This window comes from Klebsiella sp. GG_Kp173 (genome assembly GCF_040062415.1).
GTDB classification, from domain to species: Bacteria; Pseudomonadota; Gammaproteobacteria; order Enterobacterales; family Enterobacteriaceae; genus Klebsiella; species Klebsiella quasipneumoniae.
The window spans coordinates 1-115343 of the sequence record NZ_JBEAFZ010000088.1; the positions used below are offsets into that span (position 1 = coordinate 1).

86 protein-coding genes, 1 tRNA gene, 1 other RNA gene and 3 pseudogenes (1 of these 91 running past the window's edge) are annotated in these 115343 nt (G+C 59.2%); 37 read left to right on the forward strand and 54 right to left on the reverse strand.

Annotated elements, in window-relative coordinates:
• Positions 1-56 precede the first annotated feature (56 nt).
• Positions 57-575 (forward strand): annotated as a pseudogene (locus tag ABLU50_RS23055) (magnesium transporter); the annotation flags it as partial.
• 39 nt (positions 576-614) lie between these two features.
• On the opposite strand, the gene ABLU50_RS23060 reads toward ABLU50_RS23055, so the two are convergent.
• Positions 615-1808, reverse strand: a complete 1194-nt coding sequence (locus ABLU50_RS23060; RefSeq protein ID WP_087832450.1) for an NAD(P)/FAD-dependent oxidoreductase — start codon at positions 1806-1808, stop codon at positions 615-617.
• Between the two features lie 229 nt (positions 1809-2037).
• On the opposite strand from ABLU50_RS23060, the gene pitA reads away from it, so the two are divergent.
• Positions 2038-3534 (forward strand): inorganic phosphate transporter PitA, encoded by a 1497-nt coding sequence (pitA, locus tag ABLU50_RS23065; RefSeq protein ID WP_004204940.1) that lies wholly within the window; start codon positions 2038-2040, stop codon positions 3532-3534.
• Between the two features lie 58 nt (positions 3535-3592).
• On the opposite strand, the gene uspB is transcribed toward pitA, so the two are convergent.
• The gene (gene uspB / locus ABLU50_RS23070) at positions 3593-3928 is read right to left on the reverse strand and encodes a universal stress protein UspB (RefSeq protein WP_002921203.1); all 336 of its coding nucleotides are present in this window, start codon (positions 3926-3928) and stop codon (positions 3593-3595) included.
• Positions 3929-4310: 382 nt separating this feature from the next.
• Here uspB and uspA point away from each other — a divergent pair, with 382 nt between their 5' ends.
• Complete coding sequence (gene uspA / locus ABLU50_RS23075) at positions 4311-4748, forward strand: universal stress protein UspA (protein WP_004145166.1); 438 nt, start codon at positions 4311-4313, stop codon at positions 4746-4748.
• A 255-nt stretch (positions 4749-5003) separates the two neighbouring features.
• On the forward strand, positions 5004-6476 hold the full coding sequence (gene dtpB, locus ABLU50_RS23080) for a dipeptide/tripeptide permease DtpB (protein WP_348864944.1): 1473 nt from the start codon (positions 5004-5006) through the stop codon (positions 6474-6476).
• A gap of 145 nt (positions 6477-6621) precedes the next feature.
• On the opposite strand, the gene rsmJ is transcribed toward dtpB, so the two are convergent.
• The 3 genes from rsmJ to ABLU50_RS23095 form a co-directional block, all read right to left on the reverse strand.
• On the reverse strand, positions 6622-7374 hold the full coding sequence (gene rsmJ / locus ABLU50_RS23085) for a 16S rRNA (guanine(1516)-N(2))-methyltransferase RsmJ (protein ID WP_087832449.1): 753 nt from the start codon (positions 7372-7374) through the stop codon (positions 6622-6624).
• 7 nt (positions 7375-7381) lie between these two features.
• A complete protein-coding gene (prlC, locus tag ABLU50_RS23090; protein ID WP_323084024.1) occupies positions 7382-9424 on the reverse strand; it encodes an oligopeptidase A in 2043 nt (680 codons plus the stop codon).
• A gap of 182 nt (positions 9425-9606) precedes the next feature.
• Positions 9607-10878 (reverse strand): phosphatase PAP2 family protein, encoded by a 1272-nt coding sequence (locus ABLU50_RS23095; protein ID WP_087832447.1) that lies wholly within the window; start codon positions 10876-10878, stop codon positions 9607-9609.
• Positions 10879-11071: 193 nt separating this feature from the next.
• Between ABLU50_RS23095 and ABLU50_RS23100 the strand changes: the two genes are divergently transcribed.
• Together ABLU50_RS23100 and gorA are read left to right on the forward strand one after the other, a co-directional pair.
• Positions 11072-11914, forward strand: coding sequence for a 23S rRNA (adenine(2030)-N(6))-methyltransferase RlmJ (locus ABLU50_RS23100; protein WP_004204945.1), 843 nt, complete (start codon positions 11072-11074; stop codon positions 11912-11914).
• A gap of 72 nt (positions 11915-11986) precedes the next feature.
• Positions 11987-13339 (forward strand): glutathione-disulfide reductase, encoded by a 1353-nt coding sequence (gene gorA / locus ABLU50_RS23105; protein WP_057212748.1) that lies wholly within the window; start codon positions 11987-11989, stop codon positions 13337-13339.
• A 53-nt stretch (positions 13340-13392) separates the two neighbouring features.
• Here gorA and ABLU50_RS23110 read toward each other — a convergent pair whose 3' ends face one another.
• On the reverse strand, positions 13393-14016 hold the full coding sequence (locus ABLU50_RS23110) for a glutathione S-transferase (RefSeq protein WP_023319290.1): 624 nt from the start codon (positions 14014-14016) through the stop codon (positions 13393-13395).
• 126 nt (positions 14017-14142) lie between these two features.
• Between ABLU50_RS23110 and ABLU50_RS23115 the strand changes: the two genes are divergently transcribed.
• The 3 genes from ABLU50_RS23115 (at position 14143) to ABLU50_RS23125 (ending at position 17783) form a co-directional block, all read left to right on the forward strand.
• On the forward strand, positions 14143-15291 hold the full coding sequence (locus ABLU50_RS23115) for an iron-containing alcohol dehydrogenase (RefSeq protein ID WP_087832446.1): 1149 nt from the start codon (positions 14143-14145) through the stop codon (positions 15289-15291).
• Positions 15292-15530: 239 nt separating this feature from the next.
• Positions 15531-17183 (forward strand): alpha,alpha-trehalase, encoded by a 1653-nt coding sequence (locus ABLU50_RS23120; protein ID WP_017899998.1) that lies wholly within the window; start codon positions 15531-15533, stop codon positions 17181-17183.
• A gap of 66 nt (positions 17184-17249) precedes the next feature.
• Positions 17250-17783: a GNAT family protein gene (locus tag ABLU50_RS23125; protein ID WP_017899999.1), complete on the forward strand. Its 534-nt coding sequence runs from the start codon at positions 17250-17252 to the stop codon at positions 17781-17783.
• Positions 17784-17817: 34 nt separating this feature from the next.
• On the opposite strand, the gene ABLU50_RS23130 is transcribed toward ABLU50_RS23125, so the two are convergent.
• Positions 17818-18576, reverse strand: a complete 759-nt coding sequence (locus ABLU50_RS23130) for an SDR family oxidoreductase (RefSeq protein WP_017900000.1) — start codon at positions 18574-18576, stop codon at positions 17818-17820.
• A gap of 119 nt (positions 18577-18695) precedes the next feature.
• Between ABLU50_RS23130 and ABLU50_RS23135 the strand changes: the two genes are divergently transcribed.
• From ABLU50_RS23135 to ABLU50_RS23145, 3 genes are all read left to right on the forward strand, one after another.
• A complete protein-coding gene (locus tag ABLU50_RS23135) occupies positions 18696-19595 on the forward strand; it encodes a LysR family transcriptional regulator (protein WP_023319292.1) in 900 nt (299 codons plus the stop codon).
• 107 nt (positions 19596-19702) lie between these two features.
• Positions 19703-20734 carry an inner membrane protein YhjD gene (gene yhjD, locus ABLU50_RS23140; RefSeq protein WP_004204960.1) on the forward strand — a complete coding sequence of 344 codons (1032 nt, stop codon included), beginning with the start codon at positions 19703-19705 and terminating at the stop codon, positions 20732-20734.
• A gap of 271 nt (positions 20735-21005) precedes the next feature.
• Positions 21006-22328, forward strand: a complete 1323-nt coding sequence (locus ABLU50_RS23145) for an MFS transporter (RefSeq protein ID WP_017900001.1) — start codon at positions 21006-21008, stop codon at positions 22326-22328.
• 37 nt (positions 22329-22365) lie between these two features.
• Here ABLU50_RS23145 and ABLU50_RS23150 read toward each other — a convergent pair whose 3' ends face one another.
• Positions 22366-24417, reverse strand: a complete 2052-nt coding sequence (locus ABLU50_RS23150; RefSeq protein WP_023319294.1) for an AsmA family protein — start codon at positions 24415-24417, stop codon at positions 22366-22368.
• A 194-nt stretch (positions 24418-24611) separates the two neighbouring features.
• Here ABLU50_RS23150 and ABLU50_RS23155 point away from each other — a divergent pair, with 194 nt between their 5' ends.
• Positions 24612-25541, forward strand: a complete 930-nt coding sequence (locus ABLU50_RS23155) for a sugar kinase (protein WP_032456707.1) — start codon at positions 24612-24614, stop codon at positions 25539-25541.
• Positions 25542-25595: 54 nt separating this feature from the next.
• Here the strand turns inward: ABLU50_RS23155 and ABLU50_RS23160 are convergent, their stop codons facing one another.
• The 9 genes from ABLU50_RS23160 to bcsR form a co-directional block, all read right to left on the reverse strand.
• On the reverse strand, positions 25596-27107 hold the full coding sequence (locus ABLU50_RS23160; RefSeq protein WP_087832445.1) for a pitrilysin family protein: 1512 nt from the start codon (positions 27105-27107) through the stop codon (positions 25596-25598).
• Between the two features lie 219 nt (positions 27108-27326).
• The gene (locus tag ABLU50_RS23165; RefSeq protein ID WP_004204966.1) at positions 27327-28613 is read right to left on the reverse strand and encodes a dicarboxylate/amino acid:cation symporter; all 1287 of its coding nucleotides are present in this window, start codon (positions 28611-28613) and stop codon (positions 27327-27329) included.
• A 156-nt stretch (positions 28614-28769) separates the two neighbouring features.
• Positions 28770-30776 carry a biofilm formation regulator HmsP gene (gene hmsP, locus ABLU50_RS23170; RefSeq protein ID WP_017900004.1) on the reverse strand — a complete coding sequence of 669 codons (2007 nt, stop codon included), beginning with the start codon at positions 30774-30776 and terminating at the stop codon, positions 28770-28772.
• A gap of 243 nt (positions 30777-31019) precedes the next feature.
• Positions 31020-34499, reverse strand: a complete 3480-nt coding sequence (gene bcsC / locus ABLU50_RS23175; protein WP_087832444.1) for a cellulose synthase complex outer membrane protein BcsC — start codon at positions 34497-34499, stop codon at positions 31020-31022.
• On the reverse strand, positions 34481-35590 hold the full coding sequence (bcsZ, locus tag ABLU50_RS23180) for a cellulose synthase complex periplasmic endoglucanase BcsZ (protein WP_064178573.1): 1110 nt from the start codon (positions 35588-35590) through the stop codon (positions 34481-34483). Before bcsZ ends, bcsC begins: the two co-directional genes overlap by 19 nt.
• A gap of 3 nt (positions 35591-35593) precedes the next feature.
• Positions 35594-37939: a cellulose biosynthesis cyclic di-GMP-binding regulatory protein BcsB gene (bcsB, locus tag ABLU50_RS23185; RefSeq protein WP_087832461.1), complete on the reverse strand. Its 2346-nt coding sequence runs from the start codon at positions 37937-37939 to the stop codon at positions 35594-35596.
• A 10-nt stretch (positions 37940-37949) separates the two neighbouring features.
• Positions 37950-40568 carry a UDP-forming cellulose synthase catalytic subunit gene (gene bcsA / locus ABLU50_RS23190; RefSeq protein ID WP_004204973.1) on the reverse strand — a complete coding sequence of 873 codons (2619 nt, stop codon included), beginning with the start codon at positions 40566-40568 and terminating at the stop codon, positions 37950-37952.
• Positions 40565-41296, reverse strand: a complete 732-nt coding sequence (bcsQ, locus tag ABLU50_RS23195; RefSeq protein WP_048325998.1) for a cellulose biosynthesis protein BcsQ — start codon at positions 41294-41296, stop codon at positions 40565-40567. Before bcsQ ends, bcsA (ABLU50_RS23190) begins: the two co-directional genes overlap by 4 nt.
• Before the next feature lie 11 nt (positions 41297-41307).
• Positions 41308-41496 (reverse strand): cellulose biosynthesis protein BcsR, encoded by a 189-nt coding sequence (bcsR, locus tag ABLU50_RS23200; RefSeq protein WP_002921513.1) that lies wholly within the window; start codon positions 41494-41496, stop codon positions 41308-41310.
• A gap of 169 nt (positions 41497-41665) precedes the next feature.
• On the opposite strand from bcsR, the gene bcsE reads away from it, so the two are divergent.
• Genes bcsE through bcsG form a run of 3 tightly spaced genes read left to right on the forward strand, consistent with a single transcriptional unit; the run spans position 41666 to position 45089 of the window.
• Positions 41666-43219 (forward strand): cellulose biosynthesis protein BcsE, encoded by a 1554-nt coding sequence (gene bcsE / locus ABLU50_RS23205; protein ID WP_087832443.1) that lies wholly within the window; start codon positions 41666-41668, stop codon positions 43217-43219.
• Complete coding sequence (gene bcsF / locus ABLU50_RS23210) at positions 43219-43416, forward strand: cellulose biosynthesis protein BcsF (RefSeq protein ID WP_004204976.1); 198 nt, start codon at positions 43219-43221, stop codon at positions 43414-43416. The genes bcsE and bcsF overlap by 1 nt, the downstream gene beginning before the upstream one ends.
• The gene (gene bcsG / locus ABLU50_RS23215) at positions 43413-45089 is read left to right on the forward strand and encodes a cellulose biosynthesis protein BcsG (RefSeq protein WP_004204977.1); all 1677 of its coding nucleotides are present in this window, start codon (positions 43413-43415) and stop codon (positions 45087-45089) included. Before bcsF ends, bcsG begins: the two co-directional genes overlap by 4 nt.
• 105 nt (positions 45090-45194) lie before the next feature.
• Here bcsG and ABLU50_RS23220 read toward each other — a convergent pair whose 3' ends face one another.
• The 19 genes and pseudogenes from ABLU50_RS23220 to ABLU50_RS23310 all read right to left on the reverse strand — a co-directional run bounded on the left by ABLU50_RS23220 (position 45195) and on the right by ABLU50_RS23310 (position 69542).
• Positions 45195-46196, reverse strand: coding sequence for a glycosyl hydrolase family 8 (locus tag ABLU50_RS23220; protein ID WP_004204978.1), 1002 nt, complete (start codon positions 46194-46196; stop codon positions 45195-45197).
• Between the two features lie 11 nt (positions 46197-46207).
• The gene (gene bcsD / locus ABLU50_RS23225; RefSeq protein WP_004204979.1) at positions 46208-46684 is read right to left on the reverse strand and encodes a cellulose biosynthesis protein BcsD; all 477 of its coding nucleotides are present in this window, start codon (positions 46682-46684) and stop codon (positions 46208-46210) included.
• Positions 46684-50736: a cellulose biosynthesis protein BcsC gene (locus ABLU50_RS23230; RefSeq protein WP_043522509.1), complete on the reverse strand. Its 4053-nt coding sequence runs from the start codon at positions 50734-50736 to the stop codon at positions 46684-46686. Before ABLU50_RS23230 ends, bcsD begins: the two co-directional genes overlap by 1 nt.
• Positions 50733-53168 (reverse strand): cellulose biosynthesis cyclic di-GMP-binding regulatory protein BcsB, encoded by a 2436-nt coding sequence (bcsB, locus tag ABLU50_RS23235; RefSeq protein WP_004204981.1) that lies wholly within the window; start codon positions 53166-53168, stop codon positions 50733-50735. The genes ABLU50_RS23230 and bcsB (ABLU50_RS23235) overlap by 4 nt, the downstream gene beginning before the upstream one ends.
• On the reverse strand, positions 53165-55276 hold the full coding sequence (bcsA, locus tag ABLU50_RS23240) for a UDP-forming cellulose synthase catalytic subunit (RefSeq protein ID WP_004204982.1): 2112 nt from the start codon (positions 55274-55276) through the stop codon (positions 53165-53167). Before bcsA (ABLU50_RS23240) ends, bcsB (ABLU50_RS23235) begins: the two co-directional genes overlap by 4 nt.
• A gap of 19 nt (positions 55277-55295) precedes the next feature.
• Positions 55296-56088 (reverse strand): annotated as a pseudogene (locus ABLU50_RS23245) (cellulose synthase operon protein YhjQ/BcsQ).
• Between the two features lies 1 nt (position 56089).
• Entirely contained in the window at positions 56090-56626 is a 537-nt protein-coding gene (locus tag ABLU50_RS23250; RefSeq protein WP_048326010.1) for a cellulose biosynthesis protein BcsO, read from the reverse strand.
• Positions 56627-56942: 316 nt separating this feature from the next.
• Positions 56943-57122 (reverse strand): annotated as a pseudogene (locus tag ABLU50_RS23255) (hypothetical protein).
• An 18-nt stretch (positions 57123-57140) separates the two neighbouring features.
• Positions 57141-58154: a dipeptide ABC transporter ATP-binding subunit DppF gene (gene dppF / locus ABLU50_RS23260; RefSeq protein WP_004204985.1), complete on the reverse strand. Its 1014-nt coding sequence runs from the start codon at positions 58152-58154 to the stop codon at positions 57141-57143.
• A complete protein-coding gene (gene dppD, locus ABLU50_RS23265) occupies positions 58151-59134 on the reverse strand; it encodes a dipeptide ABC transporter ATP-binding protein (protein ID WP_043522501.1) in 984 nt (327 codons plus the stop codon). Before dppD ends, dppF begins: the two co-directional genes overlap by 4 nt.
• Positions 59135-59144: 10 nt before the next feature.
• Positions 59145-60047: a dipeptide ABC transporter permease DppC gene (gene dppC / locus ABLU50_RS23270; RefSeq protein WP_004204988.1), complete on the reverse strand. Its 903-nt coding sequence runs from the start codon at positions 60045-60047 to the stop codon at positions 59145-59147.
• A gap of 9 nt (positions 60048-60056) precedes the next feature.
• Positions 60057-61076 (reverse strand): dipeptide ABC transporter permease DppB, encoded by a 1020-nt coding sequence (dppB, locus tag ABLU50_RS23275; RefSeq protein ID WP_002921786.1) that lies wholly within the window; start codon positions 61074-61076, stop codon positions 60057-60059.
• 134 nt (positions 61077-61210) lie between these two features.
• Positions 61211-62818: a dipeptide ABC transporter periplasmic-binding protein DppA gene (gene dppA, locus ABLU50_RS23280; protein WP_049004417.1), complete on the reverse strand. Its 1608-nt coding sequence runs from the start codon at positions 62816-62818 to the stop codon at positions 61211-61213.
• An 828-nt stretch (positions 62819-63646) separates the two neighbouring features.
• Positions 63647-63779: non-coding RNA, RtT sRNA (locus ABLU50_RS23285), on the reverse strand.
• A 34-nt stretch (positions 63780-63813) separates the two neighbouring features.
• A tRNA-Pro gene (locus ABLU50_RS23290) sits at positions 63814-63890 on the reverse strand.
• A gap of 119 nt (positions 63891-64009) precedes the next feature.
• The gene (locus ABLU50_RS23295) at positions 64010-65404 is read right to left on the reverse strand and encodes an ankyrin repeat domain-containing protein (protein ID WP_087832442.1); all 1395 of its coding nucleotides are present in this window, start codon (positions 65402-65404) and stop codon (positions 64010-64012) included.
• 193 nt (positions 65405-65597) lie between these two features.
• On the reverse strand, positions 65598-67271 hold the full coding sequence (eptB, locus tag ABLU50_RS23300; RefSeq protein ID WP_087832441.1) for a kdo(2)-lipid A phosphoethanolamine 7''-transferase: 1674 nt from the start codon (positions 67269-67271) through the stop codon (positions 65598-65600).
• A 242-nt stretch (positions 67272-67513) separates the two neighbouring features.
• Positions 67514-68719 carry an MFS transporter gene (locus tag ABLU50_RS23305; protein WP_004204995.1) on the reverse strand — a complete coding sequence of 402 codons (1206 nt, stop codon included), beginning with the start codon at positions 68717-68719 and terminating at the stop codon, positions 67514-67516.
• Positions 68720-68960: 241 nt separating this feature from the next.
• Positions 68961-69542, reverse strand: coding sequence for an autotransporter outer membrane beta-barrel domain-containing protein (locus ABLU50_RS23310; RefSeq protein WP_323084043.1), 582 nt, complete (start codon positions 69540-69542; stop codon positions 68961-68963).
• Positions 69543-69748: 206 nt separating this feature from the next.
• Here ABLU50_RS23310 and tag point away from each other — a divergent pair, with 206 nt between their 5' ends.
• Together tag and ABLU50_RS23320 are read left to right on the forward strand one after the other, a co-directional pair.
• Positions 69749-70330 carry a DNA-3-methyladenine glycosylase I gene (gene tag, locus ABLU50_RS23315; RefSeq protein ID WP_049004415.1) on the forward strand — a complete coding sequence of 194 codons (582 nt, stop codon included), beginning with the start codon at positions 69749-69751 and terminating at the stop codon, positions 70328-70330.
• A complete protein-coding gene (locus ABLU50_RS23320) occupies positions 70308-70748 on the forward strand; it encodes an N-acetyltransferase (RefSeq protein ID WP_087832440.1) in 441 nt (146 codons plus the stop codon). Before tag ends, ABLU50_RS23320 begins: the two co-directional genes overlap by 23 nt.
• Here the strand turns inward: ABLU50_RS23320 and ABLU50_RS23325 are convergent.
• Positions 70717-73047: a molybdopterin guanine dinucleotide-containing S/N-oxide reductase gene (locus ABLU50_RS23325; RefSeq protein ID WP_087832439.1), complete on the reverse strand. Its 2331-nt coding sequence runs from the start codon at positions 73045-73047 to the stop codon at positions 70717-70719. The genes ABLU50_RS23320 and ABLU50_RS23325 overlap by 32 nt on opposite strands.
• A gap of 166 nt (positions 73048-73213) precedes the next feature.
• Here ABLU50_RS23325 and ABLU50_RS23330 point away from each other — a divergent pair, with 166 nt between their 5' ends.
• The 6 genes from ABLU50_RS23330 (at position 73214) to ghrB (ending at position 79177) form a co-directional block, all read left to right on the forward strand.
• Complete coding sequence (locus ABLU50_RS23330; RefSeq protein WP_002921917.1) at positions 73214-73876, forward strand: OmpA family lipoprotein; 663 nt, start codon at positions 73214-73216, stop codon at positions 73874-73876.
• Between the two features lie 103 nt (positions 73877-73979).
• Positions 73980-74996 (forward strand): LacI family DNA-binding transcriptional regulator, encoded by a 1017-nt coding sequence (locus tag ABLU50_RS23335; RefSeq protein WP_004205002.1) that lies wholly within the window; start codon positions 73980-73982, stop codon positions 74994-74996.
• A gap of 111 nt (positions 74997-75107) precedes the next feature.
• Complete coding sequence (locus ABLU50_RS23340) at positions 75108-75857, forward strand: hypothetical protein (protein ID WP_017900019.1); 750 nt, start codon at positions 75108-75110, stop codon at positions 75855-75857.
• 3 nt (positions 75858-75860) lie between these two features.
• On the forward strand, positions 75861-76796 hold the full coding sequence (locus tag ABLU50_RS23345; protein ID WP_004205005.1) for a sugar kinase: 936 nt from the start codon (positions 75861-75863) through the stop codon (positions 76794-76796).
• A 104-nt stretch (positions 76797-76900) separates the two neighbouring features.
• Positions 76901-78181, forward strand: coding sequence for an MFS transporter (locus tag ABLU50_RS23350; protein WP_004205006.1), 1281 nt, complete (start codon positions 76901-76903; stop codon positions 78179-78181).
• Between the two features lie 24 nt (positions 78182-78205).
• Positions 78206-79177: a glyoxylate/hydroxypyruvate reductase GhrB gene (gene ghrB, locus ABLU50_RS23355; protein WP_017900020.1), complete on the forward strand. Its 972-nt coding sequence runs from the start codon at positions 78206-78208 to the stop codon at positions 79175-79177.
• A gap of 108 nt (positions 79178-79285) precedes the next feature.
• Here the strand turns inward: ghrB and ABLU50_RS23360 are convergent, their stop codons facing one another.
• Positions 79286-79996, reverse strand: coding sequence for a DUF3053 domain-containing protein (locus ABLU50_RS23360; protein WP_002921929.1), 711 nt, complete (start codon positions 79994-79996; stop codon positions 79286-79288).
• 440 nt (positions 79997-80436) lie between these two features.
• On the opposite strand from ABLU50_RS23360, the gene ABLU50_RS23365 reads away from it, so the two are divergent.
• From ABLU50_RS23365 to cspA, 3 genes are all read left to right on the forward strand, one after another.
• Positions 80437-81792 carry an MFS transporter gene (locus ABLU50_RS23365; protein ID WP_017900021.1) on the forward strand — a complete coding sequence of 452 codons (1356 nt, stop codon included), beginning with the start codon at positions 80437-80439 and terminating at the stop codon, positions 81790-81792.
• A gap of 244 nt (positions 81793-82036) precedes the next feature.
• Positions 82037-82327, forward strand: a complete 291-nt coding sequence (locus tag ABLU50_RS23370) for an HTH-type transcriptional regulator (RefSeq protein ID WP_004205010.1) — start codon at positions 82037-82039, stop codon at positions 82325-82327.
• A gap of 251 nt (positions 82328-82578) precedes the next feature.
• Positions 82579-82791, forward strand: a complete 213-nt coding sequence (gene cspA / locus ABLU50_RS23375) for an RNA chaperone/antiterminator CspA (RefSeq protein WP_000014594.1) — start codon at positions 82579-82581, stop codon at positions 82789-82791.
• A gap of 98 nt (positions 82792-82889) precedes the next feature.
• Here cspA and ABLU50_RS23380 read toward each other — a convergent pair whose 3' ends face one another.
• From ABLU50_RS23380 to ABLU50_RS23400, 5 genes are all read right to left on the reverse strand, one after another.
• A complete protein-coding gene (locus ABLU50_RS23380) occupies positions 82890-84509 on the reverse strand; it encodes an ATP-binding cassette domain-containing protein (protein WP_087832438.1) in 1620 nt (539 codons plus the stop codon).
• Between the two features lie 301 nt (positions 84510-84810).
• A complete protein-coding gene (gene hokA / locus ABLU50_RS23385) occupies positions 84811-84963 on the reverse strand; it encodes a type I toxin-antitoxin system toxin HokA (protein WP_004205012.1) in 153 nt (50 codons plus the stop codon).
• Between the two features lie 325 nt (positions 84964-85288).
• Positions 85289-87358 carry a glycine--tRNA ligase subunit beta gene (glyS, locus tag ABLU50_RS23390; protein ID WP_087832340.1) on the reverse strand — a complete coding sequence of 690 codons (2070 nt, stop codon included), beginning with the start codon at positions 87356-87358 and terminating at the stop codon, positions 85289-85291.
• Between the two features lie 9 nt (positions 87359-87367).
• Positions 87368-88279: a glycine--tRNA ligase subunit alpha gene (gene glyQ, locus ABLU50_RS23395; protein WP_004205014.1), complete on the reverse strand. Its 912-nt coding sequence runs from the start codon at positions 88277-88279 to the stop codon at positions 87368-87370.
• Positions 88280-88406: 127 nt separating this feature from the next.
• Complete coding sequence (locus ABLU50_RS23400; protein ID WP_025999219.1) at positions 88407-88706, reverse strand: YsaB family lipoprotein; 300 nt, start codon at positions 88704-88706, stop codon at positions 88407-88409.
• A 179-nt stretch (positions 88707-88885) separates the two neighbouring features.
• On the opposite strand from ABLU50_RS23400, the gene ABLU50_RS23405 reads away from it, so the two are divergent.
• Entirely contained in the window at positions 88886-89881 is a 996-nt protein-coding gene (locus ABLU50_RS23405) for an acyltransferase (RefSeq protein ID WP_004205016.1), read from the forward strand.
• 28 nt (positions 89882-89909) lie between these two features.
• Here the strand turns inward: ABLU50_RS23405 and yiaB are convergent, their stop codons facing one another.
• The 3 genes from yiaB to xylA form a co-directional block, all read right to left on the reverse strand.
• Complete coding sequence (yiaB, locus tag ABLU50_RS23410; protein WP_017900025.1) at positions 89910-90281, reverse strand: inner membrane protein YiaB; 372 nt, start codon at positions 90279-90281, stop codon at positions 89910-89912.
• A gap of 166 nt (positions 90282-90447) precedes the next feature.
• Positions 90448-91902 (reverse strand): xylulokinase, encoded by a 1455-nt coding sequence (gene xylB, locus ABLU50_RS23415; protein ID WP_004205018.1) that lies wholly within the window; start codon positions 91900-91902, stop codon positions 90448-90450.
• 92 nt (positions 91903-91994) lie between these two features.
• Positions 91995-93317, reverse strand: coding sequence for a xylose isomerase (gene xylA, locus ABLU50_RS23420; protein ID WP_004205019.1), 1323 nt, complete (start codon positions 93315-93317; stop codon positions 91995-91997).
• Positions 93318-93812: 495 nt separating this feature from the next.
• Between xylA and xylF the strand changes: the two genes are divergently transcribed.
• The 4 genes from xylF to xylR all read left to right on the forward strand — a co-directional run bounded on the left by xylF (position 93813) and on the right by xylR (position 98984).
• Entirely contained in the window at positions 93813-94808 is a 996-nt protein-coding gene (gene xylF / locus ABLU50_RS23425) for a D-xylose ABC transporter substrate-binding protein (RefSeq protein ID WP_087832339.1), read from the forward strand.
• 63 nt (positions 94809-94871) lie between these two features.
• The gene (locus tag ABLU50_RS23430; protein ID WP_106479126.1) at positions 94872-96413 is read left to right on the forward strand and encodes a xylose ABC transporter ATP-binding protein; all 1542 of its coding nucleotides are present in this window, start codon (positions 94872-94874) and stop codon (positions 96411-96413) included.
• Complete coding sequence (gene xylH / locus ABLU50_RS23435; protein WP_017900029.1) at positions 96391-97572, forward strand: xylose ABC transporter permease XylH; 1182 nt, start codon at positions 96391-96393, stop codon at positions 97570-97572. The genes ABLU50_RS23430 and xylH overlap by 23 nt, the downstream gene beginning before the upstream one ends.
• Before the next feature lie 233 nt (positions 97573-97805).
• Positions 97806-98984 carry a D-xylose utilization transcriptional activator XylR gene (gene xylR / locus ABLU50_RS23440; protein WP_004205023.1) on the forward strand — a complete coding sequence of 393 codons (1179 nt, stop codon included), beginning with the start codon at positions 97806-97808 and terminating at the stop codon, positions 98982-98984.
• Positions 98985-99045: 61 nt separating this feature from the next.
• Here xylR and ABLU50_RS23445 read toward each other — a convergent pair whose 3' ends face one another.
• Positions 99046-99864 carry a protein bax gene (locus ABLU50_RS23445; RefSeq protein WP_017900030.1) on the reverse strand — a complete coding sequence of 273 codons (819 nt, stop codon included), beginning with the start codon at positions 99862-99864 and terminating at the stop codon, positions 99046-99048.
• A 313-nt stretch (positions 99865-100177) separates the two neighbouring features.
• Here ABLU50_RS23445 and ABLU50_RS23450 point away from each other — a divergent pair, with 313 nt between their 5' ends.
• Positions 100178-102211: an alpha-amylase gene (locus ABLU50_RS23450; protein ID WP_087832337.1), complete on the forward strand. Its 2034-nt coding sequence runs from the start codon at positions 100178-100180 to the stop codon at positions 102209-102211.
• A 167-nt stretch (positions 102212-102378) separates the two neighbouring features.
• A complete protein-coding gene (gene avtA, locus ABLU50_RS23455) occupies positions 102379-103635 on the forward strand; it encodes a valine--pyruvate transaminase (RefSeq protein WP_004205026.1) in 1257 nt (418 codons plus the stop codon).
• Between the two features lie 42 nt (positions 103636-103677).
• On the opposite strand, the gene ABLU50_RS23460 is transcribed toward avtA, so the two are convergent.
• Both ABLU50_RS23460 and ABLU50_RS23465 read right to left on the reverse strand, forming a co-directional pair.
• Positions 103678-104163, reverse strand: a complete 486-nt coding sequence (locus ABLU50_RS23460; RefSeq protein WP_053809874.1) for a 4Fe-4S dicluster domain-containing protein — start codon at positions 104161-104163, stop codon at positions 103678-103680.
• 110 nt (positions 104164-104273) lie between these two features.
• Positions 104274-105089, reverse strand: coding sequence for a helix-turn-helix domain-containing protein (locus ABLU50_RS23465; RefSeq protein WP_004205028.1), 816 nt, complete (start codon positions 105087-105089; stop codon positions 104274-104276).
• 251 nt (positions 105090-105340) lie between these two features.
• Here ABLU50_RS23465 and ABLU50_RS23470 point away from each other — a divergent pair, with 251 nt between their 5' ends.
• On the forward strand, positions 105341-106741 hold the full coding sequence (locus ABLU50_RS23470; RefSeq protein WP_087832336.1) for an MFS transporter: 1401 nt from the start codon (positions 105341-105343) through the stop codon (positions 106739-106741).
• A gap of 9 nt (positions 106742-106750) precedes the next feature.
• Entirely contained in the window at positions 106751-108700 is a 1950-nt protein-coding gene (locus ABLU50_RS23475; RefSeq protein ID WP_049115155.1) for a glycoside hydrolase family 127 protein, read from the forward strand.
• A 74-nt stretch (positions 108701-108774) separates the two neighbouring features.
• Here ABLU50_RS23475 and selB read toward each other — a convergent pair whose 3' ends face one another.
• The 5 genes from selB to ABLU50_RS23500 all read right to left on the reverse strand — a co-directional run bounded on the left by selB (position 108775) and on the right by ABLU50_RS23500 (position 114316).
• Positions 108775-110616, reverse strand: a complete 1842-nt coding sequence (selB, locus tag ABLU50_RS23480; protein ID WP_087832335.1) for a selenocysteine-specific translation elongation factor — start codon at positions 110614-110616, stop codon at positions 108775-108777.
• Positions 110613-112001 carry an L-seryl-tRNA(Sec) selenium transferase gene (gene selA, locus ABLU50_RS23485; RefSeq protein ID WP_087832334.1) on the reverse strand — a complete coding sequence of 463 codons (1389 nt, stop codon included), beginning with the start codon at positions 111999-112001 and terminating at the stop codon, positions 110613-110615. The genes selB and selA overlap by 4 nt, the downstream gene beginning before the upstream one ends.
• 105 nt (positions 112002-112106) lie before the next feature.
• The gene (locus ABLU50_RS23490; RefSeq protein WP_087832333.1) at positions 112107-112715 is read right to left on the reverse strand and encodes a glutathione S-transferase; all 609 of its coding nucleotides are present in this window, start codon (positions 112713-112715) and stop codon (positions 112107-112109) included.
• Between the two features lie 92 nt (positions 112716-112807).
• On the reverse strand, positions 112808-113944 hold the full coding sequence (locus ABLU50_RS23495; RefSeq protein ID WP_004205034.1) for an HlyD family secretion protein: 1137 nt from the start codon (positions 113942-113944) through the stop codon (positions 112808-112810).
• 3 nt (positions 113945-113947) lie between these two features.
• Positions 113948-114316 (reverse strand): DUF3302 domain-containing protein, encoded by a 369-nt coding sequence (locus tag ABLU50_RS23500; protein WP_004205035.1) that lies wholly within the window; start codon positions 114314-114316, stop codon positions 113948-113950.
• A gap of 538 nt (positions 114317-114854) precedes the next feature.
• Here ABLU50_RS23500 and mtlA point away from each other — a divergent pair.
• Positions 114855-115343, forward strand: the beginning of a protein-coding gene (gene mtlA / locus ABLU50_RS23505) for a PTS mannitol transporter subunit IICBA (RefSeq protein ID WP_017900038.1). It continues 1419 nt past the right edge of the window; only the first 489 of its 1908 coding nucleotides appear in the window; the start codon lies at positions 114855-114857; its stop codon lies off the right edge, out of view.

A 115343-nucleotide genomic window follows, 5' to 3' on the forward strand; every position in this document is an offset into this window, starting at 1 on the left:
ATCTGGTTAAACGGCAAACTAAGTGGTGGTAAAGACTGACATCGGCATTATTACTGACGCTGTGGAAGAAACGCTCGGTGTGGCTGCTGCTGCTGTTCGTGGCCGAAGCCTACACCAGCAGCGTGCTGCAGCATTTCGAAGAAGCCCTGGAATCGGCCATTGCGCTGGCCTTCTTTATTCCGTTGCTCATCGGCACCGGCGGCAACAGCGGAACGCAGATCACCTCGACGCTGGTGCGCTCGATGGCGCTGGGGGAAGTGCGGCTGCGCGATATGGGGCGGGTGATCCGCAAAGAGGTGTCGACCTCGTTTCTGATTGCCTTAACGCTGGGGCTGGCGGGCTGCCTGCGCGCCTGGATGATGGGCATCGGTATGGAAATCACGCTGATCGTCAGCCTGACGCTGGTATGCATTACCCTGTGGAGCGCAGTTGTCTCGTCGGTCATTCCGATGGTGCTTAAACGGATCGGCATCGACCCGGCGGTGGTTTCCGCGCCGTTTATCGCCACGCTGATCGATGGCACCGGACTGATTATCTATTTCAAAATCGCCCAGTATTTTCTTGGGTTGAACTGATCATATACGTTCGGGCGCCAGGGCGCCCGAACGCTTAGATTACCCTTCCACCAGCGCCTGCGCGCAGGCCCAGGCGCTTGACCACGCCCACTGGAAGTTATACCCGCCGAGCCAGCCGGTGACGTCCATCACTTCGCCGATAAAGAAGAGGCCCGGCGCCTTACGCGCCTCCATGGTACGCGACGAGAGCTCATTGGTGTCCACGCCGCCGAGGGTCACTTCCGCCGTCCGGTAGCCTTCGGTGCCGTTCGGCTGCACGCGCCAGGCGGTCAGCGTCTCCACCAGCGCTTGCTGATCGCGAACGTTCAGCTGCTTCAGCGTGACATCAGGAATTTGCCCCAGCTGCTGCAGACACTCCACCAGCCGCTTCGGCAACTGCATCGCGAGGGTGTTTTTCAGGCTCTGGTTGGGATGCGCGCCGCGCTGCTCGTTAAGGAATTCCTCAAGATTGCAGTCCGGCAGCAGATTCACGGTGACGAACTCACCAGGCTGCCAGTAGCTGGAAATTTGCAGCACCGCCGGTCCGGAAAGGCCGCGATGGGTGAACAGCAGATTTTCGCGGAACAGGGTGCCGTTCTCGGCGGTGATGGTCGACGGCACCGAGACGCCGGAGAGAACCTGGAGCTGCTCAAGCAGCGGCTTGTGCAGGGTAAACGGCACCAGACCCGCACGGGTCGGCAGCACCTTCAGGCCGAACTGCTCGGCGATTTTATAGCCAAACGGCGAGGCGCCGAGGCCCGGCATCGACAAGCCGCCGGAGGCGATCACCAGCTTTTTGGTCGCCAGCGTTTCGCCGTTCACCTGAAGCCGATAGCCTTGCTCGTCGCGCTCCACGCTGAGAATTTCGCTGCGCAGGCGGATCTGCACGCCGCCCTTTTCGCATTCCGCCAGCAACAGAGTGACGATCTGTTCCGCCGAATCATCGCAAAACAGCTGACCGAGGGTTTTCTCATGCCAGGCGATGCCATATTTGCCGACCAGCTCGATAAAGTCCCACTGGGTGTAGCGCGCCAGGGCTGATTTGCAAAAATGCGGGTTTTGGCTCAAATAGGCCGCCGGCTCGACATACATATTGGTAAAGTTGCAGCGGCCGCCGCCGGACATCAGAATTTTTCGCCCCGGCTTTTTGCCGTTGTCGAGCAGCAGGACGCGACAGCCAAGCTGCCCCGCCTGCGCTGCGCAAAACATTCCCGCCGCTCCGGCGCCAATGACAATGGCATCAAACCTTTCCACACCGCATTCCTCGTTCCCCAATTGTCGGGTTTTGTAAATATTTCACTCTGGTCACACCAGCGGGAAAAATCCCGCATTAGATACATCATTGAAAGATATAGGATTACTCCCAACAGGGTAAAACCTAAACAGGAAGAAAATCAAAAAAAGTCTATATTTCACTTTGCCCGCGCCGCTAAAGTCACTGATAATGCGCCGCGTTCATGTCCTCAAAATGGCGTAACGTCCTATGCTACATTTATTTGCCGGTCTGGATTTACATACCGGACTATTATTATTGCTTGCTTTAGCTTTTGTACTGTTTTACGAAGCGATTAACGGTTTCCATGATACCGCAAACGCGGTGGCTACGGTTATCTACACTCGCGCTATGCGCTCACAGCTCGCTGTGGCGATGGCGGCGCTCTTCAACTTCTTCGGCGTTCTGCTGGGCGGTCTCAGCGTAGCCTATGCCATCGTGCATATGCTGCCGACCGATCTGCTGCTTAACATGGGTTCCGCGCATGGCCTCGCCATGGTGTTCTCTATGCTGCTGGCGGCGATCATCTGGAACCTCGGGACCTGGTACTTCGGTCTTCCGGCATCCAGTTCTCATACCCTGATCGGCGCCATCATCGGTATTGGTTTAACCAATGCGCTGATGACAGGCACCTCCGTGGTTGATGCGTTGAATATCCCGAAAGTCATCGGCATTTTTGGTTCGCTTATCATCTCGCCTATCGTTGGTCTGGTGATTGCGGGCGGCCTGATTTTCCTGCTGCGCCGCTACTGGAGCGGCACCAAAAAACGGGCGCGTATCCACCTGACCCCGGCGGAGCGTGAAAAGAAAGACGGCAAGAAAAAGCCGCCGTTCTGGACCCGTATCGCCCTGATCCTGTCCGCTATCGGCGTGTCATTCTCTCACGGCGCTAACGATGGACAGAAAGGCATTGGTCTGGTGATGCTGGTCCTGATCGGCGTCGCCCCGGCGGGCTTCGTGGTGAATATGAACGCCTCCGGTTACGAAATCACCCGTACCCGCGATGCGGTCAACAATGTGGAAACTTTCTTCCAGCAGCGCCCTGACCTGCTGAAGAAAGCCACCGGCGTTGACCAGCTGGTTCCCTCTCCGGACACCAATACCGCGGCCAACGGCGAGTTTCATTGCCATCCGGCGAACACCATCAACGCCCTTGACCGCGTGAAGACCATGCTGACCGGCGTTGAGAACTACGAGTCGCTAAAACCGGAACAGCGCGGCCAGCTGCGTCGCATCATGCTCTGCATCTCCGACACTACCGACAAAGTGGCGAAACTGCCGGACGTGAGCGCTGACGACCAGCGTCTGCTGAAGAAACTGAAAACCGATATGCTGAGCACCATCGAGTACGCGCCAATCTGGATTATCATGGCGGTCGCGCTGGCGCTGGGTATTGGTACCATGATCGGCTGGCGCCGCGTGGCGACCACCATCGGTGAGAAGATCGGTAAGAAGGGCATGACCTACGCCCAGGGGATGTCGGCGCAGATGACCGCAGCGGTCTCAATCGGTCTGGCGAGCTACACCGGGATGCCAGTTTCCACCACCCACGTGCTCTCCTCCTCGGTAGCGGGGACGATGCTGGTGGATGGCGGTGGTCTGCAGAAAAAGACGGTAACCAGCATTCTGATGGCCTGGGTACTGACCCTGCCGGCAGCGATTATCCTTTCAGGCGTCCTTTACTGGCTCTCCCTGAAGCTGATTTAAGCGTTATTCGTTCAAAACGGGCCAGCTTGCTGGCCCGTTTTTTATTCTGAAAATATCGTTAGTGCCAGATCATCAGCGCAATCAGGCTCACCACCACCAGGCCGCACAGGGCGCTGGTCAGAATAAACTGGCGACGAACACGTTCGCAGCGACGAATAAATTCATCGTCATGATGGTCACGGTAGCGCTGGGCATAGATATACCAGACCAGCCGCATCTGTTTGCTGGGCTGCCCGTGCGAGGTAAAAAAGCCGCCGCCATCGACGTACTGATAGAGCAAGGGATCGCAACCACGTAGCACAACCAATAATGCACGCAACGATGAGAAGTAGCGTGCCATATTCACCACACAAACGACACACAGGGCCCAAAACAGCGCAATAGTGCTGATCATACCTCCTCCCCGGCGACCCGCCCACGGAGAAATCCTCCGCGGCTACCGCTCCCCAAATAACCGACGACAATACCGTAAAGAGTGCGATTCCGATCACATTTATTTTTCCGACCGGCTCATTAAATAGTGTAGGAGATCCATTAATTTTTTTACCACAAGGTTATTCGTTATCAATACGTAAGACGGATAAATTTGTTTAGCTTTTAGGTGAACCCAGTGCATTGACGGAGCGCGGGGGGCGCTATAAGGTAAGAAATATCTTCTACAATGAAGTCCTTAAAGGCTACCCTCCCGCGAATGTAGCACGCAGGACGCGGGCGAAACGGCAGCGCCAGCTGTCAGGTCCAATGGTCATCGACAAACTTATGGAAGGAGTAACACTATGGCTTACAAACATATTCTGATTGCAGTAGACCTGTCCCCGGAGAGTAAAGTACTGGTTGAAAAAGCCGTTTCTATGGCCCGGCCTTATAACGCGAAAGTCTCCCTGATCCACGTGGATGTAAATTACTCCGACCTCTACACCGGGCTGATTGACGTGAACCTCGGCGATATGCAAAAACGCATCTCCGAAGAGACCCATCACGCGCTGACCGAGCTCTCTACCAACGCCGGCTACCCGATCACTGAGACCCTGAGCGGCAGCGGCGACCTCGGTCAGGTGCTGGTCGATGCGATTAAAAAATACGATATGGACCTGGTGGTCTGCGGCCATCATCAGGACTTCTGGAGCAAGCTGATGTCCTCTGCCCGTCAGCTGATCAACACCGTCCATGTCGACATGCTGATCGTCCCGCTGCGCGACGAAGAAGACGAATAACCCTCCCGTTGTGTCATGCCAGACGCCCGCCGCTGCGGGCGTTTTTATTTTCGCTTCCGCCCCGCCAGACAACAGAGCTTAACTCCATAAAAAAGCTATTCAATTAGTGTGATCAGCCAGTTATTCACTAAAACATCTATATAATAATCTACTCATTAAGCCAATAACCGCAGCATGGCGAGTTATCAGACATTTTCGGCGCGTTCTGGCATACGCGTTCATACTTTTTGGGAAAGTAATACAAGGTGAAGGAATATGAATACAACTGCACCTACGGGTTTGCTGCAGCAACCTCGTCCGTTCTTCATGATCTTCTTTGTGGAGCTCTGGGAACGTTTTGGCTATTACGGCGTTCAGGGGATCCTGGCGGTCTTCTTTGTTAAACAGTTGGGCTTCTCTCAGGAACAGGCCTTTATCACCTTCGGCGCCTTCGCGGCGCTGGTTTACGGGCTGATCTCGATCGGCGGCTACGTGGGCGACCATCTGCTGGGGACCAAACGTACCCTGGTGCTCGGCGCGGTTGTGCTGGCTATCGGCTACTTTATGACCGGGATGTCGCTGTTGAAACCGCAGCTGATCTTTATCGCCCTCGGCACCATCGCCGTCGGCAACGGTTTGTTTAAAGCCAACCCGGCGAGCCTGCTGTCAAAATGCTATCCGCCGAAGGATGCCCGTCTCGACGGGGCGTTCACCCTGTTTTATATGTCGATAAACATCGGTTCGCTGCTGTCGCTGTCGCTGGCGCCGGTGATCGCGGAAAAGTTTGGCTACGCGGTGACCTATAACCTGTGCGGCGCGGGGCTGATTATCGCGCTGCTGGTCTACTTCGCCTGCCGCGGGATGGTGAAAGATATTGGCTCCGAGCCCGATCATCGCCCCCTCAGCCTGCGCAATCTGGCGCTGGTGCTGGCCGGTACGGTGGTAATGATTTTTCTCTGCGCCTGGCTGATGCACAACGTGATGATCGCCAACCTGGTGCTGATTGTCCTGTCGGTCGTGGTCATTGCGTTCTTTTTCCGCGAGGCGTTTCGCCTTGATAAAACCGGGCGCAACAAAATGTTCGTCGCCTTTATCCTGATGATCGAGGCGGTGCTGTTTTACATTCTCTACGCCCAGATGCCGACCTCGCTGAACTTCTTCGCCATCAACAACGTCCATCATCAGATCCTGGGTTTTACCATCAACCCGGTCAGCTTCCAGGCGCTGAACCCCTTCTGGGTGGTGGTAGCCAGCCCGGTGCTGGCGGCGATTTACACCCATCTCGGTCATAAGGGTAAAGACCTGACCATGCCGGTGAAATTTACCCTCGGGATGTTCCTCTGCGCGCTGGGCTTCCTGACCGCCGCGGCCGCCGGGATGTGGTTCGCCGACGCCCAGGGATTAACCTCGCCGTGGTTTATTGTGCTGGTTTATCTGTTCCAGAGCCTGGGCGAGCTGCTGATCAGCGCCCTGGGGCTGGCGATGGTCGCCGCGCTGGTGCCGCAGCATCTGATGGGCTTTATTCTGGGGATGTGGTTCCTGACCCAGGCCGCTGCGTTCCTGCTCGGCGGCTATGTGGCGACCTTCACCGCGGTGCCGGAAAATATCACCGACCCGCTGCAGACGCTGCCGGTTTACACCAGCGTGTTCAGTAAAATTGGCCTGGTGACCCTGGGGGTCACGGTGGTGATGGCGCTGATGATGCCGTGGCTGAACCGGATGATTAATACCCCGGCCAGCGCCGAGTAACCGTTTAAGATGGCCGATCCGCACTGGCACCGTTTGTTCAAATATTACGGTTCCCGGCTTGCGCTACGCTGAGCCGGGCTACAATGCGGTAGCCCGGATAAGGCGCGTTGCGCCGCTATCCGGGAGATACCACCACGGTGTAATATTACTCCGGCGTGCCGGCGTAAATATCAAACCGATGCCCTTTGGTCACCACCGCGTTCGGCGTGGCGACTTCCGCCAGCGGCGGCGCGTAATCCGGGCGCTTTACCACCACCCGTTTGGTCGCCAGCTGGCGCGCCGGGGCCAGCAGGCCATCGGCGTCTAAATCAGGCCCCACCAGCGACTGAAAAACGCGCATCTCTTTCTTCACCAGCGCGCTTTTCTGCTTATGCGGGAACATCGGGTCGAGGTAGACCACCTGCGGACGCGGGGTGATATCGGTCAGCGCCGTCAGGCTGGAGGCGTGGATCAGCTGCAGCCGCTCCTGCAGCCAGCCGCCGATTTCCGCATCGGCATAGCCGCGGGCCAGACCATCGTCGAGCAGCGCGGCGACCACCGGATTGCGCTCCAGCATCCGCACGCGGCAGCCGACCGACGCCAGCACGAAGGCATCGCGCCCCAGGCCGGCGGTGGCGTCAACCACATCCGGCAGATAATCGCCTTTAATGCCCACCGCTTTGGCTACCGCTTCACCGCGGCCGCCGCCAAACTTGCGCCGGTGGGCCATCGCCCCGCCGACGAAATCGACGAAGATACCGCCAAGCTTAGGCTCATCGCGCTTACGCAGCTCCAGATGCTCAGCGTTCAACACCAGCGCCATCAGGTTATCGTCATCCTGCTCCAGCCCCCAGCGGGCGGCTAAAACAGATAAGGCGCCGTCTCCGGCGCCCGTTTCATCAATTAAGCAGATCTTCACGTAGCAATCAGCCTTTGATCCCGTAATGCTCAAGCATCGCGTCCAGCTGCGGCTCGCGCCCGCGGAAGCGTTTGAACAGCACCATCGGCTCTTCGGAACCGCCGCGGCTCAGGATGTTGTCGAGGAACGACTGACCGGTTTCGCGGTTGAAGATGCCCTCTTCTTCAAAGCGTGAGAAGGCATCTGCCGCCAGCACGTCGGCCCAAAGGTAGCTGTAGTAACCCGCCGCGTAACCGCCGGCGAAGATATGGCTGAAGGCGTGCGGGAAGCGGCCCCAGGTTGGGCCTGGCACCACGGCGACCTGCTTTTTAATCTCCGCCAGGGTCTCAAGGATTTTCGCCCCCTGCTCCGGCTTGTACTCCGCGTGCAGGCGGAAATCGAACAGGCCGAACTCCAGCTGGCGCAGAATAAACATCGCCGCCTGGTAATTTTTCGCCGCCAGCATTTTCTCCAGCAGCGCCTGCGGCAGCGGTTCACCGGTCTCATAATGACCGGAGATAAAGGCCAGCGCTTCCGGCTCCCAGCACCAGTTTTCCATAAACTGGCTCGGCAGCTCGACCGCGTCCCACGGCACCCCGCTGATGCCGGAAACCCCGGCGATATCGATGCGGGTCAGCATATGGTGCAGACCGTGGCCGAACTCGTGGAACAGGGTGATCACTTCGTCGTGGGTGAACAGCGCCGGTTTGCCGTTGACCGGACGGTTGAAGTTACAGGTCAGGTAGGCGACCGGCTTCTGCAGGGAGCCATCCAGCTTACGCATCTGGCAGACGCAGTCGTCCATCCACGCCCCGCCGCGCTTGTGCTCGCGGGCATACAGGTCGAGATAGAAGCTGCCGCGCAGCTCGTTGTGTTCGTCATACAGCTCGAAGAAGCGCACTTCCGGATGCCACACATCGACATCGGTACGCTCTTTGGCGGTAATACCGTAAATACGCTTCACCACTTCGAACAGACCGTTAACGGCTTTGTTTTCCGGGAAATAGGGGCGCAGCTGCTCATCGCTGATGCTGTAGAGATGCTGTTTCTGTTTTTCGCTGTAGTAAGCGATGTCCCACGGCTGCAGCTCTTCGACGCCGAACTCGGCTTTAGCAAAAGCGCGCAGCTGGGCCAGCTCTTTTTCGCCCTGCGGACGGGCTCGTTTTGCCAGGTCGGTGAGGAAGTCGAGCACCTGCTGCGGATCCTCCGCCATTTTGGTGGCGAGGGATTTAAAGGCGTAGCTGTCAAAGCCCAGCAGCTGCGCCAGCTCGTGGCGCAGAGCGAGGATCTCCGCCATCACCGGGCTGTTATCCCATTTCCCGGCGTTCGGCCCCTGATCGGAAGCGCGGGTGGAGTAGGCGCGGTACATCTCTTCGCGCAGCGCCTGATTGTCGCAGTAGGTCATCACCGGCAGGTAGCTCGGGATATCCAGCGTCAGCAAATACCCTTCCTGCTCTTTGGCCTGGGCCTGCGCCTGAGCGGCGGCCAGCGCGCTTTCCGGCATACCGGCCAGATCGGCGACGTCGGTCACCAGCTTGTTCCAGCCCATGGTGGCGTCAAGGACGTTGTTGCTGTACTGGTTGCCCAGCTCAGAGAGGCGCGCGGCGATTTCACCGTAGCGTTTCTGCGCCTCCGGCGGCAGGCCAATACCGGATAATTCGAAATCGCGCAGCGCGTTATCAACCGCTTTTTTCTGCGCGGTATTCAGCGTGGCGTAGTTATCGCCATCGCGCAGGTCGCGGTAGGCTTTATACAGGCCTTCATGCTGGCCGACCCAGGTGCTGTACTCGGAGAGCAGCGGCAGCGTCTGTTCGTAGGCCTCGCGCAGTTCCGGGCTGTTTTTTACCGAATTGAGATGGCTGACAGGCGAGAAGATGCGTCCCAGCACATCGTCCACTTCCGCCAGCGGCTGGCAAAGATTTTCCCAGCTATACGGCGCGCCGTGCGCCACCGCGCTTTCCACTGCGGCCCGGCAATCCTCCAGCGCTTTGGTGACCGCGGGGACCACGTGCTCTGGTTTGATCGCAGAAAAAGGCGGCAGGGAAAAAGGCGTCAGTAATGGATTGGTCATATGCGCTGTCCTGTTGAAAAGGGTGAGTGAAGCGCGCGTCCGGCGCTTATGCATGAGATCTAGAATGGGGGATAGTTGGGGGAATTTCAATGACGGGCGGTGCGTCAGCCTGGGTATTGCTGCGATAAGTCCGCCCGTTGCCGGAAAAACGCGGCACGCGGTGCAGCGTGCCGGAAACCGCATTAATGCCCTTTTTGCGCCATTTCCCAAGCCGCCGACAGATTCAGCCGCTGCCAGAACTGCTGCTCGGGGGTGGCGCCGGACAGCGGGTAGCCCGCCGGCAGCGCGGTATTGACCATCAGCGCCCGGCGCTGGGCCGCAGACAGCTGCGGCAGGGCAGCCTCCAGCAGCACTTCCGCCCCCTCCGGCACCTGCAGGCGCGGCTGCGGCCCCGTCTGCCGTGGCAGGTCGTAGGTCATGGTGAAACGAGTGAAATCACGCATCGCCGGATCGCGCCAGGGATCGTCTTTCACGCTGCTCTTCGCGCACTCGGCAAGCGATGTGCCGCAGGCTTTCGCCAGCGCGGCGCGCAGCTGATCGCGGGCTTCGTTAAATAATACCCGGTAGCGTGGATCGTTAAGATAATGGGCCACGTTGCGCTCGGCCACCATCCGCGAGCCGATCACATCCAGGGGATAGTGGACACCCAGCACGATGCGCGAATAGCCATAGCGTGCGCCGCGCGCCACCAGCGCGTCGTAGCGCTCCGGGATCATCGCCGCCAGCAGCAGCGCATCAGTATAGCCAGTGTTGGTGTGACCGCTGGGGAACGAGCCGCCGTCGGCGGTATAGGGCTGGTTATCCTTCACCACCACGTCGTCCGGCACCAGGTGAATGGTGTTGCCCTGCACCAGAAACGGCCGCGGATTGTTGTAGTGCTTTTTCGCCTCGCCGGTGCTGACCTCCGAGGCTTTGATCAGCGCCGCCGCTTTCCCTAGCGCGCCCTGGTCATAGGCGGTCAGAAACGCGTTGCCCAGCCGCGGCCCCAGCGCGTCGCTGAGGAAGTAGAGGTAGCTAATCCCTTCCGCATCGGCCAGCGCCTGACGGCGGGTGGTCTTTACGGCGTCGCGGTTAATGGCGGTGACCGTCGCCAGATTCTGCTGCACGACGGTCTCCGGCAGGCTGCTGAACGCCGACAGCAGCGCAATGCCCGCCTGCTGATTGGCCCGGGTCTGGAGGTCATAGCCGCTGGCCTTCAGCCAGGCGGTATCGGCCTGGGTTTTGTTTTGTTTCGCGTGCGCCAGCCGATCGCGTGTCAGCGCGGCGGCATCCCCCTGCAGAGCGTGGCGCAGCTGCGCCAGCGCCTGTTGCTCAAGATCGTCATACGCCTGGCTGGAGGCAGCCGGCGTCACGCTATTGGCGAGGGCCGCCGCCCTGTTCAGCGGGATGTCTTTAGCCAGAACCGGTTGCGCCAGCAGCAGCGCCACGGCCAGCAGCGAGAGTTGATTTTTCATTATTTTTCCTTTTATTCAAACAATTACCTTGCCTGTATCCGACGCTAGCGCGGCCGTTTGACGCTTTTATGACAGCGTTATGTTTTGCAACGCTTTTGGCAGAAATGAAACAGCGCGGCGGCGCAGCGGTAATCTCGGCCGATCTGCGGTAAACTATCGGTTAACTTGTTTATTTCCCGGAATCTCTGTATCCATGCTCAGTTATCGCCACAGCTTTCACGCAGGCAACCACGCCGACGTCCTCAAACACACCGTTCAGAGCCTGATCATCGAAGCGCTGAAAGAGAAAGAAAAACCGTTTCTCTACCTGGACACCCACGCCGGCGCGGGCCGCTATCAGCTGAGCGGCGAGCACGCCGAGCGTACCGGCGAGTATCTTGAAGGCATCGCCCGAATCTGGCAGCAGGACGACCTGCCGGCAGAGCTTGAGCCCTATATTTCGGTGGTCGAACACTTCAACCGTAACGGCCAGCTGCGCTACTACCCGGGCTCCCCGCTGATCGCCCGCCAGCTGCTCCGCGAGCAGGACAGCCTGCAGATGACCGAGCTGCACCCGAGCGACTTCCCGCTGCTGCGCGCCGAGTTCCAGAAAGACAGCCGCGCGCGCGTCGATAAAGCCGATGGCTACCAGCAGCTGAAAGCTAAGCTGCCGCCGGTCTCGCGCCGCGGTCTGATTCTGATCGACCCGCCGTACGAAATTAAAACCGACTATCAGGCGGTGGTGACCGGGATTAACGAAGGCTATAAACGCTTCGCCACCGGCACCTACGCGCTGTGGTATCCGGTGGTGCTGCGCGCGCAAATAAAACGTATGATCAAAGATTTAGAAGCCACAGGTATCCGCAAAATTCTGCAAATCGAGCTGGCGGTGCGTCCGGACAGCGACCAGCGCGGCATGACCGCCTCCGGGATGATCGTCATCAACCCGCCGTGGAAGCTGGAGCAGCAGATGAACAATGTGCTGCCGTGGCTACACAGCAAGCTGGTGCCGGCCGGTACCGGTCACACGACCGTCAGCTGGATCGTGCCGGAGTAATCGCAACCATCGGTGGAACCTTTTACGCCTCGCGCTACAATCGCGGCAATCAACGATTAAGGACATATGGGCATGAGCAAACATTATGATTACCTCGCCATCGGCGGCGGTAGCGGCGGTATCGCCTCGATTAACCGTGCGGCCATGTACGGCCAGAAGTGCGCGCTGATTGAAGCCAAAGCGCTGGGCGGCACCTGCGTCAACGTCGGCTGCGTGCCGAAAAAAGTGATGTGGCATGCGGCGCAGATCCGCGAAGCCATTCATCTTTACGGCCCGGACTACGGTTTCGATACCACCATCAACCATTTCGACTGGGAGAAGCTGGTCGCCAGCCGCAGCGCCTATATCGACCGCATTCATACCTCCTACGACAACGTGCTGGGTAAGAATAACGTCGATGTGATCAAAGGGTTTGCGCGCTTTGTCGATGCCCACACCGTGGAAGTGAACGGCGAGACCATTACCGCCGATCATATCCTGATCGCCACCGGCGGCCGTCCGAGCCACCCGAACATTCCGGGCGTGGAATACGGTATTGATTCCGACGGTTTCTTCGAACTGCCGGCGCTGCCGAAACGCGTGGCGGTGGTCGGCGCGGGCTACATCGCTGTTGAACTGGCGGGGGTGATTAACGGCCTCGGCGCTGAGACCCACCTGTTCGTGCGTAAGCACGCGCCGCTGCGCAGCTTCGATCCGCTGATCGTCGACACGCTGGTGGAAGTGATGAACGCCGAAGGTCCGCAGCTACATACCAACGCCATCCCGAAAGCGGTGGTGAAGCATGCCGACGGCAGCCTGACCCTTGAGCTGGAAGATGGCCGCAGCCAGACCGTTGACTGCCTGATCTGGGCGATTGGCCGCGAACCGGCGACTGATAACTTCAACCTGGAGGCTACCGGCGTGAAAACCGACGATAAAGGCTACATCGTCGTCGATAAGTTCCAGAACACCAGCGTGCCGGGCATCTACGCCGTGGGCGATAACACTGGCGCCGTCGAACTGACCCCGGTGGCCGTGGCCGCAGGCCGTCGCCTCTCCGAACGCTTGTTTAACAACAAGCCGGAAGAGCATCTGGACTACAACAATATTCCGACCGTGGTCTTCAGCCACCCGCCTATCGGCACCGTCGGCTTAACCGAGCCGCAGGCGCGTGAGCAGTATGGCGACGACGCGGTGAAGGTCTACAAATCCTCCTTCACCGCCATGTACACCGCCGTCACCTCGCACCGCCAGCCGTGCCGCATGAAGCTGGTGTGCGTTGGCCCGGAAGAGAAGATTGTCGGCATCCACGGCATCGGCTTCGGGATGGATGAGATGCTGCAGGGCTTTGCGGTGGCGTTGAAGATGGGCGCCACCAAAAAAGACTTCGACAATACCGTCGCTATTCACCCGACGGCGGCAGAAGAGTTCGTCACCATGCGCTAACACGCGAGCGCCGGATGATAAAAAGAAGCCCTGAGGGGCTTCTTTTTTTATGCTCAGGCCACGCCGTTATTGCCATGGCGCATAAATGCCGGGCGCTGATTGAGCGCCATATACCAGCGCTCCACGGCCGGCATTTCCGGATGCGCAAAGGGCGTCATCTTCCAGCGATGCACCGACAGCCCCAGCACGATATCGGCCAGGGTGAAGCGCTCGCCGGCTATCCACGCCCCGGTACGCTGCAACTGCGCCTCGACAATGCGCACACAGTGGGTCCAGGTGGCAATGCTCTCTTTAATCGCCGCCGGATCCTGAAAGCGAGGATCTTTACGCACCAACCCCATAAAGGCATGGCGCCAGGCATTATTGAACTCGGTCGCCTGCCAGTCCATCCAGTGCTCCACCTCGGCGGCGGGCTGCGGCTCAGCGGGCAGCAGATCCCAGCGCTCCGCTTTCCGCGCCAGATAGCGGCAAATGCTGTTCGACTCCCAGAGCACAAAGTCATCGTCCAGCAGCACCGGCACCAGGCTGTTAGGATTCAGGCGCTGAAATTCAGGGGTGTCCAGGGGCTTAAACCCGCTGCCGTAATCCTCCTGCTGGTACGCCAGCCCGATCTCCTCGCAGGTCCACAGCACTTTCCGTACATTGATTGAAGAGCGTTTGCCCAGAATTGTTAGCATCGTCAGCGATTCCTCAGCCATAAAAGACAGTTCATTCACTCTACTCTATTGCCAGCCAGCAACAAGGCAGAGCGCTGGATAATGTGTATAGTTGATTCCAGCCTGTTTGCCGAAAAGGAACCCGACATGTTGACCCCTTTTACCGTTTTGATGCCCGCCAATATTCGTTTTGGCCGCGGTCAGGCCCAGAGCGCCGCCCCCTGGCTGGCGCAGCAGGGTGGTCCCATTCTGCTGGTGCATGGCGCCAGCCCGAAGCGGGCGGCGTTTCTCCGCCAGCAGCTGGAGGCGCTACAGCTTGCAGTCACGACGCTGGCGATAAGTCGCGAACCCTGGCTTAGCGATATTGAGCAGGGCGTCCAGCTGGCGCGCGAGAAAGGGATCAGGGCGGTGGTCAGCCTCGGCGGCGGCGCGGTGATTGACGCCGGTAAGGCGATTGCGGCGCTGGTCCCCGCCACCGGCCCGGTGATCGACTATCTGGAGGTGGTGGGAACGGGCCGTCAGCTGGAAGCCAGTCCCCTGCCGTTCGTGGCGATCCCCACCACCGCCGGGACGGGCGCGGAGGTTACCAAAAATGCGGTGATCAACGTTCCGCAACAGCAGCGGAAGGTGAGCCTGCGCGACGACCGGATGCTGCCTGACCTGGCGATTGTCGACCCGGCGCTAACCGACAACGCGCCGCGGAGTATCACCCTGAGCTCCGGCCTTGACGCCCTGACCCAGGTGATAGAGCCCTGGCTCTGCAGCCGGGCCACCCCTTTCACCGACGCCCTCTGTCAACAGGCGATCCCGCGGGGTATCCGCGCGCTGAAGGTTCTGATGGAAAAAGAGTGCCCGGCCAGCCGCGACGAGATGGCCTGGGTCAGCCTGTGCGGCGGACTGACGCTGGCCAACGCCGGGCTGGGGGTGATCCACGGCCTCGCCGGCCCGTTGGGCGGCCTGAGCCGCGCCTCGCACGGTGCCCTGTGCGGCAGCCTGCTGCCGTTTGGGCTGGCGCTGAATGAGTCGCAGATAAACGACCCCGCCCTGCGCCAGCGCTTCAACGACGTTCGCCGCTGGCTGGCCGACGGGCTGGAGGTTCCGGCGGATCGGGTCTGGGACAGTCTGCGGGAATGGAGCCTTCGCGCCGGTCTCGGCACCCTACGCGACCTCGGCGTGGCGCGCGACGCGCTGGAGCCGGCGGCGCTGGCCGCCAGCACCTCCTCATCCATGAAGGCCAATCCGGTCAGCCTGAGCAGCGAACAGCTGCTGGAGATGCTGGAGGCGGCGTGGGAGTGAGCGCCCCGGGATAAAATTTTGTTGCATAATGAATGCTCCGAATTTTATCTTCGCCCAAGCGCGGACTTATTAATGATTTATCAAGGCTTTACTTAAAAATCACGGCGTCCCCTGCAGGCGGAAAAGCGTGATCTAACGCACAGTTTGCTTCACACTCACCGAAGCGACTGTCTACGCTTAAAAGACAAGGCCGGGTACGCCCGGCCGCGAACTCACGCTATCCGGAGGTCCGTATCGCTATGTTCAGCCAGAAATTACGCCACGTTGAAGACGACGAGTTAAGGATCGACATCGATCCCTGCTACGAAGCCGATCCGTACGAATTAAAGCTGGATGAGATGATTGACGCTGAACCGGAGCCTGAGGTGATCGAGGGGCTTCCGGCGTCTGACGCCCTCACCCCGGCGGATCGCTATCTTGAGCTGTTTACCAACGTGCAGAAATCACGCATTTTTGCCGACAGCAAAACGTTTCCCGACTGCGCGCCGAAGCACGACCCGCTGGACATCCTGCGGAACTACCGGAAGGTCAAACGTCAGCCCGATTTCGATCTACGGCAGTTCGTTGAGGACAACTTCTGGCTGCCGGAGAGCCAGACCGACGTTTACACCTCCGACCCCAACCTGACGCTGAAAGAGCACATCGATAAGCTGTGGCCGGTGCTGACCCGCGAGCCTCAGGATCATATCCCCTGGTCGTCGCTGCTGGCGCTGCCGCAGGCCTATATCGTCCCCGGCGGCCGCTTTAGCGAAACCTATTACTGGGACTCTTATTTCACCATGCTGGGGCTGGCGGAGAGCGGCCGGGAAGATCTGCTGAAATGCATGGCCGATAACTTCGCCTGGCTGATTGAAACCTACGGTCACATTCCGAACGGCAACCGCACCTACTACCTCAGCCGCTCGCAGCCACCGGTGTTCGCCCTGATGGTCGAACTTTTTGAAGAGGACGGCGTGCGCGGCGCGAAGCGCTATCTGGATCATCTGAAGATGGAGCACGCCTTCTGGATGGACGGCGCCGAGTCGCTGATCCCGCATCAGGCGTATCGGCACGTGGTGCGCATGCCGGATGGCTCCCTGCTCAATCGCTACTGGGACGATCGGGACACGCCGCGGGATGAATCGTGGCGCGAGGACGTGGAGACCGCCCGCCACTCGGGACGGCCGGCCAATGAAGTCTACCGCGATCTGCGGGCGGGCGCCGCGTCCGGCTGGGACTACTCCAGCCGCTGGCTGCGGGATATCACGCGGCTGGCCAGTATCCGTACCACGCAGTTTATCCCCATCGACCTGAACGCCTTCCTGTTCAAGCTGGAGACGACCATCGCCAACCTCTCCGGGCTGAAGGGCGATCGCGAGACGGAAGCAGCCTTCCGCCAGAAGGCTCAGGATCGGCGGGCGGCGGTTAACCGCTACCTGTGGGACGATGAGAACGGCTGTTTTCGCGATTATGACTGGCGCCGCGAACAGCTAGCGTTGTTTTCCGCCGCCAGCATTGTCACCCTTTACGTCGGCCTGGCGACCCACGAACAGGCGGAACGCCTTGCCGATGCGGTGCGGGCCCGCCTGCTCACCCCCGGAGGGATCATGGCCACCGAATACGAAAGCGGCGAGCAGTGGGATAAACCCAACGGCTGGGCGCCGCTGCAGTGGATGGCGGTGCAGGGATTTAAACGCTACGGTCAGGATCCGTTGGGAGATGAGATCGCCTGGAGCTGGCTGCAGACGGTCAACCACTTCTACAAGCAGCACCACAAGCTGATTGAGAAATACCACATCGCCACCGGCGTGCCGCATGAGGGCGGCGGCGGGGAGTATCCCCTCCAGGATGGCTTCGGCTGGACCAACGGCGTGGTGCGCCGGCTGATTGGCCTGTACGGTGAGCCAACCTAGTCGGGCTGTTCCCGGCGGCCTTCTCCTGCTATGTTCAGGGGATTCGCCCTGCCCGGAATGACGCTTATGCCTGAACTTCTGACGCCGCGCCTGCGCTGCTCACCGTTGCAGCTGGACGACTGGTCGTTTTTTCTTTCCCTGCAGCAGGATCCGCAGGTCATGCTCTACGTGGCCGACCCCCGGCCGCAGGCGGCCATCCGCGAGGCGTTCGATTCGCGGCTGCCGCCGTGGACGCCCGGGGATGCACACTGGCTGTGCCTGGTGGTGCGCGACAGGCTGACCCATACCCCGCTCGGCCTCACCGGTTACCTACATCATCAGCGCGACATAGCCGAGGTCGGCTTTCTCTTCGCCCCGGCGGCGCAGGGCCGGGGCTACGGCTACGAATCGCTGCGCGCGCTGTGCGACTACGCCTTCACCACCGGCGGCGTCCGCCGCCTGACCGCCACCGTCACCGCCGGCAACGAGGCGTCTAAGCAGTTACTGCTCAAAGCCGGGTTCCGGCTGGAGGGGGAGCTGCGGGAGAACTACTGGCTCAACGGACGCTGGCACAACGACTGGCTGTTCGGTCGGCTGCGCGCGGAGGGCGATGCGCCCTAGCGCGCCGCCGCTCACGGTCTGACGACAGCGGGGTTCAGAGGAACATCCCTCCCGAGACTTCCACACGCTGCGCGTTCATCCACGCCAGCTCATCGCTGAGCAGGGCGGCGATGGCGTCGCCGATATCATCCGGTAGCCCGACGCGCCCCAGCGCGGTCTGGGCGGCGATATGCCGATTCACCTCGGCGTTATCACGCACCTCCCCGCCGCCAAAATCGGTCTCAATGGCCCCCGGCGCGATGATGTTCACCGATATCCCCCGTCCGCCCAGCTCTTTCGCCTGATAGCGGGTCAGGACCTCCATCGCCCCCTTCATCGCGGCGTAGGCCGCATAGCCCGGCAGGGCAAAACGCGCCAGGCCGCTGGAGACATTCAGGATCCGCCCCCCGTCCTGCAGGAGGGGCAGCAGCCGCTGGGTCAGAAAAAACGGCCCTTTGAACTGGATGTTCATCAGCTCGTCAAACTGCGCTTCACTGGTCTCGGCGAAGGGGACGTTGAGGCCGATCCCAGCGTTGTTCAGTAAATAATCAAAGGTAGTGCGTCCCCACTTCTGCGCCAGCACCTGCGCCACCTCGCTGGCAAAGGCGTCGAATGTTGAGGAATCGCCGACGTTCAGCGCCAATGCTGCCGCCTTGACCCCTTTTTGCTCAATCTCCGCCACCACATCGAGAGCCGCCTGGCGGTTGCTGTGATAGGTCAGAAGAATGTCGGTTCCCTTCGCCGCCAGCTTCAACGCGGCGTTTTTACCCAGGCCACGGCTGCCGCCGGTCACTAAAGCGATACGTTGTGTCATCAGAAGACCCCTTTCAGGTTGCGTTGTGATTGTGTTCTAGCTTATTAACTGCCAGTAAAACAATAAATACGCTACATTTCGTTTTACTGTTTCATTCACAACAACAATAGGCCATCGGCATGGATAAAATTCATGCAATGCAGTTATTCATTCGCGTAGCGGATCTGGAGAGCTTCTCCCGCGCCGCCGAGACCCTGGCGCTGCCGAAAGGCAGCGTCTCGCGGCAGATTCAGGCCCTGGAAAGCCATCTTGGCGTGCGGCTCCTGCACCGTACCACCCGTCGGGTTCAACTCACCCAGGATGGGATGGTCTACTACGAGCGGGCGAAGGATCTGCTGAGCAACCTCGACGAACTGGACGGGATGTTCCAGCACGATCCGGCGAGCATCAGCGGCCGGCTGCGGGTGGATATGCCGGTCGGTTTTGCCAAAAAGCTGGTGATCCCGCATCTGCCGACTTTTTTGCAGCAGTATCCGGGCATCGAACTGGAGCTGAGCAGCAGCGACCGGCTGGTGGACGTGATCCGCGAGGGGTTTGACTGCGTGGTGCGCGTCGGCGCGCTCAAAGACTCCGGGCTTATCGCCCGCCCGCTGGGCAAGCTGACGCAAATTAACTGCGCCAGCCCGGACTACCTGGCCCGTTTTGGCTACCCGCAATCCCTGGAGGATCTGGCGGATCATGCCCTGATCCACTACGCCAGCACTCTCGGGGTCCGTCCTTCCGGCTTCGAGGTGGTGATCGACGGCGCCGTGCGCTGGGTAAAAAGCGGCGGCATATTGACGGTCAACAGCACGGAAACCTATCAGGCGGCCTGTATCGCCGGGCTGGGAATTATTCAGGTGCCGCGCACCGGCGTGCGCGAGGCGTTACGCGCCGGCGAACTGATCGAGATCCTGCCCCAGTACCGCGCTGAGCCGCTGCCGGTCTCGCTTATCTACCCGCACCGGCGCAACCTCTCCCGCCGCGTGCATCTGTTTATGGAGTGGCTGGGTAGCCTGATGAAAGATTACGTCGATTGATCCGCGCGAAGGATGAACGGGGGGGCGGGCAGATGCGTTCCTGCAGGATACGGCATTTAAGGTATACTTTTTGCTGAATCTCGCGGTAAAAAAGGAAGAAATTACGTATGACGCCGGAAAACGACGATCGACGCCCACCACAGGAACCGGACACGCAGCCGGAGAAAAGCAAAAGCCCCCTCGACGCCCTCAATGACACGGCCGTCGGCCAAAAAGCCAGCCAGGCGCTGAAGACCGTCACCGGAACGGCGGCAAAAGTGCAGCGCAACCCGGTGATCGCCCACCTGCTACGCGCCGCAGAGCGCTTCAACGACCGGCTGGGAAATCAGTTCGGCGCGGCCATCACCTATTTCTCGTTCCTGTCGATGATCCCGATCCTGATGGTCTCATTTGCCGCCGCCGGCTTCGTTCTGGCCTGGCATCCGACCCTGCTGCAGGACATTTTCGACAAAATTCTGCAAAACGTCAGCGACCCGACGCTGGCGGCAACGCTGAAAAATACCATCAACACTGCAGTGCAGCAGCGCACCGCCGTCGGTGTGGTCGGCCTGCTGGTGGCGCTCTATTCCGGTATTAACTGGATGGGCAACCTGCGCGAAGCGATCCGCGCTCAGTCACGCGACGTCTGGGAGCGCCGGCCGCAGGACGAAGAGAAAATCTGGATAAAATACTTCCGCGATCTTATCTCGCTGATCGGTCTGCTGGTGGCGCTGATTATTACGCTGTCGATCACCTCTGTCGCCGGTTCCGCCCAGCAGTTGATTATCTCCGCGCTGTATCTGGACAATATTGAATGGCTGAAACCCGCCTGGCGGCTGATCGGTCTCGCCATCTCTATTTTTGCCAACTATCTGCTCTTTTTCTGGATCTTCTGGCGGCTGCCGCGCCATCGTCCGCGGCGCAAGGCCCTGTTTCGCGGCACGCTTATCGCGGCGATTGGCTTTGAAATCATCAAAATCGTCATGACCTGGACGCTGCCGGCGCTGGTAAAATCCCCCTCCGGGGCGGCGTTCGGATCGGTGCTCGGGCTGATGGCCTTTTTCTATTTCTTTGCCCGCCTGACGCTGTTCTGCGCCGCGTGGATCGCCACCGCGGAGTATAAAGACGACCGACGGATGCCGGGCAAAACCCACCGCTGACGTATTGCGAGGATGAATAAAAGAGGCAAAATTCATCCTCGCGCTTGATTTCAGCAGATAAATCCAGCGCGTAACTTTTATTTAACGAAAAACTGGTTTTATTCTCTATCCTTTTAATTGTGTGAAGCATTTCATAGAACTATTTTTTCTGGCGTAAAAATTATCCGCTTTTTGCCGCTTTTTTGCGCATTCTCCTCGTTTGTTACAGATTGAAATGTCCCTGTGGCTGTGGCTATATGGCTTTTCGTTCGCGCAAAAATAAGAAAGATCTATGCAAGCCACAGCCACCACACTCGAAAACACGCAGGAAACCGCCCCGGTCAACTCACGCAATAAAGTCGTTGTCGCCTCGCTCATTGGCACCGCCATTGAGTTTTTCGACTTCTACATTTATGCCACTGCCGCGGTCATCGTCTTCCCGCATATCTTCTTCCCGCAGGGCGATGCCGCCGCAGCCACCCTGCAATCGCTGGCCACCTTCGCCATCGCCTTCGTCGCCCGGCCAATCGGCTCCGCGCTGTTTGGCCACTTCGGCGATCGCGTCGGCCGCAAGGTTACCCTGGTGGCTTCGCTGTTAACCATGGGGATCTCCACCGTGGTGATCGGCCTGCTGCCCGGCTATGAAAGCATTGGCATTGTCGCGCCGATGCTGCTGGCGCTGGCGCGCTTCGGTCAGGGACTTGGCCTCGGAGGGGAATGGGGCGGCGCGGCGCTGCTGGCTACGGAAAACGCCCCGGCGCGCAAGCGCGCCCTGTACGGCTCCTTCCCGCAGCTGGGCGCGCCGATCGGCTTCTTCTTCGCCAACGGCACCTTCCTGCTGCTCTCCTGGCTGTTAACCGATCAGCAGTTTATGGAGTGGGGCTGGCGTGTGCCGTTTATCTTCTCCGCGGTGCTGGTGATCATCGGTCTTTATGTTCGCGTTTCGCTGCATGAGACCCCGGTCTTCGCCAAAGTGGCGGCGGCGAAAAAACAGGTCAAAATCCCGCTGGGTACCCTGTTGACCAAACACGTTCGCGTGACGGTGCTGGGCACCTTCATCATGCTGGCAACCTATACCCTGTTCTACATCATGACCGTCTACTCGATGACCTTCAGCACCGGCGCGGCGCCGAATGGCCTGGGCCTGCCGCGTAACGAAGTGCTGTGGATGCTGATGATGGCGGTGATTGGCTTTGGCGTGATGGTGCCGATCGCCGGCCTGCTGGCGGATGCCTTTGGTCGTCGTAAAAGCATGATTATCATCACCACGATGATTATTTTGTTCGCCCTGTTCGCCTTTAAACCGCTGCTGGGCTCCGGCAATCCGCTGCTGGTCTTCGCCTTCCTGCTGCTGGGCTTAAGCCTGATGGGACTGACCTTTGGCCCGATGGGCGCGCTGCTGCCGGAGCTGTTCCCGACGGAAGTGCGTTACACCGGGGCATCGTTCTCCTATAACGTGTCGTCGATCCTCGGCGCCTCGGTGGCGCCGTACATTGCCGCCTGGCTGCAGGGCAACTATGGCCTCGCGGCGGTCGGCACCTATCTGGCGGCGATGGCGGCGCTGACGCTGATCGCCCTGCTGCTGACCCACGAGACCCGCCACCAGTCGTTATGATCCTTCGCCCTGACGCCGCTGGCGTCAGGGCGCTCTCCTACTTTTTCATCTGCGACAAAATGGTCCGGCACTGGTTGCTATCGCCCTCCGCCGGAGAAACCAGCGCCAGCAGCGCGGCAGCCGGGGTCACCAGGGTGGCCAGCGCCGCCGCTACCGCGCCGCGGACAATCAGCGGCCCGGCCTTCACCCCCGCCTGCGGCGATTTAAAGGTGCCGCGAACATACAGCGGGGAACGCAGGGTGATCACCCGGAAGCCTTTGCTTTCCGGATCGATGGTCAGGTCCAGCTGCTCGGAGGCGAAGCTGGCGGTCCCGGTCACATTGATCAGCGCGTTTTCCGTATCGAAGGCAAAAATCTGCGGCCGGGCGACGCCGTTGGTCACGTCAATATTGGCCGCCGCGCAGTTCACCCGAACCTCCTCATCGCCAAAAATCTGGCCGATCAGGTAGTTGCCGACGTTAAGGCCGAGAATTTCCATCAGGTTGCGACTGATCAGGCCGTCGTTCATCAGCAGCTTCAGGTTGCCGTTGCTGTTGCCGAGCAGGGCCGCCACCGAGTTGCCGCTGCCGCGCAGTTGAACGTCGCCATTCATCTCGCCGAGGGTTTTCTGCATCATCTCGACGTTCGGCATCAGCGCCTTCAGCTTCAGGCGCCGCGCCTGCAGATTAGCCTCACCCTGCAGCGGCTTTTTATCGCCCTGCAGGTGCACGCTGCCGGCAATCGACCCGTTGGCCAGGCCAAAACGCACCGGCTGCAGGCGCAGGTCGCCATCCTCCAGGATCACGTGGGTCGCCAGATCGCTGATCGGCAGCGTGCCGCCGTGCTCAATTCTCCGGCCCTTAAAGCGCACATCGGCATCCATCACCTGCCATTTATCGGTTTCAAAGCGGTCCGCCGGCAACACTTTACCCGCCGGCTGCGGTCGGTCGCCCGCCTGGCGCGCAGCGCTTTTCTTCGTCCCTTTGCCGGAGTCGACGCCGATTAACGGCCCGAGATCCGCCAGCCGCAGCTGCTTCGACTCCATGTCGCCGCTGAGCTTCGGTCGCGGTTTGCCAGTGGTATAGGTCAGGGAGCCATGAATGTCGCTATCGCCGATCCGGCCGTTAAAATCCTGATAGTCAAAGCGCATGCGGTTTTTCTGCTTAAAGTCGGCGCGCAGGTGGCCGTCGGTGGAGAACGACGGCGTCTCCGGCAGCAGCACGCCGGTCAGGTCGTAGAGGTCGCGCAGCGAATCGCCGGCGAATTTCAGCCGCAGGTCAATGCCACCGACGTTGAGCGGGTCGCTGACCGTGCCGCTAAACGCCACCCGCGTATTGCCGGAGCGGAAGTCGCCCTGCAGCGGGAAAGGCGTGCTTGCGCTGCGCAGGGCCAGCATGCCGCCGATTTTACCGTTGCCGGTGACCGGCTGGCCCTTGTAGCGGCCCTTCAGCGAAAGACCAAAGACATAGTCGCCTGGTTTCGCCGCGCTCTGCCGATCCTTCGTGCCGGTGACTTCGCTGAACGGCAGCGGTTTGCCTAGGGGATCGACGAGGATGGTGATATCGCTGCGGGTGATCTTGTCATCGATAGCGATAGTCCCGCGGTCGAAAAGAATATTATCGAGGCGGAAAGACCAGCTGGAGGGGGCGCTGTCCCCCGCGGCACGCCGATCGCCAGCCAGCTGAAAGGTCCAGTTATTGTTGTCTTCCGCCAGGCGGATCAGCCGCACGTCGGGCCGTTCCAGCTTGATCCACGGCAGATACACCGTTTTGCTCAACAGCGCCAGCGGGGCGAGGGTCGCCTCCACCCGCGGCAGGTGGATCATGGTCACCTGGGGAATGGCCGGCGGGTTGCCCAGCACGATATCCTCCGCGTGCACATGGGGCCACGGGATCCAGCTGCGCCAGCCGCGCTCCTCCGGCTGACGCTCCCAGACCACGCCGAGATCGCCGCGGATGGCGAACGGGCGGTTCAGCTCGGCAGACACTTTCTGATTGATCGTCGGCTTCAGCCGGTTCCAGTCAAAGGTGGCCAGCACGATAAAGAAGAGAACGATCAGCAACAGTATCGTTCCTGTGATGATTACCAACGTTTTACGGGTTCTGCTCATCCCTACTCCGCTCCTTTTGCATCACGTCAGTCCTGAATATAGTCAAAAAGCGGCGTTTCTCCTGGAAATGCGCTTTTCGTCACATTACGCGCGTCAGGTCAAAAAAATAATGGAACGATGTTTTAATATGATTGACCAGCAAAACAGCGCAGCGCACACTAGCGCTTATATCGATTCCATTGCAGGTTCTGGCTATGTCTAAAAAAATTGCCGTCATTGGCGAATGCATGATTGAGCTGTCAGAGAAGAACGGGGCCGTTAACCGCGGCTTTGGCGGCGATACCTTAAACACTTCGGTCTATATCGCGCGGCAGACAGATGCCAGCGCGCTGAGCGTCCACTACGTCACCGCGCTGGGAACCGATGCGTTCAGCCAGCAGATGCTCGACAGCTGGCAGCAGGAAAACGTCAACATCAATCTTATCCAGCGGATGGCCGACCGCCTGCCGGGGCTGTATTACATTGAAACCGATGACGCCGGCGAGCGCACCTTCTACTACTGGCGCAACGAGGCGGCGGCAAAATTCTGGCTGGAGAGCGATCGCGCAGCGGCGATTTGCGAAGAGCTGGCCACTTTCGACTATCTCTATCTGAGCGGTATCAGCCTCGCCATTCTCAGCCCGGTCAGTCGTGCAACGTTGTTCACGCTGCTGCGTGAGTGCCGCGCCAACGGCGGCAAGGTGATCTTCGACAACAACTATCGCCCGCGCCTGTGGGCCAGCCAGGCGGAGACGCAGCAGGTTTATCAGGAGATGCTCGCCTGCACCGATATCGCGTTTCTGACCCTCGACGATGAAGACGCGCTGTGGGGGGAAAAACCGGTCGCCGAGGTGATCGCCCGCACCCACGCCGCCGGCGTGGAAGAGGTGGTGGTGAAGCGCGGAGCGGATGCCTGCCTGGTCTCGGTTAGCGGGCAACCGCTGCGGGAAGTGCCGGCCGTCAAGCTGGCCAAAGAGAAGGTGGTGGATACCACCGCCGCCGGCGACTCCTTCAGCGCCGGCTATCTGGCCGTTCGCCTGACCGGCGGCGATGCTGAATCCGCCGCCAGACGCGGACATCTGACCGCCAGCACGGTGATCCAGTATCGCGGGGCGATCATCCCGCGGGAAGCGATGCCGCAATAATCCTCACCTGTAAGCGCTCTCCGGCCGCCGCTGGCGCGCCGGAGAGGCGTCAGGTTACTGCCCCGACGGGATGTCGCTGGCCTCGCTGTGGGCGTCAACCGTATCGGCGCTGCCGCTGGTCGCTGCGGCCGCCGGACTCGCCGGACTCGGCGCCATCAGTTTTTCCCACGTGGCCTGCAGCTCCTTCATGTTGTATTCCGGTTCGCCTTTCGGCTGCTGCAACACCAGCGCCATATCCTGAGAGAGTTGCTGACGCAGGTACTGGTTCAGCATGTCCACCGTCAGGGAGTTGAGAAACTCCTGACGCAGCTTCTGGTACTGCTCCGGCGCGATATCCACCACCTGATTTTGCAGGGAGCGCATGCGCTGGCTTATCAGAATGTCGGTATCGGTGCGCGCATAGGTGGCAAACAGCTTCTGCAGCTCGAGGCTTTTCTGGGCGATAAGCGCGTCAAACTCCTCCTGCGGCAGGCCGTTGTCGCGCACTTTCGCCAATTCGCGCGAAACCACGCTCAGGTTGTTATTCAGGCGCTCGCCCGGCGATTCGATGTTGATGGCGCACTGCGCGCGCTGATAGAGCACCCGGCAGTCGAAACCAAGCCCAATATCCTTGACGTTATTTTTGCTCAGGCTCTGCTGCACGTGCCAGAACAGCGCTTCGCGGGCGAGGTCGTCGCGCCAGTAGCGCTGCAGCGCTGCGGAGTCGCGGATCGGCTGCCAGGGGGCGTCCCACATGATGGACAGTTTGTCCTGGCGCACGGCGCTGGTCATGATGCTGACCGGCACGGTGGGCAGCGGCGATAAGGTCGGCACCGCCGCCGGCGTTTCCCGCTTACCCTTCAGATCGCCAAAGGTCTTGCTGATTTGCTCAGCGACGCTGCGGCTGTCGACGTTACCCACCACGATCAGCGTCATGGCGTCGGGGGTGTACCATTTTTGATAAAAGTCTTTCAGCTGCGCCACGTCGATCGGCTGCTTCAGCGGCGCGGCGGGATCGTGGCCCAGCATGGTGGAGCCCTTCAGGCGATAGCGCCACCAGCCCTCTTTGGTATCCAGCGGCCAGGTCGCCACCATGTCGCTGCCCTGCAGCGCGTGATTGATCGATTCAGGCGTAATGGTCAGTTTACCGCTGGCGTCCGCCAGCCAGCTCAGCGCCTCTTTCAGCAGATCGTTGCGGTTATTCGGCAGGCTGAGATTAAACATCGTGTAATCGTAGGAGACGATGGCCGGCGGCAGAGGACGCTTCGGGTCAATACTCTGCTGCCACAGCGAGCGCGCCTGCATCGTCGGCAGGCTGCCGCTTTGCGTCAACGCCAGACGGGGAATAAAACGGCTGAAACCGCTCTGCTGAGTGCTTTCGCTCAGCGAGCCAATATTCACGGACAGACGGACTTCGATACGGTCGCTGGGACGCTGCGGCGTGGCCAGCACCTGCCACGACAAACCATTCGCTAAGGTCCCTTGTTGCCAGGCCGGATCAGGCTGGAGCGCTTCTGCCTGCACATAACCGGCCGCCGCTACCATCAGCAAACCGCCCGTTAAGAGTTTAATTGTTGTGCCCTGCATGTGAACCCCTGATGAACATTCCTGGTTACAACAGCATCCCACTGACGGGCTGCCGAAAAAAGTGAGAGTGAAATACGTCGGTTAGACCACACGGAGACGAAAATGTCGCATGACAACGTAAAATAATCATTTCGTGTCATTCCCGCCGGGCGGAAATGACCTCTAATTATGCGCAGGAGCCCGTACTCCAGCAAGGGAGTACGGGCCTAAGAGGAGGATTTAAGAGGATAATTCGTGCGTTTTGTTCGCGGGAACACGGTTATTCAGCACATCATCCATCTGTTTGGCATCGAGTTCTTTCACCCATTTTGCCACCACCACCGTGGCGACGCCGTTACCGACCAGGTTAGTCAAAGCGCGGGCTTCGGACATAAAGCGGTCGATACCGAGGATCAGCGCCAGGCCAGCGACCGGTAAATGCCCAACCGCCGAGATGGTCGCCGCCAGCACGATGAAGCCGCTGCCGGTCACTCCCGCCGCCCCTTTCGAGGAGAGCAGCAGCACCACCAGCAGGGTGATTTGATGGAAAATATCCATATGGCTGTTGGTCGCCTGGGCGATAAACACCGCCGCCATCGTCAGATAGATAGAGGTGCCGTCGAGGTTAAACGAATAGCCGGTCGGGATCACCAGGCCCACCACCGACTTACGACAGCCGAGCTTCTCCATCTTGTCGAGCATGCGCGGCAGCGCCGATTCGGATGAGGAGGTCCCCAGCACGATCAGCAGCTCTTCACGGATATAGCGGATAAATTTAAAGATGCTGAAGCCGGTGGCCCGGGCGATGCTCCCCAGCACCAGTACCACGAACAGGATACAGGTGATATAGAAGCAGATGATCAGCTGCCCCAGCTGCACCAGGGTGCCGACGCCATATTTACCGATGGTGAAGGCCATGGCCCCGAAGGCGCCGATCGGCGCCAGGCGCATGATCATATTGATAATGCCGAAGATGACCTGCGAGAAGCTTTCAATGACGTTGAAAATCAGCTGGCCCTTGCTGCCCAGACGATGCAGGGCAAAGCCAAACAGAACGGCGAACAGCAGAACCTGCAGGATGTTGCCGCTGGCGAAGGCGCCAATGACGCTGCCCGGGATCACATCCAGTAAGAAGGCCACCACCCCCTGGTCTTTCGCCTGCTCAGCGTACACCGCCACCGCTTTCGCATCGAGCGTCGACGGGTCGACGTTCATCCCGGCCCCCGGCTGCACCACGTTGACGATAATCAGACCGATAATCAGCGCGATGGTGCTGACCACTTCGAAATAGAGTAGCGCTACCGCCCCGGTACGGCCAACGGCTTTCATGCTCTCCATCCCGGCGATCCCCGTCACGACGGTACAGAAGATAACCGGAGCAATCACCATTTTAATCAGCTTAACGAAGGCGTCGCCGAAGGGTTTCATTTGCGCGCCCAGTTCCGGGTAAAAATGGCCCAGCAGAATACCGATCGCTATGGCCGTCAGAACCTGGACATAGAGGCTTTTAAAGATAGAGGTTTTCATAGGGTGTCCTTTGGGAATAACCACAGAGCAAGAAGGGATATTTGACGTCTGTGGCTTAAAAATAACACCCTGGAAACATTTCAGAAATAACTAACGCCGAAAGTGCAACGCAATTGTTAAAATCTTTGAGCTGACTCGCACAAGTCAACAAAACATTTACAAATTTGCATCCTCCCGGACCGGGGAGAGATAGCGCGCGCTGAACGCCTCCTGCGGTAAAGCGCAACCGAACAGATGGCCCTGGAGCACCTCGACGCCGGCGGCTTGCAACCAGCGGTACTGGGCCTCGTTCTCCACCCCTTCCGCCACGATACGTAGCGACAGGCCGCGCGCGAGCTGGATCATCGCCGGCACCATGCTGACATCCTCCGGCAGCATATCGATGAATACCTTATCGATTTTCAGGATATCCACCGGCAGGGCCTTCATCTGCTGCAGCTGGTGCAACCCGGCGTAACCCATGCCAAAATCATCCAGCGCAATACGTACCCCGGCCTCGCGCAGAGGCCGCAACCGCGCCATCACGTCCTGCGGATCGTCCATCCGGCAGCTCTCCGTCACCTCGAGGATTAAGGTACCCGGCGCGATGCGGTAGCGGGCGATCAGCTTCAGCATCTCCTCGCCGCGATCGTGCTCCAGCAGCTGAAGCAGCGAAACATTGACCGACAGCGGCAGCATAATCCCCTGGCTTTGCCAGGCCGCCAGCTGGCGGCAGGCCTCTTCCATCACCCAGTAGCCGACCGGGATAATCAGCCCGCAGGACTCAATGCGTTCAATCAGCGCCGGCGGTAGCGACCAGCTGCCATCCGCCTGCCGCTGACGCAGCAGCACCTCGGCGCCGCAGATCTCGCCGCTGGCGCAGGCCACCTGCGGTTGCAGCCAGATAGCGAACTGCTGGTTGTCGAGGGCGGTCATTATATCGTGCTCTTCCATCAGCCGACGCTGGGCCTTTTCCATCTGCTCGGGATCGAAGAACTCAATCTGGTTTTTACCTTTGCGTCTTGCGGTGACGGCGGCCGACACCGCGCGCCGGTAAAACTGTTCGGCGCTGAGGCCGGGGTGGAACATGGCGATCCCGACGCTGGCGTAGGGTCGCAGCTGCAGACCATGCAGCGGCAAACGTTCATTAATAATAGTGAGCACTTGCTTACTTAACGTCACCGCCTGCCAGGATTCGGCGAGGCCATCGGCGAGAATGGCGAAGTCATAGCCGCTCACCTGGGCCAGCACCATCTGCGGCGGGATCGCGGCGCGCAGCTTCTCCACCAGCGTCAGGAGCAGCATTTCGCGCTGGCTCTCCTTGAGCACGCCGGCGGCGTCCTGCAGGGTTTCACAGGCGACGACGATCAGCGCGGCGCTCTGCGGGCGGGCCACCGTCTGCTCCAGCATCGCCAGCAAAAAGGCTTTATTCGGCAGCTCGGAGACCGGGAAGCGGGTCGACTGGATGGACAGCTCATCATGCTGGCGCACCAGACTCTGCTGGTTGCGGTTATAGCTGCGCACCAGCATGCCGATCTCGTCGTCATGGTGCAGGCGCGGGAGGGTCAGCTGATGCCCAAGACGCTCCTGCTGGGAGAGATCGTTCAGCTCGCGGGCGATACGCCGCAGAGGGCGAACCATCAGCCGGTTGATGCACCAGGTGAGCGCCACCGTCAACATCAGCACCAGAAGTAAGTAAGCAGTCACTAACGTGGCAAGGGCGCTCATGACGAATTTATACATGCGATAGGAATCGGCCTGCAGCACCAGATAGGCCAGCGGCTGCGGGTTGGCCGGCCGCTCCAGCGAATAAATGGGCAGCGAAATCTGCACCGGCAGCTCAAACAGCCGGGTGATGGTCACCGGCACCGACCGCTCGGGGATAAACCGCATCCGTAACGCCTGGAACTGGTTGGGCAAGACCACATCCGCCCGGCTGACGATGCCAGCAGGCTGGATACGGCTTAAAATAGCTTCCGCTTCCGGAATATCGGCTTTCAGAATAGCCGCCGACAGCGGTTCGCGAACGGATCGCGCGATACTTTCTAACTGCGTGGCCGTGGTAAAGCGACTCTGTTGCACAAAGTGAAACAGCAAAATAGTGCAAAAAACCAATACAAAGGCCATGGACACGCTCGCGACCATCGCCATCTGTTTGATTGTAAGTGAACGGCTGACGCGCAACGGTGTTCTCCACTGATACTGAATGCATACCCGGTATCAATCCTTCAATCCCGGTCGTTTCAGGCTGATTATATACTCAAATCCTTCGCCCACGCCCGCGAGGGATGAAGTGACGGGATATTTCCGCGCGGTGACGCAGACGCCGGAGAGACCTCCCCGGCGGCCGACGGTGGGCAACGCCTCACGAGTATACGCGAAGCGCGCCGTGGAGTGGCGCTCTGTGACGTAATTCAGCCTATTCTGCTACCAGTCGGCGTAAGGCACCAGCGGCTGGGGCGGCATATCCAGATCCCCCTGCCAGCCTGCCGCCGAGTAGCGGACGTAAAGCAGCGCATGGCTTGGGGTATAATCCTTCGCCTGCTGAATATCGACCGCGGCGCCAACGAACCAGTTGCTGGTCACCCGCCGCTCCACCAGCGCTCTGGCGGTGTAACCGAATCCCTGGCTGCTGCTGCCCTGCTCCGTCAGTTCGCTGGCGCGCTGCCGGTAGTCGGACGGGATCAGGTTCAGCAGCGGATAGCGGGCCTGCGTTTGGGTACGCGAATGGGACCATGACACCGACCCGCCGAGTTCCCAGGACCAGTTCTCCGTGCGCTGACGCCAGGTCACCGGCACGGCGAAAGAGAGGTACTCCTGCGGGCTGTAATAGCCGCCCTGGCCGAGGGTGTAGCCGCTGAGATCTTTGTCGTAGTGCCAGATCATATTGTTGAGGCCGACGGTGACGCGACGATTATTCTCGTTAATCACCTTGTAGTAGTAGCCGGTCATCCAGCGCACGCGCCAGTTATCCGCCACGTTTTTACCGGTCAGCGAGTCGGCCCCCAGCGAGGACCAGATACCGTGCGCTTCGCCCCGGTCATAGCTGAGGCTCACACCGCCGCCGTCGGCGCGAACACCGCCCCAGGTGGTGCCGGTATGGCTGTTGCTGTCTTTCTGCCCGCCAAAGGAGAGCAGCGAGCTGGAGATGGGCCGCCGGTGGACGTTGACCGTGTACCCCACCGGCCCGACGTCGCTGCTGTAGCTCAGGCCGCCGACCACATCGACGACATTGAAGCCCATCGGCGTGGTGCCGATATCCCCGCTCCAGGTGTCGTTCTGCCAGCCGACCGCCACGCTGGCCCCGCTGTCGGTCTGATTTTTACTGCCGCTGGTGCAGGCGATCTCCCCGCAGGTGCCCCAGCTGGGCGAGTAGCTCCCGTCGCTGTGGGTGGAAAAGCTGCCGGCATCCATATTGACCAGGTCGGTGCGGAAGAACATCCGGCCATCCGCTAGCGGGGCATCCACCTGCAGCATGGTGGTATGCGCCTTCAGATCGGAATAACCGCCGGTGCCGCTGGATCCCCAGAAGTCATGTTCCAGGGTGACGTTCAGATCCTGCTGGCGATAAAGGTCGGCGGCATCGCTGCGGATCCCGCGCTTCAGCCAGTCATCCCGGCTGTCGTTGCGCGTCAGCCGGGTAAAGGTATCGTTATCCTGCGGCTGCGCGGGGGTGATGCCGGAGGCCACCATCGCCTCCCGGTAGTGAGTCAGCGCCTGCTGCGGCTCCCCGTTCCGGGTGGCAAAGCGGGCGGCATCGCGCAGCACCAGCGCACTCTCCATCGAGGGCGGCTGCGCCTTCGCCTGCGGCACAATCTGGTTAAAAATCCGTTGGGCGTCAGCGGTATCGCCAAGGCCAGCTCGTGCCAGGGCGACCCGCCGCTGCATATTCATGGATTCGGCCTCTGCGCCTTTCAGCTGCATGACCTGCGCCCGGGCGGCCGGTTTATCCCCCTCGGCCAGGTAGACTTCCGCAAGGCCGAGGCGCGCATCGCCGTTGTCGGCTTCCTGACGCAGCACCCGCTGATAGTCGGCAATCGCCGTCTGGTTGTCGCCGCGCTGCTGCGCCCAGTCGGCCAGCGTCAGGTCATAGCGTACCGAGGCCGGCTGCTGTTTGATGAGGGCGATCGCCTGCGCTTCCTCGCCGCTGTCGCGCAATTGGTTCGCCTGGCGCAGCACCCGGTCGCTTTGCAGACGCGCCTCCAGTTCACGGATGTTATCCGTCCACGCGCTGCGCGGCAGGGTGGCGATTTGCGCCAGCGCCAGATCGTCCTGGTCGTTCCCCGACAGGTACAGCCCCGAGGCGTATATCCGTTCAGCATCCTGCGGCCGGCGGTTGACCATCGCCCGCATCAGCGCATCGGCTTGCTGGCGTTCGCCGGCGCTGACCAGATCCCGCGCCAGACGATAGGTGATCCACACACTGTCCGGATCGAGCGCCAGGCGCCGACGTTGGACTTCCGCCGCCTGCGCCCAGTTGCCCTGGCTCTCCAGGACTTGCGCCTGTTTCTCCAGCCGGTCGTTGGTCAGGCTGCGCTCGATATCATCAATACTGCGCCGCTGGGCAGCAGGAAGGCCGGCGATCCAGGCGCTGGCTTTCTCGGGCGATTCGGCGCGATAGAGGTTGGCCAGGCCGCGCACCGCCAGGTTATTGCCGCGATCCAGGCGCAACGCCTGCTGATAATAGCGCTCCGCCGCCGCCGACTCTTTGCGCGCCGCCGCGACGTCGCCCAGCCCCAGCACGGCATAGCTGTCGGTCCGATCGACCCGCTGCGCCTGGGCATAATAATTCTGCGCCTGCGCAAGCTGACCGGCCTTCAGGGCGTTATCCCCCTGCTTGATCAGCAGCCAGTAGCGGTTGGTTTGCAGCAGGCTGTCCCATTTGCCGCGATTCGGGCTGTCGGGATCCATGGCGATCGCTTTATTGAGCTGGGCCACCGCCCGCGCGCGGTCGCCGCGCTGGGAATAGGCCTGGCCGAGGGCGCCCACCGCATCGCTGTCGCGGCTGTCGGCCTGAACGGCTTTCTGCAGATCCGCAACCGCCTGCGAAGTATTTCCGGATTTGACCGCCGCCAGCCCTTCCGAGCGGGCGCGGAACGTCGGATCCTGCAGCTGCGCCTGCTGCTGGTCGAGCAGGACGCGGGCGTTCGCCGCCACCGAGCCGGTAGGAAACTGCAGCAGGAATTGCTGCAACGCCTGCACGCTGGCCTTGCTCACCGGCATGCTTTTCACCTCGCTGTACCACATATCGGCGGCGATACCGCGTCCTGAGGCCGAGCGGGCCATTTCCGCCAGATAGGCGAACCCTTCCTGCGGTTTGTTATCGGCAAACATCTGCTTCGCCAGCGCCGTCAGCAGGCTGACGTTACCCGGCGCGCTGGCGTTCAGTTTTTTCAACTGGCTGACGCCTTCGCTATGACGGGCCGGCAGGCGCGCCACCAGCGTCCAGTATTCAATCGCGGCATCAACATCATCCGGCACGCCGCCGAACAGCTTTTCGTAGGCGGCGATGGCTTCATCGACCTTCCCGGCCACGCCCAGCAGTCGCGCCTGCTGCAGCGCCTGACGACCCTCGCCGGTGTTGCTTTTCATCTCATTGCGCGACGCCTTCAGCTCCGGGGAGTCCGGCGCCAGCTTCGTCAGTCGCTCCAGCTCTTTTTGCGCCCCGGCGGCATCCCCCTGGCGTAGCAGATAGCGCATCCGCGCGGCAATCAGGTCCGGGTTGTTGGGGTCAATCAGCTCCAGGCGGTACAGCGACTGGCGCACCAGGTCTTCACGATTGCTGGCCTCGCCGAGGCGCACCTGCTCCAGCAGATGTTCCTGGGCGGGCGTCGTCGCCGCCTGCGCTAACGGCAGCAGCGCAACGCCGAGGGACAGCGTGAGTAAACTTAGTGAGAGCTTGCGCATTCCTGGTTCCAGTCAGGTTGTAATTCGCCACCCGCAGTGAAACGAAAACGGTGTTGATCCCAACCCTGGCCAAACAGCGTCAGGACCGCGCTGTAGTAGGCATCCGCGCCGGGATAGTTATCGGCGACGCGCTGCCGTTGCACCGACCGGGCCTCGTCGTTCTGTAAAAACGGCAGCATCACCGCGGAAAAGCCCACCGGCCCCTGGCCGCTGGTTTTGCCGGTGGCGATATTCACTTTCTCCGGCGGTACCCCCTGCTCCGTGGTCTGCGCCGCCATCGGCGCAAAGCGGGCCAGCAGACGCGCTTTCTGCTTATCGCCGTCATGAAGCATGCCCACCCACAGGTAGACGCGAATCGCGTCATAGCTGCCGATCGGCGGCTTCTCCGTTTTCAGCTGCCAACCTTTCCCTTTCTCATAGCGCACCCAGTCCGGGGCAAAGCCTTTCGGTGCGGTCTCCAGCAGCAGACGCAGGTTAGTATCGCGCAGGGCAGGCCACGGCGCGCCAAAACGCACAAAATAGGTGGCCAGCTGCGGTGGAAGATAGCTGGGGTTAAACCGCCAGCCGCTGTCATCGGCAAAACCGACTTTTCCCGGCAGCAGCATCGTGCCAAGGCCCGGCACCGCCACCGTCTCTTCATCGACAATCCGCGCCAGCAGCGCTTTCCCGGTCTCGGTGTACTGCGGCTGCTGCCACAGGCGCCCCGCCTCCAGCAGCGCCCAGGCTATCCACAGATCTGAGTCGGATGCCGAATTGCTGTCCAGCAGCGTCCACTGCTCGTCGTCCTTTTTCCCCCACAGCCAGCCCGGCAGATGCTGCCGCAGGTCGCCCTCCGCCAGGTTGTTCTGCGTCCAGGTCAGCAGCTTGTCGAACCCCGCGCGATCGTTGGCCGCCAGGGCAAAGAACAGGCCATAGCTCTGTCCTTCGGAAGTGGAAATTTTGCGCGCATCGCTGGGGTCGATCACCCGCCCCTCGGGGCTGACGTAGGCTTGCTTAAACTGCTCCCAGGCGGGCCACTGGCAGGCGGCGCTCGCCTGGCCCGCCGCCAGCACCAGCGCGGAGAGCACCGCGCCGCAAAGTACTTTCATCATGGTTTACTCATCATCCAGGCTAAGGCGGCGGCGGCTGATAATGCGCAGCATGCGCCACAGCACCCACGCCAGCAGCACGATACTGACCGCGGCGAAGATCGCCAGCAGTATCGGGTGGTTAGAGAGCGCGAACCAGATGCGCTCGAACCAGGGCAGATGGCCGACATAGTAAACATCGCCCACCCGCAGGCTGTTGACGCCGGATTCGCGGATCACCGCCACCGAGCCAAACATCGCCGCCCGCTTACCACTGTCGTTGAGGGCGTTGGTTAGCAGTTCATTACCGCGCGGGCTGTCGGCCAGCAGGGCCACCACGCTGCGCTGATCGTTGTAGGGCGACTGGAAGCCAATCACCGCCGCCATCGGTCCGGAAGAAGTGATGTCGGTGCGGGTGTTGGGCGTGCGGGCCTCATCATCGGGATAAATGCTCGCCAGGTCGTAATGACGCATCGGCATTTTCACCCAGCTTTTGGTCGCCTCGACCAGCAGGTTGATTTTGGTATCGTCCTTGAGGGACGAGGGGATCGCGCCGATCAGCAGCAGATCCGCATCTTTATTCTTGATCTGGTTGCCATCGTCAGTCATTTGCAGATTAATCGCCGCCAGGCCGGTCTGCGAACCGATGCCGCCCAGCGCCTGCAGCAGCGTCGCCACCTGGCCCTGGGTCGGCGCCTTCGGCACCACCACCAGGGTGTCGGCGAGATCCGCCATACGGCTGTAAGGGAAGCCAGCATTGGCGAAGACGCGCAGGTCCGGTAGAGCAATAAAGTGATAATACTTCGAGAAGTCGATGGTCGAATCGTCGCCGATCACCACATGGTTCTGCACCGGCTGGAAGGTAATACAGTTGTCGATAGAGCCGCCGGGCATCGGGTTCATGTACTGGAAGTCAAAGCGCAGCTGGTTCACCGCCCCAAGACGCAGCGCGGGTATGGTAACCTCCGATTTGCCGTCCAGCAGCCCCTGCAGCACCGGCAGGCGCAGGATCAGTTTGTTCACATCCTGCGAGCTGTTAAGGCTGAACGACTGCAGGAACTGGTCGTTAAGGCTGATATCCATCCGCGAGCTATCCTTCACCGGCGGCATGGTATAGCGATATTTCAGATCCATATCGATGCCGTTGGCCCGCAGCAGATAGAGATCCGGCGGCAGGTTAAGCGCCACGGTGATGGCATCCGGCACCAGCCCGCTGGACTGCAGCTGTTGCTCATAGGTTTTCAGCTCAGCAAAGGTGACCGAGCGGTCGGTGCGCACCCAGTTTGGCGCATCGTATGGCTGCCGCGGCTGCAGGGTTTTGATGCCGTCCACGGTGACGCTGCTGCCGCGGAACAGAATATTGCCCTGGGCAATCCCCTTCGCCGCCAGCAGCAGGTCTTTATCATCGCGGCCGAAAATCACCAGCAGCTTGACGTAAGGATCGTTCGGGTTGTCGATCATTTCGATGGTCGGCGCGTTGACCGGCGGATGATCGCGCAGGAAATCCGGACGCTTGTCGTTGGTGGCGAAGACAATGGCGTTACGATCCGGCAGTTCGTTGAAATAGACCGGGAACTGCTGGCCGCGCCAGCCGGCCTTGCTGCCGAACCATGAAGCGATAATCGCCGCCGCCTGCTGCTGGGCCACCGCCGGCGAGCCCGGGAAAATCATCGGCAGCGTCAGCGGGCGGTTGTCGCGCGGATCGTAGAACGGTACCGGGAAGTGCGACAGATCGTTATGCACCTTCAGCGACTGGTAGGTGAGATCCAGATAGCTTTCGCGCCCGACATCCAGCCATAGCGTGCTGCTGGCCGGGTTTTCGCAGACATCGCGGTAGTGGCCGACAAACTCCAGCCGTATACGGTTGAAGTCGGTGATATACAGCGGGTCAATCGGCAGCTGCGCGCGGATCTTTTTCCCCAGCTGCTCTTTGGTGACGGGCAGGACGCCCATCAGCTCATCGTTGAGATAGACTTTCAGCTGCGACTGCACGGGCAGCAGCGAGGGCGACGGGGTGTATTCCAGATTGAGCAGCGCGTTAGCGACCAGCTCATCGCTGCGCATGCCGAATTCAACCGAGGCGTCAGGCCGTGAGCCGCGCAGCACAATGCTGCCCGGAGGCGGCGCGATGCTGGCAAAGGTCAGCTTCACCTCCCGCTGCGGGACGTTCTCGGCGACCACCGCCGGAGCGGTCGGTTCGGCGAGGGTTGCCGTCGGCTCGCCTGTCGTCACCGGCGCGAGCGGGGAGGCCGCCTGCGGCTGAACGCCAGGGGCCGGATTCACCACGGTGGCCGGCGCCGCGTAAGAGGCCAGCGGATACCAGCTGCACATGCCCACCGCTACTGCACACATCCAGGAAAGTTTTCTTTTCATCGCATTATCATCATTGTTGAGCCATTGCCGGGTCTGCGGAGAGCGTCGGCGCGGCGCGTTCAGGGCGTCGGGGTACAAACGACACTATCCATGCCACCAGCGAGGTGAGCGCGCGGAAAACCACCTTCACCGACGGCGGCGAAAACTCCGCCAGGTGACGATAGCCACGGAACCCCAGCTTGAGGATATCCAGCAGGCTTTCCATCGGCTTGTCTTCCGGGAAGCTATCCTGCCAAAGCGCCCACGTATCGGCGCGGGCAAACGTACACTGCACAAAATCGATATGCTGCTGGTTGGTCAACGGCAGCAGCTGCAATCCCACTTCGCTGCCGTTGACCCGCGCGACCCGCACCGGGAAGGCATACTCCTGCTGTCCCCGTTTGAGCAGCAGCCTGGCGTTCTGCCCCTCCAACACCTGCGCGTCGCCGTGAATTTTGATCCCCAGCCCACCGTCGGAATAGTCGTGAACGGTGCAGGAGAACAGATGGCCATCTTCGCGGGCAATTGCCGCCGGCATGCTCATTTCGACACGATGCGACCGGCGGACCTGCTTGCTTTCGACCGAGACCGCCACCGCGCCGCCAAGAATAATCAGGTTGTAGAACACCCAGACAATACTCACCCAGACGGTGAGAATTTCATTTTCCGGGCCGTACATAAAGCGCCAGATCCCCACCGCGACGCCGACCAGGTTGAGCAGCACGAGGTAGATATAGGGCCGGGAGATCACCCAGTCGACATACTCCTCTTCCACCAGTCCGCCCTTCGCGGTGACGTTGAATTTGCCTTTATGCGGGTTAATCAGCGCCACAAAGGTGGGCGGCGCGATATACCAGGCGAGCACCGTCTCGTAGATTTCACTCCAGAACGAATGGCGATATTTGCCCTGAATCTTCGAGTTGGTCAGGCTGGCGTGGATCATATGCGGCAACACGAATAGCGCGATCATCAGCGCTGGCGCATAAATGATATAGGCATGGAGCAGCAAAAAGGCCAGCGGCGCCGTGAGGAAGATGAGGCGCGGAATACCGGAGAGAAAGTGAAGCATGGCGTTGGCGTAGCAGACGCGCTGTACCAGCTTCAGGCCTTTGCCAAACAGCGGATTATCGAGGCGGAATATCTGCACCATCCCGCGCGCCCAGCGGATGCGCTGGCCGATATGCGCGGATAAACTCTCCGTCGCCAACCCCGCCGCCTGCGGAATACGCATATAGGCGGAGGTGTAACCCCGCCGGTGCAGACGCAGCGAGGTGTGGGCATCTTCGGTCACCGTTTCGACGGCAATCCCGCCGATCTCATCCAGCGGACCGCGGCGAATCACGGCGCAGGAGCCGCAAAAGAAGGTGGCGTCCCACATGTCGTTCCCGTCCTGCACCAGGCCGTAGAATAGCGTCCCTTCGTTCGGCGTTTTGCGAAAACGACCAAGGTTGCGCTCGAAGGGATCGGGCGAGAAGAAGTGGTGCGGGGTCTGCATCATCGCCAGCTCTTTCTCTTTCAGGAACCAGCCCATGGTCATCTGCAGAAACGAGCGCGTCGGCACATGGTCGCAGTCAAAGATCGAGACGAACTCCCCTTTGGCGTATTTCAGCGCATTGTTGATGTTGCCGGCTTTGGCGTGCTCATGGCTGGTACGGGCGATATAGTGCACCCCGACATCTTTGGCAAACTGGCGAAACGCTTCCCGTCCGCCGTCGTCAAGGATCCAGATGTTAAGCTTGTCCTTCGGCCAGTCGATGCCCTGCGAGGCATAGATGGTGTTTTTCACCACGTTGAGATCTTCGTTGTAGGTGGGGACGAAGATGTCCACCGTCGGCCACAGATCCATATCCTCCGGCAGCGGCACCGGTTGGCGGTTCAACGGCCAGACCACCTGGAAGTAGCCCAGCACCAGCACCACCCAGGCGTAGGTCTCAGCGAACAGCAAAATAATCCCGCACACCAGGCTTACCGGGTCGTTCCAGTTCAGCGTCGAGGTATAGCGCCACCAGATATAGCGGCACGAGACCGTCAGCGACAGCACGATCAGCATCAGCGCCGAGAAGCGGCCGGGGATGCGCCGCACCAGCAGCGCCACGCCCCACAGCAGCATCAGGAAGATAAACTGCGACAGTGGGTTAAAAGGCTGCGTAATACACATCAGCGCCAGCACCAGCGAGCAGCAGGTCACCCCCCCAAGGATGGCCCGGCGCAGTTTGGGATTGAGGTGCGCCAGCTCTTTCTGTTTATCCAGATGACCGGTGCGGGCGTTGACTTGCTCAGGCAATTTTTCCAGCCACTGCGTATAGCGACCGTGCACCCCTTCCAGCGCCGCCAGCGAACGCCAGTTGACCTTTTTCTCCGGCTCCGGCACGCGCGTTGTCAGTAACCACAGGGATTGCAGCAGGTAGCGCAGCGGATCCAGCGGACGTGGCCGATGCGGATTAATATGGGGGAAATAGGTGTCATGGTGCGCCAGAATCGCCTGCCAGCGCGGCGTCTCCAGCGGCATTAGCGCCCAGACCAGCGATGCCCACAGGCAGCCAAGCGACGCCGACAGCCAGGAGGCGCCATGCTGCCGGTAGTCGTCATAGCGCGCGCGCAGCCGTTCCCCCACCGGCGGGGCCAGCAGCAGCGTGCTGAGGCGGATCATGCCGGCCTCCCGCCGGCATAGTGGATCAGACACCAGTTCGCCAGGGTCAGTACCTCTTCCGCCGCCAGAGAGTCCTGGCGATACTCCCCAAGGGGCTGCTTCGCCGCCAGGCACTCGGCCATCGCCTCGTCGCGATGAATGGTCACCGGCAGGATGCGCGGCTGGCTCTCGAGCCACAGCTGGTAGAGATCTTCCTGTAGCTGGCTGCCGACCCGCAGATCGTTAATCAGAATATCGCTGTTGGCCGGAAAGGGCTGCTGGTGCAAACGGATATGGCTGTTGGCGTCGGGATGGACCACCACCAGCGAGCGGTCGCAGAGCGTCAGCAGCTCGCGGGTCAACGGCGAATAGCCCGCCGGCAGATCCAGCAGTAGCCAGCGGTACTGCCCCTGCAGCTGCTGTACGGCCTCCGTCATCGCCCCCAGGGTGGGCTGCAGCTGGTCGACGTTTTCTCTTTCGCCCGCGCTGAGCTGGCCAAACGGCAGCAGATCGATATGCTGCGTATAGCGCAGACCCGCGTCGCGCCAGTCCCGGCCATCGAGCAGCGCCCGCGCCCAGCCGTCCTGATGATGGATGTCGGTATTGAAGAAAAAACGCAGCATATTATCCGGGCTGGCGTCGATCGCCAGCACCGTTTCACCGAGCAATTGCAGCGCCCAGGCGAGTGCAGCCGTAATGGACGTGACGCCAGTCCCCCCTCGCACGCCCTGTAATCCCAGAATAGCCATCTCCGGCTTCCTTATTTTTTCTCTGCAAACTCTGCCAGCAGCGGCCAGCGCTTCAGCGCCGCGTTCAGCTGTTCGCGCCTGGAAATATCATGATAATCAATATCCGGCAGGGAAAATGCCCGGCTAAGCGCCAGAAAATCATTTTGAAAGGTGTACCCCAGCGTGGCGTCCGTGGGTACCGCAGGATCTTTTGCTGGCATATCTCTGTCCGTTCGAAATTTATTATTAAACCAGAGGACGTATACAGCGCATCCTTAAAAAGCAGGTGTACATGCTAAAACTGATGACCTTTAATTTCAATGTTAGGTTTACTCTGTCAGTTTCGCTAGTAAACTTATCCAGTGTGAATCAGGGCGCACGAGGGATGCCGTGGATAGTGTATTTACTTTGGGTATTTCATCATTATGGGATGAAGTGTGCCATATGCCGGTCGGCGGGGTATGGTGGCTCAACGTTGACCGTTATGCCGATGCCGTTAGTCTATTTAATCAGACGCTGGCCACGCAGGCGAAAAACAGCAAGGTTGCCGCGCTGGTGATGGGGAATAAACCAAATGATATCATTTCATTAGAACGCATTCACGGCCCGGATAATATTGCACTGTTTACCCTGCCGAATCGTCCGGAGGCGCTGGAAGAAATACATCGCGACTTGGTCTGCTCCCTCGAACCTGGCAATTATTTATTTATTCTGCTATGTGCTGAAAATGCCTGGAAAAATATAAATAACGAAAAGTTATGCGCCTGGGTGGAAAAGACCAGTCGCTGGGCGCAATATCATCGCTGCGCATTCTTAGCGATCAATTCCGCGCAGGATATTGATCGGCAGCTGACTCCCTTATTACGTGAGTACCGCTCCCTTTCCGGACTGGCAAGTATTCGTTACCAGGGTGACCGGCATATCTTTGATATTGCCTGGTGGGGAAGCGATAAGGGTATCAGCGCCCAGCAGCAGCTGATGGTGCAACATGATGACGCCGGCTGGCGATTAGCGCAGGACGCTGAAACCAGCGTGCAGCCGCGCAGCGATGAAAAAACGATCCTCAGCAATGTGCGCGTGCTGGAAGGTGCCCCGCCGCTGTCGGAATACTGGACGCTGTTTGACACCAACGACGAGGTCTTCAACGCCGGGCGCACCGCGCAGGCGGCAACGATCCTCTTCTCCATTACCCAAAATACGCAAATTGAACAGCTGGGCCGCTATATTCATACCCTGCGTCGCCAGCGCGGCACGGCGCTGAAAATTATTGTCCGCGAACAAACCCCCAGCCTGCGCGCGACTGATGAGCGGCTACTGCTCAGCAGCGGCGCCAGCCTGGTGATCCCCAGCAGCGCATCGCTCTCCCGCTGCCTGACGCTAATCGAAAGCGTACAGAACCAAAAGTTCTCCCGCCATATCCCGGAAGATTTTGCCACCCTGCTCACCTGGAGCCAGCCGTTAAAGCTGCGCGGCTACCAGAAGTGGGATGCCTTCTGCGAAGCGGTGCACAACGTGATGACTAATACCCTGCTTCCACCCGACAGCAAAGGCGTGATGGTGGCCCTGCGCCCGGCGCCGGGGCTGCGCGTTGAGCAGGCGCTGACGTTATGCAAACCTAACCGGATGGGCGACATCATGACCATCGGCAATAACCGGCTGGTGCTGTTTTTGTCGTTTTGCCGGATCAATGACCTCGATACCGCGCTAAACCACATTTTCCCGCTGCCGACCGGCGATATTTTTTCTAACCGTATGGTGTGGTTTGAAGACAAGCAAATCCTCTCGGAAATCGTAATCATGCGCGGCGTCGAGCCGGCGCGCTGGAACACGCCGCTGCCTCTCACGGTCGGTAAAAACGAGACCATCAACGCCACCCATGATGGACGCCACTGGCGACGCTATCCCGAACCACACCGGTTAACCACCCGTGAGGAGCAAGCCTGATGATGTCTATCGCCGATATTCTGCAACTGGTGGTGCTCTGCGCCCTGCTGTTTTTTCCGCTGGGCTACCTGACGCGCCACTATCAGCGCCGGATCCGCACGACGTTAAGACTGATGTTCTTTAAACCCCGTTACGTGAAACCGGCAGGAGTATTACGCCGGGGAACAACGGTTAAGCAAGGCAAAGCGAACAAATGACAAATAAAAAAACGACCGCGGCACCGCTTCCGCTCTGGCAGTACTGGCGCGGCCTTGGCGGCTGGAACTTCTACTTTCTGGTCAAGTTTGCCCTGCTGTGGGCCGGGTATCTCAATTTTCACCCGATGCTTAACCTGGTGTTTCTCGCCTTTCTGCTGGTGCCAATCCCGCGCGAAAAGCTGCACCGCATCCGCCACTGGATCGCCATTCCGCTGGGATTCGCGCTGTTCTGGCACGATACCTGGCTGCCCGGGCCAGAGTCGATTTTTAGCCAGGGATCGCAAATCGCCGGCTTCAGCGCCAGCTATATCTGGGATCTGATTGTCCGCTTTATCAACTGGAGCATGGTCGGCGCCTTCTTTGTTTTACTGGTGCTGTGGCTGTTTATCAGCCAGTGGCTGCGCGTTACCGTGTTTGTCTCCGCGATGGTCGTCTGGCAGGCGGTCAGCCCGCTGCTGCCGGCCTTTACCATTTGGCCTGCCGGTCAGCCCACCACCGCCGCCGCCACCGCGCCGGCCAACGTCGGGACCAACGCCGCCGCTGGCGCCGCGTCCAGCCCGGCCAGCAGCGATATTCCGCCGCAGACCGAGCCGCCGACCTCGGCCAACCTCACCAACTGGCTGAACGGTTTCTATGCCGCCGAGCAGAAGCGCAAGACGCCGTTCCCGGACCAGCTGCCGGCGGATGCGCAGCCGTTTGACCTGCTGGTGATCAATATCTGCTCGCTCTCCTGGTCGGATATTGAAGCCGCCGGGCTGATGGACCACCCGCTGTGGAAGCATTTCGATATCGTCTTCAAAAACTTTAACTCAGCGACCTCCTACAGCGGACCAGCGGCGGTGCGTCTGCTGCGCGCCAGCTGCGGCCAGCTGTCGCATACCAACCTGTATCAGCCATCCGGCGCCGATTGCTACCTGTTTGAAAACCTGGCGAAACTCGGCTTCAACCAGCAGTTGATGCTCGGCCACAACGGCCTGTTCGGCGACTTCCTAAAAGAGCTGCGTTCGCTGGGCGGCATGCAGAGCCCGCTGATGGACCAGAGCGGTCTGCCGGTCAGCCTGCAGGCATTTGATGGCTCGCCAGTGTATGAGGATCTCGCGGTTCTCAACCGCTGGCTGAAGACCGAAGAGGCCAGCAGCAATCCGCGGAGCGCCACGTTCTATAACACCCTGCCGCTGCATGACGGCAATCACTTCCCGGGACAAAGCAAAACCGCGGACTACAAAGTGCGGGCGCAGAAGCTGTTTGACGACCTGGATAACTTCTTCACCGAACTGGAAAAATCGGGGCGTAAGGTGATGGTGGTGGTGGTGCCGGAACACGGCGGCGCGCTGAAGGGCGATAAGATGCAGGTGTCTGGCCTGCGGGATATCCCGAGCCCGTCGATCACTAACGTCCCGACGGCGGTGAAATTCTTCGGCATGAAGGCGCCGCATGAAGGCGCGCCAATTATCATCGATCAGCCCAGCAGCTACCTGGCGGTGTCGGAGCTGGTGGTGCGCGCCCTCGACGGCAAAATGTTCAGCGAAGACAGCGTCAACTGGCAGCAGTATGTCGCCAACCTGCCGCAGAGCGCGGCGGTGTCCGAAAACGCCAACGCCATCGTTATCCAGTATCAGGGCAAGCCTTATGTCCAGTTGAATGGCGGCAGTTGGGTGCCTTATCCGCAATAAGCGACAAGGCCGCCTATTCTGGCGGCCTTACATCGTGAGACGTTCCTGCTCTTTTCTCTCAGCCCGCAGGATACGGGCTGAGAAACCTGCAAAGCCATCACAGCGCTAGCGCTGATCCTGTTTCGCCAGCCAGACCAGCAGCTTGAGGCTGGCGGAGTAATAATCATCCTTGTCGTCAATCTGCGGCGCTTCCAGCGGTTCGCCAAGCGTTAAATCACGCACCGCCAGCAGGCCGCCGGCCATATTCCACGGGGCGACCTCGTTGGTGCTAACGTTGATCCACGCCGGAGTTTGCAGGCGCGGGTAACTCTGCATCCAGGCTTTCCACGGTGCGAGCAAGGCGCTGTGCGGATCGACCCACGAGATATACAGCGGGATACGGATCGCATCGAAACTCATCCGCGGCGGCCACTCTTTGGCCGGCAGCATCTTGCCATCCGCCCGCAGCGCCACCCAGTCGCTGGGCAGATGCGATTTCCCCCAGCCCATCTGCCCCAGCAGCGCCTGCCCGTCACTCTGCAATGTCCGCCAGGCGGTCAGGTGCGTCCGCTCCGCAAAGGCGCGCCAGGCCGGGAAGATGAAATAGGAGGGGTTAAGGTTCAGGTGGTCGTTGCGGTTAAACCCCTTCACGCCCGGGAGCATCACCTGGCGACCGGCGAAAGTCACCACCGTATATTTCAGCAGGGAGGCGGTGATGGCATCGGAGGCCGTGGCGTAGCGCTTGTCCTGCCACTGCTTTTGCGCGCGCAGCAGCGCCCAGGCGATCAGGGTATCGCCATCGGTGGCGTTGTTTTTATCGGCGATCGGGTCCGGCGCCACCGGGTTATAGCGCCAGTAAAACAGCCCGTTAGACTTGTCGCGCAGGGTGCTGTCCGTCCACTGCCACAGCTTGTCGAACGCCGGGCGATCGTTATTCGCCACCGCCAGGAGCATGGCGAAGCCCTGGCCTTCCGTATGCGACACATTGCCATTGGCGGTATCAATGATACGGCCGTCAGGCATCATAAAACGGGCCTTATAACGCTCCCAGGCCGTATCCGCCCACGCCCGGGGCACCAGCATTACTGCCGTTGTCACTATCACCGCCACTAAAGCACGCAGGGGCATAAATTCACTCATTATGGATGGTAGTAAAGAAACTGAACGTCAGAGACAGAGAACACCCGCTCACGCTGCAATATTACGTGAGCGCTGCCTCCCTGACTCTGCAGCCAGCGAGAATATAACCCCTCGAGTATGGCACAGAACGCGTTGCACCAGCGCACGCGCCCCGCATCGTCGCGGCTGACCGGCAACGCCTGATGGCGCAAGCGCAGGCCATCCTCACCGACGTCGATGGTCACCACCCCCCAGTGGAAATGGGTCAGCAGCCGGTTGATATTCGCCTCCAGCTCCCCTACAGTCTCCGACGCCGGCAACGGATGGGTCTCCGCCAACGAGGCGCCCATCTGACGCAGGAAGGGCTGACTTTCCAGCTCGCCTGCATTATTTAACATACCTTCGACCATAATAATCAACAGATCGAACCATCCGGCAGGCGTTTGCTGCTGCTGAAACCAGGTCATCACCACCGGGTTATTGTTCTCCGTCATCATCAATGATCTCCTAACATATAGCGAATATAGAGCCCGGCGGTGCTTTCGTTATAATCCCCGAAGGTGTCATAGCCAATCTGGCCCCCCAGCGTCATCTGTTTGTTGACCTTGTAATCCGCCCCGGCGCGCAGGGTATAGCCGATGCCGCTCTTCGAGGTCGCAGAATAGTAGGCTTCCTTGGCAAACCCATTGCTCACCGCCGTCTCCAGGGTCTGCTGCCACTCCGAATTGGTCGGGAAATAGGCGCTCTTATCCTGGCTGTAAGACTGATAGCCCACCGAGCCGCCGAGCTTCATGGTCCAGTTATCATATTTTTCCGTCAGACTGACCGGCAGCGACACGCTGACGTAGTTTTGCGGACTAAAGTAGCCCCCCTGGCCATAGGTGAAGTAGCTGAGGTTTTTGGAGTAATCCATATAGCTCATGCTCAACCCGGCCTGCAGCTGGCGGTATTCGTCATGATAGGGCCGCAGATAGACCCCGGCATTGGCGTTGATGCTGGTGTTGCTGGCGACGTTCTGCCCCAGGTAGCTGTAACCGCCGCCGCCAACGTAGAAGCCCGCGTCACCGTCGTCATAACTCAGCTGCAGGGTGCCGCCGTTTTTCGTCACCTGCCCCCAGGTTTTACCGGAATAGGCATCCTTCAGACCGACATACGAAAGCAGGCTGTCGGTGAGCGAGCGGCGTTCGCCGGTGAGGATCAGCGACAGATAGTTGGTCAGCTTGGGCGACCATTTCACCCCGCCGACAACGGTATTCAGATCCTGGCCCAGCGGCGTGCTGCCGATATCGACCCGGTAATCGTCACCGCTTAGCGCCAGCGCCAGTTCGACGCCGTTGGCCTTCTGCGAATCGGTCGAGCCGCTGGTCTGGTCAACGTTCGGCTTACGGCTGGACGAGGAAAGATAGCTGGCCACCTGCCCCGAATCATAGCTCCCGAGCTTCGCCAGGTTTTCCATCCCGCTGCTGGTGGTCGGATTGAAGTCCGCCGCGTTCAGGGTGCCCAGGCCGCTTAACGCCTCTGCCCCCGGATTGCTGGCAAAATAGGCCGTCCGCTCCGCCTCGGTCATCGAGGCGATCGCCGCCTGCTCGCTGGTGGCGGTACTCACCATATTGGAGACCGCATTGGCCAGCGGGTTGGCGCCGTAGCGACGCCAGGCGTCGCCGCTGGCGGTCCCGGCGTTTAACGATACCGGGGTGACGGTAAAGTCAAAGCGCGAGTCGCCAAACGGCGAGGAGGACCAGGTCAGCGGCGTTCTGAGCTCCGTCAGCTTGCTGGTGCCCGATTCGCCGTCGCGTCCGCGCACGTCCATTCCCCCCTGCAGCCAGCTGCCGGTTTTCTCCTGCAGCGACTCCATCATGGTGTCCACCTGACGCAGCATCCGCGTCTGGGCGGTGTCCACCGGCAGATCGGTGCGCTGGATCCCCGGCAGTGAGGAGCCGGGCGCGGCGGCCGACTGGGCAACCTGCCACGGCATATACTGCCCGTAGGCGGAAGCCGTCCGCGTCGGCGCCGACGTTTGCGACACGCCGATGAAGGGGTTATCCGCCGCCAGCACCCCGCCGACGGTCGGCGTTTCGCTGCTGTTGGTGCTTTGCATGCCCAGCAGTTTGCCGCGGGCGCTGCGCAGGTAGGTCATCGCCTGCTGATGATGACCCTGGGCCTCCGCCACTCTCGCCAGCAGCAGCAGGCGATCCGGGGAGTTATCCTGACGCAAGCCGCCGGCCAGCTGTTCCGCGCGATCGTTGTTCCCCGCCGACAGCGCCACGTCGATAGCCCCGGCGCGCGCATCCTGGTTCGGCGTATCGCGCGTCATCAGGTAGTCATAGACCACCCCGGCCTCTTTGTTCATTTTGCCGCTCTGGTACAGCCGCGCCATCGCGAACATCAGATCGGTATTCTGCGGATCGCTTTGCATGGCGCGGATCAGCTTGTCATACGCCGCGGCGTAGTTGCCCTGCTCGCGCAGGCGGTCGGCCTCGTTGATCACATAGCCATTGCGAATGCTCGCCAGCTGCGTCGGCGTACTGCTGGCCTGCAGCTGCGGATTGCTGATCAGGTTCTGCGCCTCGCCGGTCAGCCCGGCCTGGTTCAGGACGGCGATTTGATCGGCGTAATCCCCGGCGTTGCCGGACACCCCGCCGCTGATATTGTTGCGCACCAGCGATACCGCGGTGGTCAGGTCGCCGCTCTCGGCCAGCAGCCGCGCCAGCTTGCCGGCGTCCGCCGGGGCTTTCGGCGGCGTGGAGGCCATCGCCCGCAGGGTATTACTGGCGGCGATGGTATTGCCCTGCGCCAGGTAGTTTTCGGCGGTCACCAGCTGCAAGTTGTAGTTCACCCGCTGACGTAAATCGCGCATGTCGCTGGTCTGGCTGCCGCCGGGAATGCGCGCCAGCAGCGTCTGCGCCTGTTGCCAGGCGCCGTTTTCGCTGGCGAACAGCGCGGCGGCATACAGCGCGCTGTTGCTGGCGCCGGGGCGATAGGCCGCCGACATCAGCGAAGAGGCCTCGCTGGCGTTACCCGATTTTTGCAGCAGTCGGGCCAGATCGAGACGCAGCCAGGGATCGTCCGGATAGCGGGCAACGCCTTCGCGCAGGGTGGCTATTGCGCCGGCTGGGTTACCGCTGCTGACCTGCGCCTGGGCCTGACGACGCAGGGCGTCGCCTGGCATGCCGGCCACCACTCGCGGCTGCAGTTTTTGCTGTAGGCTCTGCGGCAGCGTCTGCAGCATCGCCTGCGCCTCGGCGGATTTATTCTGCTCGCGCAGCACGTAGTAGAGGTTTTCCCGCGCCGCCGCATTCTGCGGGTCGTCGTTTAACAGTGAGCGCAACGTTTGCTCGGCCTGGGGTAAATCTTTGTTATGCCGCAGAACATCGGCGCGAAACAGCTTCGCCGAGGCGCCCCGCGCCCCGCTCTGCTGCGCAAGCGGCGCGGAGAGCGCCAGCGCCTGGCTGATATTGCCCTGCTTATAGGCCTGCTGAGCCTGCGCCAGCTGGCCGTAGAACAGGGCATCAGCCGCCTGCTGACGGCGGGTCGCCGAGGCGTCGCCGCCGAGGTCCGCCGCCCGGCTCAGATATTGCGATGCGGCTTGGTAGTCGCCGCTGCGCTGCGCGATATAGCCCATGCCCGCCAACGCATCGGCATCCTGCGGGTTGGTCTGCAATACCTCTTCAAACTGCTGCTTCGCGGCAGCGGTATTGCCGCTGTTGAGATTGGCGTAGCCCTGGCCGCGCGCCTGACCGCTGCGCCGTTCACGAAAGTAGTTCTGAACTTCGCTATCCTGCGGATGACGCTGCATCCAGGTGTCGTAATACTGCTCATCCCCGGCCTGCGGCCCCAGCCAGAGCAAGGCCTGACGCAAGCCGCTGTCCGCCTCTTTATTGCCGCTGGCCATCGGCTCGAGCAGGGCGATCCCTTCCCGACGGGTATCTTCCCGCCAGGTTAACGCTTTGCCCAACGCTACCCGCGGGGCGTTCTCCTGGGGATGCTGCGCCACGTACTGCCGCAGTTCGCTAATGGCCTGCGGATAGAGCGATTTGTCGCTGGCCATGGTCAGGTAATATTCCGCCGCCAGCCCGGCAGGCGGCGTATTGCCATTGAACATGCTGCGCCAGGTCGCCAGCGCGCCGGGGATATTGCCGCCGCGCGCCTGCTGGCGAGCCAGACTGAGCTGGCCCTGCGGCACCTGCGACATTTTTTTGGCGTTGTCCAGATCCTGCAGTCCCGGGCTGTCCGGCGCCGCTTTCGCCAGCCGCGCGCGCCACTGCGCCGCCGCCTGCATATCGCCGCCCTGCTGCGACCAGAGCGCCATCAGATACAGCGCCTGGGTGTTGTTGGCATCCACCGAGAGCACCTTCTGCAGGGACTCCATCGCCAGCTCGTCATGGGATTTCTCATGCCAGTAGTTGGCCTGGGCGAACAGCGCCTGCAGCGCCGCGTCGTTACCCGCCGCCAGCGCGCCGCCAGAAGCGCCGAGAGCCAGGGCGCCGGTGAGGCAGAATGTGGTGAGCCGCCGGGAGCTTTTCATCGTTATCGTTATCTTTCTTTTCATTGGTTATCCCCCGAACCCAGACGCTTACGGGCGTGACGTTTAAACATCGCGGTCAGCGCCAGTCCCATTATCGAGGTGGCAATCAGCCCCAGCAGAGCGAGGAAACCGGAGTGCTGGCTGGCATACCAGACCGCCATCATGTACCACGGCATCTGACCGCTGGGGAACGGCGTACTTACCTGGAAACTACGCACCCCGTTATCGCTGGTGATCACCGCGGTATCGCCACGGATCCCGGCATTGATGCGCGGTGAGTCCAGATCGTTTTTCAGTCGCGCCAGCTGGTCATCATTGCTGGCCATCGCCACCACCACCAGGCGGGCGGGATTCCACGGCGAACGATAGCTGATAAACCCGCGCCAGGCGCTGCTGGATGAGAAGTAGCGATCGGCATCGAGGCTGGCGGAGGTCCAGTCGCCGGTGAGTCGGCGCTGCGCTTTTTGCCACAGGTCGGGCTCGCGGACGCTCAGCACATTATCCACCGGGCGGTAGGGTGAGTCGGCCAGCAGGCTCTGGTTGAAGGCCTGCTGATCGAGAGCGGTGACCGCCAGCACATCACGTTCGCGCAGCGACTGCAAATCCCCGCCGCCGGTGGGCATCCCGAGCACGACGCGGTTATTCGCCAGCGCGGTGCCGGTCGCATTCCCGGAGCGCGCCGCCAGATTCAGCAGGGTTGCCACCTGGGTCTCAGACGGTTCCGCCGGCAGCAGGAGCGTCGTTTGCGAATAGTCCGCCAGCCGCGAGAAAGGGAAAGAGGCGCCGACGAAATAGGAGAGGTTTGGCAGCAGCGAGAAGTGTCGCGTTTTGCTCAAATCAATCCATGAGTCGTCAGTGATGCGGCTCTTGATATTGTTATTCAGCAGAACCGAGCACGGAACATCGTCCTTCGGCACCACATTGAAGTACATCGACAGCTGGTTATCGCCATAGATCAGGTAGGGTGCCAGCGGGATGGTAAAGCGCTCCTGGCGCGCATCGCCCCCGAGGTAGCGCCAGACTTTCTCCAGCGGCCCCTGCTTGTTCATCGGCAGGTTGTTGAGGAAGGTGCCGTTGAGCGTGACGCTCAGCAGGGACTTGTCTTCATTGATCCAACTCTCCGACGGGAAGCGGTAGCCAACCTGCAGCGGGATCGTCTCGCCATCCCACAGATAGAGGTCCGGCGCGGCGCGGAAGGCGATACGTAAAGGTTCGTGCCAGACGCCGCTGACGGTCGGGCTTTGATCCTTACGCAGCAGTTCGCTGAGTCTGACTGGACGATCGGTGGGGATCCAGCGCGGCGCATCGTACGCTTTGCCAACCGGGATGGTCTGTGGTTCAACATCCAGCGTCGCGGTTTGCGGCGCGAAGTTGCCGCGGGTCAGGCGCCAGGCGGCCATGCGCAGCGCGGTATCGTTTTTGCCGACAATCAACAGCAGCTTGTAGGCTGGATTGGCGGGGTTGGCGATGATGCGCAGCAGTGGCTTATCGGTTTCCGGCAGCGTCATGCCGCCCACCTGCTCGCCCGGGTGGCCAATCACGATACCGTGGCGTTCCGGCAGGCGGTCGCGCAGCGCGCTGAAGGCGATGCCGCGATAGTCCGCCTGGATACCCAGCCAGGAAGAGACCAGCGCCGCGGCGCTGAAGACGTCGGCCGACGGCTTCGCTCCATAGGAAACGGCGATGTCCGCCGGCGTCATCTGCATGCTGTCGAAGAATGGACGCGGGAAGTGGCTCAGATCGTCGCTGATGTTCAACTGCTGGCTTTCCCAGCTGAAATGCGACGTGGGCAGCACCGTCACCCGCGACGAATCATGAATGTCACGCTGGCACTGCAGGGTATCGCCATCGTTGATCTTCACGCTCAGGTTATTACTGGAAACCATCAGCGCGGGCGGGATATCCAGTTGATAATGGGAGACATCCTCGCCATCGGCGCCCAGCGGCAGGGTGCCGAGCGGTTGACCGTTGAGCATCAGCTGCAGGGTGGCGTTGCGGCTCGCCATTTCCGGCGATACGCGAACGGCAAGGCTAAGCTGCGAATGGATCACCACCTGATCGGAAGGCAGGGTAAAGCTGACGCCCCCCTGCCGCTGACCGCCGCTGAGAATAATGCCGTCCGGCATCCCCATCTGCGCCAGATTCAGATCGCCTCCCCAGACCGGGGCGACAGGAATGACCTCCGGCGCGGCCGACCCGCTCACCGGCGGGGGCAAGTCCGGCATATCCGGCGCAGGGGCCGTCGCCGCCGCATCGCCGGCGGTGGCGGGGGCTGTCGGGGAGGCGCTCTCCTCCGGCGAGGCGGCCGGGGGTTCGTCGCCTGGCTCGCTGTCCGCCGCGCCATTGAGCTGCGGAAAGCTCAGCGGCGCGGCGGCGCCGGAGCCCGGTTCTTCACTGTGCAGCGCAGGCGCAGAGAGCATCCCTGCCAGCAGCGCCAGCGTCGTTAATCGCTTCATAACGTGCCATCCTCCTGCGCCGTTTTCGCCACTGTTGCCCGATTGCGCTGGCTGCGACGGGTTTTCCACGTCAGCCAGAACAATTCAAACACGCAGCGTAAAATGGTGAAGAAGGAGCGGAACGGGTTATCCTGCGGGCGCGGCGGATTAATCCACGCATCCGCGCGGGCCAGCACCACGCGCACCAGCTCACGGCGGCGCGAAAGCGGAATATCTTCATCAAACTTGAGGCGCAGGAAGCGCTCGTCAGAGGTGACCAACTGAGCCGGGATGGAGATAGCCCCGGACTGCAGGATCAGCTCAACCTCTTCGATATCATCCTCCAGATGGCGCTTATCCGGCGCCACCACGCGGCAACCGCCCATCGACAGATCCTCGGTGTGGCTGCGGGACACGATGCCGCTGGCGTAATGGATCACTACCGGGATATCGACATCGATACGAATGGTTTTCCGCACCTGCCGCGTTTCACGCGCCACGGCAATCGCCGCCAGCAGGAAGATCAGGCTGTAGATCCCCCACCCGACGTTCAGAGCGATAACGTTGGGGTCCGAGCCAAAGTAGTCATGGCCAATCGCCCGGACGATGCCGACGATCACCCCCAGCGCCAGCAGACAGGCCACCACCAGGTGCGGACGCACCACGGTGAAATCGAAGTAGCCGACGTCCAGCAGGCCGCCCTTATCGGTGACGTTGAATTTGCCGCGTTTGGGGAAAATCATCGTCACCAGGGTCGGCAGCACCAGGTGGAAAGCCAGCACAATGTCGTAGATTTCCCCCCAGAAGCTGTAGCGATAGCGGCCATTCATTCGCGAACCGACGTAGATGGCGAGAAACAGGTGCGGCAGCGCATAGGAGACGATCAGGCTCGCTGACGAGTAAATGATATTGAGGTTAAACAGCAGATAAGCCAGCGGGGCGGTGACAAACACCACCCTCGGGAGCGCAAACTGGTAGTAGAGCATGGCGCTGAGGTAGCACAAGCGCTGCTGGAAGGTCAGCCCGCGGCCAAACAGCGGGTTATCGACGCGAAAAATCTGCGTCATCCCGCGCGCCCAGCGGGTACGCTGGATAACGTGCACCACCAGGCGCTCGGTGGCGAGACCAGCCGCCAGCGGGATATCGAGAAAGGCCGACTTCCAACCAAGGCGCTGGAACTTGAGCGCCGTATGGGCATCTTCGGTCACCGTTTCCACGGCGAAACCGCCGATCTGCGCCAGCGCCTCGCGGCGGATCACCGCGCAGGAGCCGCAGAAAAAGGTGGCGTTCCAGTTATCGTTGCCCTGCTGAATCGGGCCATAGAACAGCATCCCTTCGTTCGGGATGTTGCGTCCGACGGAGAGGTTGCGCTCGAACGGATCCGGGGAATAGAAGTAGTGCGGCGTCTGCACCAGAGCCAGCATCGGATCTTTCAGGAAGCCGCCGACGGTGGCCTGCAGAAACACGCGCGTGGCAACGTGGTCGCAGTCGAAAACACAGATAAGCTCCCCCTGGGTCAGGGTTAGGGCGTGGTTGAGGTTTCCCGCTTTAGCGTGTTTGTTATCGTTGCGGGTGATATAGCCCACCCCGACGTCGGCGGCGAAGACGGCAAACTCGCTGCGCTTACCATCATCCAGAAGATAGATTTTCATTTTATCTTTTGGATAATCAATACATTGTGCCGCGAGGACGGTGTCACGCACCACCTCAAGCGGTTCGTTATAGCTCGGAATATAGATATCCACCGTCGGCCACTTGCTCATATCATCCGGCAGCGGAACAATACCGCGCTTCAGCGGCCACACGGTCTGCAGATAGTTAAGCAGCAGCATCACCCAGATATAGACTTCCGCCAGAAAGAGCCCCATGCCAAGGATAGTTTCAATAGCTGAGTTGAAGTGCAGGGTCTGCGTGAGGCGAAAATACATGTAACGGGTAGACATCAGCAGCGACGTGACGACCATAATGACCGATACGCTGCGGCGCTTGCTGAACCCCATCAGAAAGAGAATACCGATGCTCAGCAGACCAAAAATATACTGCTTCTGGCTGTCCATCGGCGTGATCACCACCAGCACGGCGACGGGTGACAGCACCAGCGCCAGCAACCAAAAAAGAGATTTTTTCATTCAGCAGCCCTGCAATAAGTTAAAGCCCTGACATGCGTGGCTGGCTGTGCACCGTGCCATCGCCAATATGGATACCCAACAGCGACGATATTTTTTTAGCAATAATTTCAATATCGAAGGCCGCTGCCGAGGAAGCGTTAAAGTCCAGAATCGACTTCTGCGACGCATTGGCCTCCACCACGCTTTCATCACGATGGACGATGCCAAGCAGTCGCTCGCCCAGCTTCTCTTCCATCAGGCTGGTGACGTCCCGGCTGACCTGGCGACGGCTATCGCTTTGGTTAATGACGAAATAGTGCCCATGCTTGTGATTCAGCGCCGCGCCGGTCAGGCGCTGTTTTTCCACGTGCGCCAGGGTCGACATCGAGGCGGTATCCGCCAGCAGCGGGATCAGATGCAGGTCCGCCAGCCCCGTCAGCGCCTTTAGCGCCGGCGAAGGCCCTGGCGGCATATCGGCGATGGTGATAAGTCCGGGATAATTCAGCAGTGCGGACAGTCCGCGCTGGAGAAAATGGTCATTGTGGGTCAGCTGCTCATCAAACGCCTGACGCTGCGCTTCGCTCACTTCGCCATACGGCAGGACGAAAATGTTGCTGCCGGCGCTCAGCACGCACTGGCTCCAGTCGTGCAGCTCCAGCGCCTTCGCCACATAGCCGCGCTCATCGTTCAGCGGCACGCCAAAATGCAAACGCAGCGCGTTCTGGACATCAAAATCCAGCGCCAGCACTTTGCTGCCGGTCCGCGCCAGCGAATAGGCTAAATTGGCCGCCAGGGTCGTTTTCCCTACGCCACCTTTCGGTGAACAGACGCAAATCAACGGCATGTTGCGATCCTTTCCAGAAGTGATTTCAAAGGCTGGTCTTTATTTTTCGCCACCGGCTCTGCGCTTTTCGCCGCGAACAGGTGGGCATAGTTCTCGGCGGTGGGCGCGGGTCGAGGAGCCATTCTCGGCGGCGCCATTGCCGGTTCAGGCGCCGGGATTGAAGGCGCAGGGGTCACCGCAGGCTCCTGCCTGACTGGCTCCGGCGCGGCGGTGGCGGTCTCCACGGCCGGCTGCGGGGCCGCTGGCGCGGCCGGAGCGGCAGGCACAACGGAAGCGGAGGCTGGCGCCGCCGCTACGGCCGCTTCTATCTGGTGGAACAGATCCGCGGGCACTGACTGCGGCAGGGGCGCGGAAACCGAGCCTCCCAGCGCCAGGGAAGAGGGTTTCTCTGCGCCGGGATTTAGCTGATTAAGGATCGCCCAGTCTCCATGCTCGCGCGTGGCGGCTTGCGATGAAAGATCCTGAAATTTGAGGTTTTGCGTCCGCGTTTTTTCCTGAAAGCGCTGCAGATCATCATAATGGTTCATTGATAACCTCATGATTTTAAAAATTTCATATTAAGTTTGTTGTTATTTTCTAAGTATATTTAAAATATCGTGGCGTCTCTGGTATGGCAGAAAACGCGCCGTTGGAGACGTACCAATACATACGGTTGACAGGGTTATAATAGTTTAGAATTTGATTTTCGGTGTGATTCCACGGCAGAAGTATCGCTACACTAACATTTTCCTTTCAGAAGGATAGCCCCATTTTTTAGGTATGCGTCCATCCTTAAACCACGCTTCCACCGCGCTTCCCGTCCGTTTTTATATAAATGTATTAGGTAATGATAGAATCATAGCGTCAGATCAGCGAAAGAATAAACCTGAACCATTTTAATTTCTCTTTAATTCTATAAAAATGGACTGAAAGTCTTATTTTTTCGGATAATCGACGAAGAATGCGCCGAGGACGTGGCATTCACTGCGATAAAAGGCGATATCGCCGGGTTTTATCCCCGGCGGGAGAGAAGCCCCCGGTTATCGGACCGGGAGCGTGCCATCAGGCGTGGGGCTTTTGCGGATTCTCATCCTGGTCGACGGCAAAGCAGGCCACCAGCTGGCCGCCGTAATCCTTCAGCTGCGGCTGAAGCTGGGTGCAAGGGCCGAAGCGCCGGCGGCAGCGCGCGTTGAAGGCGCAGCCCGGCGGCGGATTCAGCGGGCTCGGCAGCTCGCCGGTCAGCTTAATCCGCTCGCGACGGTCGTCCGGGTTCAGACGCGGCGTCGCCGACAACAGCGCCTGGGTGTACGGATGACGCGGATTGTTAAAGATCTGGTCCTTGGTGCCCTTCTCCACGCAGCGGCCGAGATACATCACCATCACTTCATCAGCGATATGCTCGACGACCGACAGATCGTGGGAGATAAACACGTAGGACAGACCTAAATCCTGCTGCAGATCCATCATCAGGTTCAGCACCTGAGCGCGTACCGAAACGTCCAGCGCGGAGACCGGCTCATCGGCGATCACCACGTCCGGATCCAGCATCAGACCGCGGGCAATGGCGATACGCTGGCGCTGACCGCCGGAGAACATATGCGGGTAGCGATCGTAATGCTCTGTTTTCAGGCCCACTTTCGCCATCATCGCCAGCGCTTTTTCGCGGCGCTGCTCTTTGCTCAGGCTACTGTTAATCAGCAGCGGCTCTTCCAGAATCTGCCCCACTTTTTTACGCGGGTTCAGAGAACCGTAGGGGTTCTGGAACACAATCTGGATTTTTTGCCGCCGCAGCTTCTGCGCCTGTGGGTCGTGCTTAAGCAGATCCTGCCCCTGATAATAGAGCTCGCCGCCGGTGGGAATTTCAATCATCGTCAGCAGACGACCGAGGGTCGATTTACCGCAGCCCGACTCTCCCACCACCGCCAGCGTTTTACCGCGCTCAAGAGTAAAGGAGACGCCGTCCAGCGCCTTCACCAGCCGTTCCGGGGCGAATAACCCCTTCTTCACCGGGTAGTGTTTTTTCAGATCAATGGCCTGCAACAGCGGTTGTGGCGTGGCGGCCTTTTGCGTACTCATAATCCAGGCCTCCCGGCATCATCAAGTGGGTAGTGACATTTAGACTGGCGGCCGCCATTGAGATCCGCGAGCGCCGGCTCTTCGCTACGGCATTTATCCGTAGCATAGGGGCAGCGCGGGTTCAGCAGGCAGCCGTTGGGACGGTCATATTTCCCCGGCACTACGCCCGGCAGCGACGCCAGACGCGCTTTATCCTGGGCAAACTCCGGCAGCGCACGCAGCAGCGCCTGGGTGTATGGATGGCGCGGCGCGCGGAAAATATCCTTCGCATCGCCAGTCTCCACCACCTGACCGGCATACATAACGATAATTTTATGCGCGGCCTCGGCCACCAGCGCCAGGTCGTGGGTGATCAACACCAGCGCCATATTCTCCTGCTGCTGCAGTTCCAGCAGCAGCTCGATGATCTGCGCCTGAATGGTCACGTCCAGCGCGGTGGTCGGTTCATCGGCAATCAGCAGTTTTGGCCGACAGGCAATCGCCATCGCGATCATGACGCGCTGGCTCATCCCGCCGGAAAGCTGATGCGGGTAGACGTCCAGCCGCGACGCCGGATCGGGAATGCCGACCTGGTTCAGCAGGTCGATGGCCCGCTGGCGGCGGGTTTGCTTGTTGCCGCCCTGATGGACTTTTATCGCTTCCATAATCTGGAAGCCGACGGTAAAGCAGGGATTGAGGCTGGTCATCGGATCCTGGAAGATCATCGCCACCTCCGCCCCCACCAGCTGGCGCCGCTCTTTTTCAGAGATGCGCTGCAGGTCGCGGCCGTTAAACTCCAGTTTGTCCGCCATGACCCGGCCGGGGTAATCAATCAGACCCATAATCGCCAACGAGCTGACGGATTTACCGGATCCAGACTCCCCGACGATGCCGACCACTTCGCCCTGCTTCACGCTATAGCTGATGCGGTCCACGGCGCGGAACGGCGCGTTTTCATCGCCGAAATGCACCGATAATTTATCTACATTCAATAACGCCATCTCGAACCTCTTACTGCTTCAGTTTGGGATCGAGCGCGTCACGCAGACCGTCACCCATCAGGTTAAATGCCAGCACCGTCAACAGGATCGCCACGCCCGGGAAGGTCACCACCCACCAGGCGCTCTGCGCGAACTGCAATACGTCGGAGAGCATGGTGCCCCACTCCGGCGTCGGCGGCTGCGCGCCCATGCCGAGGAACCCCAGCGCGGCCATGTCGAGAATGGCGTTAGAAAAGCCCAGCGACGCCTGAACGATCAGCGGCGCGAGACAGTTAGGCAGAATATTGACGAACATCTGGCGCATCGCCCCGGCGCCCGCCACGCGGGAAGCGGTCACGTAGTCGCGGTTGACCTCCACCAGCACCGCCGCGCGCGTCAGACGCACATAGTGCGGGAGCGCCACGAAGGTCAGCGCCAGCGAGGCGTTGACGATGGAGGGTCCGAAGATAGCCACCAGCACCAGCGCCAGAAGCAGACTCGGCAGCGCCAGCATAATATCGACGACGCGCATGATGATTGAGTCCACCACTCCGCCGAAATAGCCCGCCACCAGGCCGAGCACCACGCCGAGGATCAGCGACAGGACCACCACCAGGCAGCCCACCAGCAGCGACAGGCGCGCGCCATACATCAGGCGAGACAGAATATCGCGGCCCACGTCGTCGGTGCCGAGCAGATGCGCCAGGCTGCCGCCCTCCTGCCAGAACGGCGGCGCCAGCAGCGAATCACGGAACTGATCCGCCGGGTTATACGGGGCGAGAAAGTTGGCGAACACGGCGATTACGATCATCACCGCCACGTACACCAGACCGACCACCGCCCCTTTATTGCGTTTGAAATAGTGCCAGAACTCCTGCAGCGGGGTCATGGGCACCGGCGCAGTGATAACTTTATTTTCAGTAACTTGTGACATGATGACCCCTTACTTCTTATGCCGGATACGCGGGTTCACCACGCCGTACAGCAGGTCGACCAGCAGGTTGACGAGGATAATCATCGTCGCCACCAGCAGCACCCCGCCCTGCACCACCGGATAATCGCGACGCTGCAGCGCGTCGATCAGCCAGCGGCCTAAACCAGGCCATGAGAAAATGGTTTCCGTCAGGATGGCGCCCGCCAGCAGCGTACCCACCTGCAGGCCAATCACCGTGACCACCGGCAGCATCGCGTTACGCAGCGCGTGGATCACAATCACCCGCATCCGGGTCAGGCCTTTGGCGCGCGCGGTGCGGATGTAGTCTTCGCCGAGCACTTCCAGCATCGACGATCGGGTCATACGCACGATCACCGCCAGCGGAATGGTGCCCAGCACGATGGCGGGCAGGATCATATGCATTAAGGCGTCAATAAAGTCGCCCTGCTCGCCCCAGATGGCGGTGTCGATCAGCATAAAGCCGGTCAGCGGCAAGGTATCGTCAAGGAAGACCGTATCGCTGATACGCCCGGAGACCGGCGTCAGGTTCAGCTGCACCGAAACCAGCATAATCAACATCATGCCCCACCAGAAGATAGGCATCGAGTAGCCGGTCAGCGCCAGGCCCACCGCGGTGTGGTCAAAGATGGAACCGCGTTTTACCGCAGCCAGCACGCCCACCGGAATGCCGACGGCGACGGCGAAGATCATCGCGCAGACGCCCAGCTCAAGGGTGGCTTTAAAGCGTGGGACAAACTCCTGCCACACGGGAATGCGGCTTTTCAGCGAGATGCCTAAATCGCCGTGCAGCACGCCCCAGATATAGTGGGCATATTGCTGCCACAGCGGCTTATCAAGGCCCATTTCGGCCAGCAGCTGCGCGTGACGTTCGGGGGAAATACCACGTTCGCCCGCCATAATCATCACCGGATCGCCGGGGATCATATGGACGAAGGCAAAGGTGAGAAGGGTGATACCGATAAATGTCGGGATGACAAGTCCCAGACGTCGGAGAATAAACTGCAACATAACCCGGATTCTCTCTAGTGACGCCCCGCCTGGCGACAGGGCGTCTGTATTGCTCACAAAAGCATTCCCCGGAATAGCGGGAATACGCCCCCCACCTCTCCCACGCGGGGAGAGGGGGTCAGGCATCGTGCTTATTATTCGACAGAGACGTTATCGAAGTGGTGTTTACCCAGCGGATCCACCACATAGCCTTTGACTTCTTTACGCACTGGCTCGTAAACGGTGGAGTGAGCGATGATCAGCGCCGGAGCCTGGTCATGCATCACTACCTGAGCCTGTTTGTACAGTTCAATACGCTTGTTGTGGTCGTCGGTGGCGCGGGCCGGCTGAATCAGATCTTCAAACGGCTTATAGCACCAGCGCGAGTAGTTGGAGCCGTCTTTCGCCGCGGCGCAGCTGAACAGGGTGGCGAAGAAGTTATCCGGATCCCCGTTGTCGCCGGTCCAGCCCATCATGACGGTCTGGTGCTCGCCCGCTTTCGCGCGTTTCAGATACTCGCCCCACTCGTAGGTGACGATTTTGGCCTGGACGCCAATCTTGGCCCAGTCGGCCTGAATCATCTCCGCCATACGGCGGGCGTTCGGGTTATACGGACGCTGTACCGGCATCGCCCACAGATCGATAGTGAAGCCTTTTTCCAGGCCCGCTTCTTTCAGCAGCTGCTTCGCCTTCTCCGGATCGTAGGTGTAGTCTTTAACGTCGTCGTTATAGCCCCACATGGTCGGCGGGATCAGGTTCTTCGCCGCCTGGCCTGCGCCCTGGTAAACGGCTTTGATGATCGCTTCTTTGTTAACCGCGTAGGTCAGCGCCTGACGAACTTTCACGTCGTCCAGCGGTTTCTTCTCGGTGTTGAAGGAGAGATAACCGACGTTCAGGCCCGGCTGTTCCAGCAGGGTAATGCTCTTATCTTCCTTCATGCGCGCGATGTCCGCCGGGTTCGGATACGGCATCACCTGGCACTCATTTTTCTGCAGCTTGGCATAGCGCACGGAGGCATCCGGGGTGATGGAGAAGACCAGACGATCGATCTTCGGCTTGGTGCCCCAGTAGCCCGGGAAGGCTTTATACAGAATGCGGGAATCTTTCTGATACTGCAGCAGCTGGAATGGACCGGTACCGATAGGATTGAGGTCTACTTTTTCCGGCGTGCCGGCTTTCAGCATGTTGTCGGCATACTCTTTAGAGAGAATAGAGGCGAAGTCCATGGCCAGGTCAGCGAGGAACGGCGCTTCCGGGCGGGTCAGGACGAACTGGACGGTTTTATCGTCCACTTTCTTCACTTCGCTAATCAGGTCGGGTAACCCCATCCCTTCAAAGTATTCATAGCTGCCGCCAGAAACTTTATGGTACGGGTTATTGGTATTCTTCTGACGATCGAAGGAGAACACCACGTCATCGGCGTTCAGGTCACGGGTTGGTTTAAAGTCTTTATTATCCTGCCATTTCACGCCCTGACGCAGGTGGAAAGTATAGGTTTTACCATCCGGGCTGACTTCCCATTTTTCAGCCAGTCCAGGAATAACTTCCGTCGTACCGGTTTTGAATTCGACCAGGCGATTGTAGATCGGTACGGAACTGGCGTCATAGGTGGTGCCAGAGGTGAAGAGCTGTGGGTTAAAGCCTTCCGGCGAGCCTTCTGAACAATAAACCAGGGTTTTCGCTTGCACGCTGGCAGCGACGGTCATGGCGACAAGGCTCAGACCAAGCTTCAGCATCCCTGATTTCTTCAAGGAAATACTCATTATTCTGCTCCAAAACTGTGATGTTGTTTGCATATATCCGCCGGACCTTTATTTATTTTTATTCGTCATATTCGAATGATGGATGCGTTGGCTGTGCTCAATAAGCCAGTCACATAGCCATCTATGCTCCTGGGGATGCTCAAGCTTGCCGCCTTGCCGCAATTCGAACTATTTAGAATATACCCGGTCCAGTCGGTGGTGCCCGAAGGCGTTGAGAGAGATGGGGATTCCTTTCGCAAAAACGACTGAGTTGCAGTACGGATTCTCCATGAAATGCCCCTCATGCCCTACAATCTGTCAACAGAATGGGGAAACGTCAATACAGCCAGCCGGGTTTTACATCCAGCGTGAGAAACGACAGGCAAAGATTAAAAAAACTTCAAGACGCTATTTTCAGCAGAGAAATTTATGCTACTGGCGAATATGCAGAATAAAGACCTTATTAATTTGCGACACCTAGTGGGAAACAATGCCAGTAAATGAGAAAAATTTCTTGCTATGTGACCAATATGTGAGCGATTAATAGCGTGAACGTTAAAACGCACAGCGGAAAATGCTGTATTCAGCCATAAGCTTCGCGAAAAAAGATCTGTTCATCGATAAAAAAATGCAATGGAAGATGTCACAAAATAGCGAACAGCTGGCTGGAAACGGGGGTAAAGATGTTTTTTGTGATTTTGATGCGGTTTTGGGCCGGGAGACTGCAGACGGTGCCCGGCGGCGCTGCGCTTGCGCGGGCCTACGAGATCTGGAGCGAACCTTCGGGGTTCTCATCCTCACTGGCCGTAGAAGCAAAAAAGCCTGCTCATTGAGCAGGCTTTTCGAATTTGGTCGGTGATAGAGGATGACTCGCCACTTTGTGGCTCGCCCTGCGGGCCGTTGCTCACGCAACGTTCTCTCGCTTCGCTCGAGCCGAACCTCCTGCCCCCGGAGGTTCTCATCCTCACTGGCCGCAGATGCAAAAAAGCCTGCTCATTGAGCAGGCTTTTCGAATTTGGTCGGTGATAGAGGATTCGAACCTCCGACCCCTTCGTCCCGAACGAAGTGCGCTACCAGGCTGCGCCAATCACCGAATGCGGGGCGCATCTTACTGCTGGGATGCCTACCCGTCAATGCCTTATTTTCAAAAAATCGTTCAACCGGCGAGAAACTCAGCACCCTGCGCAGCGAATCGCCGGTTGGTCCGCTTTTTTAGCGGCAGCTGACCTCAAACGCTTTGCGATGCTCGGCTACCTTACAGGTCACCGGCTCACCGAGATAAGTTGGGCCCGCCGGTTTGAATGTAAACTCTCCCAGCAGCATCGTCAGTTCCCCCAACCCCGGGCAGGTATGCTGATGACGCATAATGTCCGGGCGGGTATCGCTGTTTACCGCGCGGGCGATGTCGCTGTACGCCAGCTTGTCGGCAAAGGCATTGGCGCAGAATTGCAGTTCGCTTTGCGCCATATGCGCGGCCTGCCCTTTCAGCTCGGCATGCTGCGCCAGCAGCAGCTGGCGAACCTCGCCGGCCCGGCTGTAGCCAATCGCCGTATACCCTGCCTTATTGCTGAGATTGACGCTGGCGCCGGCCTCGAGGAGTGCCTCGACATTGGCTTTATTATTCATTTTGACCGCCAGCATCAGCGGGCTGAGGTCGTTGGCGGAGAGCTGGTCCACCTTTGCGCCGCGCTGCACCAGCGCCGCGATCACCGCAGGCGCTCCCTGACCCGCCGCCACCTGCAGCGCCGTGAGCCCCTCCCGGTTCGGCTTATCCACCTCCACGCCGGAGGCTGACAACGCCAGCACCAGATTGGGATCGTCCCCCGCCGCCGCCAGCATCAGCGGCGTGGTGCCGGATTTATCCGCCAGGCTGGTATCCGCCCCGGCGTTGGCCAGGGTCGTGATGGTTTCCGCCGAACGCGCGTGATCGACAGCGAGGAAAAAGACCGATTCCCCTGAAGCATTGACGGCCTTCACGTCCGCCCCATGCCCGATCAGCAACGCCACGATCTCGTCAACGTTCTTCTTAAACGCGCCGGGGGCCAGTTGTAACGCCATGTCTTCCGTCATCAGCGCGCGGCTGCCCGTCGCCAGCGATTTCGCCGCCGTTGCGCCGACAATCTTGTCCAGCGCACTCTGCTCCTCCACAGGCGCATCGGGCTTTTTCATCGCCAGAATATGCTGGTAGTCGCTTCTGACGTCCCCGCCGTCGGCAATGGCGGACATCAATGCTGTGCTCTTGTCGACGGTGGTCTGATTCACCGACGCGCCCGCCTGGAGAAGATCGCCGATAATCGCCGCATCGCTGCCTCGCGCCGCCGCCAGCATCAGCGCCGTGACGCCCTGGCGCGTCTGGAGATTCGGCTGCGCCTGACGCTTAAGCAGGAGCGCTACCACCTCGTGACGATTTTCCGCGGCAGCGACCATCAGGCCGCTTAAGCCGGTTTTATCCTGACCATCCACATCGATGCCGTTATTCAGCATGGCTTCGATCGTCGCCGGCGCATCGTATTTACAGGCCAGCAGGAACTGGCGGGTTTCCTCTTCGGACTGACAGCCCGTTAGCATCAGCAGGCACAGCAGGGCCAACCCCTTTATTACCTTCATCCTTTCTCTCCGTGAAAAGTGGCTGCACAGGAGGAGCGGGAACACTGGAGGGTATTCAAAGAAGAAGAGGCAACCTGCCAGACACATCCGCTGTGCAAAAAAAATCCCTCGCCCGGCGGACGCCGGCGAGGGATTAGCTTATCCTGGGCTCAGGAAAGGAAAACAGACCCGAGAATCTGAAAAATCCGCTGTCTTACTTTTTCCACCGACACCAGTTATTGTTCTCGTTGATCCCGCCATCCGGCGAGGTATAGCCGAGGCAGCCCATAATGGTGTCGTACAGCTCGACGTGGCGGCGCGGCACCTTCATCGCGGCCTGCTGCTGCAGATGGGCAAACGCAGCGGCATGATCCGGATTCTCCAGGTATTTATCCGACATCCAGACCATCATCGGCACACGGAACTGTTCCGGCGGCGCCATCTTGCGCGGCGTACCGTGCAGATGTTCACGCTCGTTAATCGACTCGCCATGGTCGGCGGCATAGAACACAATCGCTTTCTTATCCCGCAGCTGGTCGAGGACGCTGACGATAAAGTGATCGACATAGGTCACGCTGTTGTCGTAGGAGTTGATCAGCTCCGCTTTCGAGCACTTGTTATCAACACCGACGCACTCCGGCTTCCACTGGGCGAAGCTGCGCGGATAGCGTTGGGTGTAGTTAAAGTGCGAGCCTTTCGTGTGGAGGATGATCAGGTGCTTACCAGAGGCGTTGCCCTGCTCCATACCGCGCTTCATCTCATCCACCAGCAGCATATCGTCAACGCTCTTGCCGCGGTTGCGCGGCTCGGCGCCAATCTGCTCGCGATAGGCGATATTGTTGGCCATCGTGTTGCTGTAGAACCACATCTCACTCTGCATGGCGTACAGATTGCCGCTGAAGCCCAGCTGATGAAGCACCGCAAAGACGTTCTGCTCTTTGAGGGTCCGCTGCGGGTTATCCTCTGCCCCGCCCTGACGCACAAACATGCAGCGTAACGACAGCTTGGTGGCGGTATCACACGAGTAGCCGCGGAAAGCGACCAGATTCTTCTCTTTCGCCAGCTCTGGCGTGGTGTTACGGCTATAGCCAAGGATGCCCATATGATCCCAGCGGGTGGTTTCGCCAATGATAAACACCACGTAGGTGTCATCGAGCCCTTCCGGGGCGACGTAGGTAAATTTCTTCGCCGGGTTAATCAGCGATTTGTTATCTGAGGATTCATCCACCTGCGCCCAGGCGTACAGCCCCAGCGCCGACAGCCAGTTCGACGGCAGGTAGGAGTTGGCGATCACCCCGCCGTAGCTCGGCATATCCACTTCCGAATGGCGCTCGACATCGTGTTGGCGCAGCTCAAGCAGGCGGATAGGTCCCCAGACGATGAGGCCGGCCAACACCACGATCAGCACGTTTTTAACCCGCTGGCCCGGGGTACGCAGTTGGCGCAGCAGCGTATGGCGGCAGCGGTTGCTCCAGATAAACAGCAGTGGCGGCGCGCTCACTGCCGCCAGCCAGAGGATCAGATGCCAGCCGATGACCTCTTTCGACAGGTCGATATCGGTGGTCATCACCGAGGCGATAATCCCGTAGCCAATCACCACGTTAAGGAACGTCATGTAGTAACTGGCGGCGGCGGAAAACAGAACAATCAGCATCGCCAGAATGCGCCAGATACGGCGACCGAACAGCGACAGAAGACGTAACAGGAAGAAGGTGACAAAGACCGTGGCCACCAGCTCAACGACACCGGAAAGCCCTTTCCAGACAGTGAACTCTTGAGCATAACCATCGAAACGCCGAAAAAAAACGGCGACGTTCATAAACCAGCCGATGTACAGCGCCAGCCAAAAACTAAGCTTCTGCTGCGTCATCGTTCTAATATATTTCATGCAAGCAAACCTGGAAAAAGAAGAATAAAACACCGCCTGACGCTGTGGCATGAGTCAGTAGGCTAATAGGGTGCGTTAGGGTTGGTTATCAGAAACCTCTACAAAGCGCGATAAGTAGACCACAGGGAACGGGAAAAGTATCAGGAGGGAATGTGATCCAGCCAAACATTTACAAAATATTTGGCTGGATTGGCACTATTTGCTTAGGGTATTAATCAGGGGCACGTTTCACGCTGCAGGTTTCAGGCATGCGCCTCGCTATAGACACTGCCTTTCGGCTGACGAATGGTGGTGGAAAGCGCCAGCGAAATAATCAGCAGGGCGAATATCACGCAGAAGGTGACGTAGAAGCCCCCGAACAGCGAAGCGATGAGGGAACCGCAGATGCTGCCGATACCAAAACCCAGATAAATCACACCATAGTTTTTCGCCAGGTTGTTCAGACCGAAGAATTCACTGACCAGCGATGGGAAGACGGTGATGGTTCCGCCGAAGTTAAAAGCAACGCAGGCGATGGCGGCGAAAAAGGTCATGGCATTCAGCGGAGCGAACAGCAGCGCGGCCATCCCCACCAGCGACACCACCTGACCGATGGTGATCACGCGAATGCGGGAAATTTTATCGGACAGGATACCTAACACCAGGCGACCGCTAAGGTTAGCGATTGAGATAACCGTTACCGCATTGGCCGCCGTGGCGACATCCAGGTGGACCATTCCCTGCGCGATATCTTTCGCCACGCCAATCACATACAGACCACTCATGCAGGCCGTCAGGAACATCACCGCCAGCATCCAGTACTGCGGTTTACGCATCGATTCGGCGAGAGTGAAGTCGTTTTCCACGACGCCGTTGGCCGTGGTGGTCGCCGTATGATTTGGCGCATCTTTCATCAAGGTCGCGCCAAAGACGATCATCACCAGCACGATAGCGCCCCAGATAACGAAGGTTTTTTCCAGACCAACGGTGGCCAGCAGATGAGTATCAATGAATTTGAACCCCAGGCTGCCGAGGCCATAGGAACCAATGGAGAAGGCGGAGATCAGCCCTTTGCGTTCCGGGAACCACTTGACGCAGTTCGACAGGGTCAGCAGATAACCGGCCCCGTCCGCCAGCCCCACCAGCACGCCAGCGCTCAGCCACAGCATCATCAGGCTGCTGGAGTGGGCGGTCAGAAAGAAGCCCAGACCAAGCAGGATCCCGGAGGCCATGGTGACGCGCTTCACGCCAAAACGCTCCTGCAGCTTGCCGGCGACCGACGAAGAGAGCGCCAGCCCGAGGCTCAGCAGGCCAAAGGAGAAGGCGACCTGGCTGACCGGCTCGCCCAGTTTGTCAGACAGTGAACTGTTAAACAGGCTCCAGGTATAAACCGAACCGAGAGCGAATTGGGTGATGATGGTGCCGATAAGCGTAAGCCAGCGGGTCGATTGACGGTTTGCAGCGTTCATAGCAGTTGTCCTGATAAATTAACTGCCGCCACAATAGCGAAGGCCCCTCATCCAGTGGGGGAAAAAGGCATGAACTGCCATCAGCAGGGAATGAAATGCATTAATGGCGGAATGAATGACATTGCATGACATTCATTCCGCGAATTTCAGGGGAAAAGTTAGTGTGCGCTATCTCACAGAAATGCGCCATTACTGAGATTTAACAATAACCACATCGTTTCAAATGCGTAACAATCGCGGGTCAAAAGTTGGCGCTGACCCCCATCAGATAGAGCGTATTTTCCCCCGATGGGACGTTGTCCGCCTGTGACAGCGTGGCCCATGCCGCCACATGCGATCCCAGCGGCATATCGGCGCCCAGGGTGACATCACTCCAGCCGCCCTCTCTGGCGCGGGTGGTCGGCGACCAGGCATCGCTGGCGAGCGACTGGTTATAGCTCACCTGCGCCCAAGGGTGCACGCCCCACAGCGACTGATAATCCATACGCCAGCCGAGCGTGTTGAGATATCCCGTCTCGCCCACGCTTTTCGTCGCCGGCGCGGTGTAGTCGCTGCGCAGGCTGGCCACCGGCCCGGAGGTCATGCCGTTTGCCAGCAGATAATTCCAGCCGACGCTCATCCCACGGCTGCTGTCCGGCGGTGCCAGCCCCTGGTTTAACGCCAGTCCGCCCGGCGTTTCAGACGACTTCATCCGCTCGGCGAGGATATCTTCATAGCGTGGTTGGTGATCGCTATCCCATGTATAGCGTTCCGACGTATTACTTTTTGTATCGATAGCGATATATTCCTGTTGCCAGGCATTCGCTCCAGAGACACACGACACCCAGACGGATACGCACACCGGGAACAAGAACCCCCGGAGGCCATTGCATTTCTTTATTATCATTAATGCGACTCCAGAAAAGAGCCGAATCGGCATTATTGCTGTGTTTTTTTGGGGGATACGATTTCCCTGTATTAACTATTATCTTTATCTTTCAGTCGTCAAGCCGGGGCGTCCACTTTTTTAGCGCAGAGGGAGAAATAGCTATGCAGCGTTGCGGATGGGTGAGTCAGGATCCGTTATATATCGAGTATCACGATACCGAATGGGGTGTCGCGCAAAAAGCGTCCCAGCGGCTGTTTGAAATGATCTGCCTTGAGGGTCAGCAGGCCGGGTTATCATGGATCACGGTGTTAAAAAAACGGCAAAACTATCGCCAGGCTTTTCACCAGTTCGATCCGGTGCGCGTGGCGGCGATGGGGGATGAAGATGTCGAGCGGCTGCTGCAGGATGCCGGGATTATCCGCCATCGGGGAAAAATCCAGGCCATCATCGGCAACGCCCGGGCGTATCTGGCGATGGAGGAAAATGGCGAGTCGTTCACTGATTTTGTCTGGTCCTTCGTCGACAATGCGCCCCAGGTCACCCGCGCGGCGACGCTGGCGGAGATCCCGACCACGACGCCGGCCTCAGATGCGTTGTCTAAGGCTTTGAAAAAACGCGGTTTTAAGTTTGTCGGTTCGACGATCTGTTACTCTTTTATGCAGGCCTGCGGGCTGGTCAACGACCATGTCACCGGCTGCTTCTGTCACCCTGGAGGTCAGGATGATCCGCAAATGGGACGCTAAAGATAACCTGCCGCTGCTGGACCTGTGGCTGGAAAGCACGATTCATGCCCATCCCTTTATCAGCGAAAGCTACTGGCGCGACAGCGTCGCGGTGGTACGGGATGTATATCTTCCCGCCGCCAGCACCTGGGTCTGGGAGCGCAACGGGGAGCTAAAAGGCTTTGTCAGCGTGCTGGAGTCCCGTTTCGTCGGCGCGCTGTTCGTCGCGCCGGACGCTATTCGCCAGGGCATTGGCCGGGCGCTGCTGGATGAAGTCAAGCAGCACTACGCCTGGCTTAGCCTTGAGGTTTATCAGAAAAACGAATCAGCGGTCAGTTTCTACCATGCGCAAGGCTTCCGCATTGAAGATTGCGCATGGCAGGACGATACTCAGCACCCCACCTGGATTATGCGCTGGCCGGCGGATCAAATGCCGTAAGCGGCAGCGCCGGGCCGGTATATTTCTCCAGCCACGCCAGGGCGGTGTTACCGGCGCAGCCGTTGCCCAGGCGGGATGTTGGGATATCTTTAGTTAAGACGTTCACCGCCCCGTTTTTGCAGATGCCCGCCACCGGATCCAGGTCGGGCCACGCTCCTTCATGCAGGCATATCACCCCCGGGCGGATCCCCTCCGTCACCACCGCGCCGGCCAGCACCTGACCGCGGGCGTTCCACACCCGCACCAGATCGCCATCGGCAATCCCCCGCGCCCGAGCATCCTGCGGATGAATAGTCAACGGTTCGCGTCCGGCAACGGCATAGCGTTCGCGCAGCGCGGAGTAGTTCAGTTGACTGTGCAGCCGGTGGGCCGGATGGGCCGACAGCAGCTGCAGCTGCCCCGCCTCGGCGTTGCCATGCCACTCGTCGGGCTCCAGCCACATTGGGTGCGGCGGGCAGTCGGTGTAGCCAAAGGCGGCGATGGTCGGCGAGTGGATCTCAATTTTACCGCTCGCCGTTTTCAGCGGGTTGGCCTGGGGATCGTCGCGGAAGGCGGCAAAGCGGATGAAACGGGCATTCTCCGGCTCCTCCGGCATCTCAATCAGCTGGTTAGCCTGCCAGAATTCAGCAAACGGCGGCAGCGTCACCTGCTGCTGGGCGCCGCGCCGGGCGGCCATCTGATAGAAGGTCTCCAGCCACTGCAGATCGCTCTTCCCTTCGGTAAAGCGCTCGCGGCCGCCCGCCTCCCAGCGTTCGCTGAGGTCGGCAAAGACCGCGAAATCATCGCGCGCTTCACCCTGCGGGGCGACCACCTGCTTCATCGGCACCAGATGCTGATTGCTGTAGTCCCCGGTCATCGTCAGATCGTTGCGCTCAAACGAGGTGGTCGCCGGCAGGACGATATCGGCATGACGCGCGGCGGCGGTCCAGAAGCATTCGGAGATGACGATAAGCTCTGGTTTCTGCCAGGCCTGAATCAGGCGGTTGGTATCCTGATGATGGGTAAAGTTGGCGCCGCCGGCCCACCAGATAAAGCGAATATCGGGGAAGCGCCGCGCCATGCCGTTGTGCTGATACTCCGCCCCCGGGTTCTCCAGCGCCTCGACAATCCGCGCGACCGGGATCTTCTCCACGGCGTCCACGCCTCCGGCCACGCTCCCCTGCATCGAGCCCAGCACCGCCGCGCGGCGGGTCGGATTGCCGCCGTTGGCGAAATGGTAGGAAAGACCAAACCCGCCCCCTGGGGTGCCAATCTGCCCCAGCATCGCAGCCAGGGTGACCAGCATCCAGTGTTTCTGCTCGCCATACTGCTGGCGCTGCATGCCCCAGCCGGCCATCAGCATAGTGGTGTTTTCGTGGAAAAGTTTCGCCAGTTCGCGGATCTTATCCGCTGCGACGCCGCAGATAGCCGCCGCCCAGTCGGCGGTTTTCGCCACGCCGTCGCTTTCGCCGGTCAGATAGCGGGCAAAAATCTCGTAGCCGCTGGCGCAGCGGGCAAGAAACTCGTCGTCCTGCCAGCCATTCTCCACCAGCGTATGGGCGATACCCAGCATCAGCGCGACGTCGGTGCCCATATGCGGCGCGATCCACTCCATCGAATCGCCAAAGAAATCGACAGTTTCCGATCGCATCGGATCGATGCAGATCAGGCGTTTTCCGCTCTGGCGCAGCCGGTCGAACCACGGGATACCCTGCTCGTCGGAGGCGTTCCAGGCAATTTTCAGCGTATTCAGCGGGTTGGCGCTCCACAGCACCACTACCTCGCTGTATTCCAGCACCAGCGGCCAGCTGGTCTGCTGCTGATATACCTCATTGCCGCCCACGACGTAAGGCATGATCGCCTGCGCCGCGCCGGTGGAGTAATCCCCGAGATGGCCGGTGTAGCCGCCCGCCAGGCTCATATAGCGCTGCAGCAGGGTGGCCGCCTTATGCAGGACGCCGTTAGAACGCCAGCCGTAGGAGCCGGCAAAAATAGAGGCCGGTCCGTAGCTTTCGCGGATCCGACGATGCTGGGCATCGATCAGATCCAGCGCCTGCTCCCAGCTCACCCGCACAAATTCATCCTGACCGCGGACCCCCTGGGGCTTGTCCGGAGAGGCAAGGAAACCTTTGCGCACCATCGGGTAGCGCACGCGGGTTTTACTGTGCACCTGGTCGCGCACCGCCGTTTGCAGCGAGTTGGCAAACGGTGTCGCCAGCGCGCCGCGGGAGGAGAGGACGTTTTCCCCGTCCGTTTCCACCAGCATCGGTCCCCAATGGGCGGCGGTTAAAATGGTTTTGGTTGCAGATGAGGTTGGCAAGGGCAGCTCCTGGTCAGCGAAAGCAGGTGTGGTGACGGTGCGATCGGCGCCGTTCAATGTTATTTACAAAATGAGATGGTGTTTGGGGAATTTTCTACGTATTCGCGCGTCATAATCAACCGTCACGTTCGCTGTGACAAAGAATAAAAAGGATTAAGGACATTAAATGAAAAAACGCGTACTTATGATTGCGGCGCTGGTCAGCGGCACCCTGGCGATTTCTGGCTGCACCACCAACCCCTATACCGGTGAGCGTGAAGCAGGTAAATCCGGTATTGGCGCAGGTATTGGCTCCTTAGTGGGCGCTGGCGTCGGCGCGCTCTCCTCTTCCAAACATGACCGCGGCAAAGGTGCGCTGATTGGCGCAGCGGCAGGCGCGGCGCTGGGCGGCGGCATAGGCTACTACATGGACGTGCAGGAAGCGAAGCTGCGCGACAAAATGCAGGGAACCGGGGTCAGCGTGACGCGAAATGGTGACAATATTGTGCTGAACATGCCGAATAACGTCACTTTCGACAGCAACAGCGCCAACCTGAAACCGGCCGGCGCCAACACCCTGACCGGCGTGGCCATGGTGCTGAAAGAGTATGAGAAAACCGCCGTTAACGTCGTCGGCTACACCGACAGCACCGGCAGTAAGGATCTGAATATGCGTCTGTCGCAGCAGCGTGCTGACAGCGTCGCCAGCGCACTGATCACCCAGGGCGTGGCGGCCAACCGCATTCGCACCACCGGCATGGGGCCGGCGAACCCGATCGCCAGCAACAGCACGGCGGAAGGTAAGGCGCAGAACCGTCGCGTGGAAATCACCCTCAGCCCGCTGCAATAAGCGCATCCTCATGTTGCCCGGCCGCGCCTCTGCCGGGCAAAATGCTTGATATCGCTATTTTTCGCGCTAAGGTGTTGGCAGATTTTCAGCAAAGGAAGCCATCATGGCGAAAGCGGCGCGTGCAACCATTAGCGATGTGGCGAAAGCCGCAAAGACCGGCAAAACCAGCATTTCACGGTATCTTAACGGCGAGAAGCACCTGCTTTCCGACGATCTGTTATCACGTATTGAAAAAGCCATTGCCGAACTCGACTACCGCCCCAGCCTGATGGCCCGCGGCCTCAAGCACGGCCGCACCCGCCTCATCGGCCTGATCATCGCCGATATCACCAACCCCTATTCGGTCAATGTCATGAGTGGCATTGAAGCGGCCTGCCGGGAAAAGGGCTTTACCCTGCTGGTATGTAACACCAATAACGAGCTTGACCAGGAGCTGCACTATCTCGACCTGCTGCGCAGCTATCAGGTGGAAGGCATCGTCGTCAACGCGGTCGGCATGCGGGAGGATGGCCTGAACCGCCTGCAGCAGTCGGCCCTGCCGATGGTGCTGATTGACCGTAAAATCCCCGATTTCGCCTGCGATGTGGTCGGACTTGATAACGCTCAGGCCGCCACCACCGCCACCGAACACCTGGTGGAGAAAGGCTTTGAGGCCATCCTGTTTCTCAGCGAACCGCTGGGCTCGGTCAATACCCGCCGCGAGCGCCTGAGCGCCTTTCGCGCCACGCTCGCCCGCCACCACGGCGTGGTGGCCGAAAACGCCGAAGTACAGCTCAACGACGGCGCGATGATGGACAACGTCCTGCGCCAGTTCCACGCCCGCCACCGCGGGATGCGCAAAGCGGTGATCTCCGCCAACGGCGCGCTGACGCTGCAGGTGGCCCGCGCCCTGAAGCGCGTCGGCCTGATCTGGGGCAGCGATATCGGCCTGCTGGGCTTCGACGAACTGGAGTGGGCGGAGCTGGCCGGCGTCGGCATCACCACCCTCAAACAACCGACGTGGCAGATCGGCTACGCGGCGGTAGAACAGGTGATTCGGCGCATTGCCGGCACTAACGACCCCATCTGCGAGCGGGTCTTTTCCGGCGAGCTTATCGTCCGCGGATCAACCTCCCGTTAACGATCCTTCGTGATGCCGATCATAAATTAAACATCTCGCCCTTTCTTATGGAACCGATACCATCTAGCGTAATAAGGAGATTAAGCAACAAACGCCGGGAGTAAGAGCGCGATGGCCAGAAAAATTATTGTCGTTACCGCTGCCTATGGTAATGACCATGTTAAATCCTTAGGCGGCCAGGCCGCCGTCCTGCCGTTTATCGCCGACGCCGGCGCGGACGGCGTCGAAATCCGCCGCGAGCTGTTCAGCGCCGAAGAGCTCAACGCCCTGCCGGCGCTGGCAGCCGCCATCGAGCGCCACGGCCTGCTGGCTTGCTACTCCGCGCCCCAGGCGCTGTTCGCCGACAACGGCGAGCTTAACCCGCATCTCCCGACGCTGCTCGCGGAAGCGCAGACCCTTAACGCCCTGTGGCTGAAGCTCTCCCTTGGCCATTTCCGCCACAACCAGCAGCTCGACGAGCTGCGCCATATCCTCAGCGACAGCGGCATGGCGCTGGTGGTGGAGAATGATCAGACCGACTGCGGCCAGCTGGCGCCGATGCAGCGCTTCAAAGCCGCCTGCCGGGTCCATCAGCTGCCGATCACCTTAACGTTTGATATGGGCAACTGGCTGTGGGTCGGCGATTCGCCGGAAGAGGCAGCCCGCCATCTTGCGCCGGCGGTCAGCTATATTCATGTGAAAGCGGCGGAGCCACATCAGGAGAAATTCCGCGCTGTGCCGCCGGATCAGGCCGCCGACCGCTGGCTGGCCCTGCTCGATAATCTTCCCGCCGACGCGCCGCGTGGAATCGAGTTTCCGCTGACTGGCCATGACCTGACGGCCGTGACCCGCCGCTACGTCAACCTGTTACGCGAGGAATAAGCCGTGGAAAATTTAGATGTCATCACCATCGGCGAAGCTATGGCCATGTTTGTCGCCACCGAAACCGGCGATCTGGCCGAGGTGGAGCATTTTATGAAACGTGTCGCCGGCGCCGAGCTGAACGTCGCCACCGGCCTGGCTCGCCTGGGTCTGAAGGTCGGCTGGGTCAGCCGCGTCGGTAACGATAGCTTTGGCCGCTTCGTACTGCAATCGCTGGCGAAAGAGGGGATCGATAGCCATGCTGTCGCCATTGACAACCGCTTCGCTACCGGTTTCCAGATGAAATCGAAAGTCGAAAATGGAACCGATCCCATTGTGGAGTATTTCCGCAAAGGTTCTGCCGCCAGCCATCTGTCGCCTGACGATTTTCGCGCCGACTACTTCACCAGCGCCCGTCATTTGCACCTGAGCGGCGTGGCCGCCGCGCTCTCTGAAAGCTCATATGCGCTGCTGGAGCATGCGGCGAAGGTCATGAAAGCCGAGGGCAAAACCCTCTCTTTCGATCCCAATCTGCGTCCGGTGCTGTGGAAAAGCGAAGCCGAGATGGTGGAGAAACTCAACCGTCTCGCCTTCCAGGCTGACTGGGTTTTGCCAGGCTTAAAAGAGGGCGTCATCCTCACCGGCCAGCAGACTCCGGAGGGGATAGCCGATTTCTATCTCTCGCGCGGCGTCAAGGCGGTGGTCATTAAAACTGGCTGCGACGGCGCCTGGTTCAAGAGCGCCAACGGCGAACAGGGAACGGTTGATGCCATTAAAGTCGAAAACGTCGTCGATACCGTCGGCGCCGGCGACGGCTTTGCCGTTGGGGTGATTAGCGCCCTGCTGGAAGGCAAAACCCTGCTTCAGGCGGTGAACCGCGGCAATAAAATCGGTTCGCTGGCGATTCAGGTCCAGGGCGACAGCGAGGGGCTGCCCACCCGCGACGCGCTGGGCGAATAACATTTATACGCAACAATAACAGCCGCCCTGTACCCTACCTGCAGCGCGGCACAGCAGCGCCCGTTTCGACGGACGTATGTCACCTCATTGACAGAGGCAAGCCTATGAATAGCTCAACAAATGCAACGAAACGCTGGTGGTACATCATGCCTATCGTGTTTATCACGTATAGCCTGGCGTACCTCGACCGCGCCAACTTCAGCTTCGCCTCCGCGGCAGGCATTACCGAAGACCTGGGCATCACCAAAGGGATCTCTTCCCTGCTGGGGGCGCTGTTCTTCCTTGGCTACTTCTTCTTTCAGATCCCCGGCGCTATTTATGCAGAGCGCCGCAGCGTTCGCAAACTGATCTTTATCTGCCTGATCCTGTGGGGCGGCTGCGCCTCCCTGACCGGGATTGTGCATAATATCCCGGCGCTGGCGGCCATTCGCTTTATTCTCGGCGTCGTCGAAGCGGCGGTGATGCCGGCGATGCTGATCTATATCAGCAACTGGTTCACCAAATCCGAGCGCTCGCGAGCCAATACCTTCCTGATCCTCGGCAACCCGGTGACGGTCCTGTGGATGTCGGTGGTCTCCGGCTACCTGATTCAGGCCTTCGGCTGGCGGGAAATGTTTATCATCGAAGGGGTGCCGGCGGTGATCTGGGCCTTCTGCTGGTGGGTGCTGGTGAAAGATAAACCGTCGCAGGTATCCTGGCTGGCGGAGAGTGAAAAAGCCGCGCTGCAGGAACAATTGGATCGTGAGCAGCAGGGCATCAAAGCGGTGCGTAACTATGGCGAGGCCTTCCGCTCCCGCAACGTGATCCTGCTCTGCGCCCAGTACTTTGCCTGGAGCATCGGCGTGTACGGCTTTGTACTGTGGCTGCCGTCGATTATCCGCAGCGGCGGCGAAAATATGGGGATGGTGGAAGTGGGCTGGCTCTCCTCGGTCCCATACCTGGCGGCGACTATCGCCATGATCGTGGTCTCCTGGGCCTCCGATAAAATGCAGAACCGTAAGCTGTTCGTCTGGCCGCTGCTGCTGATTGGCGGACTGGCCTTCATCGGCTCCTGGGCGGTCGGCGCCAACCACTTCTGGGTCTCTTACACCTTGCTGGTAGTGGCTGGTGCGGCAATGTATGCGCCTTACGGCCCCTTCTTCGCCATTATTCCGGAAATGCTGCCACGCAACGTCGCCGGTGGCGCCATGGCGCTGATCAACAGCATGGGCGCCCTGGGATCCTTCTGCGGCTCGTGGTTTGTCGGCTACCTGAACGGTGCCACCGGCAGCCCAGCAGCTTCCTATATTTTTATGGGGGTGGCGCTTTTCGCCTCAGTATGGCTGACTTTGATTGTTAAGCCTGCTAATAATCAAAACCTTCCACTTGGCGCTCATCACGCCTGAACGACTCACACTACGGAGATTCGCATGAAGCCGTCTGTCATTCTCTATAAAACGCTTCCCGACGACCTGCTACAGCGTCTGGAGGAGCACTTTTCCGTCACTCAGGTGAAAAACCTGCGGCCGGAGACCGTTTCGCAGCACGCTGAGGCCTTTGCCCAGGCTGAAGGCCTGCTGGGCTCCAGCGAAAAGGTTGACGCCGCGCTGCTGGAGAAGATGCCGAAGCTGCGTGCGACCTCCACCGTATCCGTTGGTTATGACAACTTCGACGTCGAGGCGCTGAACGCCCGCCGGGTGCTGCTGATGCATACCCCGACCGTGCTGACCGAAACCGTCGCCGACACGATCATGGCGCTGGTGCTGAGCACCGCCCGCCGGGTGGTGGAAGTGGCGGAGCGCGTTAAAGCGGGCGAATGGACGAAGAGCATTGGGCCAGACTGGTTCGGTACCGACGTACACCATAAAACCTTAGGTATCGTCGGCATGGGCCGCATCGGCATGGCGCTGGCGCAGCGCGCCCACTTCGGGTTCGGCATGCCGATCCTGTATAACGCGCGCCGCCAGCATCCGCAGGCGGAGGAACGTTTCAACGCACGCTATTGCGATCTTGATACCCTGCTGCAGGAAGCCGATTTTGTCTGCCTGATCCTGCCCCTGAGCGAAGAGACCCATCATCTGTTCGGCCAGGCGCAGTTCGCCAAAATGAAATCTTCCGCCATCTTTATTAACGCCGGGCGCGGCCCGGTGGTCGATGAGCAGGCGCTGATCGCCGCCCTGCAGGCGGGTGACATTCACGCTGCCGGCCTTGATGTCTTCGAGCACGAGCCGCTGGCTAAAGATTCGCCGCTGCTGAGCCTGCCGAACGTCGTCGCGCTGCCGCATATCGGCTCCGCCACCCATGAGACGCGCTACAACATGGCGGCCTGCGCGGTGGATAACCTGATCGACGCCCTGAACGGCAAGGTCGAAAAAAACTGCGTCAATCCGCAGGTAAAATAAGCCATAAAAAAACCCGGGTAGCGGCGGCAATCGCCCTCCCCGGGTTCTTTTTGCATTCTGTCCGTTATCCAGCCCGTTCGCCGCAGCTCACGTCAGCCAGACAGGGCATTAGCGGGTCGCGTTCACCGCCGCCGTCCATGCCTGATTAAACGCCTGATGCTGCGCCGCCAGCGGCCCAATCAGCGCATTGTACTGACTAGCCTGCTGGGAAGTCGGGAATTGAATGCCGTTGGCCACAAAGCTCACCTGGGTTCCCTGCTGGGCGACAAAATCCCCCACCTGAACCAGCTGCTGGGTAAAGATCTGCGCGGCCGGGATCAGCGGCTGCAGCGCGTCGGCTGGCGCCGTCACCACCTTGGCGTAAACCTGATCGAAGACCGGCTTGAGATCGTCCGCCTGCTTCAGCGCGCCATGCGCGGCATCGGCCTGCATTTTGGCATTCTGCAGCTGCTGGCTGAGCACGCCCAGCGCGCCGTTCGCCTGACGCAGCGGCTCGCGCTGGGTCATATAGTCCTGCGGAACGCGGATCGCATTGACGCTGTCCACTACCGGGCGCAGACCAGCGTCCATCGCCTGGCTCACCTGCTGCGAGTAGCCGTAGATCACCGCGTAGTCAGAGACAAACGGCCCAAACTGTTTTTTCTGATCGGCGGTCAGCGTCGGCAGTCGTTCACCGCTACGCATCGCCGTATTCTGCAGGAAGTCGATAAACGCTTTGCGCTGATCGCCTTCTTTATCAAAACACCCACTCAGGCTAACCACCATTAATAAGGCCGCCATAGCCGCAAACCAGCGAGAGCAGGACTTTCCTGTCGCCATTTTTTTACTCCTTTCAGCCAAAAAAAGCGCACAAAGACACACACGTGCCAGACGCTGACAAGGATAGTCCAGCTCGGCCTCGCAGGATACCCTTTACTGCTAATCTTACGCAGGAAAAACGCCATTCCGCACGCCGCTGCCGTCGCCTGGCGCGTCTGTTATGCGCATCACAAATATGCGCTTCAAATTAAACCGATGAATATCAATTAACTGATTGATATTTTTGAAATTTATAATCCACTGCCCAACGCCGCGCCCTGAAGCGGACGATAATCGCACGCTTTGGCGCCCACCCGGATTGCCTGGTCAGCGCTTCAATGATTTGATGAATGAGCGATTAACGGCGATGCGTTCGATTATCGCACAAATCAATCTCAACGACGCGAAGGCGACGATAATAACAAACCTCTGTCCCTCGCTCAGTCTGCCAGGAAAGCCGTATGACTAAGACAACCATCGACATTCAGGCCTTTATCAACGAGCACCCCTTCACCCGCTACCAGTGGATGATCCTCGCGCTCTGCTTCATCACCGTCGCGATGGACGGGTTCGACACCGCGATCATCGGATTCATCGCCTCCGACCTGGTCCAGGAATGGGGCGTGGAAAAATCAGCCCTCGGCCCGGTGATGAGCGCCGCGCTGGTTGGCCTGGCGGTCGGCGCGTTAACCGCGGGACCACTGGCTGACCGTATCGGCCGCAAGAAAGTGCTGATTATGTCGATCGTGGTGTTCGGAGGATTCAGCCTGCTCACCGCCTTTGCCACCAGCCTTAACCAGCTGACGCTGCTGCGCTTCCTGACCGGCCTGGGCCTCGGCGCGGCGATGCCCAATGCCGCGACGCTAATGAGCGAATATGCGCCGGAGCGCCGTCGGGCGCTGCTGGTGAACCTGATGTTTGTCGGCTTTCCGATGGGCTCGTCGCTGGGCGGCTTTTTATCCGCCTGGATGATCCCGCACTATGGCTGGCAGAGCGTGCTGGTATTGGGCGGCGTGATGCCTCTCCTGCTGGCGGTAGCATTAATTTTCCTGCTGCCGGAGTCCGCCCGCTATCTGGTGGTGAAGCGTCAGCCGGCGCAGCGCATTGCCGCCATCCTGCGGCGTATCGCGCCGCTGCCGGAGACGGTGGAGTTTGAGCTGCACGAAGCAGGCCAGGTGAAAGAGAAGTCGGCCATAGGCGTCATTTTCTCCCCACGCTACGCGGTGGGCACCGTGATGCTGTGCCTGACCTACTTTATGGGCCTGCTGATCTTCTATCTCCTGACCAGCTGGCTGCCGCTGCTAATCCGCGAGACCGGCGCATCGATGAGTCAGGCCTCTATTATCACCGCCCTGTTCCCACTCGGCGGTGGAATTGGCGTGCTGATCCTCGGCGCTCTGATGGACAAGATCAATCCCAATAAGGTGGTGGCCGTCGGCTGGCTGCTGACCGGCGTTTTCGTCTGTCTGGTGGGCTTCTCTACCAGCAGCCTGGCGCTGATGGGGGTGATGGTGTTTATCGCCGGCAGTATTATGAACGGCGCGCAGTCGTCGATGCCGGCGCTGGCGGCAGGCTTCTACCCGACACAAGGGCGCGCCACCGGCGTGGCCTGGATGCTGGGCATTGGCCGCTTCGGCGGGATCCTTGGCGCGTTCAGCGGCGCCTTCCTGATGCAAGCCCAGCTCTCGTTTGAGACCATTTTCACCCTGCTGGCTATCCCGGCATTCCTGTCAGCCATCGCGCTGCTGATTAAATATCGGGTCAGTAAATCAGCGCCGGCGGCGACAGAGGACGCGAGAGGTCTGCAGAAAGCCTGATCGACAAGCCGGCGTCCCGCGCCGGCTTTGCCGCTTTTTTCTTATCCGTTTACAAAAATTTTCGAAGCCACTCCATCGTATTAGTAATCATGCTCTTAGGCGCCGCTGCCGTTCGGCTATTGGGGCTGATTCGATAACCTGCTGGCAAATAATCACGGGCGTTACCATCCTTGATGCTTTTTTCTGACTATTCTTAAAGAGCTTTAGAAAAATCTCTTCCGCTGTGTGATAAAAGGAGTTCTCAATGGAATATAAAGATCCCGTGTTTGAACTGCTGAGCAGCCTGGAACACATCGTTTTTAAGGACGATAATCAGACACTTACCTCAAACCGTAAGTCCACTGTGTTTAGTGAATTTGAACAGCTGCGTAAAGGCACTGGACTTAAGATTGACGACTTCGCCAACGCCATGGGCGTGAGCGTCGCTATGGTAAGAGAGTGGGAATCGAGACGGGTAAGACCGTCCCCCACTGAGCTAAAATTAATGCGCCTGATTCAGGCCAACCCGCAGCTTTCAAGGCAGTTACTCGATTAATCCCGAGCGCAGCGGTAAGGGCCAGCAAGGGAGCTTTTACCGCTGCACCGTAAAAAAAGTTTGCTATCAGGTGCTGAACGTGCGTTAATGCTCGCAGGTTTGATGTACAGACCACAGAGCAGTCGAATAGAGCAGTCCTTCTAAGGTTATCCAAAGATACCCCCGTAGTGAACTTTCCCTTTATCGCTTTAAATCTGTAGTCCAGACCGCTACGCCGCAAGGCTCACTTATTTTTTTAAAGGTAATTCACTATGTCCGGTAAAATGACTGGTATCGTAAAATGGTTCAACGCTGACAAAGGCTTCGGCTTCATCACTCCTGACGATGGCTCTAAAGACGTGTTCGTACACTTCTCTGCTATCCAGAACGATGGCTACAAATCCCTGGATGAAGGTCAGAAAGTCTCCTTCACCATCGAAAGCGGCGCTAAAGGCCCGGCAGCTGGCAACGTAACTTCTCTGTAAGTTCAAGCCGCTAAGAATCAAGAATCCCTGCCTGATGGCGGGGATTTTTTTTATCTGTCGCCAACAGCCGCCAGCATACGATGGCGGCTGTTGGGCATTCAGAGCCGGGTATAGCGCCAGCCCGTTTCCTCCCATGCCAGACTATGGGTCAGCCTCAGACCTTGTAAAAACGCCTCATCATGCGACACCACCAGCATCGCGCCGGGAAACGCCGCCAGCGCGCTTTCAATAGCCTGCGTCGATGCTAAATCGAGATGGTTGGTCGGCTCATCCAACAACAGCAGCTGGGCCGGATCGCGTCGCCAGAGTACGCAGGCCAGGGCCGCTTTCAGGCGTTCGCCGCCGCTGAGCGCCGACAGCGGCAGAGTGACCTTATCCGCGCCCAGCTGCAGCTGCGCCAGGCGGGTGCGCAGGAGGCCCTCATCCAGCGGGGTATCTTCCAGGCTCAGGTGCGCCATGACCGACAGGGATAAATCCAGCTGCGTCAGATGTTGATCGAGGTAAGCGGCGCTCACCGACAGCCGGACATCGCCTGAGGCGGCCTGCTCCAGCCCCAGCAGCGTTTTCAGCAAAGTGGTTTTGCCACAGCCGTTCGGCCCCTTTAGCGCGATGCGCATCGGACCATCCACGCGCCAGTCCAGCGGCGCAGCCGGTGCATGGTCGAGCTGTAATGACTCCACCACCAGCACCTGCTTGCCGGCGGCCACTTCGCTGCCTGGCAGGGTGAACATCACCGGCGTATCCTCTTCCACCCGCTCTCGCGCTTGCTGCACGGCGCCATTCAGACTGCTGTTCTGTTCACGATGCTGACGGCGCAGCGTTCCCGGACGCTCTTTTGCCGCGCCTTTGTACTTCACACGTTCAAAAGAGGCGATATTCAGGGTATCAATAGTACGCAATGTCTGCGCCGAGCGCCGCTGGGCGGCGTCATGCTCCTTTTGCATTCGCGCGCGGGTGCGTCGCCGCTCGGTCGTCGCATGGTCCAGCGCCGCGCGTGCGGCCTGCTGCTCCGCCTCACGCTGCCGCTGATATTCAGCATAGTTGCCGCCGTAGCTGCGCAGCGCCGTCGGCGTCAGCTCAATAATCCTCGGCATCCGCGTCAGCAGCTCGCGGTCGTGGCTGGCGATCAGAGCCCCACCCTGCCAGCTTTCCAGCTGGTGATAGAGCCACTCCCGCCCCGGGCGGTCCAGATGGTTGGTAGGCTCATCCAGCAGCAGATAATCGGCGCCGGAGACAAAGGCGCCGCACAGCAGAGCCTTCATCCGCTCGCCGCCGCTGAGTGAAAAAGCGGGGCGATCGGCAGAGAACGGCGGGAGATCGGCTTCACGGAAAGCTAAACTCAGGCGATCGGTGAGATCCCAGTGGCCATCCAATAGCTCGAAATCGTCGGCCAGTCCATTACCCTGTTCCAGGCGGAACAAGGCGTCAAATACCGGCGCATAGCCGAGCAGCGCGGCGAGGGTGGTCTCCGGCGTGAGCGTTGGCTGCTGCGCCACCCAGGCCACGGCGGCGGTGCGCTCGACATGGCCGCCGGCAGGAGACTCAAAGCCCGCCAGCAGGCGCAGCAGACGCGTCTTGCCGACGCCGTTCCGGCCGACCAGGCCGCAAAGGGTCGGTTCCAGCGATAAATTCAGCGGACCAAACAGGGTCTGTCCCGTCGCAAACTGACAGGTGACCTGATGTAAAACAAAAGCGGGGATGTGGGCGCAATGAGCCATAAGCACTCCTGAATGAAATCAATACTCCCCTACCCGCAACGTCTGCGAGGTAAGGCGTGAAATTCATCAGTCGTGTTTGTTCATTTGTGGGGCGCGCTCCAGTGAGACGAGGGATTCGTCGGGGCATAGAATAGCCACACTCCGCTATGAATTTCAAGCCCGTTTAATTCAACGGCCGTGTAAAAATAAAAAGGCCTCCTGATATCAGGAGGCAAAGGATTTATTTGGTGAACAATGAAAGGGTGCATTGAGAATACCTGACACCGCAAGCATGGTGGGGATAGATCCCCACCAGATGCTCTTACTGTTTAATATCACAGGCTAAGAATGCCACCAGCTCAATATTTCCCTGCCTGATCTGTAATTCACATAGCGAATCACGAACCATCCAGGTCAATAATAAAATAGTGAAGCAAATCACTACTAAGCCAAACAACAGATACTTTTGCGGCATTCCTCGCCTCCCGTGTTGATTTTCAACAAGTAAGAGGCTACTCTTATGGTGTTCATGCATAGGGGAGCCTCACTTTGATTACTATCAGGTGGGGTTTTTCTCTGTCTGTCTCCCGCTGAATACCTGAGACACACAGTCTCAAGCACCCGCCGCCATTCTAGCGTAAATATCTCGCGGAATTATGTTTATATATTCCTAAAGATTTCTTATCGATAAATGAAAATAATGAAGATATCAATGACAGAATTATTAGCGGTTCACCTATTTATATTTCACGTATAAAAAAACCTGCCCTGAGGCAGGTCTTTTATTATTTCCGATACGCTTACTGCAGCAGAGAAATATCCGCTACCTGCAGGAACAGCTCGCGCAGTTTGGACAGCAGCGTCAGACGGTTGATGCGAACATCTTTGTCTTCAGCGTTAACCATCACGTTCTCGAAGAACTCATCCACCGGCTCGCGCAGGGCGGCCAGCTCGATCAGCGCATCCTGATAGCGGCCTGCGGCGAAGTACGGCTGCAGCTTGTCGCGCAGCACCACCAGATTGCCCGCCAGCTTAATTTCCGCCGCTTCTTTCAGCACCGAAGCGTGAACGATGTCGTTCAGCGTTTCGTCGGATTTCGCCAGGATGTTGGAGACACGCTTGTTCGCCGCCGCCAGCGCGGAGGACTCTTCCAGAGTACGGAAGTGCGATACCGCCTTCATACGCGCATCGAAATCCGCCGGGCGGGTTGGACGACGCGCCAGTACCGCCTGGATAGTGTCGACACCGTAGCCTTCGTCCTGATACCAGGCGCGGAAGCGGCCCAGCATAAAGTCGATCACGTCATCGACCACGTTGGCGTTGGTCAGCTTCTCACCGTACAGACGCACCGCTTCTTCAGTCAGCGTTTGCAGATCGAGATTCAGGTTCTTCTCGACGATAATACGCAGGACGCCCAGCGCGGCGCGGCGCAGCGCAAACGGGTCTTTATCGCCTTTCGGGTGCTGGCCGATACCGAAGATACCCGCCAGGGTGTCCATCTTATCGGCAATCGCCACCGCGCAGGCCACCGGGTTAGACGGCAGCGCGTCGCCGGCAAAGCGCGGCTGATACTGTTCGTTCAGCGCCACGGCCACATCTTCCGCTTCGCCATCATGGCGCGCGTAGTGCATCCCCATCACGCCCTGGGTGTCGGTGAACTCGAAGACCATGTTGGTCATCAGGTCGCACTTGGACAGCAGGCCCGCGCGGGTCGCGTGGTTCACGTCAGCGCCAATCTGCTCGGCAATCCAGCCCGCCAGCGCCTGAATGCGATCGGTCTTGTCGCGCAAAGTCCCCAGCTGCTGCTGGAACAGCACGGTTTCCAGACGCGGCAGGTTGTCTTCCAGACGTTTTTTACGGTCGGTGTTGAAGAAGAACTCGGCATCGGCCAGACGCGGACGGACCACCTTCTCGTTACCGGAGATGATCTGCTGCGGATCTTTCGACTCGATGTTAGCGACGAAGATAAAGTTCGGCAGCAGCTTACCGGCGTTGTCGTAGACCGGGAAGTACTTCTGGTCGCCCTTCATGGTGTAAACCAGCGCTTCAGACGGCACCGCGAGGAATTTTTCTTCGAACTTCGCCGTCAGCACCACCGGCCATTCCACCAGCGAGGTGACTTCTTCCAGCAGGCTTTCGCTCAGATCGGCTTTACCGCCAATCTTACGCGCCGCTTCTTCCGCATCGGCTTTGATTTTGGCTTTACGCTGTTCGTAATCGGCGATGACTTTACCGCGTTCCAGCAGGATCTGCGGGTACTGGTCGGCATGGTCGATGGTGAATTCCGGCTCGCCCATAAAGCGATGGCCGCGGATCACGCGATCGGACGGAATACCGAGGATAGTAGACGGGATCACTTTGTCACCCAGCAGCAGCGTGACGGTGTGAACCGGGCGCACGAAGTGGACGTCAGACGCGCCCCAGCGCATCAGTTTCGGGATCGGCAGCTTCGCCAACGAGCTGGCAATCATGTTCGGCAGCAGGGCTTCAGTGCTTTCGCCCTTCACATGGGCGCGATACAGCAGCCACTCGCCTTTGTCCGTGGTCAGACGTTCGGCCTGATCGACGGTGATACCGCAGCCGCGCGCCCAGCCTTCGGCCGCTTTGCTTGGCTTGCCTTCGGCATCGAACGCCTGGGCAACGGCCGGGCCGCGTTTTTCCACTTCGCGATCGGCCTGCGCCGCCGCCAGGTTGGCTACCTTCAGCGCCAGACGACGCGGAGCGGCAAACCATTCCACTTTACCGTGCGCGAGGCCGGCGTTATCCAGCTCTGCGGTCACGTTCGCAGCAAAAGATTCCGCCAGGCTGCGCAGCGCTTTTGGTGGCAGCTCTTCAGTGCCGATTTCCACCAGAAAAGTATTCTCAGACATGGCCGCCTCTTATTTATTCTTGTTGCACATCGGGAAGCCGAGCGCTTCACGGGAAGCGTAGTACGCTTCCGCCACTGCTTTCGTCAGGGTGCGAATGCGCAGGATATAGCGCTGACGCTCGGTGACGGAGATGGCTTTACGCGCATCCAGCAGGTTGAAGCTGTGAGCCGCTTTCAGAATACGCTCGTAGGCCGGCAGCGGCAGCGGGGTCTCCAGCGCCAGCAGCTGCTGGGCCTCTTTCTCATACTGCTCGAAGCAGGAGAAGAGGAAATCGACGTCGGCGTATTCGAAGTTATACGTGGACTGCTCCACTTCGTTCTGGTGGAACACGTCGCCGTAGGTGGTTTTCCCCAGCGGGCCGTCGCTCCAGACCAGGTCGTAGACGCTGTCGACGCCCTGGATGTACATCGCCAGACGCTCCAGACCGTAGGTGATCTCGCCGGTAACCGGCTTACACTCCAGGCCGCCCACCTGCTGGAAGTAGGTGAACTGCGTCACTTCCATGCCGTTGAGCCACACTTCCCAACCCAGACCCCAGGCTCCCAGCGTCGGGTTTTCCCAGTTGTCTTCGACGAAGCGAATGTCGTGAATGGTCGGGTCCATACCCAGCTCTTTCAGCGACCCGAGGTACAGCTCCTGGATGTTGTCCGGAGAAGGCTTAATCACCACCTGGAACTGATAGTAATGCTGTAAACGGTTCGGGTTTTCGCCATAGCGGCCATCGGTTGGACGACGGGAAGGCTGTACGTAGGCGGTCGCCATCGGCTCCGGCCCTAACGCGCGCAGGCAGGTCATCGGGTGAGAGGTGCCGGCGCCGACTTCCATGTCCAGTGGTTGAACAATGGTGCAGCCCTGACGAGCCCAGTAATCCTGTAAGGTCAGGATCAGGCCCTGGAAGGTCCTGGTATCAAACTTTTGCATATGATTTCGTGCTGGATACGTGTGGATTTAAAGGAAGGAGTCAGTATACCCGCTGGCTGCGAGATATACAGTACGAAACGGCGTAGTTTCAGGAAAACGGACGAAATTTACGCCAGGCGGGGTCGATTCAGCGCATCGAAAGATGCATAAACTGGCCGTCCGGGTCAAAGGAACAGATGAAACGTTCATTCTTGCCGGTACGGCCCGAAAGCTCATAGCTTGCCTGGAATTGTTCAAAATGGTTCACGTCAACTAACTGCGTTTGCGTGTTATAGCGGATAGCGGCCTGGTCCTTGCAAAGCTGCGCCATATTGAGCGTGGTTTGCGGGGTAATACGCGCGCGCTGCGCTTTTTGCGCCGGCGGGGAAACGGTCTCGCTGCAGCCCGCAAGGAGCAGCACCAGCATTATGGAAACGACACCTTTCACCACGTTCTCCTCCACCGCCTTGTTAGCAAGTTGTTATCGTAAATATTCAGTATTACAGGTATTTTGCGAATATCATGAAACATCGACAAGCCTGTGACCAAAAACTCAGACTAATCTCGTGCGACACCGGGGCATAAGGCGGGTCAGACCTTATTTCGCCAGTAGACTTTGAGGGACGGATGCAAGAAAAGATTCACTGGATCACCAACCTGCGCGGCATTGCCTGCATGATGGTGGTGATGATCCACAGTACCAGCTGGTATATCACTCATCCGCATGCGATTACACTGCTGCAATGGGATATCGCCAATCTGCTCAATTCCGCCTCCCGCGTCAGCGTGCCGCTATTTTTTATGATCTCGGGCTACCTCTTTTTTGGGGAACGCAGCGCCCAGCCGCGCCACTTCTGGCGGATTGGCCTGTGCATTGCGTTCTATAGCGCGCTTTCTCTGCTGTATATCGCGCTGTTTACCCATATCAACGTCGAGCTGTCGTTAAAGAATGTGCTGCAGAAGCCTGTCTTCTACCACCTGTGGTTTTTCTTTGCTATCACCGTTATCTATCTGCTCTCGCCGCTTATTCAGGTTAAGTCCGTCAGCGGCAAAATGCTGCTGACGCTGATGGCGATCCTCGGCATTCTGGCCAACCCCAATATGGTCGGCGTCAAAGCCGCCGGGATTGAGTGGTTGCCGGTCAACCTCTATATCAATGGCGACACCTTTTATTACGTGCTCTACGGCGTGCTGGGCAGGGCCATTGGCACCCTGAACACGGATAAAAAATGGCTGACCCCGCTCTGCGCCGCGCTGTTCCTCGCCGCCGTGTGGGTCATCTCCCGCGGCACGCTGCATGAGCTACGCTGGCGCGGGGACTTCGGCGACACCTGGTATCTCTACTGCGGACCGGCGGTGTTCGTTTGCGCGGTCACCCTGCTGACGCTCGCCAAAAACTGGCTTAACGCGCGTCCCCTGCCCGGTATCGAATGTATTGCGCGTCATTCTCTGGGGATTTACGGGTTCCATGCCCTGATTGTGCATGCGCTGCGCGCCAGCCATCTGGAACTGAGCCGCTGGCCGCTGCTGGATATTGTGTGGATTTTCAGCGCCGCCCTGCTCGGCAGTCTGCTGCTGTCCGGCCTGGTGCAGCGGGTTGATCGCCGCCGGCTGGTCAGCTAACGGCCCGGCGCACCGGACAACCGGGCGCCTATTCCGTTTTTTGCACCGCGCGGGCGACGCGGGCCCGTTCGGGGGTCGCAGATGCGCCGTATAAGCAGACAAACCACGCCGCGATATAGACGGCTTTTTCATGCCAGTCTGCCGGCACATGCCAGGCGCCTACCAGCAGCAGGCCCGCCGACAGCAGCAACACCAGCCGGCATAACGCGATAAATCCGTCGTCTTGCCCCTGCCACCGTCTGGCGCGCTGATGGGCGAGGACGGCAAACATCCCCATCACCAGCACGCCAAGAAAATAACCTTTACCGCTAAACAGCGGGCAGGTCCGCCAGATACCCAGCAGATAAACCAGCGACCCTGCTGCCATCATCCCTCTGGCAATACTGCGTTTTATATTCATCGCTCCTCCCTGTCGACACGCGCTGATTATGACCGAACCGCCCGGCGATGGCGCAGGCCAGGTGCAGCAAAGCTGACATTTCGGAATTAATAAATACGTGTTTTGGATGAATGCAGACTGGACATTCAGGGGAGTAATCCGCCCGGCGCTGCCGGACGGACTGAGGCTATGACATCAGCGGTTTCAGCTGCTGATAAATCTGGCGGAAGGTTTCCCGCTGCGGCGCATAGTGGGCCACTCGGCGATCGTCCGGGCGATGCGCTTGCTCAAGCGGCAGCGGCGTCAACAGCCCGGCGCGGTCGGCTTCGCCGTGCACCGCCAGCTGCGCCAGCCTGGCCGCCCCCAGCGCCGGGCCGACGTCGCCCCCGGTACGGTAATCGAGCTGCTGGCCGCTGATATCCGCCAGCATTTGTCGCCAGTAAGCGCTACGCGCCCCGCCGCCGATAAGGGTGATGCTCTGCGGCTTGATGCCGCAGGCGTGTACCACGTCCATACCGTCCGCCAGCGCATAGCCCACCCCCTCCAGTACTGCCCGCGCCAGCTCTGCCGGCCCATGCTGATGCGTCAGGCCGAAGAAGACGCCCTTGGCCTGCGGGTTGTTGTGCGGCGTGCGTTCGCCCGACAGATAGGGCAGGAACCACACCGGACCGGCGCTCTCGTCGGCTGACTGTGCCGCCGCAATCAGCGCCGGCACGCTGGCGAGACCGGTTAATTTCGCCGCCCAGTCCAGACAGGAGGCCGCGCTGAGCATCACCGACATCAAATGCCAGCGGCCCGGTAGCGCATGACAAAAGCTATGCACCGCGCTTTCAGGCTTGCTGAGGAATCCTTCGCTGACCGCGAAATACACACCTGAAGTGCCCAGCGACAGCATCGCCTGACCGGCATCGGCCATGCCAACCCCGACCGCGCCGGCGGCGTTGTCGCCGCCGCCCCCCACCACCAGCGCCTGTGGCATATTCCACGCCTGCGCCACCTCCGGGCGCAGCTGCCCGGTGACGTCGCTGCCTTCAAACAGGGCCGGCATCGCGTCCCGGCTGAGATCGCAGGCAGCGAGCATCTCATCGCTCCAGTCGCGTCGGGCGACGTCCATCCACAGGGTACCGGCGGCGTCAGACATATCGCTGGCAAGCTCGCCGGTCATCCGCAGACGCAGATAATCCTTCGGCAGCAGCACTTTATCGACCTGGCTGAACACCGCCGCCTCGTGGCGCTGCACCCACAAGAGCTTCGGCGCCGTAAAGCCCGGCATCATCAGGTTGCCGGTGATCTGCCGGGAAGCGCTGACTTTTTCCTCCAGCAGCTGGCACTCTTCGCCGCAGCGGCCGTCATTCCATAAAATGGCAGGACGCAGCACCTGTAACGATTTATCCAGCAGGGTGGCGCCGTGCATCTGCCCGGCGATCCCCAGCGCCTTCACGTCGCGCAGACTATGCTGCGCGCCCAGGGCTTTCATCGCCGTGTCCGTAGCCTGCCACCACTGCTCGGGATCTTGTTCCGACCACAGCGGATGCGGACGCGAGACGGTAAGCTTTTCGGTATGCGATGCCACCACATCACCCTGCTCATTGAGCAGAATGGCTTTGACGCCCGATGTCCCCAGATCGATGCCGATATACATACTCCCTCTCCTTAAACGCGCGCCACGGCTGAGCGTGGCGCGAACAGAGCATCCTGGTGGCGACCCCGGTCACGCCGGGCGCCGCCGCATGATTACTTGTCAAACAGATAATGGTTGACCAGGTTTTCCAGTTGTTCCTGCTGGCCGCTGCGATGCTGCGGCGCCAGCTGATGCTGAACGGCATACTGGGCAATGTCGCTGAGGGTCATCTGCCCGTTCAGGATCTGCTGCCCCAGCTCGCCGTTCCAGCCGGCGTAGCGTTTGGCCACGCGTTTATCCAGTTCACCGTCCTCGATCATCCGCGCCGCGACCTTCAGCGACAGCGCCATGGTATCCATCGCGCCGATATGGCCGTAGAACAGATCATATTTGTCGGTGCTCTGACGGCGCACTTTCGCATCAAAATTGAGGCCGCCGGTGGTGAAGCCGCCCGCTTTGAGAATTTCATACATCACCAGCGCGTTCTCTTCGACGCTGTTCGGGAACTGGTCGGTATCCCAGCCCAGCTGCGGATCGCCGCGGTTGGCGTCGACGGAACCGAACAGCCCCAGCGCGATGGCCGTCGCGATCTCATGATGGAAAGAGTGGCCGGCGAGGGTCGCATGGTTGGCTTCAATGTTCAGTTTAATCTCTTTTTCCAGGCCAAACTGCTTGAGGAAGCCGTAAACGGTAGAGGCATCATAATCATACTGATGCTTGGTAGGCTCCTGCGGTTTGGGCTCGATCAGCAGCGTGCCTTTAAAGCCGATTTTGTGCTTATGCTCCACCACCAGCTGCATAAAGCGGCCAATCTGTTCACGCTCCTGGCGCAGGTCGGTATTCAGCAGGGTTTCATAGCCCTCGCGACCGCCCCACAGAACATAGTTTTCGCCGCCCAGCTGATGGGTGGCATTCATGGCGGTGACCACCTGGGTGGCCGCCCAGCTGAACACTTCCGGGTCCGGGTTGGTGGCCGCACCAGCGCCGTAGCGCGGGTTGGTGAAGCAGTTTGCGGTCCCCCACAGAAGCTTGACGCCGCTCTGCTGCTGCTTCTCCGCCAGTACCTCGACCATCCGGGCGAAGTTATTGCTGTACTCCTTGAGCGAACTCCCTTCCGGCGAGACGTCAACGTCGTGGAAGCAGTAGTAAGGCACGTTGAGTTTATGGAAAAATTCGAACGCCACATCGGCTTTGCGTTTGGCCATCTCCAGGGCGTCGCCAGGCTGCTGCCATGGGCGATCGAAGGAGCCCACGCCAAACATATCGGCGCCATTCCAGCAGAAAGTGTGCCAGTAACAGGCCGCAAAACGCAGATGATCTTCCATCCGTTTGCCCAGCACCAGTTCATCCGGGTTGTAATGACGGAAAGCCAGCGGGTTAGTGGATTTCGGGCCTTCGTAACGAACGCGATCGAGTTGATCGAAATAGGTCTGCATAGAGAACTCCATATTCAGAGATGCGGCGAATAACCAATCAGGTACCCTAAATAATTCGAGTTGCAGGAAGGCGGCAGGAGCGCGAGTCCCCGATAACCAGGGGGCGAAGCAACGAATGTCACCAACACACCTACAACTTGAAGTATGACGGGTTTAAGCCAATATAGAATTTCGCTTTCATTTTCCTCAATTACGTTATTTCACACCGCCATTGAGAGAATCCACAAACGTGCGCTAGCTCGCAAAAAATAATATCTACTCGTTCTTCTGCCGTACTGTCAGAGAAGTCCAGTGCAATAATAAGAGTGTGCATGAATAAAATACGATCGCCGTCATAATTTACGCATTAAACGAAATTTCATAACCGCAAAATAAAAACCGGTAATTGCCAGCCCTGCTTTCCGCGTTAAGAATCTGTAACGTATCCGCAACCTCATGTATCAAACATTATTTTCCGTTCGTCTTACCTACCCTTACAAAAAAGGTATCGTTATTATGAAGATAAAGAACCTTTGCCTTACGCTTTGCGCCAGCTCCCTCCTGCTCGCCAGCATGGCGGGGATGGCGAAAGAAGTGAAGATTGGCATGGCCATCGACGATCTGCGTCTGGAGCGCTGGCAGAAAGACCGCGATATTTTCGTCAATAAAGCGGAATCCTTAGGCGCCAAAGTTTTTGTTCAGTCCGCCAATGGCAATGAAGAAACGCAAATGTCGCAAATTGAAAACATGATCAACCGCGGCGTCGATGTCTTAGTCATTATTCCTTATAACGGTCAGGTGCTCAGCAACGTTATTAAAGAGGCCAAACAGGAAGGTATTAAAGTCCTGGCCTATGATCGCATGATTAATAATGCTGATATTGATTTTTATATTTCTTTCGACAATGAAAAAGTCGGCGAAATGCAGGCGCAAAGCCTGGTCGACAAAGTGCCGCAGGGTAATTATTTCCTGATGGGCGGTTCGCCGGTGGATAATAATGCCAAACTGTTCCGCGCCGGGCAGATGAAGGTTCTCAAGCCGTATGTCGATGAGGGCAAAATTAAGATTGTCGGCGATCAGTGGGTTGACGGCTGGCTGCCGGAAAACGCGCTGAAAATAATGGAAAACGCGTTGACGGCGAATAATAACAAAATCGACGCCGTGGTTGCCTCCAATGACGCCACCGCCGGCGGCGCCATCCAGGCCTTAACCGCCCAGGGGCTGGCCGGCAAAGTGGCGATCTCCGGTCAGGATGCTGACCTGGCGGGCGTGAAGCGCATTATTTCCGGTACCCAGACGATGACCGTCTATAAACCGATTACCACCCTGGCCACCAACGCCGCCGAAATCGCCGTTGAGCTGGGCAACGATAAGCAGCCGAAGTCTGATACTAAGCTGAATAACGGCTTAAAAGATGTCCCTTCGCGCCTGTTAACGCCAATTGAAGTGAATAAAGAGAATATCGACGCCACGGTGATTAAAGACGGTTTCCATAAAAAGAGTGAACTGTAATGGCTGACGCCCCGCTGCGGGGCGTCATTTTCATCCCGCCGGATATCACTTTTCGGAGTCTTTATGGCCTGGCTACTCGAAATGAAGAACATCACCAAAACCTTCGGCGCCGTTAAGGCCGTGGATAATGTCAGCCTGCGCCTGAACGCTGGCGAGGTGGTCTCGTTATGCGGTGAAAATGGTTCGGGAAAATCGACGCTGATGAAAGTGCTGTGCGGTATCTATCCGCACGGAAGCTATGAGGGGGAGATTATTTTTGCCGGCGAAATGCTGCAGGCAAACCATATTCGCGATACCGAACGCAAAGGCATCGCCATTATTCATCAGGAGCTGGCGCTGGTGAAACATCTCACCGTGCTGGAGAACATTTTCCTCGGCGCCGAGATCTCCCGCCACGGTCTGCTGGATTATGAAACCATGACGCTGCGCTGCCAGAAGCTGCTGGCGCAGGTCAATCTGCCCATTTCGCCCGACACCCGCGTCGGCGACCTCGGCCTCGGTCAGCAGCAGCTGGTGGAGATCGCCAAGGCGCTGAATAAACAGGTTCGCCTGCTGATCCTCGACGAACCGACCGCCTCCTTAACCGAACAAGAGACCGCGACGCTGCTGGCGATCGTTCGCGATCTCCAAAACCACGATATCGCCTGCATCTATATTTCGCACAAGCTCAATGAGGTCAAAGCGATCTCCGATACAATCTGCGTGATCCGCGACGGCCAGCATATCGGCACCCGCGACGCCAGCGGCATGAGCGAAGACGACATCATCACCATGATGGTTGGCCGGGAGCTCACCGCGCTCTATCCCAGCGAACCGCACGCCCACGGCGAGGAGATCTTGCGGGTCGAACACTTGACCGCCTGGCACCCGGTAAACCGTCATATTAAACGGGTCAACGACGTCTCGTTTTCCCTGCGTCGCGGGGAAATCCTCGGCATCGCCGGGCTGGTCGGCGCCGGACGGACCGAGGCGGTGCAGTGCCTGTTCGGCGTCTGGCCGGGGCGCTGGCAGGGGGAGATTTTCATTGATGGCCAGCCGGTTAGCATCACTAACTGTCAGCAGGCCATTGGCCACGGCATCGCCATGGTGCCGGAAGACCGCAAAAAAGACGGTATCGTGCCGGTAATGGCGGTAGGTAAGAACATTACCCTGGCGGCGCTCAGCCAGTTCACCGGCGCGATGAGCAGCCTGGACGACGCCGCCGAGCAGCACTGTATTGAGCAGTCCATTCAGCGATTGAAAATTAAAACCTCCTCGCCGGAGCTGGCGATTGGCCGCCTGAGCGGTGGCAACCAGCAAAAGGCGATTCTGGCCCGCTGTCTGCTGCTTAATCCGCGCATTCTGATCCTCGACGAACCCACCCGCGGCATCGATATCGGGGCGAAGTATGAAATTTATAAACTGATTAACCAGCTGGTGCAGCAGGGCATCGCGGTCATTGTCATTTCATCCGAACTGCCCGAGGTGCTTGGTCTTAGCGATCGGGTGCTGGTCATGCACGAAGGCAGGCTAAAAGCCAATTTGGTTAATCAACATCTGACCCAGGAACAGGTGATGGAAGCCGCGCTGAGGAGCGAACGCCATGTCGAAGAACACGTCGTCTGAAATCAAACTTACTCCAACCGCCCCTACCGCCCTGCCGGCGCTGAAGGGGCTTAACCTCCAGGTCTTCGTGATGATCGCCGCGATCGTCGTCATTATGCTGTTTTTCACCTGGGTTACCGATGGCGCCTACCTGAGCGCACGCAATATCTCCAACCTGCTGCGCCAGACGGCCATCACCGGCATCCTCGCCGTCGGCATGGTGTTTGTGATTATTTCGGCAGAAATCGACCTGTCCGTCGGCTCGATGATGGGGCTTCTCGGCGGCGCGGCGGCGATCTTTGACGTCTGGCTCGGCTGGCCGCTGCCGCTCACCATTCTGGTGACGCTGGTGATGGGCCTGCTGCTCGGCGCGTGGAACGGATGGTGGGTGGCCTATCGTAAGGTTCCCTCGTTTATCGTCACCCTCGCCGGGATGCTGGCGTTTCGCGGCATTCTGATCGGCATCACCAACGGGACCACCGTCTCGCCCACCAGCCCGGCGATGGCGCAGATCGGCCAAAGCTACCTGCCAGATGGCATTGGCTTTGGCATCGGCGTTGTCGGCATGGCAGCGTTCATTATCTGGCAGTGGCGCGGACGGATGCGCCGGCAGGCGTTAGGTCTGGCGACCGCGTCCTCCACCGCCGCCGTTGGCCGCCAGGCCATTACCGCGGTGATTGTGCTGGGCGCAATCTGGCTGCTCAATGACTATCGCGGTGTGCCGACGCCGGTACTGATCCTCGCCGCCCTGCTGCTGGCAGGGCTGTTCATGGCCACTCGTACCGCCTTTGGTCGCCGCATCTACGCCATCGGCGGCAACCTGGAGGCGGCACGCCTGTCCGGGATTAACGTCGAGCGTACCAAGCTGGCGGTGTTTGCCATTAACGGCCTGATGGTCGCCATTGCCGGTCTGATCCTCAGCTCACGCCTCGGCGCGGGGTCGCCCTCGGCGGGCAACATCGCCGAACTGGATGCCATCGCCGCCTGCGTTATCGGCGGCACCAGCCTGGCGGGCGGGATCGGTAGCGTCGCCGGGGCGGTAATGGGGGCGTTTATTATGTCGGCCCTGGATAACGGCATGAGCATGATGGACGTCGCCACCTTCTGGCAATATATCGTCAAAGGCGCCATTTTGCTGCTGGCGGTGTGGATGGACTCCGCCACCAAGCGGCGCGCGTAAGGAAGCGCTCTCTGAAGAATGTCTGAATTCTTTGCGCTACCGCCAAACTTCGCCATAAGGCGCTTGAAATATCTCGGGCATTAGCCGGTAGTGTATACCCAACAGCATTCGGGTTGCAGACGGCGCATCCCGGCCGCGTATCGCGTACGTGGCCGTGGTGAATGAGAAAGCCAGGCCATCGGCAACATCATGAATGAAGGGGTATGACCGGGGTTAGAGCAGGAACATCATCTATGTTTGAAAAGCGTCACCGTATTACGCTGTTATTCAACGCCAACAAAGCTTATGACCGCCAGGTGGTTGAGGGTGTCGGCGAGTATCTGCAGGCCTCCCAGCTGGAGTGGGATATCTTTATTGAAGAGGATTTTCGGGCACGAATCGAAAACATCAAAGAGTGGTTAGGCGATGGCGTTATCGCCGACTATGACGATCCCGAAATCGAAAAGCTACTGGCCGATGTCAACGTCCCCATCGTCGGCGTCGGCGGCTCTTATCATCAGCCAGAGCAGTACCCGCCGGTCCACTATATCGCCACGGACAACGCCGCGCTGGTGGAAAGCGCCTTTCTTCATCTGAAGGAAAAAGGGGTACACCGCTTCGCGTTTTACGGACTCCCCACCTCCAGCGGTAAGCGCTGGGCAGTAGAGCGCGAGTATGCCTTCTGCCAGTTGGTGGCGAAGGAGAAGTATCGCGGCGTGGTCTACCAGGGGCTGGAGACGGCGCCGGAGAACTGGCAGCACGCGCAAAACCGGCTCGCCGACTGGCTGCAAACGCTGCCGCCGCAAACCGGCATCATCGCCGTCACCGACGCCCGCGCCCGCCACGTCCTGCAGGCCTGCGAGCTGCTGCATATCCCGGTGCCAGAGAAACTGTGCGTTATTGGCATCGATAACGAAGAGCTGACCCGCTATCTCTCTCGCGTCGCCCTCTCCTCCGTCGCCCAGGGCACCCGCCAGATGGGTTATCAGGCGGCAAAATTACTCCACCGGCTGCTGAATAACGAGGCGCTCCCGCTGCAGCGCCAGCTGATCCCGCCGATGCGCGTCGTTGAGCGACGCTCCACCGACTACCGGTCGTTAAACGATCCCTCCGTGATTCAGGCGATGCATTACATTCGCAACAACGCCTGCAAAGGCATCAAGGTGGAGCAGGTGCTCGACGCCGTCGGCATTTCACGCTCCAACCTGGAGAAACGCTTTAAAGAGGAAGTGGGGGAGACCATCCACACGGTGATCCACAGCGAGAAACTGGAAAAGGCGCGCAGCCTGCTGGTGTCCACCAGCCTGTCGATCAATGAGATTTCGCAGATGTGCGGCTACCCGTCGCTGCAATATTTCTATTCGGTGTTTAAGAAGGAGTACGACGTGACGCCGAAAGAGTACCGTGACCGGCACAGTGAAGTCATGATGTAGAGAGCAAAGAAAAATGCCCGGGCTTGCGCGCCGGGCATTAAAAATGACGTAGATAAGCACATTACATGTGCGCGGCAATTAACCGCTGGTTATCCTGATACATCGCGAAGAGATAGTTGTTGTAGCTCGACCCTTTGGTCGAATAACCCTTCAGCTTATGAATCATGGTGCTGGCCGTTACTTCCTGATCCGCCTTACGCAGCTGCAGGCGCGATTTGCGGAAAGAGGAATAGGCCGGGTGGGTGTTCAGGTTGGTGACGTAAGCCTGCACCGACTGCTCCACCGACTCAAACTGCGAGTAGCCTTTCATCGCGCCGCGGCAGCGACCAGCGCCGCACTTCATGCCGAACAGATTGTTGTTCTCACGCGCCAGCTTAGAGGTACCCCAGCCACTTTCCGCCGCCGCCATGGTCGCAACCATGCTGTTCGGAATAATGTCGACACGCTCAAGCAGCGCGTTCCATGGCACATGACGCGTATTACCTGACCACTTCACCTTGTAACGCGTCGCGATATCTTTCAGGCGCGCCTTTTCGCTCGGCGACCAGCGAGCATCGTACTGCTTGGAAACAAGCCAGTTACGATCCGCAGTAATCGCCTGATTCTGCTTGGTAATATAAGGCATGACCGTCCGGAGAAACGCTTTTTTCCTTGGTGTTCCGGAAGGGTATTTTCGCAAGTCAGGAAGTGAACTGCTCTTTACACTATTGCGAGAATACTCTTGTTTACTGCTTACCTTAGTACTACTGATCTTCTTAACCGTTGGGGCTTTATGACTCTTTGTTGCTGTGTGCGTTGTTGCCAACACACTACCTGAAAAGACGCAGGTTAGTAACATAAGTATGGCGGCCCCATATCGTCGTATGGGATTCGATATCATCAGGTCTCCTGGTCGGATATATGCATTCCAACACCTTGTTTTTCACAAAAAAACGATAGCTGAATCGCTAATAGTATCAAAAATACGCACTGAGGGCATCAACAGAAATAGTCCAATTCCGAATTGCTGTCATCTGAAATCGGTTTCTGCGCCGCATCGCCAGCGCGAAAATGCTAGCTTCGTCTCATTTTTAGCCTATTTTTTGAGCGGTGTCACTCACCCCTTTTCATCCTCCTGGCAAAACGTCCGCCGGGAGGAGTTCACCCTTGCGGCAACAAGGCACACTAGATAAAAACCGCTCAAGGATCCCGCAATGAAACTCGCTGCGCTTGCCACGTTATTCGTGCCTGGGATGGCCTTTGCCGCCTGGACCACCGCCGACTTCCCTGCTTTCACCGAAGAAGGGACGGGCCGCTTCATCAGCCAGAAAGTGGTTGAGAAGGGTACACGTCCCCTGCAGCTAAATTTTGACCAACAGTGCTGGCAGCCTTCCGGCGGCATTAAGCTCAACCAGATGCTCTCCATGGAACCCTGTCGCGGCACGCCGCCGCAATGGCGCATCTTCCGCCAGGGCCTGTATACCCTGGAGGTGGATACCCGCTCCGGCACGCCGACGATGATGATTTCGCTGGAGGAAAAAGAGGCCAGCGCCGCAGCGCCGCAGATCCGCCAGTGTCCGAAGTGGGATGGAAAATCTCTGACCATCGACGTTAGCAAAACCTTCGCCGAGGGCAGCAAGGTTCGCGATTTTTACAGCGGCAATGTCGCGACCGTCAGCGGCGGCAAAATCACTCTGCAGCCCGCCTTCGGCAGCAATGGCCTGCTGCTGCTTGAGCGCGCCGAGACGGCCGCGCCGGCGCCGTTCGACTGGCACAACGCCACCGTCTACTTCGTCCTGACCGACCGCTTCGTGAACGGTAACCCGGCCAACGACAATAGCTATGGCCGACATAAAGACGGCATGCAGGAGATAGGCACCTTCCACGGCGGCGACCTGCAGGGATTAACCAGCAAGCTGGATTATCTGCAGCAGATGGGGGTCAATGCCCTGTGGATCAGCTCCCCGCTCGAGCAGATCCACGGCTGGGTCGGCGGTGGGACGAAAGGCGATTTCCCGCACTACGCCTACCACGGCTATTACACTCAGGACTGGTCGAAACTGGACGCCAACATGGGGACCGAAGCGGATCTCCGCCGGCTGGTGGATGAAGCGCATAAGCGCGGAATACGTATTCTGTTCGACGTGGTGATGAACCATACCGGCTACGCCACCCTGGCCGACATGCAGGAGTTCCAGTTCGGCTCCCTGTATCTGCAAGGGGATGAGCTGAAAAAAACCCTCGGCGAGCGCTGGACGGACTGGAAGCCCGGCGCGGGCCAGACCTGGCACAGCTTTAACGACTATATCAACTTCAGCGACAAGGCCGGTTGGGAGAAATGGTGGGGTAAGAAGTGGATCCGCACCGATATCGGCGATTACGACAACCCGGGCTATGACGACCTCACCATGTCGCTGGCCTTCCTGCCGGACCTGAAAACCGAATCGAAGGAGGCGTCGGGCCTGCCGAACTTCTATAGCCATAAACCGGACACTGCGGCGAAGGCGATCCCGGGCTATACGCCGCGCGACTACCTGACGCACTGGCTGAGCCAGTGGGTGCGCGACTACGGCATCGACGGCTTCCGCGTCGATACCGCTAAACATGTGGAGATGGATGCCTGGCAGCAGTTAAAAACCCAGGCCACCGCCGCGCTGGCGGAGTGGAAAAAAGCCAATCCGGATAAAGCGCTGGATGCGGCGCCGTTCTGGATGACCGGGGAAGCCTGGGGACACGGGGTGATGGAGAGCGATTACTATCGCCACGGTTTTGATGCGATGATCAATTTCGACTATCAGGACCAGGCGGCGAAAGCGGCGACCTGCATGGCCAACATTGACCTCACCTGGCAGCAAATGGCGGACAAGCTGCAGAGCTTTAACGTGCTGAGCTACCTCTCCTCACACGATACGCGCCTGTTCCGCGAAGGCGGCACCACGGCGGCAGAGCTGCTGCTGCTGGCCCCTGGCGCCGTGCAGATCTTCTATGGCGACGAGTCGTCGCGCCCGTTCGGCCCCACCGGCTCGGACCCGCTGCAGGGCACCCGTTCAGAGATGAACTGGCAGGATGTCAACGGTAAAGCGGCCCGCAGCGTTACCCACTGGCAGAAGATCGGCCAGTTCCGCGCGCGCCATCCGGCGATCGGCATGGGCAAACAGACCACGCTGCCAATGCCGCGGGGTTACGGATTCGTGCGCGAGAGCGGTGAAGACAAAGTGATGGTCATCTGGGCCGGACAACAGCAGTAATGCAGGAGTGGCTCCCCGCTTGGCGGGGAGCCACTCAGAATAATACGCTGATAAAATATCGATTCACAGGATAAAAACAAAAACACCCCTCTTCCCTTCGATTTGCACCACGCTGGCGCTGGCGTTATGGTTAGCCACTTTCCAGAACCACCGACAGACGATTCGCGATGACATTTTCCCTTTTCGGCGACAAATTCACCCGTCATTCAGGCATTACCCGCCTGATGGAAGACCTTAATGACGGTCTGCGCACGCCGGGCGCTATTATGCTGGGCGGCGGCAACCCCGCTCAGATCCCGGAGATGAATGACTACTTCCAGCAGCTGCTCTCCGACATGCTGGATAATGGCAAAGCCCTTGATGCGCTTTGTAATTATGATGGTCCGCAGGGCAAGAGCGAGCTGCTGAGCCTGCTGGCGAAGATGCTGCGCGACGAACTGGGCTGGGAGATAGAACCACAGAATATTGCGCTAACAAACGGCAGTCAGAGCGCATTTTTCTACTTATTTAATCTGTTCGCAGGGCGTCGGGCAGATGGCACCACCCGCAAGGTGCTGTTCCCGCTGACGCCGGAATATATCGGCTATGCCGATGCCGGCCTGGAAGAGGATCTGTTCGTTGCCACCCGGCCGAATATCGAACTGCTGCCGGAAGGCCAGTTCAAGTACCACGTTGATTTTGAGCATCTGCAGGTGACGGAGGAGACCGGGATGATCTGCGTCTCGCGTCCCACCAACCCGACCGGCAACGTCATCACTGATGAAGAGCTGATCAAACTGGATGCGCTGGCGAATCAGCACGGGGTCCCGCTGGTGATTGATAACGCCTACGGCGTGCCGTTCCCGGGCATAATCTTCAGCAACGCCCGACCGCTGTGGAATCCGAACATCGTGCTGTGTATGAGCCTGTCCAAGCTGGGCCTGCCGGGCAGCCGCTGCGGGATTATCATCGCCAACGAGAAAATCATTACCGCCATCAGCAACATGAACGGCATTATCAGCCTCGCGCCCGGCGGTATCGGGCCGGCAATGATGTGTGAAATGATTAAACGTCAGGATCTGCTGCGCCTGTCAGAGACAGTGATCAAACCCTTCTATTACCAGCGGGTGCAGGAGACCATCGCCATTATTCGCCGCTATCTGCCGGAGGAGCGCTGCCTTATTCACAAACCGGAGGGGGCGATCTTCCTCTGGCTGTGGTTTAAGGATCTGCCGATCTCCACCGAGCTGCTGTATCAGCGGCTGAAAAAGCGCGGCGTGCTGATGGTGCCGGGGGATTACTTCTTCCCGGGACTCGATAAACCGTGGCCGCATACCCACCAGTGCATGCGCATGAACTATGTGCCGGACCCGCAAAAAATCGAGGCCGGGGTGAAAATTCTCGCCGAAGAGGTTGAATTCGCCTGGCGCGAACAGGAAGCGTAATTCCTGACGCTGCTGACGGGTAACGTCCGTCGGCGGACCCGCTCACGCCAGCGCCAGCCGCTGGCGTTTTTGCGCGCATAGCGCCTCCAGCTCCGCGGGAGCCATCACCCGCAGCGCCTGCGTCGGGCAGGCGGCTACGCAGGCCGGGCCCTCGGCGCGGTGGTGGCATAAATCGCATTTCAGCGCCTGCGCCTGCTGGTTCACCGCCGTGACGGTCATCGCGCCGTACGGGCAGGCCACCATGCAGCTTTTACAGCCGATGCAGCGGCGCTGATCGACCCACCAGACGTCCTCCTCCAGACGAATCGCCCCCTGCGGGCAGACGCTGGCGCAGGGCGCATCCTCACACTGCCGACAGGCCGTCGCCGTTGATATCTCGCCGCTTTTCACCACCCGGATCCGCGGCGCGAAATGGCTTGTCGACAGCATGGACACATCCTGCGCCTGCTGGTGCGCCACCGCGCAGGCCACTTCACAGGTACGACAGCCAATACACTGTTGGGCATTAGCAATAAGAAACCGGTTCATCCTCTGCTCCCTGGGGATAAAACCGCAGGGTGCCAGAATAGTCCCTGCCCGCGCTTTGATCCTGAATGGAATCAGCGCTGTTTTTAGTCACTAGCACAACTGATTTTTCATTACGCTGAATTAATGTGCTCCTTACAGTAGCGGCGCTTCCAGGCGGCAGGCGTGAGGCTGGTGTGCTTACGAAAGATCTTGCGAAAATAACCGACGTCATTAAAGCCACACTGACCCGCGACTTCGGTCAACGACAGTGAATCGCTGATCAACAGCTTTTCCGCCGCTCTGACCCGCTGACGATGGATCGCTTCGGTCAACGTCACGCGGAAAACGTGACGATACACGCGTCCTAAATAGTCAGCATTACAGTGCAGCTCTTTCGCCAGCGTCGAGGCTGAAACAGGCAAGTGGTAACGGGTATGGATGATCTGCTGCGCTTTCCAGGCCAGCGCAGCGCCGGGACTGTCGTCCGGTTTTTCGCTTGCCGCCGCAGCAATCTGCTGCAGTATCAGCAATAACAGGAGCTCCAGCGCCAGGCTGCGGTGAATGTTCTCCTGTTCACGAAGAAACTGGCGAAACAGCGAAATAATGTATTGTGGATCGCTGACGCGGGTATGTTGCGGAACGTTAAGCAGCGCTGGCGGCAGAGACCGGACACTCTCCGTCAGTACTTCAAAATGCAGCCAATAAAATTTCAGGTCGGCGGGAAATTCCCCCACCCCAACATGAGAACGTTCTGGCCACAGCAATAAACTTTCCCCTGCATTAACGTTAAATATTTCATCCTCTTCGCAAATCGTTAACGTTCCCTTTTCGACAAAAATAATTTCCCAGGATTGCAGTTTACGCGCCGGATGGCTGCCGACGCCACGGGAAATAAATAAGCCGCCATTTTGTACGCGAATCGGAAGAGACATGGATAATTCAAGCATATATATTTAATTTTCCGCTAACGAAACGATAAAACATCTCTTTCCAACTGATTATTAATCATAAATTAACGCCTTTCCGGATCGGAATCACATTTTTATGACAAAGTCGGAATCGTTCTCTTTTTATACTTTTCCCTTCCCTTGTTGCCTCGTTTATTCGGTGCAAAATAATTAATGTATTTGCAAAAGACAAAAAATGTCCGCCGGCCAGACAGCGGAATAATTCTGAACATTCTCTTCGGGAGTTATTTATGACTACGGCTCCGATTACGACAAGCGACCTCACGAAGCACGTGCAGGACGACAAATTATCTCTCCGTGAAAAAATAGGCTATGGTCTGGGCGACGCCGGTGGAACGGTCATCACCTGCCTGATCATGAACTTTCTCACTTTTTTCTATACTGACGTCTTTGGGCTCACCCCGGCGCTGGTCGGTACTCTGTTCCTTGCGCTGCGCGTATTTGATGCTATTTCCGATCCGATCATGGGCGTCCTCGCCGATCGGACCCAAAGCCGATGGGGACGTTTTCGCCCCTGGCAGCTATGGATTGCGGTTCCTATTGCAGCGATCGGCGTGCTGACCTTTACCGTGCCGGATGCCGGCATGGGGGTAAAAATCGCCTGGGCCTTCGGCACTTACCTGCTGCTTTCAGTCAGCTATACCGCGATTAACGTCCCTTACTGCGCGCTCATTAATACGATGACCACTCGCCATAGCGAGGTGATCTCCTGCCAGGCATGGCGCTTTGTACTATGCGGCGTGGCGGGATTCCTGGTCTCCGTGGGCCTGCCGTGGTTGGTAAAAGCGTTCGGGCAGGGGAATACCGCTCAGGGTTATCAGTATGGTGTCGGCGTACTGTGCGCCATCGCGGCGGTGATGTTTCTGTGCTGCTTTTTCTGGGTACGTGAGCGTGTTTCCCTGGAGATGCTCGGCAAATTCACCCTGCGCGAACATATCGCCGGTCTGCGTAAAAACGATCAGCTGTTACTCATGCTGGCGATGTCATTCCTGTTGATCAACGTGTTTAACATTCGCGGTGGCGGCTACATGTACTTCATTACCTATGTACTCGGCGGCTCTACTGGCTATACATCGCTGTTTTTCACCATGGTCACCTTTTCCTCGATTCTGGGCGCCGCGATCGTCAATTGGCTGTCGCGCCACGTTGATACCGTCAAGCTCTATTACTACACCAATGTGGTACTGGCCTTACTGGCGGTCGGAATGTGGTTCCTGCCCACCGGTCCGTCCTGGCAAACGCTGTGGCTGGCGGTCATTCTCGGCAATGGCATCATCCTGGGCTTTACCCTACCGCTGCATTTTTCGTTGATGGCTTTCTCTGATGATTATGGCGAATGGAAGACGGGTGTCCGTTCGTCGGGGATGAACTTTGCTTTCAACCTGTTTTTTATCAAGCTGGCATGGGCCTCCAGTGCGGGCATTATCAGCCTGGTATTTATCTACGTCGCTTATCAACCCGGCGCCAGCAACCAGACTCCATCCTCACTATCGGGGATCACGGCGATGGAAACCCTGCTGCCCGCGCTGTTCCATCTGTTGCTGGCCTTCGCTATCCGCGCCTGCAAGCTCAACAATCCCATGATGTCGCGTATTGCAGCCGATCTGCGCGCACGTCACGTTCAGTCTTAAGGAGAAATCATGGAAGTCGATCTGCATAAACTGAAAGTTAACGATCCGTTTCTGGGTCAGTATCAGCAACTGGTGCGTGATGTCGTCATTCCCTACCAGTGGGAGGCCCTCAATGACCGGATCGCCGAGGCTGAGCCCAGCCATGCGATAGAAAACTTCCGTATCGCCGCAGGTCAGCAGGCAGGAGAATTCTACGGAATGGTGTTCCAGGATAGCGATGTGGCGAAATGGCTGGAGGCCGTCGCCTGGTCATTGTGCCAGAAGCCAGATGCGGAACTGGAAAAAACCGCCGACGAGGTGATTGAGCTGATTGCCGCCGCGCAATGTGAAGATGGTTATCTGAACACCTATTTTACGGTGAAAGCGCCCGGGGAACGCTGGACCAATCTCGCCGAATGCCATGAATTGTACTGTGCCGGTCACCTGATTGAGGCTGGGGTGGCATTCTTCCAGGCGACCAGTAAACGCCGCCTGCTGGAGGTGGCATGTCGCCTCGCCGATCATATCGACAGCGTGTTTGGTCCCGACGACAATCAACTGCACGGCTACCCGGGACACCCTGAAATAGAGCTGGCGTTAATGCGTTTGTACGATGTGACTCAGGAACCACGCTATATGGCGCTGGCTAATTACTTCGTTGAACAGCGTGGGACACAGCCGCATTTCTATGACATCGAGTATGAAAAACGCGGCAAAACTTCCTTCTGGAATACCTATGGGCCGGCGTGGATGGTGATGGATAAACCCTACAGCCAGGCGCATTTGCCGCTTGCCGAACAGACCACCGCTGTGGGTCACGCGGTTCGCTTTGTTTATTTAATGGCCGGCGTAGCGCACCTTGCGCGCCTGAGCAAGAACGAAGGCAAACGCCAGGATTGCCTGCGGTTATGGAAAAACATGGTCCAGCGTCAGCTGTATATTACGGGCGGCATTGGCTCACAGAGCAGCGGGGAAGCCTTCAGCAGCGATTACGACCTGCCGAATGATACCGTTTATGCGGAAAGCTGCGCCTCTATCGGGCTGATGATGTTCGCGCGCCGCATGCTGGAACTGGAAGCCGACAGCCAATATGCTGATGTAATGGAGCGCGCGCTGTACAATACCGTTCTGGGCGGTATGGCGCTGGACGGTAAACATTTCTTTTACGTCAACCCCTTGGAAGTGCAGCCTAAGTCTTTAAAATTCAATCATATTTATGACCATGTTAAGCCTGTTCGTCAGCGTTGGTTCGGCTGTGCCTGCTGCCCACCGAATATCGCTCGTCTTCTGACCTCACTGGGGCATTATATCTACACGCCACGCGAGGAGGCGTTGTATATCAATCTCTATGTCGGCAATCAGGTCGAGATCCCGGTTGGGGAAAAGACGTTACGCCTGCGTATCAGCGGTGACTATCCCTGGCGGGAACAGGTCAAAATTGTCATCGAATCACCGTCAACAGTGAACCATACGCTGGCGCTGCGTCTACCTGACTGGTGCGAGGGTCCGCACATCACCCTGAACGGCGCGCCGGTCACGCAGGATATTCGCCAGGGCTATCTGCATATCCATCACCTCTGGCAGGAAGGTGACACCCTGATGCTTACCTTGCCGATGCCGGTTCGCCGGGTATATGGCAATCCGCTTGTTCGTCACCAGGCAGGCCAGGTCGCGCTGCAGCGCGGTCCACTGGTCTATTGTCTCGAACAAGCTGATAACGGCGAAGCGCTGCATAACCTGCTGCTGCCACGCGATGCCAGGTTCACGGTGTTTGAAGGAAAGGGGCTGTTTGCTCGCAACATGTTGATTCAGGCTCCGGGCTACAGAAAACATGCAGAAAACGCCGACGCGCAGAATCTCTGGAGCTACGATCACCCGCTGGCCACCCCCCATTCACAGACGCTGACCTTTATTCCCTGGTTTAGCTGGGCAAACCGCGGAGAAGGCGAAATGCGTATCTGGGTACGGGAAGCCGAATAAGGCCCGGCACAGCGCGACCTCCTCTTCCCCGGCAACACAGCGTTCACTGTCCGCCGGGGAGCAGGCGTTAATGATTACAGAAACAACGCCTTATCGCGCAGGATATGATCGTTGCCGCGACGGCGGGTGAAGCCAATCCGATCGAAATACTCCAGGATCTGGATCGCCAGCTTCCGCCCTACGTTTAAGGTATCGCGAAAATCCGCCGCGCAGGTTGACCCGCGCAGATGATCCAGCTCGCGCACCCGCTGGGCGAACTGCACAATGCGATCGTTGCGGTAGTAACGATCCTTGACGATCGCGGTAATTATCCCCTGCTGCGCCGCCTGGCGCAGCACCGCGCGCATCAGGGACTCTTCAACATGGACTTCGCGCGCGAGATCGCGCACCCACCAGGGATCATCGCCGAACAGGGTCTCCACCTTCTGCCAGACCGCCTGCTGCTCGTCGGTAAACCCGGCTTTATGCTCGGGCAGATGCAGCCAGCCGTGATGGCTGCGGACTAAGCCGCTCTCGCGCATCTGCTCAATCAGCAGCAGCACCAGCGCTTCATCTTCCATCGGCAGCGCGATGCGGCGCAGGCGCTCCCGGCCAGGGCCCGGCTCGTCGCGATGCTGTTCATGGTAGCGCGCCAGGGCATCCAACAATTTTCGCTGCCAGCGGGCGGCAAGCGGCGCGCTAAGCAAGCGCTGTCCGGCCTGCAGATAGTCAGGCCGCTGGATCAAGGCCGCCATTCCGGTTTCACTCAGCTGCCGAGCCCAGGCGAAGCGCTCAAGCCGGACGGCGTCCCGCTGCAGATGCAGCTCCAGGGCCTGCGCATCGTCAGCGCCAACCGCCGCCAGGGCGTGCAACCACTGCAAATACTCCGGTTTACGCTTGCCGCGGCGCGGGGGATCCAGCGTCACCACTCGTGCGCCGGCCAACGTCAAGCGAGCAGAGATATCGCGTAGTACCAGCCGGTCGTTATCCGCCAGCCACAGCGGGGTATCCAGCACCAGCTCCGCCAGGTCGCCCTCAAGGAGCGACACCCGGCCGGTGATGTGGCTGGCAGCGTGGTGAATATGTAGCGGCTGCCACTGGCTGAGCGGCGTATGGCACTGCAGTTCGACAATCACCCGCTCTGCAGGCTCCGGCGGCGGGGAAGAGAGCAGCCAGTCGCCGCGGTGCAATGCCTCTTTCTGCGCATCGCCGACAATATTCAGCGCAATGCGCTGCCCGGCGTGCGCCTGCTCAACCGCTTGATTCTGGGCATGCAGACCGCGGACGCGCATCGGCGTGTTGACGCCGGTGAGCCACAGGGTATCCCCGACCCGTACTTCGCCGGAGAGCGCCGTCCCGGTGACCACCAGCCCCGCCCCTTTGACGGTGAAAGCGCGATCCAGCGCCAGGCGAAAACGCCGCTGCTGCGGATGGGGGCGCTCCGCAAGCTGCAGCAGATGGCTGCGCAGTTCGGCAATACCGAGGTTTTCCACCGCCACGGTGGGGAAGAAAGCGGCGGCGTCAAAGCCCAGTTCGCGCAGGGCCTGCTCGACCTCCGCCTGAACCTCCGCCACCCGGGCGGCCGTCACGCGGTCCGTCTTGGTGAGCGCCACGGTCAGCGTCGGCTTTCCGGTCAGCTGCAGGATCGCCAGGTGTTCGCGGGTTTGCGCCATCACCCCGTCATCGCAGGCCACCACCAGCAGCGCATGGTCGATCCCACCCACCCCCGCCAGCATGTTGGACAAAAACTTTTCGTGCCCGGGCACGTCAATAAACCCCAGCACCCGCCCGTCCGGCTGCGGCCAGTAGGCATAGCCGAGATCGATCGTCATTCCCCGCGCTTTCTCTTCCGGCAGACGATCGGCATTCACGCCGGTTATCGCCTGCAGCAGCGTCGTTTTGCCGTGGTCAACATGTCCAGCGGTGGCAATAATCATCGTAACAATATCTCCATAAACCGGGTTTCATCTTCCAGACAGCGCAGATCCAGCCAGAGCCGGCCGTCATAAATGCGGCCAATCACCGGGCATGGCAGCCTGCGCCAGTGGGCCGCCAAAGCCTCCAGCCGGCTGCCGCGGCCGTCATGGGGGGTAAAGGTCAACGCCGCGCCAGGCAGACGGTCGACGGGTAACGAGCCGCTGCCAATCTGCGACTGGCAGGCTGCCACGTTGACGGCAAAATCAGCATAGTGTGCCGCCAGGGCAGGCTGCAGGCGTTCAGCCTGCCGGCGGATCTCGTCCGCCGGGCGGGTGAGCAGGCGCAGCGTCGGTAAGGTTTCCCGCAGCGCTTCCGGATGCTGATAGAGGCGCAGCGTGGCTTCCAGCGCCGCGAGAGTCATTTTATCCGCGCGCAGGGCCCGCTTCAGCGGATGGCTCTGCAGGCGGGCAATCAGCGCGCGTTTGCCAACGATAATTCCGGCCTGCGGGCCGCCGAGCAGCTTGTCGCCAGAGAAACTGACCAGGCTCACCCCGGCAGCGATCATCTCTTGCGGCATCGGCTCTTTCGGCAGGCCATACTGACTGAGATCCACCAGCGACCCGCTGCCCAGGTCGGCCACTACCGGGACGTCCAGCTCGCGGCCGATGACCGCCAGCTCCGCTTCGTCGACGGCTTTGGTAAAGCCTTCAATGCTGTAGTTGCTGGTGTGGACCTTCATCAGCAGGGCGGTATTGTCATTCACCGCCTGGCGATAGTCTTTGGCGTGGGTGCGGTTGGTGGTGCCCACTTCGTGCAGCTGACAACCTGCCTGACGCATCACGTCGGGAATGCGGAACGCCCCGCCGATCTCCACCAGCTCGCCGCGGGAGACCACCACCTCCCTGCCGCTGGCGGTGGCCGCCAGCATCAGCAGCACGGCCGCCGCGTTGTTGTTCACGATACAGGCATCTTCCGCGCCGGTGATCTGGCACAGCAGATCGGCAATAGCGCGATCGCGATGGCCGCGCCCGGCGTCGTCGAGATCATATTCGAGCGTCACCGGCGCGCGCATCGCGCTGACGACCGCCTCCACCGCCGCCTCAGCCTGGATGGCGCGCCCGAGATTGGTGTGCAGCACCGTACCGGTGAGATTAAACACCGGACGCAAGGCGCTCTGCCGGCTGGCGGTCAGCCGCTGCGCGCAGGCACTCAGCCAGTCATGGCTCCAGTCAGGCAGTGTCTGACACTGGCGGATCTGTTCCCGCGCCTCGTCCAGCATCTGGCGCAGCTGCGTCACCACCTGCGAATGGCCGTGCTGCGCCAGCAGGGAGGAAAAAGCGGGGTCGCGGAGTAAGCGGTCAATGGCCGGAAGCCGGGTATAAAGCGCACGAATTTCGGTAGTCATGAATGGGCCTGGCGGTAAGTTATTTTCCCCCCTCCCGACGGGAGAGGGAGTCAACAATCAGCGGCGATTGTAACGCCTCCTTGCGCAAACTGTTACCTGCCTGGGTCAAGTCCGCGGCGGTTCGGTGCGCGCAAAGCTGGCGCGCTGGAACAGCGCATCCACCAACTTCACCAACTGCGGCCGGGTGGCGCACCAGCCCGGCGCCACCCGGCGAAAGTTCAGGTAGGCAATGGCGCAGGCCGTAGAGATGGTCGCCAGATTGACCTCGTCGCCGCGTAGCGTTCCGTCCGCCGCGCAGGCTTCCAGCCTGTCGAGGCCGCGCGCCACTTTCTCCCGCTGGCGGAGCAGCTCTTGCTCTGACTGTTGGGCCGCAGGGCGAGCTTTTTCGCGCACCAGCGCCTGGGCGGCCTCCATCACCCCATCTGCCAGCGCTTCAAGCTGGCGCATCCTGAGAGCGGCTCTGGGATCGGCGGGGATCATCTGCGGCGCCACGCCCAGCAGCTCGAGATACTGCGCGATAACCGGAGAGTCAAACCAGCATTCGCCGTCATCCGTTACCAGCGCCGGCACTTTGCCTAGCGGGTTATAGCGCGACACGCCGTTGCTTTCGCTGTAGGGGGATTCGTTGACAAATTCAAAAGGGATGCGCTTTTCCAGCAGGATCACCGATATTTTGCGCACAAAGGGACTGGTGTAGCTGCCGATCAGTTTCATAGCCTGCTCCTTATCGCCAACAAAGATATGAGTATGGCTCAGGGCGAGGTAAAAGGCAGGTGAGCATCCCGCTCAACCTGCCGCCGATCGCATTAATGGTCGAGATAGAGGTAGTGCATCCAGCTGGTCATGCGCAGCAGCACTTTACGCATCACCGAAACGTGGGCGAAATGGTCGGAGTAGACCGCCACCTGCGCATAGATGCCATCGGGTAGGGCATCGATTTCGGCATTCGGATCGAGCTCAATGGTCGCCAGCACGCCATCGCTGCCCGGCGTCACGGTCAGCGACTGCAACGCCCCCTGCGCCTGATAGGTTCCCCCCGGTACCACCGGTAAAATGCTCACCAGTTTGCCGTGGAATACCTGTCCGGGCAGGGCATTAAACACCGCTTCCGCGTCGTCGCCCTTCTCCAGCCTTAACAGCGAATTTTGCCTGAACTGGGCGACGATCAGCCTTTTTTGCTCAGGGATAAACACCATCACCGGCCGCAGCGGCAGCGAGGCAGCGTAGGTCCCCGGACGGATCAACACTTGAGTGATATACCCATCGCTGGGCGCCCGCACGGTAGTCTGGTCGAGATTGTACTTCGCCTCCGCCAGCTGGGCGCGCAGGCTAACCACCTGCGACTGCTCGCCGTTGATCATGCTGTCCAGCTGGCTCTGGATCTGCGCCTGTTCCGCTACCGACGCCTTGACCAGCGCGTCCTGAGCAAGGTAATTCTGCCGGGCGTTATCGATGTCGCTTTCTGAGAACGGATTCACCCGGGCCTGGCTCCCTTTCAGGTAACGTTGATAGTCTTTATATAAGCGATCGCGTTCCGCCGATACGCGGGTGGTGTTGGCCTGGGCTTCAGAGAGCTGCGCCTTGAGGGTGTTAATACTGTGCAGCGCTGTCACCAGGTCGGCCTGCAGACGGTCGACCCGCGCCTGATAGCGCGCCGGGTCAATAGTAAAAAGCACCTCGCCCTTTTTGACGCGCTGATTCGCTTTGTCGGTGACGCTGTCAACTACTCCGGTAACCTGCGGCGTGATAGGAATAGATATCACCGCCTTTTGCGCCAGAAAGGTGTAAGGGTGGTTATAATTCATTAATAAAATAAGCGCGCTAACAATAAATACGCCCCCCAGCGCCGCGGTGGGAACTGTCCATTTATTTACCGGTATTTTGAAAATTTTAAATATCGACCAGGCGATAGCCACGTAGGTCAAAATTATCAACAGATCCATAGTTTATTTCTCCGCCGCAGAGGTGGACTGTGGCCGCTGGATGGCCGCCACCTGATGTTCAAGGTCGCTCAGTCGTTGGCGAAGCTGTTGTATATCGCTTTCTTTTTCAGGTTCGTCGGGGTCCGTATTCGCCTTATGCTGCATGCCCCAGCCGCGCTCAGGTTGGTACAGCGTGGCCCATATCCATAAAAACGGCCAGATGACGTGGAGAGTAAAAAGACTGACCCATCCGGCGACATGAATAGCATCGGAATGGGGGTGGTTGCGTTTTTTGGCAATCAAATAAGGAATATCGTGAATAACGATAATCCCATAAAAAATGACCAGAAAAACGAAGATCAGAACACCCAGCGCAAAATAATTGAGAAACATAATTCCCTCGGCTTTACGCTAATAATTTATATAAATTTTATTCACGACCCACTGACATCCGGGCCGCTGATTTGAGCATAATTCACCCCTTTCATTTTTGCCATCCGGTGGAAAAAAGTTATTTAACCAACATGGTTGCTTAGTTACACAGCCACCTCGCCCTGGCCGCAAAACCGGGCCGAGATCACAGCGGCGAAAATCCACCGTGAAATTCTTTGTGATCAAAATCACAAACAAACAACAAAAACACGAAACAAAATTGTGACAAATATCACACAAAATCGCAGATTAGCGGCAAAAACGACGGTCTGTTGTTTTTTTACACAGCAATTATGTGATCGCAATCACTACAAAACCCACCGCGCCCCCTATATTCATGTGATCTATATCACATAAAAAGACGTTGGCTGGACAGCTAAACGATTCAGTGCCAGATTTCGCACTATCAATCAGGGCCCGGCTACCTCTGCCGCCACATTAACAACAAACCTCGGGCTTTTAGCCTGCGCGATACGCAAAACAGAAGAAGGGGTGTTTTATGTCATCCGATATCAAGATCAAAGTGCAAAGCTTTGGTCGTTTTCTCAGCAATATGGTGATGCCGAATATCGGCGCGTTTATCGCGTGGGGTATCATCACCGCGCTTTTCATTCCGACAGGGTGGTTGCCAAACGAAACGCTGGCGAAGCTGGTCGGTCCGATGATCACCTACCTGCTGCCGCTGCTGATCGGTTACACCGGCGGTAAATTAGTCGGCGGCGAACGTGGCGGCGTGGTCGGGGCGATCACCACCATGGGCGTTATCGTCGGCGCGGATATGCCGATGTTCCTCGGCTCCATGATTGCCGGCCCGCTGGGCGGCTACTGCATCAAGAAGTTCGATAACTGGGTCGACGGTAAGATCAAATCCGGTTTTGAAATGCTGGTGAATAACTTCTCCGCCGGCATCATCGGGATGATCCTCGCTATTCTTGCCTTCCTCGGCATCGGCCCGGCGGTAGAAGTTCTGTCGAAAATTCTGGCGGCT

Coding starts and splice junctions, on each gene's coding strand:
- pitA (WP_004204940.1), top strand. CDS start 2,038: ATGCTACATTTATTTGCCGGTCTGGATTTACATACCGGACTATTATTA.
- uspB (WP_002921203.1), bottom strand. CDS start 3,928: ATGATCAGCACTATTGCGCTGTTTTGGGCCCTGTGTGTCGTTTGTGTG.
- uspA (WP_004145166.1), top strand. CDS start 4,311: ATGGCTTACAAACATATTCTGATTGCAGTAGACCTGTCCCCGGAGAGT.
- dtpB (WP_348864944.1), top strand. CDS start 5,004: ATGAATACAACTGCACCTACGGGTTTGCTGCAGCAACCTCGTCCGTTC.
- prlC (WP_323084024.1), bottom strand. CDS start 9,424: ATGACCAATCCATTACTGACGCCTTTTTCCCTGCCGCCTTTTTCTGCG.
- ABLU50_RS23095 (WP_087832447.1), bottom strand. CDS start 10,878: ATGAAAAATCAACTCTCGCTGCTGGCCGTGGCGCTGCTGCTGGCGCAA.
- ABLU50_RS23100 (WP_004204945.1), top strand. CDS start 11,072: ATGCTCAGTTATCGCCACAGCTTTCACGCAGGCAACCACGCCGACGTC.
- gorA (WP_057212748.1), top strand. CDS start 11,987: ATGAGCAAACATTATGATTACCTCGCCATCGGCGGCGGTAGCGGCGGT.
- ABLU50_RS23110 (WP_023319290.1), bottom strand. CDS start 14,016: ATGCTAACAATTCTGGGCAAACGCTCTTCAATCAATGTACGGAAAGTG.
- ABLU50_RS23115 (WP_087832446.1), top strand. CDS start 14,143: ATGTTGACCCCTTTTACCGTTTTGATGCCCGCCAATATTCGTTTTGGC.
- ABLU50_RS23120 (WP_017899998.1), top strand. CDS start 15,531: ATGTTCAGCCAGAAATTACGCCACGTTGAAGACGACGAGTTAAGGATC.
- ABLU50_RS23125 (WP_017899999.1), top strand. CDS start 17,250: ATGCCTGAACTTCTGACGCCGCGCCTGCGCTGCTCACCGTTGCAGCTG.
- ABLU50_RS23130 (WP_017900000.1), bottom strand. CDS start 18,576: ATGACACAACGTATCGCTTTAGTGACCGGCGGCAGCCGTGGCCTGGGT.
- ABLU50_RS23135 (WP_023319292.1), top strand. CDS start 18,696: ATGGATAAAATTCATGCAATGCAGTTATTCATTCGCGTAGCGGATCTG.
- yhjD (WP_004204960.1), top strand. CDS start 19,703: ATGACGCCGGAAAACGACGATCGACGCCCACCACAGGAACCGGACACG.
- ABLU50_RS23145 (WP_017900001.1), top strand. CDS start 21,006: ATGCAAGCCACAGCCACCACACTCGAAAACACGCAGGAAACCGCCCCG.
- ABLU50_RS23150 (WP_023319294.1), bottom strand. CDS start 24,417: ATGAGCAGAACCCGTAAAACGTTGGTAATCATCACAGGAACGATACTG.
- ABLU50_RS23155 (WP_032456707.1), top strand. CDS start 24,612: ATGTCTAAAAAAATTGCCGTCATTGGCGAATGCATGATTGAGCTGTCA.
- ABLU50_RS23160 (WP_087832445.1), bottom strand. CDS start 27,107: ATGCAGGGCACAACAATTAAACTCTTAACGGGCGGTTTGCTGATGGTA.
- ABLU50_RS23165 (WP_004204966.1), bottom strand. CDS start 28,613: ATGAAAACCTCTATCTTTAAAAGCCTCTATGTCCAGGTTCTGACGGCC.
- bcsC (WP_087832444.1), bottom strand. CDS start 34,499: ATGCGCAAGCTCTCACTAAGTTTACTCACGCTGTCCCTCGGCGTTGCG.
- bcsZ (WP_064178573.1), bottom strand. CDS start 35,590: ATGATGAAAGTACTTTGCGGCGCGGTGCTCTCCGCGCTGGTGCTGGCG.
- bcsB (WP_087832461.1), bottom strand. CDS start 37,939: ATGAAAAGAAAACTTTCCTGGATGTGTGCAGTAGCGGTGGGCATGTGC.
- bcsA (WP_004204973.1), bottom strand. CDS start 40,568: ATGATCCGCCTCAGCACGCTGCTGCTGGCCCCGCCGGTGGGGGAACGG.
- bcsQ (WP_048325998.1), bottom strand. CDS start 41,296: ATGGCTATTCTGGGATTACAGGGCGTGCGAGGGGGGACTGGCGTCACG.
- bcsR (WP_002921513.1), bottom strand. CDS start 41,496: ATGCCAGCAAAAGATCCTGCGGTACCCACGGACGCCACGCTGGGGTAC.
- bcsF (WP_004204976.1), top strand. CDS start 43,219: ATGATGTCTATCGCCGATATTCTGCAACTGGTGGTGCTCTGCGCCCTG.
- bcsG (WP_004204977.1), top strand. CDS start 43,413: ATGACAAATAAAAAAACGACCGCGGCACCGCTTCCGCTCTGGCAGTAC.
- ABLU50_RS23220 (WP_004204978.1), bottom strand. CDS start 46,196: ATGCCCCTGCGTGCTTTAGTGGCGGTGATAGTGACAACGGCAGTAATG.
- bcsD (WP_004204979.1), bottom strand. CDS start 46,684: ATGATGACGGAGAACAATAACCCGGTGGTGATGACCTGGTTTCAGCAG.
- ABLU50_RS23230 (WP_043522509.1), bottom strand. CDS start 50,736: ATGAAAAGAAAGATAACGATAACGATGAAAAGCTCCCGGCGGCTCACC.
- bcsB (WP_004204981.1), bottom strand. CDS start 53,168: ATGAAGCGATTAACGACGCTGGCGCTGCTGGCAGGGATGCTCTCTGCG.
- bcsA (WP_004204982.1), bottom strand. CDS start 55,276: ATGAAAAAATCTCTTTTTTGGTTGCTGGCGCTGGTGCTGTCACCCGTC.
- ABLU50_RS23250 (WP_048326010.1), bottom strand. CDS start 56,626: ATGAACCATTATGATGATCTGCAGCGCTTTCAGGAAAAAACGCGGACG.
- dppF (WP_004204985.1), bottom strand. CDS start 58,154: ATGAGTACGCAAAAGGCCGCCACGCCACAACCGCTGTTGCAGGCCATT.
- dppD (WP_043522501.1), bottom strand. CDS start 59,134: ATGGCGTTATTGAATGTAGATAAATTATCGGTGCATTTCGGCGATGAA.
- dppC (WP_004204988.1), bottom strand. CDS start 60,047: ATGTCACAAGTTACTGAAAATAAAGTTATCACTGCGCCGGTGCCCATG.
- dppB (WP_002921786.1), bottom strand. CDS start 61,076: ATGTTGCAGTTTATTCTCCGACGTCTGGGACTTGTCATCCCGACATTT.
- dppA (WP_049004417.1), bottom strand. CDS start 62,818: ATGAGTATTTCCTTGAAGAAATCAGGGATGCTGAAGCTTGGTCTGAGC.
- ABLU50_RS23295 (WP_087832442.1), bottom strand. CDS start 65,404: ATGAAGGTAATAAAGGGGTTGGCCCTGCTGTGCCTGCTGATGCTAACG.
- eptB (WP_087832441.1), bottom strand. CDS start 67,271: ATGAAATATATTAGAACGATGACGCAGCAGAAGCTTAGTTTTTGGCTG.
- ABLU50_RS23305 (WP_004204995.1), bottom strand. CDS start 68,719: ATGAACGCTGCAAACCGTCAATCGACCCGCTGGCTTACGCTTATCGGC.
- tag (WP_049004415.1), top strand. CDS start 69,749: ATGCAGCGTTGCGGATGGGTGAGTCAGGATCCGTTATATATCGAGTAT.
- ABLU50_RS23320 (WP_087832440.1), top strand. CDS start 70,308: ATGATCCGCAAATGGGACGCTAAAGATAACCTGCCGCTGCTGGACCTG.
- ABLU50_RS23330 (WP_002921917.1), top strand. CDS start 73,214: ATGAAAAAACGCGTACTTATGATTGCGGCGCTGGTCAGCGGCACCCTG.
- ABLU50_RS23335 (WP_004205002.1), top strand. CDS start 73,980: ATGGCGAAAGCGGCGCGTGCAACCATTAGCGATGTGGCGAAAGCCGCA.
- ABLU50_RS23340 (WP_017900019.1), top strand. CDS start 75,108: ATGGCCAGAAAAATTATTGTCGTTACCGCTGCCTATGGTAATGACCAT.
- ABLU50_RS23350 (WP_004205006.1), top strand. CDS start 76,901: ATGAATAGCTCAACAAATGCAACGAAACGCTGGTGGTACATCATGCCT.
- ghrB (WP_017900020.1), top strand. CDS start 78,206: ATGAAGCCGTCTGTCATTCTCTATAAAACGCTTCCCGACGACCTGCTA.
- ABLU50_RS23360 (WP_002921929.1), bottom strand. CDS start 79,996: ATGGCGACAGGAAAGTCCTGCTCTCGCTGGTTTGCGGCTATGGCGGCC.
- ABLU50_RS23365 (WP_017900021.1), top strand. CDS start 80,437: ATGACTAAGACAACCATCGACATTCAGGCCTTTATCAACGAGCACCCC.
- ABLU50_RS23370 (WP_004205010.1), top strand. CDS start 82,037: ATGGAATATAAAGATCCCGTGTTTGAACTGCTGAGCAGCCTGGAACAC.
- cspA (WP_000014594.1), top strand. CDS start 82,579: ATGTCCGGTAAAATGACTGGTATCGTAAAATGGTTCAACGCTGACAAA.
- ABLU50_RS23380 (WP_087832438.1), bottom strand. CDS start 84,509: ATGGCTCATTGCGCCCACATCCCCGCTTTTGTTTTACATCAGGTCACC.
- hokA (WP_004205012.1), bottom strand. CDS start 84,963: ATGCCGCAAAAGTATCTGTTGTTTGGCTTAGTAGTGATTTGCTTCACT.
- glyS (WP_087832340.1), bottom strand. CDS start 87,358: ATGTCTGAGAATACTTTTCTGGTGGAAATCGGCACTGAAGAGCTGCCA.
- glyQ (WP_004205014.1), bottom strand. CDS start 88,279: ATGCAAAAGTTTGATACCAGGACCTTCCAGGGCCTGATCCTGACCTTA.
- ABLU50_RS23405 (WP_004205016.1), top strand. CDS start 88,886: ATGCAAGAAAAGATTCACTGGATCACCAACCTGCGCGGCATTGCCTGC.
- yiaB (WP_017900025.1), bottom strand. CDS start 90,281: ATGAATATAAAACGCAGTATTGCCAGAGGGATGATGGCAGCAGGGTCG.
- xylB (WP_004205018.1), bottom strand. CDS start 91,902: ATGTATATCGGCATCGATCTGGGGACATCGGGCGTCAAAGCCATTCTG.
- xylA (WP_004205019.1), bottom strand. CDS start 93,317: ATGCAGACCTATTTCGATCAACTCGATCGCGTTCGTTACGAAGGCCCG.
- xylF (WP_087832339.1), top strand. CDS start 93,813: ATGAAGATAAAGAACCTTTGCCTTACGCTTTGCGCCAGCTCCCTCCTG.
- ABLU50_RS23430 (WP_106479126.1), top strand. CDS start 94,872: ATGGCCTGGCTACTCGAAATGAAGAACATCACCAAAACCTTCGGCGCC.
- xylH (WP_017900029.1), top strand. CDS start 96,391: ATGTCGAAGAACACGTCGTCTGAAATCAAACTTACTCCAACCGCCCCT.
- xylR (WP_004205023.1), top strand. CDS start 97,806: ATGTTTGAAAAGCGTCACCGTATTACGCTGTTATTCAACGCCAACAAA.
- ABLU50_RS23445 (WP_017900030.1), bottom strand. CDS start 99,864: ATGATATCGAATCCCATACGACGATATGGGGCCGCCATACTTATGTTA.
- ABLU50_RS23450 (WP_087832337.1), top strand. CDS start 100,178: ATGAAACTCGCTGCGCTTGCCACGTTATTCGTGCCTGGGATGGCCTTT.
- avtA (WP_004205026.1), top strand. CDS start 102,379: ATGACATTTTCCCTTTTCGGCGACAAATTCACCCGTCATTCAGGCATT.
- ABLU50_RS23460 (WP_053809874.1), bottom strand. CDS start 104,163: ATGAACCGGTTTCTTATTGCTAATGCCCAACAGTGTATTGGCTGTCGT.
- ABLU50_RS23465 (WP_004205028.1), bottom strand. CDS start 105,089: ATGCTTGAATTATCCATGTCTCTTCCGATTCGCGTACAAAATGGCGGC.
- ABLU50_RS23470 (WP_087832336.1), top strand. CDS start 105,341: ATGACTACGGCTCCGATTACGACAAGCGACCTCACGAAGCACGTGCAG.
- ABLU50_RS23475 (WP_049115155.1), top strand. CDS start 106,751: ATGGAAGTCGATCTGCATAAACTGAAAGTTAACGATCCGTTTCTGGGT.
- selB (WP_087832335.1), bottom strand. CDS start 110,616: ATGATTATTGCCACCGCTGGACATGTTGACCACGGCAAAACGACGCTG.
- selA (WP_087832334.1), bottom strand. CDS start 112,001: ATGACTACCGAAATTCGTGCGCTTTATACCCGGCTTCCGGCCATTGAC.
- ABLU50_RS23490 (WP_087832333.1), bottom strand. CDS start 112,715: ATGAAACTGATCGGCAGCTACACCAGTCCCTTTGTGCGCAAAATATCG.
- ABLU50_RS23495 (WP_004205034.1), bottom strand. CDS start 113,944: ATGGATCTGTTGATAATTTTGACCTACGTGGCTATCGCCTGGTCGATA.
- ABLU50_RS23500 (WP_004205035.1), bottom strand. CDS start 114,316: ATGTTTCTCAATTATTTTGCGCTGGGTGTTCTGATCTTCGTTTTTCTG.